Annotated in this window: 92 protein-coding genes (1 of these 92 running past the window's edge); 71 read left to right on the forward strand and 21 right to left on the reverse strand. The window is 50.8% G+C overall.

The window, feature by feature from the left end; genetic code table 11:
- From ACFO4L_RS09710 to ACFO4L_RS09735, 6 genes are all read left to right on the forward strand, one after another.
- A partial coding sequence (locus ACFO4L_RS09710; protein ID WP_377909475.1) for a peptidoglycan-binding protein occupies positions 1 to 3799 on the forward strand: 3799 nt, incomplete at its 5' end.
- Between the two features lie 425 nt (positions 3800 to 4224).
- Positions 4225 to 5841 carry an alpha-keto acid decarboxylase family protein gene (locus ACFO4L_RS09715; RefSeq protein ID WP_377909476.1) on the forward strand — a complete coding sequence of 539 codons (1617 nt, stop codon included), beginning with the start codon at positions 4225 to 4227 and terminating at the stop codon, positions 5839 to 5841.
- 23 nt (positions 5842 to 5864) lie between these two features.
- A complete protein-coding gene (gene rbsK / locus ACFO4L_RS09720) occupies positions 5865 to 6740 on the forward strand; it encodes a ribokinase (protein WP_377909477.1) in 876 nt (291 codons plus the stop codon).
- A 122-nt stretch (positions 6741 to 6862) separates the two neighbouring features.
- Positions 6863 to 8143 (forward strand): hypothetical protein, encoded by a 1281-nt coding sequence (locus ACFO4L_RS09725; protein ID WP_377909478.1) that lies wholly within the window; start codon positions 6863 to 6865, stop codon positions 8141 to 8143.
- Between the two features lie 25 nt (positions 8144 to 8168).
- On the forward strand, positions 8169 to 8594 hold the full coding sequence (locus tag ACFO4L_RS09730) for a VanZ family protein (RefSeq protein ID WP_377909479.1): 426 nt from the start codon (positions 8169 to 8171) through the stop codon (positions 8592 to 8594).
- A 240-nt stretch (positions 8595 to 8834) separates the two neighbouring features.
- Positions 8835 to 9182, forward strand: coding sequence for a hypothetical protein (locus ACFO4L_RS09735; RefSeq protein ID WP_377909480.1), 348 nt, complete (start codon positions 8835 to 8837; stop codon positions 9180 to 9182).
- A gap of 48 nt (positions 9183 to 9230) precedes the next feature.
- On the opposite strand, the gene ACFO4L_RS09740 is transcribed toward ACFO4L_RS09735, so the two are convergent.
- Positions 9231 to 10607: a TcaA NTF2-like domain-containing protein gene (locus ACFO4L_RS09740; RefSeq protein WP_377909481.1), complete on the reverse strand. Its 1377-nt coding sequence runs from the start codon at positions 10605 to 10607 to the stop codon at positions 9231 to 9233.
- A 148-nt stretch (positions 10608 to 10755) separates the two neighbouring features.
- Here ACFO4L_RS09740 and ACFO4L_RS09745 point away from each other — a divergent pair, with 148 nt between their 5' ends.
- Complete coding sequence (locus ACFO4L_RS09745; protein WP_377909482.1) at positions 10756 to 12282, forward strand: IS5 family transposase; 1527 nt, start codon at positions 10756 to 10758, stop codon at positions 12280 to 12282.
- On the opposite strand, the gene ACFO4L_RS09750 is transcribed toward ACFO4L_RS09745, so the two are convergent.
- Positions 12272 to 12451 carry a hypothetical protein gene (locus ACFO4L_RS09750; protein WP_377909483.1) on the reverse strand — a complete coding sequence of 60 codons (180 nt, stop codon included), beginning with the start codon at positions 12449 to 12451 and terminating at the stop codon, positions 12272 to 12274. The genes ACFO4L_RS09745 and ACFO4L_RS09750 overlap by 11 nt on opposite strands.
- A 303-nt stretch (positions 12452 to 12754) precedes the next feature.
- Between ACFO4L_RS09750 and ACFO4L_RS09755 the strand changes: the two genes are divergently transcribed.
- The 10 genes from ACFO4L_RS09755 (at position 12755) to ACFO4L_RS09800 (ending at position 22651) form a co-directional block, all read left to right on the forward strand.
- A complete protein-coding gene (locus ACFO4L_RS09755; RefSeq protein ID WP_377909484.1) occupies positions 12755 to 13864 on the forward strand; it encodes a PrsW family glutamic-type intramembrane protease in 1110 nt (369 codons plus the stop codon).
- Between the two features lie 10 nt (positions 13865 to 13874).
- A complete protein-coding gene (locus ACFO4L_RS09760) occupies positions 13875 to 14036 on the forward strand; it encodes a hypothetical protein (RefSeq protein ID WP_377909485.1) in 162 nt (53 codons plus the stop codon).
- Between the two features lie 297 nt (positions 14037 to 14333).
- A complete protein-coding gene (locus ACFO4L_RS09765; protein ID WP_377909486.1) occupies positions 14334 to 15344 on the forward strand; it encodes a Bug family tripartite tricarboxylate transporter substrate binding protein in 1011 nt (336 codons plus the stop codon).
- A gap of 22 nt (positions 15345 to 15366) precedes the next feature.
- Complete coding sequence (locus tag ACFO4L_RS09770) at positions 15367 to 15819, forward strand: tripartite tricarboxylate transporter TctB family protein (RefSeq protein WP_377909487.1); 453 nt, start codon at positions 15367 to 15369, stop codon at positions 15817 to 15819.
- Positions 15820 to 15831: 12 nt separating this feature from the next.
- A complete protein-coding gene (locus ACFO4L_RS09775; RefSeq protein ID WP_377909488.1) occupies positions 15832 to 17313 on the forward strand; it encodes a tripartite tricarboxylate transporter permease in 1482 nt (493 codons plus the stop codon).
- 27 nt (positions 17314 to 17340) lie between these two features.
- Positions 17341 to 18009: a GntR family transcriptional regulator gene (locus ACFO4L_RS09780; RefSeq protein WP_377909489.1), complete on the forward strand. Its 669-nt coding sequence runs from the start codon at positions 17341 to 17343 to the stop codon at positions 18007 to 18009.
- A 1-nt stretch (position 18010) separates the two neighbouring features.
- A complete protein-coding gene (locus ACFO4L_RS09785) occupies positions 18011 to 19357 on the forward strand; it encodes an MmgE/PrpD family protein (protein ID WP_377909490.1) in 1347 nt (448 codons plus the stop codon).
- A 99-nt stretch (positions 19358 to 19456) separates the two neighbouring features.
- Positions 19457 to 20851 carry an SLC13 family permease gene (locus tag ACFO4L_RS09790; protein ID WP_377909491.1) on the forward strand — a complete coding sequence of 465 codons (1395 nt, stop codon included), beginning with the start codon at positions 19457 to 19459 and terminating at the stop codon, positions 20849 to 20851.
- A 71-nt stretch (positions 20852 to 20922) separates the two neighbouring features.
- The gene (locus tag ACFO4L_RS09795) at positions 20923 to 22005 is read left to right on the forward strand and encodes an isocitrate/isopropylmalate dehydrogenase family protein (RefSeq protein WP_377909492.1); all 1083 of its coding nucleotides are present in this window, start codon (positions 20923 to 20925) and stop codon (positions 22003 to 22005) included.
- The gene (locus tag ACFO4L_RS09800) at positions 21998 to 22651 is read left to right on the forward strand and encodes a GntR family transcriptional regulator (RefSeq protein ID WP_377909493.1); all 654 of its coding nucleotides are present in this window, start codon (positions 21998 to 22000) and stop codon (positions 22649 to 22651) included. Before ACFO4L_RS09795 ends, ACFO4L_RS09800 begins: the two co-directional genes overlap by 8 nt.
- A 61-nt stretch (positions 22652 to 22712) precedes the next feature.
- On the opposite strand, the gene ACFO4L_RS09805 is transcribed toward ACFO4L_RS09800, so the two are convergent.
- Positions 22713 to 23642: an NAD(P)-dependent oxidoreductase gene (locus ACFO4L_RS09805; protein ID WP_377909494.1), complete on the reverse strand. Its 930-nt coding sequence runs from the start codon at positions 23640 to 23642 to the stop codon at positions 22713 to 22715.
- A 113-nt stretch (positions 23643 to 23755) separates the two neighbouring features.
- On the opposite strand from ACFO4L_RS09805, the gene ACFO4L_RS09810 reads away from it, so the two are divergent.
- Positions 23756 to 24790 (forward strand): AbrB family transcriptional regulator, encoded by a 1035-nt coding sequence (locus tag ACFO4L_RS09810; RefSeq protein WP_377909495.1) that lies wholly within the window; start codon positions 23756 to 23758, stop codon positions 24788 to 24790.
- A 37-nt stretch (positions 24791 to 24827) separates the two neighbouring features.
- Here the strand turns inward: ACFO4L_RS09810 and ACFO4L_RS09815 are convergent, their stop codons facing one another.
- On the reverse strand, positions 24828 to 25466 hold the full coding sequence (locus ACFO4L_RS09815) for a response regulator transcription factor (protein WP_377909496.1): 639 nt from the start codon (positions 25464 to 25466) through the stop codon (positions 24828 to 24830).
- Between the two features lie 726 nt (positions 25467 to 26192).
- Between ACFO4L_RS09815 and dcuS the strand changes: the two genes are divergently transcribed.
- From dcuS to ACFO4L_RS09900, 17 genes are all read left to right on the forward strand, one after another.
- Positions 26193 to 27800 carry a DcuS/MalK family sensor histidine kinase gene (gene dcuS / locus ACFO4L_RS09820; protein WP_377909497.1) on the forward strand — a complete coding sequence of 536 codons (1608 nt, stop codon included), beginning with the start codon at positions 26193 to 26195 and terminating at the stop codon, positions 27798 to 27800.
- Entirely contained in the window at positions 27797 to 28474 is a 678-nt protein-coding gene (locus tag ACFO4L_RS09825; protein WP_377909498.1) for a response regulator, read from the forward strand. Before dcuS ends, ACFO4L_RS09825 begins: the two co-directional genes overlap by 4 nt.
- 132 nt (positions 28475 to 28606) lie before the next feature.
- Positions 28607 to 29800, forward strand: a complete 1194-nt coding sequence (locus ACFO4L_RS09830; protein ID WP_377909499.1) for an NAD(P)-dependent malic enzyme — start codon at positions 28607 to 28609, stop codon at positions 29798 to 29800.
- Positions 29787 to 31109 carry a 2-hydroxycarboxylate transporter family protein gene (locus ACFO4L_RS09835; protein WP_377909500.1) on the forward strand — a complete coding sequence of 441 codons (1323 nt, stop codon included), beginning with the start codon at positions 29787 to 29789 and terminating at the stop codon, positions 31107 to 31109. The genes ACFO4L_RS09830 and ACFO4L_RS09835 overlap by 14 nt, the downstream gene beginning before the upstream one ends.
- 1108 nt (positions 31110 to 32217) lie before the next feature.
- The gene (locus ACFO4L_RS09840; protein WP_377909501.1) at positions 32218 to 33720 is read left to right on the forward strand and encodes a helix-turn-helix domain-containing protein; all 1503 of its coding nucleotides are present in this window, start codon (positions 32218 to 32220) and stop codon (positions 33718 to 33720) included.
- A 252-nt stretch (positions 33721 to 33972) separates the two neighbouring features.
- Entirely contained in the window at positions 33973 to 34521 is a 549-nt protein-coding gene (amaP, locus tag ACFO4L_RS09845; RefSeq protein WP_377909502.1) for an alkaline shock response membrane anchor protein AmaP, read from the forward strand.
- Positions 34522 to 34532: 11 nt separating this feature from the next.
- The gene (locus ACFO4L_RS09850) at positions 34533 to 34748 is read left to right on the forward strand and encodes a DUF2273 domain-containing protein (protein WP_377909503.1); all 216 of its coding nucleotides are present in this window, start codon (positions 34533 to 34535) and stop codon (positions 34746 to 34748) included.
- 27 nt (positions 34749 to 34775) lie between these two features.
- Positions 34776 to 35210 carry an Asp23/Gls24 family envelope stress response protein gene (locus ACFO4L_RS09855; protein WP_377909504.1) on the forward strand — a complete coding sequence of 145 codons (435 nt, stop codon included), beginning with the start codon at positions 34776 to 34778 and terminating at the stop codon, positions 35208 to 35210.
- A 14-nt stretch (positions 35211 to 35224) separates the two neighbouring features.
- Positions 35225 to 35383: a hypothetical protein gene (locus ACFO4L_RS09860; RefSeq protein ID WP_377909505.1), complete on the forward strand. Its 159-nt coding sequence runs from the start codon at positions 35225 to 35227 to the stop codon at positions 35381 to 35383.
- Between the two features lie 790 nt (positions 35384 to 36173).
- Positions 36174 to 37382 (forward strand): ROK family transcriptional regulator, encoded by a 1209-nt coding sequence (locus tag ACFO4L_RS09865; RefSeq protein ID WP_377909506.1) that lies wholly within the window; start codon positions 36174 to 36176, stop codon positions 37380 to 37382.
- A 141-nt stretch (positions 37383 to 37523) separates the two neighbouring features.
- Positions 37524 to 38864: an ABC transporter substrate-binding protein gene (locus ACFO4L_RS09870; protein WP_377909507.1), complete on the forward strand. Its 1341-nt coding sequence runs from the start codon at positions 37524 to 37526 to the stop codon at positions 38862 to 38864.
- Positions 38865 to 38985: 121 nt separating this feature from the next.
- Positions 38986 to 39873 (forward strand): carbohydrate ABC transporter permease, encoded by an 888-nt coding sequence (locus ACFO4L_RS09875; protein ID WP_205774663.1) that lies wholly within the window; start codon positions 38986 to 38988, stop codon positions 39871 to 39873.
- On the forward strand, positions 39866 to 40705 hold the full coding sequence (locus ACFO4L_RS09880; RefSeq protein WP_205774667.1) for a carbohydrate ABC transporter permease: 840 nt from the start codon (positions 39866 to 39868) through the stop codon (positions 40703 to 40705). The genes ACFO4L_RS09875 and ACFO4L_RS09880 overlap by 8 nt, the downstream gene beginning before the upstream one ends.
- Before the next feature lie 24 nt (positions 40706 to 40729).
- Positions 40730 to 43765, forward strand: coding sequence for a beta-galactosidase, LacZ type (gene lacZ / locus ACFO4L_RS09885; RefSeq protein WP_377909508.1), 3036 nt, complete (start codon positions 40730 to 40732; stop codon positions 43763 to 43765).
- A 182-nt stretch (positions 43766 to 43947) separates the two neighbouring features.
- A complete protein-coding gene (locus ACFO4L_RS09890; RefSeq protein WP_377909509.1) occupies positions 43948 to 44454 on the forward strand; it encodes a GNAT family N-acetyltransferase in 507 nt (168 codons plus the stop codon).
- A gap of 306 nt (positions 44455 to 44760) precedes the next feature.
- Complete coding sequence (locus tag ACFO4L_RS09895) at positions 44761 to 45252, forward strand: YajQ family cyclic di-GMP-binding protein (RefSeq protein WP_377909510.1); 492 nt, start codon at positions 44761 to 44763, stop codon at positions 45250 to 45252.
- Positions 45253 to 45502: 250 nt separating this feature from the next.
- On the forward strand, positions 45503 to 46540 hold the full coding sequence (locus ACFO4L_RS09900) for a M14 family zinc carboxypeptidase (RefSeq protein ID WP_377909511.1): 1038 nt from the start codon (positions 45503 to 45505) through the stop codon (positions 46538 to 46540).
- Between the two features lie 456 nt (positions 46541 to 46996).
- Here the strand turns inward: ACFO4L_RS09900 and ACFO4L_RS09905 are convergent, their stop codons facing one another.
- The gene (locus tag ACFO4L_RS09905) at positions 46997 to 47239 is read right to left on the reverse strand and encodes a hypothetical protein (protein WP_377909512.1); all 243 of its coding nucleotides are present in this window, start codon (positions 47237 to 47239) and stop codon (positions 46997 to 46999) included.
- 224 nt (positions 47240 to 47463) lie between these two features.
- Here ACFO4L_RS09905 and ACFO4L_RS09910 point away from each other — a divergent pair, with 224 nt between their 5' ends.
- From ACFO4L_RS09910 to ACFO4L_RS09925, 4 genes are all read left to right on the forward strand, one after another.
- Complete coding sequence (locus tag ACFO4L_RS09910) at positions 47464 to 48837, forward strand: DUF2254 domain-containing protein (protein ID WP_377909513.1); 1374 nt, start codon at positions 47464 to 47466, stop codon at positions 48835 to 48837.
- An 81-nt stretch (positions 48838 to 48918) separates the two neighbouring features.
- A complete protein-coding gene (locus ACFO4L_RS09915) occupies positions 48919 to 49248 on the forward strand; it encodes a hypothetical protein (RefSeq protein WP_377909514.1) in 330 nt (109 codons plus the stop codon).
- 236 nt (positions 49249 to 49484) lie between these two features.
- Positions 49485 to 50621, forward strand: a complete 1137-nt coding sequence (locus tag ACFO4L_RS09920) for a S8 family peptidase (protein ID WP_377909515.1) — start codon at positions 49485 to 49487, stop codon at positions 50619 to 50621.
- 143 nt (positions 50622 to 50764) lie between these two features.
- Positions 50765 to 51235, forward strand: a complete 471-nt coding sequence (locus ACFO4L_RS09925) for a hypothetical protein (protein ID WP_377909516.1) — start codon at positions 50765 to 50767, stop codon at positions 51233 to 51235.
- A gap of 213 nt (positions 51236 to 51448) precedes the next feature.
- Here the strand turns inward: ACFO4L_RS09925 and ACFO4L_RS09930 are convergent, their stop codons facing one another.
- Complete coding sequence (locus ACFO4L_RS09930; RefSeq protein WP_377909517.1) at positions 51449 to 52693, reverse strand: YncE family protein; 1245 nt, start codon at positions 52691 to 52693, stop codon at positions 51449 to 51451.
- Positions 52694 to 53138: 445 nt separating this feature from the next.
- Here ACFO4L_RS09930 and ACFO4L_RS09935 point away from each other — a divergent pair, with 445 nt between their 5' ends.
- Both ACFO4L_RS09935 and ACFO4L_RS09940 read left to right on the forward strand, forming a co-directional pair.
- On the forward strand, positions 53139 to 59021 hold the full coding sequence (locus tag ACFO4L_RS09935) for a pullulanase (protein WP_377909518.1): 5883 nt from the start codon (positions 53139 to 53141) through the stop codon (positions 59019 to 59021).
- Between the two features lie 569 nt (positions 59022 to 59590).
- Complete coding sequence (locus tag ACFO4L_RS09940; RefSeq protein WP_377909519.1) at positions 59591 to 60667, forward strand: HD-GYP domain-containing protein; 1077 nt, start codon at positions 59591 to 59593, stop codon at positions 60665 to 60667.
- 394 nt (positions 60668 to 61061) lie between these two features.
- Here ACFO4L_RS09940 and ACFO4L_RS09945 read toward each other — a convergent pair whose 3' ends face one another.
- Entirely contained in the window at positions 61062 to 61550 is a 489-nt protein-coding gene (locus tag ACFO4L_RS09945; protein ID WP_377909520.1) for a sigma-70 family RNA polymerase sigma factor, read from the reverse strand.
- A gap of 409 nt (positions 61551 to 61959) precedes the next feature.
- On the opposite strand from ACFO4L_RS09945, the gene ACFO4L_RS09950 reads away from it, so the two are divergent.
- Together ACFO4L_RS09950 and ACFO4L_RS09955 are read left to right on the forward strand one after the other, a co-directional pair.
- Positions 61960 to 62430 (forward strand): competence protein ComK, encoded by a 471-nt coding sequence (locus ACFO4L_RS09950; protein ID WP_377909521.1) that lies wholly within the window; start codon positions 61960 to 61962, stop codon positions 62428 to 62430.
- A gap of 286 nt (positions 62431 to 62716) precedes the next feature.
- Positions 62717 to 63181, forward strand: a complete 465-nt coding sequence (locus tag ACFO4L_RS09955) for a hypothetical protein (RefSeq protein WP_377909522.1) — start codon at positions 62717 to 62719, stop codon at positions 63179 to 63181.
- An 81-nt stretch (positions 63182 to 63262) separates the two neighbouring features.
- On the opposite strand, the gene ACFO4L_RS09960 is transcribed toward ACFO4L_RS09955, so the two are convergent.
- Positions 63263 to 64162, reverse strand: coding sequence for an LCP family glycopolymer transferase (locus ACFO4L_RS09960; RefSeq protein ID WP_377909523.1), 900 nt, complete (start codon positions 64160 to 64162; stop codon positions 63263 to 63265).
- A 172-nt stretch (positions 64163 to 64334) separates the two neighbouring features.
- Between ACFO4L_RS09960 and ACFO4L_RS09965 the strand changes: the two genes are divergently transcribed.
- The 4 genes from ACFO4L_RS09965 (at position 64335) to ACFO4L_RS09980 (ending at position 67848) form a co-directional block, all read left to right on the forward strand.
- The gene (locus tag ACFO4L_RS09965; protein ID WP_377909524.1) at positions 64335 to 65669 is read left to right on the forward strand and encodes a TcaA second domain-containing protein; all 1335 of its coding nucleotides are present in this window, start codon (positions 64335 to 64337) and stop codon (positions 65667 to 65669) included.
- Positions 65670 to 65733: 64 nt separating this feature from the next.
- Positions 65734 to 66165: a hypothetical protein gene (locus ACFO4L_RS09970; RefSeq protein WP_377909525.1), complete on the forward strand. Its 432-nt coding sequence runs from the start codon at positions 65734 to 65736 to the stop codon at positions 66163 to 66165.
- Positions 66166 to 66176: 11 nt separating this feature from the next.
- Positions 66177 to 67031, forward strand: a complete 855-nt coding sequence (locus tag ACFO4L_RS09975; RefSeq protein ID WP_377909526.1) for a sulfite exporter TauE/SafE family protein — start codon at positions 66177 to 66179, stop codon at positions 67029 to 67031.
- A gap of 247 nt (positions 67032 to 67278) precedes the next feature.
- Positions 67279 to 67848 (forward strand): hypothetical protein, encoded by a 570-nt coding sequence (locus ACFO4L_RS09980; protein WP_377909527.1) that lies wholly within the window; start codon positions 67279 to 67281, stop codon positions 67846 to 67848.
- 197 nt (positions 67849 to 68045) lie between these two features.
- Here ACFO4L_RS09980 and htpG read toward each other — a convergent pair whose 3' ends face one another.
- Complete coding sequence (htpG, locus tag ACFO4L_RS09985; protein ID WP_377909528.1) at positions 68046 to 69929, reverse strand: molecular chaperone HtpG; 1884 nt, start codon at positions 69927 to 69929, stop codon at positions 68046 to 68048.
- Between the two features lie 405 nt (positions 69930 to 70334).
- On the opposite strand from htpG, the gene ACFO4L_RS09990 reads away from it, so the two are divergent.
- Positions 70335 to 71213 (forward strand): ROK family protein, encoded by an 879-nt coding sequence (locus ACFO4L_RS09990; protein ID WP_377909529.1) that lies wholly within the window; start codon positions 70335 to 70337, stop codon positions 71211 to 71213.
- Between the two features lie 150 nt (positions 71214 to 71363).
- On the opposite strand, the gene ACFO4L_RS09995 is transcribed toward ACFO4L_RS09990, so the two are convergent.
- Both ACFO4L_RS09995 and ACFO4L_RS10000 read right to left on the reverse strand, forming a co-directional pair.
- Positions 71364 to 71651: a hypothetical protein gene (locus ACFO4L_RS09995; protein ID WP_377909530.1), complete on the reverse strand. Its 288-nt coding sequence runs from the start codon at positions 71649 to 71651 to the stop codon at positions 71364 to 71366.
- A 112-nt stretch (positions 71652 to 71763) separates the two neighbouring features.
- Positions 71764 to 72780 (reverse strand): glycerate kinase, encoded by a 1017-nt coding sequence (locus ACFO4L_RS10000; protein WP_377909531.1) that lies wholly within the window; start codon positions 72778 to 72780, stop codon positions 71764 to 71766.
- 137 nt (positions 72781 to 72917) lie between these two features.
- Between ACFO4L_RS10000 and ACFO4L_RS10005 the strand changes: the two genes are divergently transcribed.
- A complete protein-coding gene (locus tag ACFO4L_RS10005) occupies positions 72918 to 73970 on the forward strand; it encodes a M42 family metallopeptidase (protein WP_377909532.1) in 1053 nt (350 codons plus the stop codon).
- A gap of 883 nt (positions 73971 to 74853) precedes the next feature.
- On the opposite strand, the gene ACFO4L_RS10010 is transcribed toward ACFO4L_RS10005, so the two are convergent.
- A complete protein-coding gene (locus ACFO4L_RS10010; protein WP_377909533.1) occupies positions 74854 to 76302 on the reverse strand; it encodes an aldehyde dehydrogenase family protein in 1449 nt (482 codons plus the stop codon).
- A gap of 217 nt (positions 76303 to 76519) precedes the next feature.
- Between ACFO4L_RS10010 and putP the strand changes: the two genes are divergently transcribed.
- The 9 genes from putP (at position 76520) to ACFO4L_RS10055 (ending at position 92861) form a co-directional block, all read left to right on the forward strand.
- The gene (putP, locus tag ACFO4L_RS10015) at positions 76520 to 77995 is read left to right on the forward strand and encodes a sodium/proline symporter PutP (RefSeq protein ID WP_377909534.1); all 1476 of its coding nucleotides are present in this window, start codon (positions 76520 to 76522) and stop codon (positions 77993 to 77995) included.
- A gap of 368 nt (positions 77996 to 78363) precedes the next feature.
- Positions 78364 to 81126, forward strand: coding sequence for a phosphoenolpyruvate carboxylase (gene ppc, locus ACFO4L_RS10020; RefSeq protein WP_377909535.1), 2763 nt, complete (start codon positions 78364 to 78366; stop codon positions 81124 to 81126).
- 1015 nt (positions 81127 to 82141) lie between these two features.
- On the forward strand, positions 82142 to 83143 hold the full coding sequence (locus ACFO4L_RS10025) for a BMP family ABC transporter substrate-binding protein (protein WP_377909536.1): 1002 nt from the start codon (positions 82142 to 82144) through the stop codon (positions 83141 to 83143).
- A 16-nt stretch (positions 83144 to 83159) separates the two neighbouring features.
- The gene (locus ACFO4L_RS10030) at positions 83160 to 84998 is read left to right on the forward strand and encodes a sensor histidine kinase (RefSeq protein ID WP_377909537.1); all 1839 of its coding nucleotides are present in this window, start codon (positions 83160 to 83162) and stop codon (positions 84996 to 84998) included.
- Positions 84970 to 85686 carry a 5-oxoprolinase subunit PxpB gene (gene pxpB / locus ACFO4L_RS10035; protein WP_377909538.1) on the forward strand — a complete coding sequence of 239 codons (717 nt, stop codon included), beginning with the start codon at positions 84970 to 84972 and terminating at the stop codon, positions 85684 to 85686. Before ACFO4L_RS10030 ends, pxpB begins: the two co-directional genes overlap by 29 nt.
- A complete protein-coding gene (locus tag ACFO4L_RS10040) occupies positions 85683 to 86444 on the forward strand; it encodes a LamB/YcsF family protein (RefSeq protein WP_377909539.1) in 762 nt (253 codons plus the stop codon). Before pxpB ends, ACFO4L_RS10040 begins: the two co-directional genes overlap by 4 nt.
- Entirely contained in the window at positions 86441 to 87382 is a 942-nt protein-coding gene (locus tag ACFO4L_RS10045; RefSeq protein WP_377909540.1) for a 5-oxoprolinase subunit C family protein, read from the forward strand. The genes ACFO4L_RS10040 and ACFO4L_RS10045 overlap by 4 nt, the downstream gene beginning before the upstream one ends.
- A 400-nt stretch (positions 87383 to 87782) precedes the next feature.
- Positions 87783 to 91451 carry a chitobiase/beta-hexosaminidase C-terminal domain-containing protein gene (locus ACFO4L_RS10050; protein ID WP_377909541.1) on the forward strand — a complete coding sequence of 1223 codons (3669 nt, stop codon included), beginning with the start codon at positions 87783 to 87785 and terminating at the stop codon, positions 91449 to 91451.
- A 213-nt stretch (positions 91452 to 91664) separates the two neighbouring features.
- The gene (locus ACFO4L_RS10055; protein WP_377909542.1) at positions 91665 to 92861 is read left to right on the forward strand and encodes a DUF418 domain-containing protein; all 1197 of its coding nucleotides are present in this window, start codon (positions 91665 to 91667) and stop codon (positions 92859 to 92861) included.
- On the opposite strand, the gene ACFO4L_RS10060 is transcribed toward ACFO4L_RS10055, so the two are convergent.
- Entirely contained in the window at positions 92842 to 93777 is a 936-nt protein-coding gene (locus ACFO4L_RS10060; RefSeq protein WP_377909543.1) for an AEC family transporter, read from the reverse strand. The two genes, ACFO4L_RS10055 and ACFO4L_RS10060, sit on opposite strands and share 20 nt — an antisense overlap.
- A 52-nt stretch (positions 93778 to 93829) precedes the next feature.
- On the opposite strand from ACFO4L_RS10060, the gene ACFO4L_RS10065 reads away from it, so the two are divergent.
- Complete coding sequence (locus tag ACFO4L_RS10065) at positions 93830 to 94567, forward strand: sulfite exporter TauE/SafE family protein (RefSeq protein WP_377909544.1); 738 nt, start codon at positions 93830 to 93832, stop codon at positions 94565 to 94567.
- An 87-nt stretch (positions 94568 to 94654) separates the two neighbouring features.
- Here ACFO4L_RS10065 and ACFO4L_RS10070 read toward each other — a convergent pair whose 3' ends face one another.
- The gene (locus ACFO4L_RS10070) at positions 94655 to 95452 is read right to left on the reverse strand and encodes a carbon-nitrogen family hydrolase (RefSeq protein WP_377909545.1); all 798 of its coding nucleotides are present in this window, start codon (positions 95450 to 95452) and stop codon (positions 94655 to 94657) included.
- 119 nt (positions 95453 to 95571) lie between these two features.
- Here ACFO4L_RS10070 and ACFO4L_RS10075 point away from each other — a divergent pair, with 119 nt between their 5' ends.
- Positions 95572 to 97035: a cryptochrome/photolyase family protein gene (locus ACFO4L_RS10075; protein WP_377909546.1), complete on the forward strand. Its 1464-nt coding sequence runs from the start codon at positions 95572 to 95574 to the stop codon at positions 97033 to 97035.
- On the opposite strand, the gene ACFO4L_RS10080 is transcribed toward ACFO4L_RS10075, so the two are convergent.
- The 3 genes from ACFO4L_RS10080 to ACFO4L_RS10090 all read right to left on the reverse strand — a co-directional run bounded on the left by ACFO4L_RS10080 (position 97032) and on the right by ACFO4L_RS10090 (position 98564).
- Positions 97032 to 97703 (reverse strand): YqjF family protein, encoded by a 672-nt coding sequence (locus ACFO4L_RS10080; protein WP_377909547.1) that lies wholly within the window; start codon positions 97701 to 97703, stop codon positions 97032 to 97034. The two genes, ACFO4L_RS10075 and ACFO4L_RS10080, sit on opposite strands and share 4 nt — an antisense overlap.
- Before the next feature lie 13 nt (positions 97704 to 97716).
- On the reverse strand, positions 97717 to 98127 hold the full coding sequence (locus tag ACFO4L_RS10085; RefSeq protein WP_377909548.1) for a potassium channel family protein: 411 nt from the start codon (positions 98125 to 98127) through the stop codon (positions 97717 to 97719).
- Positions 98128 to 98231: 104 nt separating this feature from the next.
- Positions 98232 to 98564 carry a metal-sulfur cluster assembly factor gene (locus tag ACFO4L_RS10090; protein ID WP_377909549.1) on the reverse strand — a complete coding sequence of 111 codons (333 nt, stop codon included), beginning with the start codon at positions 98562 to 98564 and terminating at the stop codon, positions 98232 to 98234.
- A gap of 119 nt (positions 98565 to 98683) precedes the next feature.
- On the opposite strand from ACFO4L_RS10090, the gene ACFO4L_RS10095 reads away from it, so the two are divergent.
- The gene (locus ACFO4L_RS10095) at positions 98684 to 99160 is read left to right on the forward strand and encodes an MgtC/SapB family protein (protein ID WP_377909550.1); all 477 of its coding nucleotides are present in this window, start codon (positions 98684 to 98686) and stop codon (positions 99158 to 99160) included.
- A 753-nt stretch (positions 99161 to 99913) separates the two neighbouring features.
- Here ACFO4L_RS10095 and ACFO4L_RS10100 read toward each other — a convergent pair.
- On the reverse strand, positions 99914 to 101932 hold the full coding sequence (locus ACFO4L_RS10100) for a putative bifunctional diguanylate cyclase/phosphodiesterase (protein ID WP_377909551.1): 2019 nt from the start codon (positions 101930 to 101932) through the stop codon (positions 99914 to 99916).
- Positions 101933 to 102085: 153 nt separating this feature from the next.
- Positions 102086 to 102670 carry a hypothetical protein gene (locus ACFO4L_RS10105; protein ID WP_377909552.1) on the reverse strand — a complete coding sequence of 195 codons (585 nt, stop codon included), beginning with the start codon at positions 102668 to 102670 and terminating at the stop codon, positions 102086 to 102088.
- Positions 102671 to 103001: 331 nt separating this feature from the next.
- Here ACFO4L_RS10105 and ACFO4L_RS10110 point away from each other — a divergent pair, with 331 nt between their 5' ends.
- Together ACFO4L_RS10110 and ACFO4L_RS10115 are read left to right on the forward strand one after the other, a co-directional pair.
- Positions 103002 to 103568, forward strand: a complete 567-nt coding sequence (locus tag ACFO4L_RS10110) for a ComEA family DNA-binding protein (protein ID WP_377909553.1) — start codon at positions 103002 to 103004, stop codon at positions 103566 to 103568.
- Between the two features lie 20 nt (positions 103569 to 103588).
- A complete protein-coding gene (locus ACFO4L_RS10115; RefSeq protein ID WP_377909554.1) occupies positions 103589 to 104989 on the forward strand; it encodes a CAP-associated domain-containing protein in 1401 nt (466 codons plus the stop codon).
- A 78-nt stretch (positions 104990 to 105067) separates the two neighbouring features.
- On the opposite strand, the gene ACFO4L_RS10120 is transcribed toward ACFO4L_RS10115, so the two are convergent.
- Entirely contained in the window at positions 105068 to 105997 is a 930-nt protein-coding gene (locus ACFO4L_RS10120) for an accessory Sec system S-layer assembly protein (protein WP_377909555.1), read from the reverse strand.
- A 499-nt stretch (positions 105998 to 106496) separates the two neighbouring features.
- On the opposite strand from ACFO4L_RS10120, the gene ACFO4L_RS10125 reads away from it, so the two are divergent.
- A complete protein-coding gene (locus ACFO4L_RS10125; protein ID WP_377909556.1) occupies positions 106497 to 107225 on the forward strand; it encodes a C40 family peptidase in 729 nt (242 codons plus the stop codon).
- A gap of 510 nt (positions 107226 to 107735) precedes the next feature.
- Entirely contained in the window at positions 107736 to 108677 is a 942-nt protein-coding gene (locus tag ACFO4L_RS10130; RefSeq protein ID WP_377909557.1) for a nuclease-related domain-containing protein, read from the forward strand.
- A gap of 381 nt (positions 108678 to 109058) precedes the next feature.
- Here ACFO4L_RS10130 and ACFO4L_RS10135 read toward each other — a convergent pair whose 3' ends face one another.
- A complete protein-coding gene (locus ACFO4L_RS10135) occupies positions 109059 to 109715 on the reverse strand; it encodes a YigZ family protein (protein WP_377909558.1) in 657 nt (218 codons plus the stop codon).
- A gap of 394 nt (positions 109716 to 110109) precedes the next feature.
- On the opposite strand from ACFO4L_RS10135, the gene ACFO4L_RS10140 reads away from it, so the two are divergent.
- The 6 genes from ACFO4L_RS10140 to ACFO4L_RS10165 form a co-directional block, all read left to right on the forward strand.
- Positions 110110 to 111240, forward strand: a complete 1131-nt coding sequence (locus ACFO4L_RS10140; RefSeq protein WP_377909559.1) for a sensor histidine kinase — start codon at positions 110110 to 110112, stop codon at positions 111238 to 111240.
- 27 nt (positions 111241 to 111267) lie between these two features.
- Positions 111268 to 111960: a response regulator transcription factor gene (locus ACFO4L_RS10145; protein ID WP_377909560.1), complete on the forward strand. Its 693-nt coding sequence runs from the start codon at positions 111268 to 111270 to the stop codon at positions 111958 to 111960.
- 96 nt (positions 111961 to 112056) lie between these two features.
- Complete coding sequence (locus ACFO4L_RS10150; RefSeq protein ID WP_377909561.1) at positions 112057 to 112956, forward strand: DegV family protein; 900 nt, start codon at positions 112057 to 112059, stop codon at positions 112954 to 112956.
- Positions 112957 to 113068: 112 nt separating this feature from the next.
- Positions 113069 to 114439, forward strand: coding sequence for an ATP-dependent helicase ComFA (locus ACFO4L_RS10155; protein WP_377909562.1), 1371 nt, complete (start codon positions 113069 to 113071; stop codon positions 114437 to 114439).
- The gene (locus tag ACFO4L_RS10160; protein WP_377909563.1) at positions 114436 to 115113 is read left to right on the forward strand and encodes a ComF family protein; all 678 of its coding nucleotides are present in this window, start codon (positions 114436 to 114438) and stop codon (positions 115111 to 115113) included. The genes ACFO4L_RS10155 and ACFO4L_RS10160 overlap by 4 nt, the downstream gene beginning before the upstream one ends.
- Positions 115114 to 115184: 71 nt before the next feature.
- Positions 115185 to 115343, forward strand: partial view of a TIGR03826 family flagellar region protein gene (locus ACFO4L_RS10165; RefSeq protein WP_377909564.1) — the 5' end (the start) only. 276 nt of this gene lie beyond the right edge of the window; the window shows 159 of its 435 coding nt (coding positions 1–159); the start codon lies at positions 115185 to 115187; the stop codon falls past the right edge of the window.

The following is a 115343-nucleotide window of genomic DNA, read 5'->3' on the forward strand; positions in this document are numbered from 1 at the left end:
AGAAGGAATTTACACGGTTAACTATATTTACATGATTGATCATGCAGGAAATAGCACTATTCAATATGCAAGAGACGTAGACTTTTTGCAAGGTTTAGATTTCGAAATTGTTTATCAAGAAGCTATCGAACCTTCCGTTACTCCACTAGATGATCAATTCATTTTAAATAGTACTTTATGGCAGAACGAGTATATTGATGGTGATCTTTACATTGGACCGGAAGCGGTATTATCGGTAATGGGTAATGTTCATGTTACCGGAGATGTTTACGTTTATGGAGCGTTGCAAAGCTATGGCGGGCTTCGAATTGACGGTACAATGTTTGCTCGCTCAGCACAGTATGGTGGTTCTTCGCCTTATTATAATGGCTCTGTTCATTTTTCGAGTGGAAGTAATTCCATATCCAGACAGGTTTTTAATAATTCGCGATGGAACCACCCGCTCGTTATTGATGAAGAGAATGTCTACCGAAAAGACGGGGATATCATCGTTGAAGGAGCGGCGGTGCCGGTATTTGATTTGTATGTAGGCAATCAGCAGGCTTCCTTTAATCAGGATGGTACGTTTGAACATGTTTATGAAAACAGTGATGCTGAATCGATCTCGATTCATACAATTGATGTGTTTGGATTTACTAACACGACCACGATGTCGGTAAGAGAGTATGGCCTCCCTGCATGGCCTGCTGAATCTGAGCTTGCAGTGAGTAATCTAACGGATTCATCGGTTACGGTCTCCTGGCCGGAAGCCATTGGAGATGAAACGCCGGCTGCGTACCAAGTGTTTGTAAACGGGGAGGAATTCACCCAAACATCGAACGACATACTCGAAGCTGAAATTAGCGGGCTTGAGCCGAATGTTACGTATACGATTGGTGTAAAAGCCGAGGGGACCGAAGGCTTGATGTCTTCAGAGCTGAAAAAGGAAATTACAACAGAAAAATCGGAAGAAATGTTGCAGTATGAAGCAGCAATAGAGGAAGCTGTTGCTGCTATTGATGCCCTGCCATCTCCAGAGGACTTAACGCTGAATGAAGATGAGGTTCTTACAGAAGCAAGAATGGCTGTAACGAAAGCCGAAGAACTTGGCGGATTTCCTGACTCGGAACGTTTGGAAAAGCTGCAGGCGCTGGAGCAAAAGCGAACGGAACTGCTCGAAGAAGCTGTGAAAGAAGCAGAACGGCAAAGTGCTATCGCCTCGGCTGAAGGGGCAATTAGTCAGCTTCCTTCCGTAGAGAATGTCACGCTTGACGATCAGGAAAGAGTTCGAGATGCCCGACGCTTCGTGGAAGCTGCAGTTGAAATTGGTGCAGATGCATCTCAAATTATGAAAATTGAAAAACTGGACGAACTGGAACAACGTTTGGTGGAACTGCAGCAGGAATACGAGGATGCTCAGGCAAAACAAGCAGCCTACGAAATTGCTCAGGAAGCAATCTATTCGTTGCCGTCTCTTGAAAACGTGAGCCTGGAGGATACGTCAGCTGTGGAAGCTGTGAGAAATCAAGTAGAAGATGCATTTAAGCTCGGTGTCACTCGTGAGGATTTCACTGATTATGAGCATCTGACAGCGGTGGAGAACAGGTTAACGGAGCTCGAAAAAGAAGCGTATGTAAATGAACTGACGGCTTCTGTTGAGACCGCTATTGATGGACTTCCAGAACTCCAGGATCTTGCTGTGGAGGATAAAGAAGCTTTGCAGGAAACAAGAGAAAAAGTGAACGAAGCTGTAGCAGAAGGTGTTTCGTTAAATACTATTTCTAATCTGGAGAAACTGACAGCCTTGGAAGAGCTGATGCTGGAATTAATCGCAGCAAAGGAGCTCGCAGAACAACAGGCTAACGTAATAGGCGAACTCGAACAAAAAATTAGCGAGATGCCTGACCTTGCCGATTTGACGCTTGCTGATGAAGAGCGAGTTGAAACGATTCGCGAGATGATTCGGGAGGCACTTGAGCTTGGAGTTGAAGAAGCAGAATTGCCGCTGCAGCAGGAGTGGACGGATCTGCAAAACCGCTTAGCAGAGCTTGAAGCCGAGGCTGCTGAAAAAACAGCGCTCATTGACACAGTGAATCAACAGATTGCTGCGCTGCCAGGGTTGGAGCAGCTGACTCTGGAAAATACTGACGCAGTGAAGACGGCTCGAGAGGCTGTGAACAACGCTTTAGAAGAAGGCGTTGCTATTGAAGAGATTGAACAGGCGGAACAATTGGAACAATTGGAAAATCGTATAGCGGAACTGAAAATGGAACAGGAAGAACGTAAAGCTCGTGAAGAATCGATAGAAGAAGCAAGAGCAAGCCTGGAGCAGCTCCCTTCTATTGAAGCTTTCAGCTTGGAATTTGAAGAGCAGATTCGTGAGACACGAGCCCAGGTGGAGGCTGCTATCGAGCTTGGAGCTGAGTTTAGCGAAAATGAGTTACTTGTATTGGAAGAATTAGAAGCATTGTTGGAGCAACAGCTGGAAGCTGAACGCCCATTGATGGAAGACGGGGACGAAAATGAAGATATTCGGGAACTGAAATTCCACTTAACTGCGCTTGGGTTCGGCAGCTTTCCTGTAGAACCTTCTATGAGATTTGGGCCGGTAACAGCTGGAGTCGTTCAGGAATTTCAGGAGTACTTCGGACTTCGTGCAGATGGAGTCGTCCGTCAGGAAACGGTGGACCTCCTGTACTCGATTCGTGGATCTATTTATAACGATGGCGGTGCAGCAGACGAGATTGTCACATTAAAAGAGATGCTGACGGAGCTTGGATTTGGTACATTCCCACAGAATCCTTCCAATCGTTACGGATCTGTCACGATGGGGGTTGTATCGGAATTTCAACAGGCAAACGATCTGCGCGTCAGCGGTATAGCAGACCCTGTTACACTTGCTGAATTAGAGCGGCAGTATGAGGAAGCTACGAGACCGCTTGATTTACCGTATCGAGATGGCCAGAGCGGTCGGGAGATAGTGGTGTTAAAAGAAAACCTTACGTCATTAGGGTTTGGCAGCTTCCCTCAGTCACCGTCTAATCGCTACGGTCCGGTAACGGCTGGAGTTGTAACGGATTTCCAACAGTATTTTGGGCTGACAGAGACTGGAGAAGCAGACGAGGAAACACTGGCTGTTTTAACAGAGGTACTTTCTTCTGTTTATACGGATGGCGGTGAAGCGGATGAGATTGTTACGTTGAAAGAGATGCTGACAGAATTAGGATTCGGAAGCTTTCCGCAAAATCCATCAAATCGTTATGGTCCGGTTACCATGCGTGTGGTATCGGATTTTCAGGAAGCAAATGGATTACGAGTAAGTGGTATTGCCGACCCGGTAACACTTGCAGAACTAGAGAAACAGTATGAAGAAGCGACTCGGCCGTTAGATCTTCCGTACCGGGATGGTCAAAGCGGCGATGAGATTGTATCGCTGAAAGAAGATTTAACAACGTTAGGATTCGGAAGCTTTCCGCAATCGCCATCGAACCGTTATGGTCCGGTGACAGCGGGAGTCGTATCAGATTTTCAGCAGTATTTCGGTCTTGACGTTACTGGAGAAGCAGATCAGGAAACATTAAATGAAATAATAAGCATCTTAACGTCTGTTTATATAGATGGAGGCGTTGCAGATGAAATAGTCACCTTAAAAGAGATGCTCACGGAAGCAGGGTTTGGAAGCTTCCCGCAAAATCCATCGAACCGGTACGGTCCGGTTACGATGCGAGTGGTATCAGATTTTCAGGAAACAAACGGGCTTCGCGTCAGCGGAATAGCTGATCCAGTAACACTCGCACTTTTGAATGATTTAACTAATTAATCGTATTTTGTAAGCACCTTTCTATCTTATGGATAGGAAGGTGCTTTTTTAAGATCTGTTCTCACTAAGTAGCAAGAGGATCTTCTCGTAACGAGTAAAACACGTCTCGTAAACGGGGGTACCGGTGAGAATAAGGGAGCTGAGTTGCGAATAGTGATGAAGATGAAAGCTTCGGAAGTGTCCGAAGCTTTCATTTTACAGGAAGGAGGTTTCTCGTAAAAGCAGGAAAGCACCTCGTAAAGAGCGAAAGCCTCCTCGTAAAAAGCAAATCGCACCTCGTAACGAGTAAAAACCGCCTCGTAAAGGGGGGTGCCGGTGCGAATAGCAGGGTTGAGCTGCGAATAGAGACATAGAGTCCGTACTAAAAAGGCGTACCGGAAGCTGGAATCGGGAATGGCAGTAAGAGATCTTTCAGGAGGTGCAGCATGACGACGATAGCAAAGCTGGTATTTGATTGTTTGCGTGATGCAGGGGTAACCACCGTGTTTGGTGTCCCTGGAGATTACAACTTCGCGCTGTATGACGAGCTGGAAACGAGAGAGGATATAAGGATGATCACGAACCGCAATGAGCTGAACGCCGGCTATGCGGCTGATGGCTATGCCCGCGTAAAAGGAGCCGGGGCGATATTGACGGCGTTTGGCGTAGGAGATTTAAGCGCAATGAACGCAACGGCCGGGGCCTTCAGTGAGCAGGTGCCAATTATTCACATTGCGGGTTCGCCGGACTCGGCGGCACATGAAGAAGGAAAGCTGGTTCATCATACGCTTATGAACGGAGATCTGGACGTGTTTCGGCGCATGCATGAAAACGTCACCGTGAGAGCGGTGCGTATTACAGAAGCGAATGCAGCGGAGGAAATTCCGCTCGCGGTTCAGCAGGCGGTGGAAAAACGGCTGCCCGTGTATATAGACATACCGCAGGATGTGGCAGAAGCGACAATTGAGCTGCCGGAGCCGCTGGCTGGTACAGAGCAGGAAGCCATCAACAGCGAATGGGCGGCGGATGCGATTTACAAGGCGCTCAGTGAAACCGATCGTGCCGTGCTGCTCGTTGATCTGCTGACGTCGCGCTACTTTCTTGAAGATGCGGTTATTGCCTTCAGCAGGCACTATCAGCTGCCGACAGCCCAATCGATGCAGGCGAAAAGTGCCTTTCCGGAGAGTGATCCGCAGTATATCGGTACGTATGGCGGCCAGTTTGGCGAAGAAGACGTCACGTCATTTATTGAAAAAGCTGAGGTGATTGTCACAGCAGGACTTCTATTGTCTGACTTTAATACGGCGAAATTCACCGCAGCGCTACCTGAGGAAAAACGCATTGATTTATATCACGACCACGTTGTGATATTTGGCGACATCATTGAAGAGGCACCAATAATTCGCGTACTGGAAGAGCTCATGAAAAAAGAAAAGCTCGCCTTCCATCAAAAGCCTCCGCAGCAAAAAGAGAAGCTGACGTTTACCGATGATGACCCGCTCCAAACCGACATCTACTATCAATTGTTAGCAGAAGCAATAAAATCAGGTGACGTCGTGTCGGTGGATACCGGAACACTCTCGTACGGCATGCCGTACGTTCCGCTGAACGGTAACGTCCGCATGATCGCACAAGGCTCTTGGCAAAGCATCGGCTATGCGCTTCCGGCTGCTCTAGGCGCCGCTGCTGCGGGAAGGGACGGGCACACGTGGTGCCTCATTGGCGACGGCGCGGCCCAGCTGACGATCCAGGAGCTGAGCACCTTTACGGCGGAGGATCTCGACGTCACCGTGATTCTGCTGAACAATAAAGGGTACACGGTCGAACGAAAGCTGCATCCGCCCCGGCCGGACGCAAGCTACAACGATATACCGGAGTGGGATTATGAGAAGCTCGTGCAAGGATTTGCGCCTGATTTTACGTATGCGAGCGTAAAAACAGCCGGTGATTTGCAGAAGGTGCTCCAGTCCGGTGAGAAAAAACGGTTCATTGAACTGATCGTGGAAGATTGGACAGATGCTCCTATGCATTTAAATAAATTAAATGAGACGCTACGTTCATAATTTTTTGTTAAGGAGAGGGCATCATGGGTCGCGTTTTAGTGATTGGAAGCATTAATGTCGATATGGTAACGGAAACGGATCGGATACCCGAACAGGGAGAGACGCTGATCGGCGGACGCTTTCGAACCGTTCCTGGCGGGAAAGGAGCGAATCAGGCCGTCGCTGCCGCTAAAGCTGGGGCGGACGTGACAATGATCGGCGCCGTCGGCGATGACAGCATCGGCAGCGACATGCTCGCGAATTTAAGGAAGGCTGGTATCGATACTTCCTGCGCTAAAATCGTACAAGAGGAGGCGACCGGAACGGCGGTGATTCTTCTGACAGAAGGCGATAATCGCATTATTGTGTCACCTGGTGCGAACGCATTACTCACATCTTCTTTCATCGCTTCGGTGGAGTCGGTGATTGCAGACAGTGATGTTGTATTGCTGCAGATCGAAATACCGCTTGAGACGGTAGTAGAAGCGGTTCATTTAGCACATAAACATGACGTGCCTGTTGTGCTCAATCCCGCGCCTGCCGCAGCGCTTCCGGCTGAGGTTTGGGAGAAAGCAACGTGGATCACGCCCAATGAGCGTGAGCAACAGCAGCTGTTCTTACATGGCGAATTCCGTGAAAAGCTTATTACCACGCTAGGGGCAAATGGTGTCGCTTATTGGGCGGACAATGAAGTGAAACAAGTGCCAGGTCATAAAGTTCAGGTGACAGATACAACTGGAGCAGGAGACACGTTCAACGGAGTGTTCGCATCGCTATTAGCAGAAGGAGCGACTTGCGAGCAAGCGGTCGCAATGGCAAATGCAGCTTCAGCGTTATCGGTACAGACCTTTGGCGCGCAGGGGGGAATGCCGGACCGGAAAACAATTGAAACATTTTTAGCTGCCAGAAGACCGGAGTAACTGCCGGTCTTTTTTAGTTGGCGTGAAAAACACAACAAATTACCTCTAATCATTGAAGAAAAGCAGTACTTTTTACCAATCGAGTGATAAACTAGAAGAAAACACCTTCTAGGAGTGGTTATGTGAAAAAAATTCTCCTGCTCTCAACGATTGCACTGCTTGCCGCCTGTCAGGAAACCGATACCGAATCCGCTGATGCAGAAACGAACGTGCAGGAGAACGAGCGTGAGGAAGAAAACGAGTCAGTGGAAGAGGAGCCTGAAGAAGCCGATCCTGCCGAGGAGCTGGACGGCGTTTGGTTCGATGAAGAAGAGGAGCTCTACGTTGTTGTTGATGCCATGGAGCAGACAGCTGTTTTAGCCAATGAATCGGATACAGTGGAAACGACGATCAAGTCATGGGACAGCAGTACGGTCGAGCTGGAAGATGCTGATCCGTTCTTTGAAGAGGAAGAAATCGATTGGGAAAGGAACGAAGAAATCCTCACGCTTCAGCAGGGCAGAACCGTCTATTTACTGGAGAAAGCGAGTCTGAGCAGCTACCTGTCCTTCCTTGACGAAGCGGAAGAGGAAAACGAAGCGGAGGAAGAAATAGATAATGAGCCTGAAAATAACAGCGAGCAGGAAGAAGTAAATGACGAAGAGAGCGAGCTGGAGGTCGAAGAGGACTCGGAGCCGGAGATCAACTGGACGACTTACACGAACGACCGCTTCGGGTTTTCGGTATCGTATCCTGCTGAATGGAATCCGGGAGAGGCACCGACAAATAACGATGGATTGACGCTGTATGAACAGAACGGCAATACCGTTACTGTCTATGCATCCTACGCTGCAGGGAGTTTTGCAGAAGGAGAAACGTCTTCTGTCACAATCCAATCCGGCGAAACCGCCGAACAAGCAGTGCTTCGTGAAGGGGCAAGCGTGACGTATACAGCCGAAGTAGTTGCGCATGATACTATGTATACCGTCTACGCGAATGTGTCAGACTCCTTCTATGCTGAAATCGAGCAGGTGCTGGAAGACATGACCCGTTCGATGGAAGTTTGGGGAGAAGAGACACCAGATACCAATGCATCTGAAGATATGGATATGGACATGGATTTAGATGGGACAGACGAAAATGAAGCCACTGTTATGGAGGCACGATTTGTGGATTACTCAGAATTTGCACCCAAAGATGTATTCAATGATTCTGTATTTCATAATGTGAAGATAGAAGACTACGGTACAGTAGCCACTTTTGAAGGTGACTATCCAGGAGAAATCTTTCCTGGAGAACCAGGCTTTATTGAAGCTACTTTCGAGTTAATTGATGGAAACGTCTATACAACTTTATTTTACAATGGTCATATGGTAACGAATGAAGAAGCTTATCATAATCTCATGCAATTCTTTTTATACTAATATGTTTTACTGTTGAGGAGCCACTATGAAACCAATTATAACTTCTTGGGCCCTCGTCCTTGCCTGGATGGGGCTTATCTTTTATTTTTCGCATCAGCCCGGAGATCGTTCCGGGGAAATGAGCAGCGGCGTGCTTCAGGCACTCACGGCACTACTTCCGTTTGAACCGAACGAAACGTTTCACTTTCTACTTCGTAAAGGTGCCCATTTCACCGTCTATGCGGTGCTCGGTATTTTGCTGCTGCGGGCTTTGAAGCTGCACGTTTCGGGTAAAAAGGCGGTTGCCTGGGCGCTGCTCATCAGCTGCTTATACGCTGTTTCAGATGAATACCATCAGACGTTTATTCCGGGACGATCTGGAGAGGTGGGAGACGTGCTGATTGATACTGCTGGAGCTGGGGTGGGTATTTTTCTCTATAACCTTATTAAAAAAATAACGACCCGTTCTTGAAGATACAGCCGTAATCTTGAGAGGCTGGAAAAAAATAACACTATTTCCATGCCCTCAGATTGCTGAGGGTGTCTTTTTTTATGTGAAAAGCTTAAAAACCTAGATATAATTAGTTAAAAGTCACAAAAAATCGCAATTACTCCCCAATGAATGATGAAAATGTAGTATATTGTGGATAGTCATTACCAATTTAATATGACTATAACAACCTGCTATCTTTATTCAATGGAGGATGCCATGATGCAAAAACGTACCGTACGAGAGCTTATGCAAGCAACTCGTTTACATAAAGCAACGCTTTACCGTTACATTAAAGAAGGGCTCATTACGCCTTACAATTTTCATACAGCTTCAGAAGATAAGGGGTACTTCTTTACGGAAGAAGAGTATCAGCGAGTGGTTACAGAATTTGCGAAGCCGCCGGGATATACTATCAAAGATCTAGCGTTACGGTTAGGCATGAGTCGCTCTGATATCATGAAACATTTGCAAGAAGGGACGCTGGAATCCTCTATATATCATTATCGTGGACAGGAACTTTACATTATTAGCGAAGAATCGCTTAAGTATTTTTTGAAGAAGAAGTGAATCAGCACCAAGCTGCTCCTTAAGGAGCAGCTTGGTGCTGATCTATTACTAATAGTCGATATCTTGACTCGCTGTTTCCGTTGTTTCCACCAGTTTTACGACTTTTAATTCATCTTGATCACGCTTTACTTCATACACAGAGTCAAACGTTTTTACCTTTAGTTCTTCAAAATCATAATCAATGGTGTATTCTTCTTCAGTATAAACTGTAATTGTATCTCCAGAGACATCATAGTTCTTGATCTCAATGCGATCAATGGACTGCATAATATTGCGATCATACAAACTCTCCATGTAAGTGAATGCTTCATCCTGATAGTCACTTCCGTCAGGATGAATGTAATCCTCTAAATCATAAAAATAACCGGTATTTACTGCATAAACGCTTTCGATAGTAAACCAATTCATTAAATCATAAATTTCATCATCCAGAGCCTCTAATTCCCGCTGTTCCTGTTCAGCTTCTAATTCTTTAACCGCTTCTTCTGAGCTGTTTAAAGTAAACGAAACTTCTTCTGTAAAGAAATCTCCGCCTCCATAGTAGTAATCGACCTGATCGAGGATCCAGTTATCGTTTATATATTCAAAAACGTAATACACACGATCTGTTTCCTCTTCGATCACAATGTCTCCATCATAATCCTCATAAGCTGAAACCCAGCTTTCATCGGCTTCAGCGGCGATATACCAACTTCCATGTTGAAAGAGTAAGTTGGATTCAGGGTAAAGCGTTACTTCTTCAAGCATAAGCGAGCCGCTTCCAGCGTTTCGATTATAATGAGCGCTAATTTCTGCTTCGACGCTTTCCAATATCGATTTTGCATCATTGCTTGAAAGGGCAAGATCAATATAGTGGTGGTTGCTGTCGTCGGCAAAAAAGTCCATCGAGCGCAGATCGCCGAAAGGGGAGGATGCTTCTACATATAATTCCTCGCCACCCTCCAGCAAAACAGGTCCGAACTCAACTTCATCTAAGCCGATTTCTGCGGCAGCTTCACCTTGATAGAAGAGCTCTGCTTCTTCGACATTGGTTTGAATATATAAATAGTCCAGGTGAAACGGCAGCATGAAGACGTCATCCTCGTAAAACAATTCGAGCATGTCTGTTCTCTCTACGTCACCGTGCTCGAGTTCCAGGGAAGCTGTGACATCGTAATAGCCGGGTGGATAATCGCCAAGCCAGTATTCATCTGTGCCTTGCGGAATCGCATCGATCTCCTCGTCATTCAGATAAAACACGACATCGTCGTAGTTTGTAGAAACGACCAGCGGGTACTCGTCTACTCGGAATGCATATGTATCATAAATGCCGAGTGTGCTTCCTGTTGTTTCCAGACTTAAGAACCGGAGATCCCATGGCGCTTCGTACCGGTTTGATGCAGTGGCGAAGTTTTCAGCTGAAACGAGACGAAGCTGATCCGACATAAAGGAGCTGAATTCTCTGCTTATATAGGGGCTACTGAATAACGGTTAATTTCTTGTGCCACAAGGATTTTGGACGTTTTTGTCGAAAAGAGATGCAAGGAAAAACCCGTCCGCGTTCAAAAATCCTTGCATCTGGAGGCGATGATCCATGTACAATCACTCGGAAAATCAGCTGTTACTGCCTGGTGACTTCTTTCTTCCTTTCGGAGGTTCCCTGAACCCGTATAACCGATGGGTTCATCTGGCCCAACTGATCCCATGGGGCCAAGCGGAAAGCATGTACAAACAGAAGCTGAAAGATGTCACGCAGGGAGCGCATGCCTATTCGGTCCGGATGGCGCTTGGGGCACTTGTTATCAAAGAACGGCTGGGAACAAGCGACCAGGAAACGGTCCAGCAGATCGCAGAAAACCCCTACCTGCAGTACTTTCTTGGTCTAGCGGAATACCAGGAGACCTGTCCATTTGATGTCTCTTCCCTCACGTATTTCCGACGTCGAATCGATGCGGACATGATCGCACAGGTGAATGAGTGGGTAGTGGAAGCCGCCTCTTCTTCCTCTGACGAGGAAGATCCTCCAGATGATGATCACGGCGGACCATCCGCAAACAGCCAGGAGGGAAGGGATCAAGACGCAGCCCCCTCCGATCGTCCTCAATATCATCAGGGGAAACTGCTCATGGATACGACCTGCACCCCGGCGGACATCGCCTACCCAACGGACCTGAAGCTTTTGAACAATGCCCGGGAGAAACTCGAAGCCATTATCGATACCATGCATGAAGAACGACCTGACGGAAGCGTCAAACCACGTACCTATCGAAACAAAGCGCGGAAACAGTATTTGGCAGTGGCAAAGAAGCGGCGGCCTGGGGCAAAGAAGCGTCGTAGCGCGATCCGCCAGCAGTTGCATCATGTTCGTCGGGACCTCGATCATGTAGCGGCGCTGGCGGAGGAAACGACCCTGATGCCGTTGTCCACCAAGCAGTACCGAGATCTCCTCGTTATCCAGGAGCTGTACCGCCAGCAGCAAACGATGTTTGTTTCCAAGCGGCGCCGTATTGATCATCGGATTGTCAGTATCGCACAGCCCCATGTCCGCCCTATGGTGCGCGGGAAAGCCCATGCAGCCGTGGAGTTCGGAGCAAAGATGTCCGTGGTCGTCACCAACGGATGGACCCACCTGGACCGACTGGAGTGGGATGCCTATCACGACGCGGAAGATCTCCCTCGAGCGGTGGAAGCGTATTACGATCGCCACGGCCATTACCCGGAGGCGGTGCTGGCTGATCAACTGTACCGAACGAGGGAGAACCGACGGTTCTGCCAGGAACGCAAGATCCGACTGAGCGGCCCCAAGCTCGGGCGTCCGTCGAAAGAAACCAAAGAAGCAGCAAACCATCAGGCCTATCAGGATGCGTGTGAGCGAAATGCCGTGGAAGGGAAATTCGGCGAGGGCAAGCGCAGCTACGGACTAGGTCGTATTCAAGCACGTCGTCAAGATACCAGCGAAACCGTCATCTCGCTGCAAATCTTAAACCTGAACCTGGCGAAGGCCCTACGGGACCTTCCTGCTTGGTGTGTCGTTATCCTTCGCAAGCGAATGAAAGACAGTCGATCCATGATGTTCCCCTTTCAACAGTTGTTTTTATTCAAAAAGCCAGTTATTCAGTAACCCCTATATAGGGATCATCGTTTATGTAGCCCAATAGATTTTCGACATACTCCGTTGTTAATGATCCGGAATCAGCGTGCAGATAGCTGGAGGCGGAGCCCGTATTGCCTGTCGCGACGGCTTCTTCAAAGTTAGCGATCATTCGTTCCGGAGACGTCCAGTGATTCATAGCAAGATGACCAGCTCCAATCAAAACTGTGGGAATAAGTAGAAGCGGGAGCCATTTTTTCGGTTTCTGTGGAGCAGGAGTTTCAGAGCTGCATGAGGGACAGGCACCATCCTTTAATTCTGATCCGCACGATGTACAAAAAGCCATAATAAAACCTCCTAATCGATTATTCATGAGACTATCATACCCTATAATGCATGATAGTAGTAGGATAATTATTTATATATTCCTGATTTATATGATAAAAGAATTGTTTATTTATGATATATACGTCATACTAAATGTAAAAAGGAGGATGAGCATATGAGCGTGCAGTATTGTTCATCATGTGGAGCTGCAGGAAGCTCCGAGAACCAGTTTTGTGGAGAGTGCGGGGTGCAGATGCAGCGGGCTTCCGGAGAATCGGCTGTGCAGCCGGCGGTGAAAGGGATTGTCGAACAAACATCGGCCAGAATCAACGGCCTCGTTGGAGAGGAAGGGAAGTTAGATCTAAACTTAAAAGATGTCTTTTCTTCTGTCTTTGAAAAGCATACAAAAGATGAAGCGGAGCTGCTTTTTATATCTGGTACGTCACGAACTACGCCTGCTCCAGCTGATATACAGACGTCCTGGCCAAAGCCATGGCTGTTCTCGAGAGTTTTCTTAGTGCTGGCTGCCGTGTACCTTCTTCTTTATGTAGCGGCGACCTCATTTGAAAGTGCGCTTGTGATTCCTGGCTTGATCGTGATGGGCTCTTTCGCAGTGCCTTTTTCCCTGCTCATCTTTTTCTGGGAAACAAATGCACCGCGCAATATAAGTATTTTCGAAGTCGTTCGAATGTTTTTTATTGGTGGTGTCGCTTCGATCGCCGCGTCCTTATTCTTATTTTCTATTTTTCCTATTGTCGAGCTGAACGTTCAGGGGGCAATTATGGTAGGGGTGATAGAAGAGGTCGGAAAGCTGTTAATTGCAGCTTATTTTATTAAGCAGCTGAAAGTGACATATATTTTAAACGGTCTTTTGATCGGGGCAGCGATCGGCGCAGGCTTCGCTGCGTTTGAATCAGCTGGCTATGCTTTTGCGCAGGGCATGGCGTATGGAGAAAGTGCCATGATCGCGAATATTTTTGACCGTGGCTGGATGGCCATCGGAGCGCATGTCACCTGGGCAGCGATCGCTGCAGGTGCACTCGTTTACGTGAAAAACCAGTCAGAACTGAACTCTTCTCATTTCCTGGATACCCGGTTTCTAAAGCTATTTGCAGTTCCAGTCATTCTTCATGCAGCCTGGAACAGCCCGTTCTTTGTACAGGCAGAATCGATGCTGCTCTATGTGGGCTTAATAGTAGTCGCCTGGATCTTTGTTTTCTCACTCATGAACGCCGGACTAAAACAAATCTCCCGTATGAATGAACACCGGGTTGTCACTGAATAGGAGGAACCGGATGGAAATCATCATGCTCTTCCCGTTCGTCGCCTTTGCCATCTTTATCGGGATGTTCTTAGGAAGCGGACCGGGGAAGCGGAACGGGCTGGCCGGCTGTGCACTCTTCGTCATGGTTGTTCTGACGCTTCTGTTCAGTTTTGTCATGATGCTTGGAAGATAACGAACGGCACCCTGTTAACTGCAGGGTGTTTTTTGGTGTCATTCATAATTACTTTAATACCATTGTGGTATACCAATTAGAAATATTGGTATACCGACTTGAGGTAAGTTGAGTAATTCTGAAAAAGAAAAATAAAATAATTACACGACTTAATGAAGATAAAACTCTTTTATATCAATGGTTTATTGATATTTGACTAGAGATATTAGAAAATTCTGTGTTGACAAAAAATATGACATCGTGCAGAATAGCAATCAAATGGTATACAAAATGTATACAACGAAGGAGGAGTTATAAATGAAATCTGCTGCGAAACTATCTATTCTTGGTGCTCTTTCAACTGCCGTCATTCTTTCAGCCTGTGGAAACGAAAATACCGATGATGCAAATGCTGGTGAAGCAGAGGCCAGTAACTTTCCGGAAGAAGATATTTCGTTTATTGTTCATACGAGTGCTGGGGGGCCAGCGGATCTAATGACAAGAGAATTGGCTGGGGCTATTGAAGAAGTGATTGATTACAACGTTGTAGTTGAAAACCAGCCGGGCGGAAGCGGTGCGACACAAATGAATGCGCTTACAAGTGCAGATCCGGATGGTTATACCCTTGGTACCATGACTCCTTCGCAAATCGGGTTGATAAATGGCACGCTTGATGATCAGTTCGATATTGATGATTTCACATGGATGACACGGTCTCAGATTGATCCCTACGTATTAGTGGTACACGATGATAGTCCGTATGAAACACTTGAGGACTTCGTTTCAGATGCTCAAGACAATCCTGGGCAAATCACTGTCGGTGGCTATGGTGCACAGGGATCAGGTCATAATATTGCTTTCAACATCTTTTCTGAAAGCGCTGACATTGACGGAAACTGGACTCCGTTTGAATCAACTGGAGATGCTGTAACTGCAGTTTTAGGGCAGCATATTGATGTAGCAAACTCTAACCCTGGAGCGGTAGGAGAATATGTGGAAAGTGGTGACCTTAGAATTCTCGGTGTTATGTCAGACGAGCGCCTGGAAGCTTTTCCGGATATCCCTACTTATGAAGAAGAGGGATATGAAGTAGATACAGACTGGCAGCAGTTCCGTGGTATTTATGGCCCGCCAGGTATGCCTGATGATGTAAAAGAAGCTTGGAGCGACATTTTCCTTGAAGCAATGGAAACAGATCGTTATCAGGAGTATATGGAAAATGCCTTTATGGTGGAAGGGGCGCTGTCACAGAGCGATACAGAAGACTACATTATGTCAGTGCATGAACTGACTCAGCATTGGTACAACGAAATAGGCTTTGAAGATTAACTTTATGTAAGGGGGAAAACGTATGCTAACTGCCAGATCTTATCTAGCAGATATGATCATTGCAGCTGTAATGATTGTACTTTCCATTTGGTTTTTTATTCTTTCTTTACAGCTTCCGCTTAATTTTGGAGGAGGTGATTTTGGAGCAGCTGCTTTTCCCCTGCTGGTTACCATCTTAGCTTTCTTCTTATCGGTTATGCTGCTCATTTCAGCTTGGAAGAAACGAGCAGAGGATGTAAATGACAAAATTGAATTTAAGCAGCCACTGAAGCTTATTTCTGTAGCGGGCACGCTTATTCTCTATATTCTGTTAATCCCGATCATCGGATATTACATCTCATCGGCTATCTTTTTTCCGCTTCTTCTGCTGCTGGCAAAAGAGCGGAATTGGATCAAAATTGTTTTCGTCACGGCAGGATTCCTTTTGTTCTCTTGGGGAGCATTCGATTTAGCATTAGGTGTACCACTACCGTAGGGGGATCACAACATGGTTGAGAATCTGTTAATGGGCTTTCAGGAACTACTTACGATCGAAATAATGCTTATCATCATCATGGGAACAATTATCGGTTATTTTGTGGGCTCTCTGCCTGGTTTGACCCCTAGTATCGGTATTGCGCTGCTTATTCCGTTTACGTTTACGATGGATCCGATACCGGGACTGATTCTGCTCATCACGCTTTACGTGGCGGCAGAGTATGGCGGCGGAATAACGGCAATCTTATTGAATGCTCCGGGCACCCCTGCTGCAGCTGCAACAGCATTTGATGGGTATCCGATGACCAAACAGGGAGAAGCTGGTAAAGCGCTCACGATTTCAATTGTAGCTTCGGCGATCGGCGCGCTTATCAGTGCGATCCTATTGATCTTTACAGCAGTACCTGTAGCCGGTTTTGCCTTACAGTTTGGACCTGCAGAATATTTTGCTTTAGCTATTTTCGGACTCAGTCTTGTGAGCAGTTTATCGCAGGGCTCGATGCTAAAGAGCTTAATCGCAATGCTCTTCGGCTTGTTGATCATCACAATCGGGATTGATCCCGTCGATGGAGTCGTACGATTTGCATTTACGAATAATCTGTTGGAAGGCGTTCCGTTTCTTCCTGCTTTAATTGGGTTGTTCGCTTTATCTGAAGTGTTTTATATGCTTGAAGATTCAACGGATAAAAAGAAAGAAATGAAAAAAATAAAAGGTTTTGAAGGTGCATTTCCAGCATTAAATAAAATCAAGAAAACATTAATTAAAGCTCCAATTCTGGGCTATATCATAGGTGTCATCCCAGGAGCAGGAACGACTATTGCATCATTAATCAGCTACAATGAAGCTAAAAGAACGTCCAAAGATAAAGAGAGCTTCGGAAAAGGAAATCCGGAAGGCATCGCCGCTTCAGAAGGGGCAAACAACGCTGCCGTTCCCGGATCGCTTGGACCGCTGCTCGCACTCGGGATACCAGGTTCAGCAAGTGCCGCTATCTTAATCGGTGCTTTAACGATTCAGGGTCTGGAGCCGGGACCGATGCTTTTCACGAGAAGTCCTGAAGTGCCTTATTCCATTTTCGCTTCTCTGCTGCTTACGGCACCATTAATGTTAGCTGTAGGACTGCTTGGAGTGAATATGTGGGTACGTGTCACGCTTATTCCTAAAAATGTACTGGCTATCATCGTCGGCTCCATTTGTATATTAGGTGCCTACGCGTATAGCAATTCCATGTATCCGGTATGGATTATGTTAATATTTGGTGTAATAGGCTATTTGTTTAGAAAAGCCAGCATTCCGACAACGCCAATTGTACTGGCTATGGTATTAGGCTTCTTAATGGAAGTAAACTTCCGACGGGCGATGGTTGTGTCCGGAGGAGATGTATGGTTTATCTTTACACAGCCAATTGCCATTATCTTAATTGTATTAGCTGCACTAAGTTTATTTGTACCGATGATTAAGCAGTTTAAAGAAAGCAGGCGAACCGCTTAATGGCTTCGTAACGAAAGGATGATAGAAATGCCGACAGACCATACTTCAGCAAAAAATGGACCAGTATTTCAACAAATCTGGAACTTAATCATTACTGGCGAAATTAAATCCGGACAGCTGTTAACGGAAAGAACACTGGCTGAATCGCTTGGAGTCAGCCGAACGCCAATAAGAGAGAGTCTCCGTAAACTTGAAAAGTACGGTTTAGTCAGGCATGAACCCCATAAAGGTGTTCGGGTTGTATCTGTAGACAGAGAATCTGTACGCCAGCTTTACGAAGTGCGGGAGCTGCTCGAAGGACTTGCAGCTGCAACGTTAGCCAAAAAAATTCAGGATATTGATATTTCTTCCATGGAAACGCTGCTGTACAAGGCTGAGAAAGCAGCTGAAGAAAATGATATAAAAAGACTGTCGCAAATCAACGCCGGATTTCATTATGAGCTGGCAAAGAAATCTGGAAATATGTATTTAGAAGATATAATGAGCACCCTGCAGTCTCATATCAGTTTAGTGATGTCAAAATCGCTGTCCCTAACTGGGAGACCGCAGGAAAATATCGCTGAACACTGGATGATCCTTCAGGCGATTAAGCAAGGTGATCCTAGTTTGGCAGAATCCATCACAAAATACCACGTCCGCAAGGCAATGGAAAAAGCGTTGAAAAAGATTGATGCCGCGGAACGGGAGGAGACATAATATGATAAGCAACCAGGTAGACACAGCTGTAACAAAAGAGCTTGCTGTAAACATTCTTCGCACAAAGCTATCAGATATTCCGGAAGAGGTAAAGGAGCATGGCAAAAAAAGCATGCTTAACTGGCTGGGAGTAGCAGTCGGGGCCTCGCGGCATGAATCAGTAGAGATCGTACTTGGATTGAATGAAGAACTTTCCTGGAATGAAGACGTAACAATACTCGGCAGGAGTGAGAAAGCAGATTTACTGAACGCTGTACTTATTAATGGCATGTCCTCGCACATTTTTGACTTTGATGACACGCACCTTGATACGATTCATCATCCGAGCGGACCGGTAGCACCTGTTGTCTTTGCGCTTGGTGAAAAGTACGACGTGGATATGGACACCCTCCTTCTAGCGTTTATTCTCGGCTGTGAGGTAGAACTTCGAATCAGCAACGCCGTATACCCGAGTCATTATGACCTGGGGTGGCATATCACGAGCACTGCCGGTGTCTTTGGAGCGGCAACTGCTGCAGCGATCATCCTGGATCTCGATGAAGAAACGCTGCTGAACAGCCTTGGCTTGGCCGGCACGCAAGCGAGTGGGCTGCGTGAAATGTTTGGCACGATGACAAAACCATTTCATCCTGGTAAAGCTGCTCAAAATGGACTGTTAGCAGCATTGTTAGCTAAAAAAGGATTTACCAGCTCCAAGCAGGTTCTCGATGCCAAGCGCGGCTTTGCCAACGTACTGGCTCCTGAACATAATCTGGAGGAAGTCAATATGAAATGGGGCGAGCAGTGGGAACTTCTAAAGAACAGCTTTAAACCTTATGCTTGCGGAATTGTGCTTCATCCATCAATTGACAGCTGTATTGCGCTTGGAAAAGAATATAACGCGGACGACGTTGAGAAGATTGAAATCACCGTCAATCCTTACGTGCTTGAACTGACCGGTAAAAAGACACCGAAAACCGGACTGGAAGGGAAGTTCAGTATTTATCACTCTGGAACAGTAGGCTTTCTTTACGGAAAAGCAGGCGAAGAAGAGTATGGGGATGATGTCGTAAACTCGGAAGCAGTTCTAACATTCAGAGAGAAAATTGTGCCGAATGTTGACGATTCGTTCAGGGAAGATGAAGCAGTTGCAGTCGTGACGCTGAAAGATGGTACACAGAAGGAACATCGGGTCAAGCATGCCACTGGAAGTGTGGATAATCCGATGACACAAGCAGATCTGGAAGAAAAGTTTCGTAATTTAACGATTCCTGTCATTGGAGAAGCTAAGACAGAAAGCTTAATCTCCAATATGATGGAATGGGAGGAACATCGAAGCCTTGCTCCGATCCTTGAGAAAGCTCGATAAATACAAATAGCTTTTTACTGAAAAATATAAGGGAGAGTTGTCCGGTTTTGGCAGGGCAGCTCTTTCTTTTCGATGTTTTCTGGAAATGGATGTGAAAATATGAAGCAATTAGTGTCCATCTGCTTAGCTTTAACGAGTATTGCTATCGTGTATTTCATAGAAACTACCTACATGACGTATAATATGCTGCCGTTAACGACAAGTGCCATCTTTTTATTTGGTCTGTCATTTTGGCTTTTAAATTATATGCCAGCTCCAATAACAGGTATTTTCATCATGATTCTGTTTGCTTTATTCGGGGTCCTATCGTTTGAAGAAGTCGTAGCGGGACTAGGGCATCCGGTCATCTGGCTGGTCATTTCTGTTCTGTTTCTTGGTGCTGCGGTTGAGCATGTATCATTGGATAAACGGCTCGCCTTCTATATATTAAGTAAATTCGGGCGCACAGAATCGAAAACATTATCAACATTTATCGGCATTGGATTTTTGTTTACATTTTTAATTCCTAATGCGATGGCGAGACTTTCGCTGTTGATGCCTATTGCGACAGGGATTATTAAGGAGAAACAACATAGTGATGCTAATTTCAATAAATCGATTATATTAATTGTTACATTAGTTCCGTACATCACGACGGTAACAGTCATAACAGGGGCAAGTGGATCTATCTATGCAGCAGGACTGTTTGAAACGACGCTCGATTATTCGTGGAGCTATCTGTTTTGGCTGATACTGATTGGGCCGATTTCGATCGCTACGCTGGTTTTCATGGGGGTATTGATTCGCTTCCTTTTCCCGGTGTATCATGACACGTCATTCACAAGAGAGTCATTTACCCATAAATTAGAAGCAATCGGTCCTGTTACAGCGGCAGAGAAAAAGCTGCTTGGTATTTACGCATTGCTAATACTGGGGTGGATCACGAATCAATGGCACCCATTATCTATTTCTATGCTTTCGGTTATAGCGCTGGTAGTGCTGTTTTTACCAGGTATGAATATTGTGAAGTGGAGTCAAACGAGCAAAGATATTAATTGGGGCGTCCCCATCTTATTCGCTGCTGGATTAGCCATTGCAGCTGCTCTTGAGGCTGGGGGAGTAATCGATGTATTAGATCAGTTTGTACTTATTCATCTGGAAACAATTACACCGATAGCGCTGGCTGCGATCATCATGGTACTGATTGTCGTCATTCGAATAGGGTTTACAAATTTTAATTCGATGGTAGCATCCACCATGCCAATTATTTTAGTACTTGGCATAGCAAGTGACGCCAATCCCATTTGGCTTGGTATGCTCTATTTGATTGCCAGCAGTACGTCTTTTTTAATTCCAACGCAGTCGATTGGAAGCATCACCACCTATGCGCTAGGCTATTATTCTACACGGGATTATGCAAGGATCGGTGGAGGGATTACGATCTTTATTATAGTTGTTTCGTTAGCAGCCGCTATTTGGTATTGGCCGCTTGCAGGTCTGCCAATCTACGATTAATCTGGTGTATACGAAATACGTAAAATGCTGTATAATTTGGTATACCAAAAATGTATACCGGAGGGGATTTGATGTATCGAATTGGGCTGCTTTATGGAGATGATATTGGAATGGAAATTATGCCACACGTGGATGAGATGCTGCAGCAGCTGCTAAGCAAGCAGATCGCCACAGTGGAGCAACTGCCAATTGGCATGGAAGCATACAATAAATTCGGTACGACGTTTCCCGAAAACACTCTGGAGCGACTAAAAGAGATGCACGGCTGGGTTCTGGGGCCGATCGGACATTCTGGTTACCCGCAAGTTCCAGAAGCGGTTAATCCACATCCAATTATTCGTAAGCATTTCGACCTGCACAGCAATATACGACCAAGCAAAAGTCGTCTTGGAACGAAGCCACTGCACGATAAGGTCGATTTGCTTATTGTACGTGAAAATAACGAGGGATTTCAGCCAGATCGAAATGCGTATATCGGACCGAGCGAATTTATGCCTTCTAAAGATATGAGTATTTCCATGAGAATTATCTCGAGGGAGAATTGTGAGAAAGTAGCCAGAGATGCTTTTGAACATGCGCTTCAGCGTAATCAGAAAGTTACAGCTGTCCACAAAAAATCGGTCTTCAAACACGGTTGCGGCCTTTTCACAGAAGTATGCAGCGAAACGGCGAAAGAGTATCCGACGGTTACATATGAGGAGATCAACGTAGATGCTTGTGCAGCAGCTTTAGCGCAGAATCCTCAACAGTTTGATGTGATTGTTACAACGAATTTATTCGGTGATATATTATCGGATCTCGCAGCAGGAGTCACTGGAGGGCTCGGGCTCGCTTCTGGAATCAGTGCAGGATCTGAATATTGCATGGCCCAGGCTGTTCACGGATCAGCGCCGGATATTGCGGGAAAAGGATTAGCAAACCCATTTGCTCTGGTAGATTCGGCTGCGATGCTATTATTATGGCTGGGAGAGAAATACCATGATCAAAGCATTTTGCGAGCTGGAGAAACACTGCGTGAAGCCTTGATTCAAGCTGTATCTAGCGGACGTGCCACCCCGGATTTGAATGGAACGTTAACCACTTCTCAAATGTGTTCTATAATAAAAGAGAATGTTTCGTTACAACTTACAGGGGAGGAGCATAGAAATGAATAACGGCGCAAATACGGATGTGTTTAACCGTTTGTATCAATTAATAACTACTGGATATTTTCGAGCCGGAGAAAAACTGAGAGAGCGCGAAATTGCAGAGCTGCTGCAAGTCAGCCGTACTCCGGTCAGACAGGCTTTCCATAAACTTGAACGACAAGGATTAATTGTCTCTGAAGAAAAGAGGGGAGTAAGAATTCCAACCTTCTCTGAAAAGCAAATCCACGATTTATATGAGATGAGAGAAATATTAGAGGTGTCAGCTGCTCAAATGCTTGCAGTTAACCGGAATGAGGAGATAATTTCTGCGATGCGAGTGGTTGCAGAAGAGGCAGCAGGTGCAGAAACACCAAAAGAGCAGAGTTTAATTAACAATCGTTTTCATCACTTGCTGATGGAAGGAGCAGATAATGAATATTTACTGCAAGCGTTTATGAACCTGCAGGCTGCTATAAACGTCATGCGTGCTACCTCTTTGTCAGTAGAGGGTAGAATTCACTCGAATGTCGATGAACATAAAGATATCGTAGCAGCTTTAGAAACATTTGATTCTCAAAAGGCTGCAGAAGCAGTGGGACAACATATAAGATCAAGTTTGAAGCAAGTCTTACAAAAGTTGAAGCAGGAAAACTCAAACATTCATTTTTCTTAATTACTTAAACGATGAAAGAAGCCCCTTCTGTCTTTATTTTTGGGCAGAAGGGACTTTCCTTTTATTGTTTTGATAAAGTAGGAAGATTCCCTATAATATTTTCAAGCGAAATATCTGCAAATCGTTGCAGGACTTCCCAAGTAATGTAGCCGATATGCGGCGTAAGAATGACATTTGGACAGTTTTTAAATGGATTTTCCGTAAGTGGCTCTTCTGGATACGTATCAATTCCTGCTCCCAATAAGTGACCGCTTTCCAGAAGCTCGATTAATGCTTGGTTATCAATTAATGCACCGCGAGCTGTATTGATTAGGACGCTGCCTTTTTTCATCTTAAATAGTTTTTCACGGTTAAGAACATTTTTTAATTCCGGGACGAGACGAACGTGAATGGAGACAATGTCAGAAGTAGCAAGCAGCTCATCCAGCTCTAAAACAGGAATTTCTTCATCGCCTTTCTCCCCGGTTGGGCGCCACGTAACAGGCTCCATTTGAAATGCTTGAGCTACCTTTGCAATTTCCCTGGAAATTTCTCCATACCCAATCAAGCCGATGCGTTTATGCTGAAGTTCAAATCCGGGTATCTGTTTCCACTGTTCTTGCATTAAATGATTTCGATGAACGGTAAACTGACGCATACAGCCAATGATCATACCAAAAGTCAACTCAACAACAGATGGAGCTGATGTACCGCCAGTCAGTGTTAGCTTAATGTTGTTTTCTTCGAGCGCACCTTTATCCAGATGGGCGGTTCCTGAGCCAGTTTGAGAAATCATCTGCAAGTTTGGCAGCTGTTCAATCACATGTCTTGGCATTTTTGCTCTTTCACGTACTAAAATAGCGATATCTGCATTTTTTAAAGCTTCCACTGTATCTGAATCAGAACGAGGTTCAGCGTAATCAAACGTATAGCCTTTCTGCTCGAGTTCTCTCACTTTGGGTGAACTTGGGAATACCTTTTCAAAATCGCCCAAAACAGTAATTTTTCCCATATTAAGCACCTCAGATTATTTTGGTATACATATTTGGTATACCAATTATTATAGTGTTTTTTTAAAGTATTGGCAACACTTTTCTGACAATTGTTATTGGAAGGAGGAGTCTGGTGGTTAAAAAGCTCATAGTTCTCATAGCCGGGCTCTTATCCGGCTTTATCTTTCATATGATCGGTGTACCGGCCGGCTGGCTGATCGGTGCGCTTTTATTTGGAGCAGCGTATGGAATGGTTCGGCAGGATGTGGCTTACAGGGGTCCGTTGTTTAAGGGGGCGCTTGCCCTGATCGGTGCAAACATCGGCGTGCTGACAGAGCGTGATGTGTTTCTGCAGGTCGGGTCTTATATCGGACCGCTGCTGTTGACACTGATGCTCACGTTTGCCGGCAGTTTTTTACTCGGCTGGCTGCTTTATAAAAATGCGGAAGGAATGGATGCGAAAACGGCGCTTTTCTGTACGATTCCGGGCGGTGCGTCAGAAGTGATCGTGACGAGCCGGGAAGCGGGAGCAGACGAACGAATCGTGGCTGCTTTTCACTCGTTCCGAATTTTCTTTTTCGTGTTTACGATTCCGCTTATTGTCGGGATCGGCACGCCGGCAGCTGGAATAGCTGGAATCGGGGACGCAGGCATGACCGTCTCACTCGCCGCTGTTATTCTCATCGCGATGGCAGTAGCGGCTCTTCTGAACCGGTTTTTCCCGCTGCCTGCCGGTATTTTACTGTATGCGATCGTCACCGCTTTTCTGCTCAGTGAATTTTTCATTCCAGTGCAAAGCCTGCCGGATTATATCGGTGGTATCGGCCAGGCGCTGATCGGTGTCATGATCGGTGTCACATTTAACCCGCAGGTTATGAGGCGGCTGTACGGCTTCGGGCGTATTTGTATCTACATCATCGTTCTCTTTCTCGCGCTCGGGGTACTGCTCGCATGGCTGTTTCATACCGTGAGCGGCTTGAATATGATGACGAGCCTGCTCAGTATCGTACCAGCAGGGGCTCCGGAAATGTCGGCGACTGCCTTTGCCTTAAATCTTGATCCGACGCTTGTCGCGAGCCTGCAGATTATTCGCGTGCTGACGATTTTACTGATGCTGCCGTTTTTATTGAAGCTGATCGAACGGATGGAAACCCGGATAGCAAATTAAACAATCCCCTGCGGCTGAATGCCGCAGGGGATTGCTATTACGTTCGCTCGGCTTCCAGCCAGTTGTTATGAATGCAAATATACACGAGCTGCGTCCGGTTGCTGACGCTCAGCTTATCGTAAATTCCAGAGAGCATCGTGGCGGTCGTCGATTCAGCTAGATAGACGGTCTTTGCTGTTTCTTTCGTGTTCATGCCTTGAATGATACAGGCGACAATGTCGAGCTCGAGCTCTGTTAACAGCTTCGCCAGCTTATTCCGAACGAGATGAAATTCTTTGATAGGATTGTCACGACGGCGGTATTGATGAAGATGAACGGCCATTTCACGGGCGGCATACGGCTCAATCAGCGCATGGTTATTCGTGATGGCCTGCTCAACATGATGAGGATGCTTGTCAACGTAAGCTGCGGAAACAAGAACTGGGAACAATTCCTGTAAATCCAGGACATCATGGGCAGAAAGCGGCTTCTTCGTAATCAGCACGGGGAGCTCCTGACTCTGGATATCGTGCTGGCAATCCAGTTTAAACTGCGCAATACACTGAATGTCGTCTGCCAAGTAAAAATGAGCGTGCACCGGTGTGTCTGTCAGCGCCCGACTGATCCTGTCTGACCAAGTAAAATCTCCTTCACCTATACAATCGACCGCCGACCTCCGCTGAAACAGCTCATTCATCCCGACATCCCCCTCTACATTTGTCCGTATCTTTGGCTATGTTTGAGAGTATAATCTAAATTATGTAAATATGTAACATCATGTGAGAAAATGGGAAGAAAGAAGGGTGTGTTAGTCACATATTTCAGCAGGTAGTTGAGAAAGTTATAAGTGAAGGATGGCGGCTTTATCGGAGAAAGCTGCTTTACTGGGTGGATGGATCAGAGGTTCTTATCAAATAGAGTAAAGTACGCATAACGATTAGTTGTCTACGCAAAAAACAAGAAACCGTAGGCATAACGGGCAGATAAGTACGCATAAATGACAAGAGCGGTACGAATAAAGGACAGTAGTTACGAATAGCGGCACGACAAGGTATAGATAGAAGGAAGCTTTCGCCGGACGAAAGCCTCTGTAGAATAAGGTACGCAGCAGAGAGCTTCGGCCGGTGCCGAAGCTATGGGTTCAGGTGGATGGATCGGAGCTGCTTATCAAATAGAGTAAAGTACGCATAACGATTAGTAGTCTACGCATAAAACAAGAAACCATACGCATAACGGGCAGAAAGATACGCATAACGGACGCCCCCCCGTTCGAATAAGGCCATTCAGTTACGAATAGCGGCAAATGCCCCTGCTTTTCGCTGCATCTTCTCTCGGTTTGACACCTCTTTTTTCAGATTCATGTTCCCTTTTACTCGTCAGGTAAGCTACACTGATACATATTTATGTCAGGATGTGGTGCTGGTTGAAACGCTTTAAAAAGAAGCAGCTGTCGCTTAGAGCGGTGCTGATTATGCTGATCGTGTTTGTCGTCGGCGTGTCGCTGCTGTTGACAGATTTGCTGATCAATCATGCGGTCGGGGAAAACATTCTCGAGGAGCAGGAGCAGAAGGGTCAGACGCTCGCATCGCTCGTATCTCAGGAAGAGCGGATCATCACCGGCTTGGAAAACGAGGATGTCGAACAAGTTCAGGCGTATGCCGAGCGAGTCCGGGAAACGTCAGATCTATTGTTTGTTGTCGTGATGGATATGAACAGCGTCCGTTTTTCCCATCCGGATGAAGACATGATTGGCGAGACGTTTGTCGGCGGGGATGAGGGACCGGCACTAGAAGGGGAAACGTACAGCTCTCAGGCAGAAGGGACGCTCTCGCCGTCACTGCGCTCGTTTTCTCCAGTTATAAACGAGAACGGTGAACAGATCGGTGCGGTTGCAGTCGGGGATTCGATGGAAACGATCGAAGAGCAGCTGACTGCGAACCACTTCATTATTTTGATGAGCTCGCTCGTGGGGCTCGGTGTCGGCATCACGGGCGCTATTTTGCTTGCTTCCTATGTGCGCCGCATTTTGCATGGACAGGAACCGCGGGACATCGCGCGAACATTTGAAGAGCGGAACCGGATGCTGCAGTCCGTCCGCGAAGGTATCATAGCCGTTGACCAGGATGGAACCGTTACCCTTGTCAATGAGTCCGCGCGGCAGATGTTTCAGGAGGCAGGCCTGAAAGGGGAGCCGATTGGCATGAAGGCCGCAGATTACATGCCGGAAACCGGGCTGCACCGGGTCTTGGAAACAGGAGAGGCGGAGCTGGATCAGGAGCTGCGGCTCGACAGGCTTACACTGCTGTTAAATCGGGTGCCACTCACGATAGGGGAGGAGGTTGTCGGCGCGATCTCCACGTTTCGGGACAAAACAGAAATGGATGCTCTGGCAAAACAATTATCCGGTGTGAAAGTGTACAGCGAAACGCTGCGCGCTCAGTCGCACGAAATGAAAAATAAGCTGCACGTGATTATGGGCATGCTGCAGACGGAGGCGTATGAGGAGCTGAAGGACTATGTCAGGCAGCTGACCGAGCTTGACGCGCCGGCGCTTGATGAGGCACTCAGGAAGTTTGAGGACCCGGTGCTGAGCGGCTTTATGCACGGCGAGCGCAGCTACATGCGGGAAAAACAGGTGGAGCTCGTGATCGATTGCCCGGATAAGATACCGGCGCCTGCAGATGCTGCGATGAATCACCACGTGATCACGATCGCCGGCAATCTGCTCGACAACGCCGCAGAAGCTGTGCAGCATCAGGCGGACGGCAAGGTAGCGATCCGCTTTTCCTACCAAAAAGGTGAGCTGCAGATTGAGGTGTCAGACAACGGCCCGGGCCTGACCGATGAGGCTCAGGAGAGGCTGTTTGAAAAGGGCTATTCGACGAAAGACGGCGACCGCGGCTACGGCATGCATCTCGTCTGGTCAGCAATTCAGGAGCTTGGCGGCAGGGTGGCAGTAAATACGAGACGAGGCAGGGGAACGAGCATTTCGGTCACACTGCCTTATAATGAAACGGAGGTGGCCCGATGATTCGCGTGCTCATCGTAGACGACGATCCGATGGTGGCCAAATGGAACGAAACGTATGTGTCGAAACTGAACGGTTTTCAAGCAGCGGGCGTCGTGCACACATACGCCGACGCAAAGGAAAAGCTTCGGCACGGACAAGTCGATCTCGTGCTGCTCGACATTTATATAGGGGCGGACAACGGACTGCAGCTCTTACAGGAGCTTCGCGCAGAGAGCTTTTGGGAAGGCGACGTGATGCTCATTACGGCGGCTTCTGATGTTGATTCAGTCAAAAAAGCAATGCGCTACGGGGCAGTGGATTACATTATGAAGCCGTTTGATTTTGACCGGTTTCGAGAGGCAATGGAGAAATATAAAAGTCGGACCAAGCTGTTCGCCGAGCACGAGCAGATCGATCAGGACCGGCTGGATCATCAGTGGTTTCCGAAGGTGGAGCCAGTGCAGGAAGACTTGCCGAAGGGGCTGTCTGTATCGACGCTGAAGCGAGTGGAAGAAGGCGTTGCGGCGCTTGATAAAAAGGCCTTTTCTACGGAAGAAGTGGCGGATGTCACAGGCATTTCCAGAGTGACCGTTCGGAAGTATTTAAAATATTTAGCGGAAACAGGGGCGCTTGGAGAGCGTTTAACCTATGGCGCTGTTGGGCGTCCGCAGCATTTGTTTCTGCTGGAAGAATGAAAAAGCTGACTGCGGTCAGCTTTTTTTATTTACAAAATAACTTCTTAATTTACGTAAACTAGGCGCCTCCTATGAGATCGGTTACAGTTAAGCCCATACTAAATTGAAAGCGTTTTCTGAGGAGGAAGCAACATGGCCATTCAACGACATGACAGCAAGGCAGTGGAACTGCACGACAGACTTCGAGGCAAGATCGAAATAACGAACCGGGTGGAGATTACGAGTGAAGAGGATCTCAGCCTCGTGTATACGCCTGGTGTCGCAGAAGTGTGCAAGGAGATCGAACATGACCAGGACCGGCTGAACGATCTGACGGCACGCGGAAGCATGATCGGGGTCGTCACAGATGGAACGGCCGTACTCGGATTAGGTGACATTGGACCGAAAGCTGCCATGCCTGTGATGGAAGGCAAATGCATGCTGTTTAAAGCGTTCAGCGGTCTGAATGCCTTTCCGATCTGTCTGGATGAAAAGGATCCGGAAAAGCTGATTCAAATTGTGAAAGCGATGGCACCGTCGTTTGCTGGGATTAACCTTGAGGATATTTCGGCTCCTCGCTGCTTTGAAATCGAGGCACGACTGAAAGAGGAGCTCGACATTCCCGTTTTTCACGATGACCAGCACGGAACGGCGATCGTCGTACTTGCCGGTCTGTTGAATGCATTGAAGCTGACGGAACGAAAGAAGGAGTCGACAAAGGTGGTCATCAACGGCGCAGGCGCCGCAGGCATTTCCATCGCCCGGCTCTTACTGAGTGCAGGCTTTATGAACATCACGCTCGTCAGTCTGGAGGGCGTTGTAGCCAAGGAAGAAGCATGGCTCAACAGCAGTCAGCAGGAGATCGCCTGCTGGACAAATCATGAAAACGTGCGCGGAACGCTGGATGATGTGATCACCGATGCGGACGTCTTTATTGGGGTGTCGGCACCGAACGCCCTTCGTCCGCTGCAGGTAAAACGCATGGCGCCGCGGGCGATCGTGTTTGCACTGGCAAACCCGGTACCGGAGATATATCCAAATGACGCAAAGCGAGCAGGAGCGGAAATCATCGCGACGGGACGATCTGATTTTCCAAATCAGGTGAACAATCTACTGGCATTCCCGGGTATTTTCAAAGGGGCCGTCCGTTCAGGCGCTTCAGACATCACCGTTGAGATGAAGGTCGCAGCGGCTGAAGCGATCGCCGGACTGATTCCGGAAGAGAAGCTGACCCCGTCCTATATTATTCCAGGTTCACTGGAAACGCATACGGCTGAAGCAGTCGCCAGGGCGGTGGAAGACCGGGCCCTGAACCAAAAAGGAGGCGCTGAAGATGGAAGCAGCTAGAAAGCAGGAGCAGGCTACGATTCATGCCGCACCAGAGCAGGAGCAAAAGCAGAGCAAACGACAGGTATCCGTGTTTCACATCCCGCTGCCTATTTTCGCGATTGTGCTCGTCCTGACGATTGCGGCGATGTTCACCGAAACGCTCCCTGCCGGCATGATCGGAAGCCTCCTCGTCATGATGGTCATCGGAGAAGCACTCGGCTGGATTGGAGACCGGACGCCGATCATTAAAGGATATCTCGGAGGAGGGGCCATCGTTGCAATTTTCGGATCGGCGTACCTCGTTTACAGCGGTATATTGCCGGAGCCGGTGACGACACAGGTCGATGCATTTATGACGACCGGCGGCTTTTTGGACTTTTATATCGCGGCATTAATCACAGGAAGTATTCTCGGCATGAATTCCCAGATGCTCGTCAAAGTCGGAATGCGCTACTTCGCGCCGATCTTCGGGGCTATTTTAGGGGCGGCGGCGCTTGCGGCGCTGATCGGTCAGCTCGTCGGTTTTTCCTTGCAGGACGCGGTGCTGGTCATTACGCTTCCTATTATGGGCGGCGGCATGGGTGCAGGTGCCGTCCCGATGGCGCAGGTGTACTCGGAATTTCTCGGGCAGCCGGCCAGCTACTACATCTCGATTCTCGTCCCGGCGCTTGCTCTTGGTAACGTCTTTGCGATTGTGCTCGCAAGCATGCTGCACAAGCTGGGCGAGCGGGTGCCATCTTTATCTGGAAACGGAAAGCTGATGGACGGATTTGAAGAGCCGAAGCAGGCTACTTCCTTCAACCTGCAAAAGCTCGGCGTCGGTGTAATGGCAGCGCTGTTGTTCTTTACCGTCGGCCACCTACTCGGTGCGGTGCTGCCGATCCATCCATATGCGATTATGATCATTCTCGTCGCAGCGGTGAAAATCATGAACCTGCTGCCAAGCGCGGTCGTTGACGGCGCAAGCCAGTGGTATCAGTTTGTTGCAAAAACGTTCACGCTTGCACTCTTGTTTGGAATAGGTGTTGCGTATACGGATCTTGAGGCCGTACTCGCTGCGTTGACGCTGCAGTATATTCTTATCGTGTTTGGCGTTGTCGCAGGGGCGATGCTCGGTGCCGGAATCATCGGCAGACTCGTCGGGTTCTATCCGATTGAATCAAGTATTACAGCCGGATTATGTATGGCAAACATGGGCGGAACCGGCGACGTCGCCGTACTTTCCGCAGCACGCCGCATGCAGCTCATGCCGTTTGCTCAGATCGCCTCCCGCTTAGGAGGAGCGCTGATCCTGCTCATGGCCGGACTTCTGATCACCATCTTATAGCGACGAGCCGCTCTGCGAATAAGCAGAGCGGCTCTGACTATGTAATGCAGCTGTTGTGCGGATAACGCAGAGGCGGATACGCATAACGAACGAGAGGCTACGCACTAAGTGAATTGCAGTACGCATAACGAGCAGATAAGTACGCACAAATGACGGGAGCGGTACGATTAAGGGGCTATAGTTACGAATAGCAGCACGGCAAGTGTCAGAAGGGAGCTTTTGCACAGCGAAAGCCTCTATCTAAAAAGGACCTAAGCAGAGAGCTTCGGCCGGTGCCGAAGCTATGGGTTCAGGTGGATAAGGGAGTGTCACGTAATGAGGAAGAAGTTCCTCATAAACCGGGATAAGCAGCTCGTAAAAGCCTGAGGACACCTCGTAAATCAGGAAAAGCACCTCGTAAAGAGGGCACCCGTTGCGAAAAAGGAGCGCCAGTTACGAATAGCGGCACGGCAAGCTACAGAAGGACACTTTCGCCGGGCGAAAGCCCTTGAATAAAGAGGCACGTAGCAGAGAGCTTCGGCCGGTGCCGAAGCTATGGGTTCAGGTGGATAAGGGAGTGTCACGTAACGAGGAAGAAGTTCCTCATAAACCGGGATAAGCAGCTCGTAAAAGCCTGAAGACACCTCGTAAACCAGGAAAAGCACCTCGTAAAGAGGATCCCCGTTGCGAATAAGGAGCGCCAGTTACGAATAGCGGAGAAAAAGATCCGCTTGCGTGAAAACATAAAAGAGCTGCGCCAAAAACGTGCGGCGCAGCTCCCTATCGGATGCCGATGATTAGGCGTTTCCGACAGTTAAGCAACTAGCTATGGGACTTGGGCGATGTGGAGCGCTCGCCCGTAAGCACCGGCGCGTCCTCTTTTGAGAGGAAGAGCTTCTGGATGAACTCGGTTTCGTTCATCGGGCTGCCGTCACCGACGAATAATCGTTTCGATGAGGTCCGATGCTCATAGCTATCACTTACGGATGGGTGCATATTGGGTATTTATGACCTCCCTTTTTGTATGCTTATTCCCGGTGTCATCACCTTGGAAACAGCAATTTGCTTTGTATGACTGTATAATACGATAAAAGACGAAGAGAGGCAATAAGGAAAGGTTGTTGCGGCTATGCTTCAAAAAGATTCCCGATATGCGATTATTGTCTACCATTTATTTCAGTCTGCCTATGAGGTCACATACAGCAGTTTAGTCGAGCGAACGAGCACCTCTCGCTCCACGATCATGCGTGATCTGGATTTTATCCAGCAGAATCTCCCGGACGGGTGGGAGCTCATCCGCCGCAGTTCGGAAGGCGTCAGCCTGCAGGTGCCTGATGGCGGAAATCTGGAAATGATTACGGCCTATTTTCAGAAGCAGGAAATGTTTTACCGAATGCTCGGTGAGGTGCTGCTCGGGGATGGTATTACCGTGCAGGCACTCAGCTCCACGCTGCATATTAGTAAATCAGCGACATACCGTTATCTGGACGAACTGCGCGACATGCTGGAGCTGGAGCAGCTGACGCTCACCGGCGGCGAGGTGCGTATTGAAGGAGAAGAACGAAGCATCCGCAACTTCATGATGAGCTACTTTGATACGATTGACGCCGTACTGCCGGCGTTTACCGAGGCTGAGGAAAAGGAACGTTTTTTAAAAGAGCTGTCGCATGCCTGCGCAGAAGAAAATCTGTATCTGCATCAGGGCGCATATGAGCGGCTGCTGCGGGTAGCGGCCGTGAGCCGGCACCGTGTGTCGAAAGGGTATATTGTTGCGATTGACGAAAGCCTCTATCAGTCTTTTTCAGAAACGCCGTACGTTCGCGTATTAAAGCACATCCACCACCATCTGGCACAGCCGGCGAATCATACCGATTATGTGAAAGAAATCATGTTTCTCGCGCTGTACGTGCTGATTGAAGAGCAGCCCAAAGAGCGAAGACGCGAGGCGTCGAACATATTTGAAGATGAGCAGGACTGGCGGGTTGTGTATCAGTTTATTGAAATGCTTGAGCGTGAGCTGCGCACGCATATCATGGATGATAATTTTGTCTATCAGCTGACGCAGCTTTTAAAAAGGAAGGAAGTGCAGAGCCAGCTGCGGATTCAAACGTCCCTCATGCGAAAGGAATCATACTACCGGCATTTTCAGGCGTCCCCGGTGTACGAAGCGATTTTGCGGACGATTCAGCTGAGCGGCCTCGAATCCTTCGTCCGATTTCGTGAGGATGATCTCATTGATTTATTCCTGCTCGTACAGGCGAAGCTCGTCAACAATCTGCGCCACACGAGAGTAAACGTGCTGTTGATGACGCGAAACTTAATTGAAAAAGAACTGCTGTATGAGCTGCTCTCCTTTCAGTTTGGGCGCGCGCTGACGATATATGACATCCTGTACGACTACCAGTCCGTGCTCATGTACGACAACATTGAATTCATTATTTCAACAGAGCCGATCGCGAGCAACCGGACAAGGGGCGTGCCGGTGATCACCGTTTCAGCAGTGCCGTCGCCATTGGAGATGAAGAAAATCGAAGAGAAGGTGTCGGCTGTGCAGGATGAAAAGGCTACCTATCATCTGCAGGCGGAATGTCCCTTTTATAACATGATGAAGCGTTCGTTTTCAGGCAGGTAGCGAATGTCCACCTCTTAGAGGCCGTTTTGTACGGTCTCTTTTTTTCGTGAGCAGCAATCGGTCAGTTTTGGAAACAGAGATTGTCGAACAGGGGAGAAAAAGTAACAATCAGCCTATTTTGAAGGGATAATTAAACCTTTATGGGAAACGGAGCTGTCTCAAAAATGAAATAAACTTCATGGATAATGGGAACTCAATTTTTAATCGGGCGGGTACAGTAGCACTACAGCCGTTGAGAAAAGAGGTGATGAAGTGAATGTCTTACTACGAATGATATTTGCGGTTTACGGGCTTCTTGGCTTAGCGCTTTCGGTCGTGGTCTTACTGGAAGTGACTGGTATGTACGCGCTGCTTCAATTAGTGACAGACGGCGGCATGCCTCAGGAAGTATTCTGGACCATTGTCGGACTGACGGCATTTGTCGGAATCGTCTCGCTGATCCTGTTTCTCACAAGTTTCAGAAAAGGTGAGTCGAGTAAAGATACGTTAGAGGTGCCTACATCCAATGGCTACATTGCGATCAAGAAAGATGCATTTGAATCCGCGCTCGGCCGTTTCCTTGCTGGACGCGACGGGATCCGAATGACGGAGTCAAAGGTAAACATGCATTCCAAGAAAAACATGGTTGATATTGACGTGCACTATGCCCCTGTCAGCGGCAGAGGCATTCAGCAGACTGGCACAGAGCTTCAGGAAGAAATAAAGTCGTATTTGGAGAACTGGTTTGAAGTAACAGTGCGGCGCGTCCGCATTTTCGTAGAAGATCCGGCCAAATCCAAATCGAAAAAACGAGTGGTTTAGGAGGGGAAACGATGAGCGAAGCGACGGAAACTTTTAAGCGTTACCGGGGCCGCATTCTCGGACTCCTCGCAGCCGTTTTGTTTACAATTCTGCTGTTTACCGTAGGATTCTGGTACACGGTTCTGATCTTTACTATTTTGATTCTCGGCTATTTGATCGGCCGTCTGTTCGACCAGGATGTCGACGTAGCCGCCTATTTAGACGCCCTGTTTGGAAGAAGAAACTAATATATTCTATTAAAGGAGAGATGCCACATGGCACAACAAAACATTGAATCTACAGAAAAGCTGAACAACGAGGAAGCACCGGAACGTAAGGATTCCCTGACGTACGACACAGATGTTATTAAAAAGATTACGGCACTTGCGATTCATGATACAAAAGGAATTCTCGGCATGAGCGGTAACGTATTCGAAGGCATCCGCGAGACATTCGGCGCGGACGAGAAAATCACGAAAGGTGTTTCTGCAGACGTCGGCGAACGCGAAGCAGCAATCGATATCGACGTGATCGTGGAATACGGCCAGCGTGTGCCGGAAGTGTACGACAATGCAAAGAAGAATGTGAAAGACAACATCCGCACGATGACAGGCCTGGAAGTGGTCGAATTTAACATGAACGTATCAGACGTGTTGACCCGTAAAGAGTTCGAAGGCAAAAACGAGCGCAGCAGCGGGCGAGTCGAGTAAGGGAGGCGGCGTCTATGTGGGCCGTCACCATCGCGTTAACAGCCCTGTGGCTCATCGCCGGCGCCACCCTGCACGCCCCGGCCGCGTTTCAGGTACTGACCCTGCTGCTTATCTTTGCCGCAATCTTTACCCTGCTCGGCCAGGAGCCCGTGATAAACGAAGAAAAACAGTAAGGACAGAAGCCGCGGCTTCTGTCTTTTTTATACTAGATGGCTGGTTTTGATTATAACGGAATATGGGAAGTCTTTTTAAAAGAAGAGAGCCTACATATTAGACGAGGCTGCGTATAACGGGTGGCTGCATACGCATAACACCTGCATACATACGCATATAACGAGGAAAGCTGCGCATAACGAATGGATCGATACGCATAACGCCGGTATCTGCTCCGAATAGTGACCGCGAGTTACGAATAAGGACTGAGCAGAGAGCTTCGGCCGGAGCCGAAGCTGGGGGGGTTGGGTGAACAGGGAGTTTCCCATAAAGGAAACGGACCTCCACGTAAAAAAAGCGAAAGCTGCTCGTAACGAGCAAAAACCGCCTCGTAAAACCCGATCGGCACCTCGTAAACGGGAACCCCCGTGCGAATAGAAGCCGCGAGTTACGAATAAGGACTGAGCAGAGAGCTTCGGCCGGAGCCGAAGCTGGGGGGTTGGGTGAACAGGGAGTTTCCCATAAAGGAAGCGGACCTCCACGCAAAAAAGCGAAAGCTGCTCGTAACGAGCAAAAACGGCCTCGTAAAACCTGATCGGCACCTCGTAAACGGGAAACCCCGTGCGAATAGAAGCCGCGAGTTACGAATATGGACGCCATCATCAGGAAGCTTTCGGCACACCGAAAGCGCCCCATCACCTCCTTTCTTGTTAGAAAATCACACACAAAATCGATTCGTTCAAAAAACTTTCAGTTGTATTGAAAGCGCTTCTATTCTAAGCTAAAGCATAGAAGGGGAGGCGGAGAGGCATGCAGGGAATGACAGGCAGTTTTCAGCTGATGAAATCATTAAACCGCTCGCTTGTGCTGAATATTATCCGGCAGCACGGGCCGATTTCGCGGACTGATATATCGAAAAAGGCAAACCTGACACATCCGACGGTGAGTAACATTGTTGCCGAGCTCACGGAGGAAGGCATCGTGCGGGAGGGACAGGTAGGCGAGTCGCGCGGCGGACGGAAGCCGATGCTCTTATCGATTTACGATGACCACAGCTACGTGATCGGAGTCGACGTCGGTACGGGCCAGCTGCGCGTCGGACTGACAAATCTTAGGGCCGACGTAAAAGAAATTCGCACGCAGAAGTTTCCGGAGGGAATGCAGGAAAGTGAATTTCTGGAGCTCTTGATCCGGACGATCCGCGAGCTGCTTGATTCATCGAGTGTGGAGCGCTCCAAGGTGCTCGGCATCGGGGTCGGCATGCACGGGATCGTCGATGTGGAGCAGGGCGTCAGCATTTATGCACCGCACTTCGGCTATCGTGACATTCCGCTCGTGGAAATACTTGGCCGCGAATTCAAGCTGCCCGTGAAAATGGAAAACGATGCACGCTGTTCTGCGATTGCAGAGCGATGGTTTGGCAGCGCACAGCATTACAATAACATCGTCTGCATTAATGTCGGGGAAGGCATCGGCGCCGGAGTGATCGTCGATGGAAAGATTTTCCGAGGACGGCACCATATCGCCGGCGAGCTTGGACATATGATCGTCGATTTAAACGGACGCCGCTGTACGTGCGGCAGCTACGGTTGTCTGCATACGGTCGCAAGCGGGATCCATATTCGGGAACGCGTGCTGCACGATTTAACGCTCGGGCGCTCGACAATGATGCTTAAAATGGTGGACCGGAAAGAGGAGATCACCGGGGAAGTGATCCATGAAGCGGCACGCAGCGGAGACGTGTTTGCCCAGGAAGTGCTTGCAGAAGCAGGGCGTTTTCTTGGACTTGCCTGCACGAATCTGATCAACACGATGAACCCGGATAAAATTATTTTTACCGGCGGGGTGATGGCAGCCGGCGAATACGTAATGGGGCCGCTTCGGCATTTGATTCGTCGCCGTGCGCTGACAAAAGAAGCTCAGCAGACCGAGGTTGTCCTGTCTGAACTTGGTACAAACAGTGCCATGCTTGGAGCAGTTACGCTTGTCTTACAGGAGATTTTCGAAGTGGAAGGGTGACTTTTCAAAAATATTTTTAAAACACCCTTCCCATTGTGAGAAAAATATGATACTTTAACGATAGTTATTAAAATTACTTTAAGAAGTCGCTCTTTTTTTCACAGAGTTTGAAAGCGTATACACTTTAAAGGGGGAACCACCATGAAAATCTGGAAGATGACACTGACAGGGGCTTTATCGATCGGACTGCTTGCAGCGTGCGGCGGAGGAAACGACGACGCAGACACAAACGGCGGAGGAAATGAAGGAAATGGCAACAGCGAAGCAGATGCTTCTGAAGTCTCCGGTGAAATCACGGTCTGGGGCTGGAATGTTGCAGCTGCTTCCATGGAGCTTGCGGTTGAGCAGTTCCAGGAAGAGTACCCGGATGTTGACGTAGTGGTAGAAGACATCGGCCGTGAAGACCTGTACGACAGACTCACTGTCGGACTTGCTTCAGGCGGATCCGGACTGCCGGACGTGACGATGATCGAAACAGATCGCCTGGATAACTATTTTGCAGAATTCCCGGATGGATTTGTGAACCTGAGTGAATACGGCTTTGACGAGCATGAAGGAGAATTTCCTGAAGCGAAGGCAGAGGCGATGAAGGACGCGGACGGCAACTTCCTCGCAGCCCCTTGGGATATCGGACCGGCGGGCGTGTTCTACCACGTGCCGCACTTTGAAGAAGCAGGGGTCGACCCAGACAGCATCGAAACGTGGGATGACTACATCGAAGCAGGCGAGCAGATCCAGGAAGCTACCGGCGCTCAGATGGCACCAGTTGATATTTCCAGTGACGACGCGCTGTTCCGCATGATGATGAACCAGCTCGGCACCTACTACTTTGATGAAGATGGTAACATCGACATCGATTCTGACGAGGCACAGCAGGCGCTGTCCAAAATTCAGGAGATGCGTGAAGCTGATCTGATCGCAAACGTCGACGGCTGGGATGGAACGGTAACAGCAACGATCAACCATCAGGTAGCAACGGTTCCATTTGGAGTCTGGTATGCGGGTACGATTATGGACCAGGCACCTGAGCAGGAAGGCGAGTGGGACGTATTTAAGCTCCCGGCATTTGAAGGCGACGATAACCGTGATGCGAACCTCGGCGGCTCTGACCTGTCTATTCTTTCCCATACAGAAAACCCGGATGCTGCTTACGCATTCGTCGAGTACTTCACGACAGATGTCGATGCACAGATGGTAGCGCTTGAAGAGTATGGTCTCTTCCCATCTCTGACGGCAGCCTACGACGAGCCGTTCTTTGAAGAAGAAGATGAATTCTTCAACAACAGCCCGATTTGGTCTACGTTTGCAGAAGTAGCGGAAGGCACGCTGCCTGCTAACTACACGAGCGACTATGCACGGGCACTGCGCTACTCTGCGGATGCACAGGCAGAAGCACTGCTTTCCGGCGGTGAAGTGCAGGACGCGCTTGATGAAGCAGCAGGACGCATTGAAAACGAAACAGGACGCGAGCGCGCGAACTAAAACCAGTCCGCACCCTGTTGATCAGGGGCTGAGCCGGCATCGACCGGCCAGCCCCGCTTTTCTTCTTACTTATAAAAATTAATTTAAAAAGTAGTTTCTGCTTTTGGAAGGAGTTTGCACAATGGCTGCGAATAAACGTAAGCGAAAAATCGTCACACCGAAAACAGCACCCTATTTCTTCATCGCACCAGCCGTGCTGTTTTTTCTCGTATTTACTCTCTGGCCGGTGATCCAGTCGCTGCTGTTGAGCTTTCAAACGTCAACCGGCGGCCAAAGTGAGTTTGCGGGCTTTGACAACTACATCCGACTGTTTAACGATGGGCTTTTCTATACGGCTCTGTTTAACACCTTTACGATCCTGATCATTCAGGTGCCGATCATGCTGTCGATCGCCGTTGTGCTCGCGGTGCTCATGAATTCTGCTTTGTTGAAAATGCGCGGCTTTTTCCGCGTCGCGTTCTTCATGCCTGCGATCACAGCGCTTGTAGCCTATGCGATCGTCTTCATGATCATGCTCGATGAGAATTTCGGGCTCGTCAACTACGCACTCTCGCTTGTCGGCATTGATCCGGTCGCGTGGCTGAACGATCCGTTCTGGGCGAAAGTGTCCTTGATCATTGCGATTACGTGGCGCTGGACCGGCTATAACATGGTTATTTTCCTTGCCGGACTGCAAAACATTTCGAATGATTTGTACGAAGCGGCAAGCATTGACGGTGCCGGAAAAATCCGTCAGTTTTTCTCGATCACACTTCCGCAGCTGAAGCCGATTTTCCTGTTTACAGCGGTGCTTTCCACGATCGGAACGCTGCAGCTGTTTGACGAGCCGTTCATCTTAACTGACGGCGGACCGAACAACTCGACGCTGACGATTTCGCTTTATCTCTATTTAAACGGCTTCCGTTACTTTGACTTTAACTATGCTTCTGCGATTGCGTACGTGCTCGTCATAATCATTGCGCTGTTCTCGTATGTGCAGATGAAAGTGGTAGGTGATGACGATGACTGATAAGAAAAAGACAAGCGTGATCATCCGTAAAATTCTGTTGTATATAACGCTCGGGATCGGTGTGATCTTATCGATCTTCCCGTTCTACTGGATGTTTATCGGAGCGACGAACCCGTCCGGTGCCATTTTCAGCGTACCGCCGAACCTGCTCCCTGGTGATTTTTTAGTTGAAAACTTTACGAACTTAAACGAAAACGTCGGCATTATTCGCGTGCTGATGAACTCACTCATCATCGCGCTCACGTTTACGTTCTTTGCGGTACTGATTGCAGCGGCCGCAGGCTTTGCATTTGCGAAGTATCAGTTTAAAGGACGCAATGCGATCTTCTTTACGTTGCTCCTGGCAATCATGATTCCGTATCACGTGACACTCATTCCACTCTTCCAGATGATGGCGGATCTCGGCTGGCTGAACACGTATCGTGCCGTGCTGCTGCCGAACCTGGCGTATCCATTTGCGATCTTCTTGATGAGGCAAAACATGCGCTCGATACCGAACTCGCTGTTGGAAGCGGCGCGCGTAGACGGAGCAGGCGAATTTAAGATTTTCTTTCAGATCGTGCTGCCGACGATGCGTCCGGCACTCGCTGCCGTAGCGATTTTTCTGTTCATGTTTCAGTGGAACAACTTCCTCTGGCCGCTCGTCGTGCTCGGGGACAGCGATATGTACACGCTGCCGGTTGCACTTTCCAGTCTCGTCGGCATGTCCCGCGTAGACTACGGTCAGATAATGATGGGAACAACGCTGTCGGTGCTTCCGATTATGATTTTCTTCCTGCTGCTCCAGCGCCAGTTCATTTCCGGAATATTGGGCGGCTCGGTTAAAGAATAATGACGAACGAAAGTGGGGGTTTTGATGGAAACAACGAAGAAAGCATTTACGTATACACCTCCGGCGAACGGATACCCGGAATGGAACAATAACCCGGAGACCTTTCAGCTGAACCGGGAGAAGGCACATGCTACAATGATGCCTTATCCAGAGCGGGATCTGGCCGTGGGAGGGGATCGGGAAAAATCTCCTTTCCGGACGAGTCTCGACGGGGAATGGCGCTTTCGCTTCGCCGAACGGCCGGAGGAGCGTGACGTGGATTTTTACAAAACAGACCGCGACATGTCCTCATGGGACACGATTCAAGTGCCGTCGCACTGGCAGCTGCAAGGATGGGACTATCCGCACTATACGAATACGCGCTATCCGTGGGAAGAGCGCGAGGACATTAAGCCGCCGTTTGCTCCGACCGTGTACAACCCGGTCGGGCAGTATGTACGTACGGTCGACGTCGCACTTGTAGAAGGTGAGCGCTACCTGCTTCACTTTGAAGGCGTCGAGTCTGCCTTTTACCTTTGGATCAATGGCGTGCTTGTCGGCTACAGTGAAGATACGTTCACGCCGGCCGAGTTTGACGTGACCGACGTGCTAAAGAACGGGGAAAACCGGATCGCAGTGGAAGTATACCGCTGGTGCGACGCCAGCTGGCTGGAAGATCAGGATTTCTGGCGCATGAGCGGCATTTTTCGCAGCGTTTTTCTTTACAGACGTCCGGATGTCGCAATCCGCGATTTCTTTGTCCGCTCGCGTGTGGACAGTGCTAAAGCAACGCTCACGGTGAACGTTTCTTTAGCGAACGATTCTGGAAAAACTGTGTCAGATGTGCATCTCTCCGGCGAACTGCTGGATGATCACGGGCGAACAGTGGCGGATGCCCACACCGCAACGGGAGAAATAGCGGATCATTCTGACGAGACGCTCACGTTTACAGTGCCGGAGCCGAAGCTTTGGAGTGCGGAGGAACCGAATCTGTATACACTAGTGTTAAAGTCCGAGCTGCACGGACGTGCCGTGTATGTATCGGCTAAGACCGGCATCCGCACGTTCGGCATGGAAGACGGATTGATGAAAATCAACGGGAAGCGGATCGTCTTTAAAGGTGTCAACCGGCATGAGTTTTCTCCGGAAACGGGTCGTGCCGCGATTACGAAAGACGAAATGCGTGAAGACATTTTGAAGATGAAGCAGCACAACATCAATGCGGTGCGGACGTCGCACTATCCGAATCATCCGTACTTGTACGAGCTTTGCGATGAATACGGCTTGTACGTGATTGATGAAGTGAACCTGGAAACACATGGGACGTGGGTGTACGGCCAGGAAGGTCTGCAGGAAACAGTTCCGGGCGATAAGCCGGAATGGACGGCGAATCTGCTGGACCGCTGTGCCTCCATGTTCGAGCGCGATAAAAACCACCCGTCGATCGTCATGTGGTCGCTCGGCAACGAATCGTTCGGCGGTACAAACTTTCTGGAGATGCACCGCTTCTTTAAAGAGCGTGACGAGACGCGGCTCGTGCATTATGAGGGTGTGTTCCACTACCGCGAGACCGATGAGGCATCAGACGTGGAGAGCACGATGTACATTCCGCCGCACAAAGTGGAGGAATATGCGCTGGACGCAGAAAAGAACGGCGACGCTAAGCCGTATATCCTTTGTGAATACGCGCATGTGATGGGCAACTCACTCGGAAACTTCTATCAGTACACCGATTTGTTTCAGAAATACGATATCTTACAGGGCGGATTCATTTGGGACTGGCGCGACCAGGCGCTCTGGAAAGAAGAAAACGGGACGCGCTTTCTCGCTTACGGCGGAGATTTCGGCGAATCGCCTCACGACGGCAATTTCTCCGGAAACGGGTTGATCACCGCCGACGGGAAGCTCACGCCGCAGATAAAAGAAGTGAAGCACTGCTACCAGTACATCGATTTCGACTGGGAGAACGGCACGCTCAGCGTGACAAACAACTACTTATTCCGGGATCTCAGCTTTTTAGAAGGCCGTTTTGAACTTCGCTGTGACGGCGAGCTGACCGCGACCGGTTCTTTCCCGCTTCTGGCGGCTCCTGGCGAGCGGGAAACGATTCCGCTTCCGGTTTCGGAAAAGTCTGCATCTGGAACAGCAGTACTGACGGTGTCGGCAGTCCTTGCAGCCGATGAAGCGTGGGCGGAGGAAGGCTTTGAAGCCGCTTCGGCAGAGTGGACGCTTTCAGAAGCATCCATTCCGGAAAAAGCAGATCCGGTTACTCCATATGCTGATGAGAAGCAAGTCGTGCTGAAAGCCGGCGGCACGGAGGCCGTCGTATCCAAGGCGAGCGGGCTGCTGACGTCGCTGCTTGTAAACGGAATCGAACAGCTGATGGAGCCTTTGAAGCCGACGTTCTGGCGGGCGATGACAGACAACGATCGCGGCTGCAAGCTCCCGGAGCGAACGGCTGTCTGGAAAAATCCGCAGGTACAGCACGTGGAGGTCACTACAGATGAAGGAGCTGCATCTGCCGTACTTGAGCTGGACAACGGCAGCCGCGTCATGCTTCGTTACGAGCTCGGTACAGACGGGGGACTCGATGTTTCCATGACGCTGCAGCCTGGAGCCGGTCTGCCAGAGCTTCCGGCTGTAGGTCTCGAGCTGCAGATGTCCGCAGCCGATTCGTTCAGCTGGTTTGGACTTGGTCCGCATGAAACGTACCGTGACCGGAAGCTGTCCGGACGCACGGGCATTTGGCAGGCGGCGCCTGAAGACCGGCTCGCGCCATACTTAAAGCCGCAGGAGTGCGGAAACATCGCAGATCTCAAGCAGCTGACGGTCGGCAGCCTGGATATTCAAGCGCTGACATCCTCGGAGGGAAGCGTACTCCCTTGGTCGCCAGCTGAACTGGAAGCAGCTACGCACGTGCATAAGCTGCCCGAATCTGACAAAACCGTTATCCGACTGCTTGCAGGGCAGATGGGTGTCGGCGGTGACGACAGCTGGGGGCAGGAAACACACGGCGAATTTAAGCTGTTCGCCGACCGTGACTATCACGCGGCATGGCGCTTACGCACTGTTCAAAACTAGCGCAAATGTCCGCTGGGAAGCTATCCAGCGGACGTTTTTTTGCACTTTTTTAGGGGGATTCAGCTTATAAGGAAAACAAGTAAGTTATCTGACACTTTTCGACAAAATCGTGCTATACTATCTCTATAGTGAACGCTCTTAGACCGAACGCGGCCCATGTGCGTCAAGAGGAGGATGAGCACATGAAGAAGACCTTAAACACCAGTTTTCATGTCAGCAACGAACACGGCCTCCCTTACATGGAGCTGAACCCGCTTTTCCAATTTACCGACCAGCGCACCGGCTGGCTGCATACCGCAGGAAAAAGCCGGCTTTACTTGTTTGATGCACACGTGGAGGATTGGACGGTGATCCGTGACATTGCTCACACGATTTCGCCTCGTGTCGGGTTAGTGATGGACACCCTTGAGAAGATCAAGGACCGTGAATCGATTTACGGCATGGTCGCCGTGATTGATGAAATAGAAGTATATGAGCCCTACCGCGGCAAAGGATACGGCAGAGAGCTGCTAAAAGAGATGGAGGCGACGCTCGACTTCATGTACGTCAACTACATCGCGCTCGTACCGGCGTCACCAGGCTCTGAGTATCAGACCGATTCTGCGACGATCCATTATTTCCTGGAGCAGGGATACCAGCTGTATGCAGGTTCGATCGGGAGCATACCGGTCGTTGGAAAAAGCTTATAAAGGAGTTTCGTCCGGGGAGCAGCTTCCCCGGACTTTTTGTTGGTTTCGGAGAATGATAACTTGCTGGGTGCGAATGAATACTTGAGCCTGTGAAATGATAAGATTTTCGCTATAGTGAACGAAAGTTAATAACGATAATAAGTTTGAGGCGGAGGATGAAAACGTTCGTCGGCAGGATGAAAACTTTTACGCTTAGAATGATAACTTACAGCGTGAGAATAAAAACTTTCGCATCCGCGAGCGGCTTTCTTTTAGGCGCGTTCATGATAGACTGGGTATAACGATGACTGAGAGAGGATGATTCAGATGGCAAAAGAAAATTCGTTTGATATCGTATCAAAAGTGGACATGTCGAAGGTGCAGAACGCCGTCGTCATGACTGAAAAAGAAATTCAAAACCGCTACGATTTTAAGGACAGCAAAAGCTCCGTCAAGCTGGACGATGAAGAGCTTGTCCTCGTATCCGACAACGAGTACAAAATGGACCAGCTCAAGGACGTGCTCGTCAACAAGCTGATCAAGCAGGAAGTCGCCGTACAGAGCTTTGACTATGGAAAGCTCGAATCCGCATCCGGCGGAACCGTCCGCCAGCGGGCAAAGATCATTCAAGGAATCGATCAGGAAAACGCCAAGAAAATCGTGAAGCTTGTAAAAGAAGAGAAGCTGAAAGTGAAAACGCAGATTCAGGATCAGCAGGTGCGCGTCACCGGTAAAAACAAGGATGACCTGCAAAAAACGATGGCTGCTGTGCGTGCAGCCGACCTGAGTGTGCCTGTTCAATTTACGAACTACCGTTAATCGAAACCGCCTGTCCTTTTATCAAAAAGGGACGGGCGTTTTTTTGATACAACTAAATCATTCTGACAAAAAAGTTCAGACTTTTATCCTGAATATTGACATGTTTGATCAGTACGATCTGATGAAGATTCCTGCACAGTACGTAATTGTACGAAAAACGGTTGTACATTTCTTTCGAGTCTCGTAGCGTTAGTGTCAGCGGGGCCTTAACGGCTATGCACTAAAACGAGACGAAGGGGATGAAGCGAACATGAAAAAGACGCTGGTTACATTGCTAGCTGTTCTGATGTTCCTGTCAATGGCGCTGCCAGCCGGAGCTGTAGGCAACGGGCCGAATTACAACGGCAACGAAACGATCAACGATTCCAGACTGACGAGCAATGAAGACTTAATGGCGCAGGTAGAACGCGCAGCGGAACGCTCTGATTTTATGGAGCTGGAGATCATCGGCCAGTCGGTAAAAGGACGTGATTTGCCGCTATTGAAGTTCGGTACAAATCCAGATAACCCGACGATCTTGTTTCTGACACAGCAGCACGGAAATGAAGTGCTGATCACAGAAGGGGCACTGCAGGTCATCCGCAGCTTGTCCAACAACCGTCGCCAAAACGCTGAGCTTGCGGAAAACGTGAACGTCTTTTTCGTACCGCGAATCAATATGGACGGCGCGATCGGCGATGTCGATTTTGACACTTCTGACTACGTTGCGGGTGGACTGGCAACGCGTACGAATGCCAACAACGTCGACTTAAACCGGGACCATAACGACTTGACGCAGCCGGAGAACATCGCGCTGCATGAAAACGTGCTGCAGGCGTATGATATTGATTACTTAGTCGATTTTCATCATCAGGGTGCGCGTTCTGCCATTGATGGAGAGCTCGTATCTGGTTCCATTCTTCACCCGACCAATGAGGGTGTCGACCCAGCTGTCGTGGAAATGTCCAAGCAGCTTGGCGCTGTTATGTATGATTCCGTAGAAGACCGCGGCTGGGGACTGCTCGCGAAATATCCGGGCGGAGATGCCAACACGATCGCTCGTAACGGTTTGGCATTTGAATACGATATCGCAACACTGTTGTTTGAAATGCGCGGCATGATCGACAATGTTAACGAATCAGCGGTGCTCGGTCAAAAGAGCAACGGCTACTTGATCCAGCAGGCAGTTGTTTCCATGGAAGCAGCCATTGAAGCAATCGCTGACCGCTCGATCGAAGAAGCGGACACTTCTTTCTGGGATACGCTCGAAACACAGAGCTTCCTGCCACAGGAAGAAGAAGGTGAATAAGCTATTCAGGAGTGAACCCGGCCGCGTGCCGGGTTCTTTTTTGTGAGTGGATTAAGGTCGTGCGGGACTGTTTCACGTCGTGCGTTTAGGCGGGTTGACGAAAGTGTTCAACTTTTGCTGCAAAAGCATTAACGTTGAGCGACAATTGTTTACGTGCTTAAACTGAAGGCTGATATACCAAAGAAAGCGTGATTTGCGGCGGCAAAACGCTCAGCTATCGTCTGCGAACGTTTACCTTGAACGGGCCCCTTGCCTGACAGGGTCCTGCTTCTTTATGTCTAATCCGGCTGGCGTGCTTTCCATTGTCGTCCTTCACTCATTTTCCGACGGTGGCCCGGTGTTTGCCGATTTGATCGGCCATGTCGGTAATCGTACGTTTTTTTTCTCGATTTGCTTGGCAATATCCTGCTTGCAGGAAAGCGGCACGTACTTTGACATGACGTCACGTCCGCCTGATTACGAGCTGGTGCTTTGCCGGCTGATGCGTCGGGCGACATAGCGTGCCGTGTAAAAGGAAGCCGAGACAGTCACGGTAAACAGCAGAGCGGCGAGCGCCGAAAGTGCGGCCATGACAACGTAAAAAACGGTGTCACGCACCATTGCCGGATCGCTGGTGACGGACAGATAGCCGAAGGTGACGACAGTGAAAAAGAAAAACATGGCGATATGTATGCCGATCGCGAGACGGTACGGTTCCATCAATCTGCTCCTTTCATTGAGTCCTTCCTTCCAGTTTACAGGAGAAGTTGGAAAACGAAAACGGTTTTTAGCCAGTTGAACAACGTTTGTGGCGCAGATTGTCGAATGTTTTTGTAAAATCACGGCAACAGGTTTCAGTTCCGTGGTCAGGCGGGAATGAGCCCGTCAGAATCGATAGAGGTGCCTGGGCGAGCTCTGGCGCCATTGGAAGAGGAGGCTTACCGATGATGCTGCTCCAGCTGCTGCCGGCGTCGCTCAGAAAATACGTTACGATGTCGCGGCGCGAGCGGAAGCATGAAATCCAGTCCACGCTCTGGTATATGCCGCTGCTTTACGTATCCTTATCCGTTTTTCTCGTTGTATTTGCACTGTTTTTAGATATTCAGCTGGACATTGAAAGGCAGCTGCCTCCGATCGTATCCATTACAGCTGAAACAACGCAGATGCTCGTCAGTACGCTTATCGGTGGTATTCTCACACTGAGCGCGTTCACACTGAACTCCCTGCTCGTCGTGCTAACGACGTTCAGCGGGCAGTTTTCACCGCGGATGCTGTTAAATTTCGTGGCCGATCGCCGTACTCAGCACGCACTCGGCGTATTTAACGGAAGCTTCGTATACGTACTGCTCGTGTTTTTATTTATCGGCAGTACTGAGCGGGAAAATTTTGCAGCTGTGCCGATCACGACGATTTTTCTCGCTTTTTTAACGGCCATGACGTTTATTTATTTTATTAACCATGCGACGACGTGGATGCAGGTGCACAACATCACGAATACGATGAAGGAAAATTCACAACGGATCATCAAAGACACGCTGAGCCGGGAGCTTGAGGTGTACCGTGCGGAGACGTCAGGAGACATGAAGCTTGAATATGAAGAAGATACTGTGCGCGTACAGGCGAAAAAGAGCGGCTACGTGCAGCTTGTGGACTACCGCAAAATGCTTGAGCAAGCGCGGCGTGATGACATCATCGTGCAGTTTCACCGACGCATGGGCGAATACGTGCTGGCTGGAAATGAACTGTTCAGCTACTGGGGCCCGGGTGCAGAGAATGTGGAGATGGATGACTACTCGAGGATGGTGCAGATCGGTCATAAGGAGCTCGAGCTGCAGGATCTGCAGATGGGCATGTACAAGCTTTCCGAGATTGCGATCAAATCGATCGGCAACAAGGATCCGAAAACGGCGATGACGACGATGCACCAGATGGCAGAGCTGATGCTGGAAGTGGTGGAGTATATTACCTTTACCCCGTACTTACAGGATGAAAATAGGCAGACGCGGATCGTTCTCATGGCGGAATCGTTTGAGTCGTATTTATACAAAGGCTTCGGCTTTATTCGTCACTACGCCGAAGATGATCACGTGCTATTGACGGAGCTGATTAACTGCATGGCAAAAATCGCAGAGTCCCTTGATGAAACGAAGCAGGAGACGATCTGGGCGTTTGCGTCCGATATTTTCCGGCATCAGTCACCGGACCACATGTACCGGCTCGATCTGACGTTTATGCTCGAATCGCTGCAAGTGCTCAGCCGCATCACCGATAGCGAGGAAGAGTTCAAGCAGATCGAGGAGCGCATGCAGCCGGTATAGACGGAATGATTCCTATCGACGCCAAACCCGTTTCAGCGCCCTTTTTTAGTGGTACACTGACTGTAAAAGGAGGTTTTGTTGATGAGCCATCATACACATGACAACCATACGCACGAGCATTCCCTTTCCTGCGGACACACGAAAATCCGCCACGGTGATCATATTGATTACGTGCACGACGGACACCTGCATCACAAGCACCAGGAGCACTGGGATGAGTGTAAAATCGGCGTGAGCGATGAGAACCCGGATTCATGTGCGCCGGTGCAGTCGGACTGCGAGCATAATGAAGACTGCGGACACGAACTTGTTCCGCACGGGGATCACTATGATTACCTCGTTGACGGACGCCTTCATCACGTGCACGGCGATCACATTGACGACCACGGACCAGTTGATGTCATTAAGTAAACGAACAGGGAACCTGTCGGAGGTAATCCGGCAGGTTCTTTTTTTCAGTGCGGAAGGACTTGCTGAACAGAGTTTCATAAACGGACAGGCTGTCGGGCAGAAAGTCCTTTATTGACAGAAAAATTTCTGAGGCGGGATAATGAACAAGCGTTCAGTATGTTGAAAAGACGACCTGTTCCGATTATTCTGAAAAAACACCGCGGTGGTGCAGACTATTTCGGAAAAGGGGTTTTTTGATGAAGAAGGTACTTTTCATGACAGCAGCGGCAGCACTTTTTGCCGTGCCAATGAGTGCGGGGGCAGTCAGTCCGCAGGGGGAGACAGAAAAGCAGGAGTATCTGGTGGAGTTTTCAGGTCCGGCTGAAGCAGGGCTGATGCAGGCATTTGGCATCAGTGAGACGGACGTGCTGCATACATACGATCTGTTGGATGTCCAGCTCGTGGAATTGTCCGAGGCACAGGTTCCGCTGCTGGAAAACCATCCGCAGATTGAAGCGGTTGACGAAAATGCGGAAGTGACAACACTCAGTCAGACGGTTCCCTATGGCATCGATCAGGTGCAGGCAACGGATGCATACGCCCAGGGAATCAGCGGTGACGGCGTCAGCGTAGCAGTGCTTGATACCGGCATTGATGCGGATCATGAAGACCTGGCAGATAACGTTGTCGGCGGCTATTCGGTTTTCAGCGATGCAGACAACAGCAATCCGTTTTTTGACGGGAACGGTCACGGCACGCATGTGGCGGGCACGGTAGCGGCAGTTGACAACGACCTTGGCGTCATCGGAGCAGCGCCGGATGCGGATCTGTATGCCGTCAAAGTTCTGAGTAACTCTGGCAGCGGCTCCCTTGCCGGCATTGCAGAAGGCATTGAATGGTCGATCGAAAACGATATCGACATCATCAACATGAGCCTCGGCGGATCGTCCGGCTCGTCGGTTTTGGAAAGCTTTACAGATCTCGCTTTTGAAGAAGGCTCGCTCGTCATTGCGGCTGCCGGAAACAGCGGGAACCGCGGCGGTAATAACGACACAGTCGGCTTCCCGGCGAAATACGATTCCGCGATGGCAGTAGCGGCAGTCGATGCAACCAATAACCGGGCGACGTTCTCGAGCGCCGGACCGGCGGTTGAAATTTCCGCTCCGGGAGTGGACGTTCTCAGCACGGTTCCGGGAAATGGTTACGCGTCCTTTAACGGAACGAGCATGGCAGCACCGCACGTAGCTGGTGTAGCGGCGCAGGTATGGCAGGCAAAGCCGGAGCTCTCCAGCGCCGAGCTGCGTGATCTGCTAAATGACACGGCGGTTCCACTCGGTGCTTCCCATCAGTACGGAAGCGGACTCGTCCAGTCGCTTGATGCCATTAACGACTAATACAAACAGCAGGCAGGCAGCAGCGGAAGAACCGCTCCTGCCTGTTTTTTTATGCGGCGGTATGTTTCAGGTTATACTGGCAGAGGGAAAAGAGAATTGTCAGGAAAGCGCGTGAAGGCAGTATAACCAAGAGGAGTGATGAAGTGGCGAAGGCAAGCATCAGGATGAACGTGCGCACCGGAGAAATTGAAATTAAAGGCTCGGAGGAGTTTGTCCGTGAACAGATGGAGCAGCTGGACGACCTCGTGGACCGCGTCAGGAGCGGGCCGTCACAGGCTGCCGCGGCAGAATGGCCGCAGCTACAGCCCGAAGATGATGCGTTCGGGGAATGGCTCTACCAGTTTCACGATGATCTGAAGGACGTCGACAAGGCGCTTGTCGCGGGGAAGTTCATTCAGGAAAAGAGCCAGGAGCGGGTATTTAAGTCGAGCGCCGTGGATGACCTGCTAAAAGACAACGGCATCCGGCTCACCAATCCGTACCGGGCGATCAGCGTCCTGCAAAAGAAAAAGTACATCATCACGATCGGCAAGGACAGCCACTCCAAGCTGTATAAAATATCGCGCGAAGGCGAGCAGCAGCTCGAAAGCCTCGCGCGCACTCCGCCGGGATAAGGCGCCACTCCGTCTGCACGCAGACGGAGCTTTTTTATGCGGGAAAGCAGCTGCCGGCCTATGTTTAGAGCAGATGAAATTAGCTGACGCCGAGCCTCACGTTGCAATTAGGCGGTGTTTATTGCCCGTCCATGACCTTGTGGCTACGCTGCCGAATAGCCTTCACTACATGAAAAAAGCTGCCTCCCATCAGTTGGGAGACAGCCTTCCTCATTAAGAGCGTGCTGTTTTTGGCTTTCCGAAAAGCAGAGCGCCGCCGATGCCGGCTGCAGCGAGGGCGATCCAGATGGAGAACGGTACGCCAGCTGCTGTGTCAGGCAGTTCGTCGCCTTCGAACTGGTAGTTGTCATACGTGGTGCTGCCCGCATCAATCACGCGGATGTCGATTCCGTGCGGATCGGTGCCGTCGATGCCGGTAAAGTCAATCGTATGGGCGATTTCCAGCGTTTCCACGTCAATGACGGAAATGCCAGGAGAGTCGCCAGCCATGTCATGCGTGCCAGTTGCAGGCTCTGGTCCGCGAAGCGTCACGTAGAAGTATTTGTTATCCGGTGACGTAACGGCTAAGTCCGGTGCATCTCCGACAAATTCCTGTTCTGCTACAATTTCTTTTGTTTCGGTATCGATGACGGTCAGGCTGTCCGATACGCGGTGAACGGTGTACAGATACTTCCCGTCTGTTGTGAAGTTTTTGCCGTGGGTATCGAGACCGCCTGCATCAGCTTTATGGATCATTTCGTCTGTTTCCGTATCAAATACGTAAAAGTAGCCGTCATCCACAGAGCCGGAGTTCGCGTACATTTCCGATCCGTCCGGTGAAAGAAGCGTGCCGCAGCCGTGAGGATGAACATCCTCTTTACCAAACTGCTCGATCACTTCAAGCTCCTCGGTATCGACAACGACGAGTCCGCCGCCGCCAATCGTTACGTAGGCTTTGCTGCCGTCTGCGTTAAAGTCGAGGCAGATCGGCCGGTGATCCGGAAATTCATCTTCGTTTTGCAGAGAGTCCACCTGCGTTAAATCCAGGTCCTGAACGACCTCGTATTCCCCGTTTTCATGATCAAGGGAAATTTGCGACAGGCTCTCGCCAGGCGTGTTGGCGACGAGCACGGTTTCCCCGTTTGGATTTGGAACGGCAGCGTGAGCACCTTCATCTGTTTCAATTGTTCCAACGACTTCCCGGCTCTCCCCGTGAATGACGGAGACGGTACCGCTGCCCATGTTAGCTGCATACGCGTATTCGTAGTCATCATCAAAGAGCAGCATGTGTGGATTTTCACCCACATCGCTAAAGTCAATCGTATCAATTTCTTCGTGATCCTCGTTATAAATATGGATCGTGTCGGTACCTTGATCGGCCATCCACACTTCGTACTGGGCATCACTCTCCGCTGCTGCAGGCGTCGCACCTGCAATCAGCAGAAATCCGCCTAAAAGGCCGGCTGTCCATTTCTTCATAAAGAACTCCCCCTTAATAGTAGTTAAAACATATCAACTTAATCGGTTATATAGACTTTATCAGAATTTTTCATATGATTCAAGCAAAGTTCTAAATTACCTTTCCGGTCCCGAGCAGAAAGTAGCAGGGAATCGATTCCTTATTCTGTGCATGCGCGTGCACACCTAGTCAGGTTGACCTGAATTTTTTAAAATAGACTGAGCCGAAGTCATATTTATACCGGATTGTGTTGAATTGTCAAAAAATATACGATACGCTAATAGGCAAAGAAAGCGCTTGCAAATCATTCTGAAAAAGAATATACGGCTGCGCTTTTATTTATGGCGTTAGTGCAAACGTTTTCGCAACTTGCACAACGTTGCACGTCCGGATTCAAAACGTGCAGGAAGGGGCTGAGTAAGACGACAGGTACAGGGTCACTTATTCACGAGGGGAGAGAAGAGCGTGTATAAACGAAGAACGAAACGAATGGCAACGATGATGGCCGGGGTGATGGGACTAAGCGTATTCTCGTCATTTGCACCGGCAGTGACAGCAGAAGAGAGTACAGAGGACACGAACAGCCTTCGCGTCCATTACGACTATGGGGATCTCGACGTAGCGGAACTTGGACTGTGGTTTTTTGGAGAAGGTGTAGAAGAAATGCCTGGCGAATGGCCGGAAGGAAAGTGGTTTTCGGACTACGGGACGACCGACTACGGCGCCTACGTTGACATAGAGTTTGAAGAAGGAACTGAAGAATTGGGCCTTGTTATCAATAACCGCGACGGAAATAATGTGTCAGAAGATGATATTACAATCGACATCCTCGCAGAAGAAATGGACGAGGTGTGGATTTCACACGATGAGCACGTATATTACTACGAGCCGATTGAGTTTGATGATCAGGTAAGGCTCCATTACCAGCCGGAAGGTGATACGGTTGAGCCGATGGGCTTCTGGGGCTGGGGCGGTGTAGCGCATTCCTTTGATCATTGGCTGGATGACGCGCTGCGTTTTTCTGACGATCAGACCGGAGAATACGGCTCTTATATTGATATAGACGTTGAGTCAAGCGCTAATGGATTTGGCTTTCTGTTAGTTGATACGGAGACGGAAGACCAAACGGACGACCTCAACTTCAACGAACGCGATGTGCACAGTCAGATCTTCATGCGTGAAGGCGATGAGACGGTTTACACGAACCCGTACTACGTGGCGCACGAAGAAGAAGAGCGTGAGTATAGGGAAGGCGAGTACGACATTGCCGTTTCCGGGTCGGCTGACGGTGCTTTCCATTATGATGAAAACGCGATCGTGGACATCGACATCGAGAACAACAGCGATGTGGAAATAGACGAGCTATCAATTGACGCAAGCCAGCTTGGCGGAAGCAGCGAGCTGAATGTCTCAACGGAATTAAACCGCGTGACGATCGCAGCGACCCATGACACGGAGCCGGGCACGTACGAGCTGCCGATTCGCGCAGTTGACGAAGAGGGCGGCGTGTACGAGGGCAGTGCAACGGTTGAAGTAGCGGCACGTGAGAAAGCAGAAGGCGAGTTTGACTGGGACGAAGCGATGATTTATTTCATGCTGACAGACCGTTTTTACGACGGCAACCCGGACAACAACGATCCGTACGGACTGGACTACAGCCAGTACGATGACGAGAATCCGCGAGGCACGTACCAGGGCGGCGATTTTGCCGGTGTCACGCAGAACCTGGACTACCTGGATGATCTCGGCGTTAACACAGTCTGGATCACGCCGATCGTGGAAAACATCGCACATGACGTGGAGTGGGATGCAGAAGCTGGAAACTATTTCGGCTACCACGGCTACTGGGCAAGCGACTTTGAAGAGCTAAATCCGCACCTCGGGACGCTCGAAGAATTTCACGAGCTGATCGACGCAGCGGCAGAGCGTGACATGAAAATCATGGTCGACGTTGTGCTGAACCATCCTGGCTACGATGTGCGTCCTGAAGATGCGCTGCCGGAAGGCGAAGCGCCGGACGGCTATCCGGATGAGGAGATTGTCGAACGTTTTGACGGCATGATCCGTGATAACCCAGGCAGCGACGATTTGACGATGGAGCTTGCCGGCCTGCCGGACTTTGAAACGGAAAATCCGGAAGTACGTGAGCAGCTCGTCGACTGGCAGACAGCGTGGCTCGACCGTTCGACGACAGAAAACGGAAACGCGATTTCCTACTACCGGGTCGATACGGTCAAGCACGTCGATGATACGACGTGGCAGCACTTTAAAAATGAACTGACAGAAAAAGATCCGTCCTTTAAGATGATCGGTGAATCGTGGGGCGCAGGTCAAAACAACGACCACGGTTACCTGCGGACGGGAACGATGGATTCCCTGCTCGACTTTGAGTTTAAAAACAGCGCCCGTGACTTTGCACGCGGTGATATGGAATCCGTGAACAATGATTTGATTGAACGAAATGAAGGCATGGACAGTGCTGCGCTTCTCGGACAGTTCCTTGGCAGCCATGATGAGGAAGGTTTCCTCTACAATCACGGCGAAGAGGCGCTTATGATTGGCTCTGCATTGCAGATGACAGCAAAAGGGCAGCCGGTGATCTACTACGGTGAGGAGCTCGGGCAGTCGGGCGACGATAACTGGCCGGAGTATGACAACCGCTATGACTTTGCCTGGGATGACGTGGAAGGCAATCCGTTCCACGAGCATTACACAAAGCTGCTTGATTTCCGAGGCGAGCATTCGGAGCTGTTTGCCCGAGGTACCCGCTCGGAAACCGCAGGATCTGACGATGAAGGCTACCTCGTCTTTGAGCGCGCCTACGAAGGAGAAAATGTTTTCGTCGGACTGAACACCGCAGACGATGCACAGGAAGTGACGCTGAATACGACGGAAGCAGATACAGTCGTCACGGATGCGTATTCCGGTGAAAGCGTCACGGCAGAAGACGGAACGCTCACGATGACGATTCCGGCACCTGCGGACGGCGGAACGGTTCTTTTGACGACAGAAAATGGCACGATCACAGACGGTGAAGGTGCGGACACACCATCTGAAGACAGCGACATTCCGGAGGATCACCTGCGCGTACACTTTGATGCGGGTGACAGAAACATTTCATCTCTCGGCGTCTGGTACTGGGACGGCGCTGCGGTTCCATCTGAAGAGAATGCAAGCTGGCCTGGCGAGCAGCGCTTCAGTGAAGATCGCATGTCCGACTTCGGTCCTTATTACGACATTGAGCTTGAGCCGGGTGCAGACCGTCTCAGCATGCTCGTGAACAACACCGGCGGCGAAAACATCACCGGTGACGTGAACGTCGATCTGATTCACGAAGACATGAATGAAATCTGGATGTACGAAGACGGCAGCTATTCGCTTGCGGAACCGGCTGACATCGGCGACGATGAAGTGCGGATTCATTACTATAGCGAAGACAGCTACGACTATGACAGCATCTGGCACTTTGAAGATACGCTGAGCCCGTCTGACGACTGGCCTACAGGTGCAACGCCGTTTGCCGGCGAAGGCCGCTACGGTCTGTATGCCGATATTGAGCTTGCCGAAAATGCAGAAGAAATCGGCTTCCTGTTTTTAAATCAGGAATCTGGAGATCAGTCGGCAGACATGAGCTACAGCGATCTGGAGCGATCCAACCAGATTTTTGTGAAAGCAGGCACCGATCAGGCATTTAACAACCCGTACTACGTCATGATGGACGGCGTGCAGAGCGCCGAAGTCGTGTCAGATGAGCGGATTGAAGTCCGCTTCAGCGGCACGGGCGGTCTGACGGAAGAGCAGCTTATGGAAGAACTGACAATTACAGACCGCAACGGAGAGGCTGTTTCCTTTGATAGCGTGACAATCGACAGCGATACAGTTGTCTCCCTGCACGGATCGTTTGATCTGGAACAAGCGCCGTTTACGATTACGTTTAACGAACGTACAGCACAGGCGATTATCGGCTGGCAGCTGAAAGATGAGCTTTACAGCTATGACGGTGATCTCGGTGCCGAGCTGCACGAGGATGGCTCCGTTACGCTGAAAGTATGGTCGCCAAGCGCAGATGACGTCTCCGTTCGTCTCTATGACAAAGACGATCAGGACAATGTCATCGGTGATGATGTGGCGATGGAGCGTCAGGACAGAGGCGTCTGGGAAGTGACGCTTGATGAAAGTACAACAGGCGTGTCGGATCATACCGGCTACTACTATCACTACATGATTGAGCGTGACGGGGAAACCGTTGAAGCGCTTGATCCATACGCACCGTCGATGGCAGCCTGGGACAGCGGCGCTGATGATGCCTATATCGGCAAAGCAGCGATTGTCGATCCATCTGCGATCGGACCGGATCTCGATTTCGCCGAGATTGACGGTTTTGAAAAGCGCGAGGATGCGATCATTTACGAGCTGCACGTCCGTGATTTCACGTCTGACCCGTCTATTGAAGACGAGCTGGACAGTGAGTTCGGAACGTTCTCAGCGTTCGCAGAGCGGCTCGACTATCTGGAGGAGCTTGGCGTAACACACGTACAGCTGCTTCCGGTGATGAGTTATTTCTTCTCCAATGAATTTGCGGCAGATGAGCGGATGCTTGATTATGCATCGACCCAGACGAACTACAACTGGGGCTACGACCCGCACAGCTATTTCTCGCTGACGGGCATGTATTCTGAAGATCCGGAAGATGCAGAAAAGCGGATCGAAGAATTTAAGAATCTGATCCATGAAATCCACGAACGCGATATGGGTGTGATCCTCGATGTGGTTTACAACCATACGGCCCGCGAGCACATTTTCGAGGACCTGGAGCCAAACTACTACCACTTCATGGACGCTGACGGCACGTCCCGCATCAGTTTTGGCGGCGGACGTCTCGGCACGACGCATGAGATGTCACGACGAATTCTGGTCGACTCGATCATGTACTGGGTTGAAGAATTTAAAGTGGACGGCTTCCGTTTTGACATGATGGGCGACCACGATGCCGAGAGCATTCAAATCGCCTATGACAAAGCGAAGGAAGTGAATCCGAACGTCGTTATGATCGGCGAAGGCTGGGTGACGTACGTCGGAGATGAAACGGATCCGGACGTGCAGCCGGCTGACCAGCAGTGGATGCAATATACGGAAAGCGTCGGGTCTTTCTCAGATGACTTCCGTAATGAGCTCAAGTCCGGCTTCGGCAGTGAAGGCGAGCCGCGCTTTATTACAGGCGGCGCGCGTGATATTGAGCGGATTTACAACAACGTAACGGCGAATCCGTCCAACTTTACGGCAACGAACCCGGGTGACGTCGTTCCATATATCGCAGCGCACGACAACCTGACGCTGCACGACGTGATTGCCCAGTCGATTCAAAAAGATCCAAAAGACCATCAGGAGGAAATTCATCAGCGCATCCGTTTAGGAAATGCGATGGTGATGACGGCGCAGGGCACAGCCTTCGTGCACGGCGGTCAGGAATTTGGCCGGACGAAGCAGTTCCGTGACGATGACTTCATCGGACCGGTAGCGGAGGAAGATGCACCGTACAAGTCGACATACATGGAGGATGCAGACGGCAATCCGTTTGAATATCCATACTTTATCCATGATTCGTACGATTCCACTGATGCAATCAACAAGTTTGACTGGGAGCTCGCCACGAACGAAGAGGCGTACCCGCTGAACAGTATGACGCGTGAAATGATGACCGGTATGATCGAACTGCGTCGTTCCACGGATGCGTTCCGTCACGGCACGATGGATGCGATCGATGAGCACGTGTCCTTCATCGACGCACCGGAAATCGGTGACGAAGATCTTCTGATCGGCTACCGGGCGGAAGATTCAGAATCTGATGCAGCGTACCACGTTTTCATTAACGCAGACGACAGTGAGCGCACGCTGACGCTCGACATGGATCTGACGGACGGCATCGTGCTTGCGGATGCAGACGAAGCCGGTGTGACAGAAGTCGCGGAGCCGAACGGCTTTAACCTGACGGAAGAGTCGCTGACGATCGATCCGCTGACGGCGGTCATCGTGCAGACAGGCGGCGAAGAGCCGGCTGATGAGCTCGATCCGGAAGAGAGAAAGCTGCAGGAAATGACAGAGCTTTCCGGAAAAACGGACGCGTATATCGATGAGGGCTATATTAGCGGCCCGATGCGCGGACAACTTTCCAATACGGCAAGACAAGCTGTGCACCATCAGGAAGCAGGACGATCTGATCAGGCACGTTCCTTTACGGAGCGCTACGTTGACAGGCTGAACTCCAGCCAGGCAGAGCGTCATGTCGAGGAAGAAGCAAGACAGGAGCTGAAGGAGCAGGCAGAACGCATCCTCAGCGACGAAGACTGATATCTATTCCCCCCACTAAATAGATAGACGAAGGCCCTCCGTATTGATGCGGAGGGCCTTCTCGTGCGTGTGCCCGGCAGTCTGGTGGTGGAAGCTCTTACGTCAACACAGCGCTAAGCTTCCCTGCGGCATGGAAAAGCGTTGAACGCTGTCTCAATCGAACACAACAGTAGGTCGGCGTTACGCCACGCAACAGATCGGAATAACGGTGAGAACGTCTTTCGCATCTTTTATTGTTCCTGATCACGATGCAGCGAGAACATGCAGCCGGAACTGCTGCCTGCCAAAAAGCAAAACGCTCTTATTAGAAAAGAATCTTTTGCCTGACTAGTGTTGACGTAGGGCGATCTGCAATCAATGCTCAAGGTTTTGCAGCCCTTTCACTTTGCGTCAGAGAAAACGGACAAGCTGCGGATACCCGACTATCGTAATTTCTGCGCTGTGAAACATACGTACATGTATGGTGAGTGAGCCATTTTACATAAAAAACTAGATAAAAGTCCTGTTATGAATCATGGAAATGAAGCTGTGAATCTGATTTAATATAATTAGAAGAGGTGATCATACAAATGGAATGGGTCTATATTCATCGTCACGCGTGCAGGGCGCTTGATTGCAAGCTCGCCGAAGACGTTTATTCGAAACATAAAACGCTTCTGCTGAAAGAGGGAACCGTCGTCACAGCAGCTCACATCCAGCTGCTTTTTCAGCATGGCATCAGCCGGATTGCCGTTGGAGGCCAAGCGTCGGTGCTGGAGCAGCTTGAACAGAAGTGGGAAGGGCGGTACAGCCGTTTCGTACAGGCGTACAGACAGCAATTTGAAGAAATCAAGCGGGTATTTGCGGCGGCAGCAGATGGGACTGATATCGATTTGACAGCATGTTCGGATCAATTTGAACAGCTCGCAGAAGAGGCGCTTGCAAGCGGTTCGATGCTGGTTGTGTTGCAGCAGCTTCAGGGGCACAGCGATTATACATACCGCCACAGCATTCACGTCGGCATGCTTTCTGCCCTGATCGCCCGGCTGGCTGATTTTCCGCACGATTTGGTGATGGAGATCGGTAAAGCGGGACTTTACCATGATATCGGCAAGCTGCAAATTGCGAAAGAAATCATTCAAAAGCCGGCTAAGCTCACGCCGGAAGAATTTGAGAAAATGAAGCAGCACCCGCAGCTCGGCGTGGCACTTCTCAAAAAAAACGGAGAGGTGCCGCGCATGATTCACGACGGTGTCCTCGATCATCATGAGCGCGTGGACGGCAGCGGGTATCCGCGGGGGCTTCAAGGAGAAGACCTATCCGCAGCAGGTTTAATCGTAGCCGTAGCCGACGTGTTTGACGCGGTCTCTTCCGACCGCAGCTATCAGAAAAAATCGTCTCCATTCAGAGCGCTGCGAATTGTGACAGAGGATATATTCTCCGGCAAGCTGTCGAGTCGGTTTGGATTGCCGTTTACGGCACAAATGCTGCAACTGTATACGGGGGCAGATGTTTATTTATCAGACGGACGCCTCGGAACGATTATTCAATTGTTTCCTGACGACTTGGAGCATCCGCTTGTACTTGTCGGACAGGACGCCTTCAACCTGCGCGGGAGCGGACTTGCCATCCTGGACGTAGCGGACCGGCGATCGTGGGAAAAGTGAGAAAATAGCAAATCCGGAAAAACGGGCTGACAGCAGCAAAAGAGAGTGCTATACTTTACGAAGTGATGCGGTGTTCAGGAAGAACTTCCCTTCAAGTTCGGAAGAGCGGGCACCGGGGAGGCAGATCCGAAGGGATAGACCAGCACCAATGACCGTTATTAATATCCTCTTTACACGCTGCCGACATACATAAGCATACAGCCAGTACATACAGCCGCTTCCCCGGAGTTCTTCCTGAGCAGCCGCATGAAAAGACCGCCATAGTGGCGGTCTTTTTTCGTCCCATTGCAAGGCAGGCCCAGTATAAACATATCGACTTAAAAGAGAGCAGCTTTGCCCGGTCCCGGGGAAGACGGAAGAGGGAGATCGAGCGGAGACAGGCGCTTCTGGATGTCTACCACTCCAGCTTCTGCTCACGGGCGAGCGACCGTAATTTCTGCAGGGCCTGCTTGCGCCAGCCTTTTACCGTATGGACGGAGACTCCCATGCGTTCGGCAATTTCACTCGGCCCGCTTCCTTCCATGACATAAAGGCGAAGCCAGTCCATTTCGCGTCCGGACAGCGGGAGGGACTGGAGAAAACTGAGCAGGCAGATGAGCCCTGCTGTATCCTCCTGATCCGGAAGCAGGTGATCGTTTTCCAGCATGACCGACCGCTCTCGCCGGCGGTTTTGCCGCGTCAGCTCCTGCTGGATCCGGCCGTACACATAGCTTTTCGCAAGCGGCGCAAACGGTCCATTTTCCGGATTATATTTCTCCCACGCCTCATGCAGCGCAATTCGTCCGATCTGTTCAAACTCCTCCAGCTCCCCATAGAGCCGCCAGCGGCTGATGCATCCTTTAATCATTGGCATAAACTGTTCCAGTACGTCGTCAAACTGCATGCTGCACAACCAGTGGAAGGTGCGCACCTTCAAGTATTCCGCGGTACACCCAGTGTAGGCGGAAATAAAAAGCAATTCTTCCCGGTGAAGAGGGAGTTTGTCTGGTGAAACGTCATGAATCTGGAGGTGTAACATCACGTTAATTAGGTAATTGAAAGAAAAATTAGAAAAAATATGAAAAATGAATTGATATTCATTTTTTGATCGTATATGATAAAAAAGAAGCAAAATTAGTCATAAAGTCTTGGGTTAATTTGCTTTGAGCAAGAAAGAAAAACGGGCTCCTGAGGACGGGAGGCGTGACCGAGGAAAGGAATGAGGCACGAACCAATCGTTTAATTTGCTGTCTCCACTTCATTTTATCATCACACTTTGTATGCAGCTATTAATCAAACAGGGAGAGTAGACGATGAAGACGAACAGATATAGGATTACATGTGATACTCAGATGCTGACACCTGCCGTACACGAGCAGGGAGGCACCATCGTTCAGGAAACAACACGAACGTTCCACGTCTACCAGACGCCTCTGCAGATTATTGAGGAGAACTGCTGGCGCCAGGGGTATGCCACGTATAAAGGCAGGATCGATGCTGCCCGTAACATGCTTAATTATCAAAAGCGGGTGCCCGTCGTTATTAACGGGAGAGATACCGCCTGTTTTCCAACCCATTCCCCCAATCGGCATGAGTGTGCCTGGGTGTTTACGTCTCACATTTCCATGTTTACAGAAGAGCCGCTGCCTGAAAAGCTGGCTACAGCTATCACATGGAACGGAACGCGGATGCCGCTGAATATCTCCTTGCACACCGCCGAAAAACAGTTCAATCGAACCAATAATCTGCTTCGCTTTATGCAGTCGTCACAAGCGGCAAATTAAACAGACAGAAAAACCGTTCCCGTTATGTAAGGGGAACGGTTCTTTTTTGCTGAAAAGAGAGAGTCTTTGGCCGGCCATCCCTTAGTTGCAGAATCAACTGCATCATATGAAACAAGAGTCGTTATTGGCCGTTAACACGGAAAATGGTTTCCTGTACAGTTTAAAAGGAAATAGTTGGATATCTCTTCTAATAAACAAATCTAAGGAAGCTGCCAAAAACACGCACGAGTAAGTAGCAAGGTTGTCACTTGACAGAAAGTATGTTAATTAATTTTGGAGGTGTACCGTGAAAGAGAGACTATACATTACATCGATTATTATTCTCCTACTAGTCACTTCTTTCGTTAGCTATCAGTGGTACGATGCTCATCAAAGCGAAATGGACAGGAAGGAGCTTCATGATGCAAATCGAGTCCATCAGTTTAGTTTTCACATGGAGCTTTTCAGTCTTGCCATTGAAGAGGAAGACTTCGAGATATTTCACAGTGCAATCAACGCATCGCGGCACTATGCACTTTTGTATGACGAAGAATCAAGCGAACTGGTCGGGAGCATTTTAGCGTTGCTGGAAGAGGTACGCGCTTTACTAGACAGTGGAGAAAAGATGGATGACTTACATGTGATCGCTTCTGCATTAGAGGAAATAAAAAAACAGGATGAACAAATCATTTTTGAAAGTGACGGTTCCTCCGTTGAAGGTGCCAGAGAGCTGCTTCGTGAGTACGAAAGCATGCTGCACCACCTTTTATAACGGTTTCGTTGAAATCTATTCGTTATTCGTCGAAATGGAAAAGCCCCGGCAACTTCTGAAAAGAAGCGCCTGGGCTTTTAGTTATAATTCCATGTGCCGTTTTAGTTCAGAGGAGATCCGTTCCTGCTCGGCTTCATCGACGATGAAATACCAGACGCCGTCAATCGTATCTCCGGTCCCTTCAATCGCAAGCTGCTCCTTCGTGTCAAGCGCGGGACGGTAATGCTGAAACAGTGTCGTGACGTCCCCCATGTCCATATTCGTGCGGATATGATCACCGGCAATATCTAAAAAGCCGGGAATTTTGGTGATCGACTGCACTGACGCAGCCTCCTGCAAGAGGCTCTGAATGACTAGCTGCTGCCGGTCGTTGCGGCCTAAATCACCACGGGGGTCCTCGCTCCGCATCCGCGTATAGGCAAGTGCCTGTTCCCCGTCCAAGTGCATTTCCCCTGTCCGGAAAACGTGTTCGTTATACTGAAAGTCAAGCTCGTTTTGCACGGTAACTCCGCCGACGAGGTCAATCATTTCCTGAAAACCGGTCATGTTGACAGAAAGCACGTGATCGATTGGAATATCAAGAAAGTGTTCGACGGAAGCCGCCGTCATTTCTTCACGTCCAAACGCATAGGCGTGATTCAGCTTATCGACGGTTCCGTGCCCGACGATGTCGGTGCGCGTATCACGCGGAATGCTGACCATGTAGTACGAGCCTTTATCCGGATTGAGCGTGACGACGATCATCGTGTCGCTTCGGCCTGCTTCTCCGTCTTCGGCGTCTACGCCGATAAACAAGATGGACAGCGGGTCTCCATCCTGCACTTCCCCGTAGCGGTGGGGAGACTGATAGCGCTCGAGTCCTTCCTGCATCTCGGCAGAAACGGTCCGCTGCAGCGAATAATACAAGTAACCGCCCATTCCAACAACACCAATGACAACGACCAGAAACGGAATGACGAGAAGCAGCATCAGTTTTTTCATCGGACTCCCTCTTTCTCTATAGACTGCGAAATGTTCGTTAAAAAGAACGATTAGTTGCTTTCATTGTATTCGTTATTGCGAACAGAAGCAAGGACTTTTTGACTCAAATTAATGAAAAGCGGGTATAGAATGAGACGAAGGCAGTGCGGCTGCCGGGAAGGCGGTGACGGAGATGGAAGACTGCCCGGTTTGTGGATCGGAACGGAAGGAACGGGTGTGCAGCGGATGTGGATACGGAAAGAAGAAGACAGCGCAGTGGGTAAGTTTCGGGGCGGTGAGTGCAGGGGTGCTGTTATTTATCGGAGTGCCGCAGCTGCTCTCAGCCGGCAATCCTCCGGAGGAAACCATTGCAGAGCTGGAGGAAGCCGTACAGCAGGGGGACGTCGAGCGGGTAGCTGCACTAATGGTTGTGCAGGGCGGGGAAGCGCCGGTCACCGAGGAGGAAGCAGCTCCTGTGACACTATACTTACAGCAGGAAGGCAGTCAGATTTTTGCTGACCTGTATGAACAGGCAGAGGCAGTAGGAGAAGGTGCGCAAATGGCCGAGGATGAGCCGTGGCGGGTCGTACGGGAAGGTAATTTTTTCTCGAGCTATTCGATTGAAGTAGCGCCGGTGCCGTTTTTTACGACCGGCGGCTTTGTCGGGCTTGAGGTAACGATGGAAAACGGAACTGCTATGACGATATCGGAAGATGTACACGCATTATACGGACCGGTTCTGCCCGGCATTTATGAAGCGGCGCTTTCCTTTGAGGGCGAGTATGCGAGTGTCGACAAGTCAACGGAAGTAACGATTGAAGGACCGGAGACAGCGGTAGTGGAGCTGGAGCCGGGTGCGGGGCCGCTCGACCTGGAAGTGCCGGACAGTGCGGTGCTGACGATTCGGCGAGAAGGGCAGGAAGTGGACCACCGGCTTTCGACAGAAGCCGTGTTTCCGTTTGATGAAAGCTTTACGATCGAAGCGGCCCGCCAGTTTCCTGACGGCCGTGCAGCAAGCGGAGACACGGTCGTCGTGGACGAAAATCCGGATGTGAGCACGCTGGAGGCTGACGCAGAACTTGCCTCTCATTTAGCCGCGACGTTTGAAGAGTATGTGTGGGGTGTCGCAGCAGCGGAATCGCGAAACGATGAAAATCAGCTCACAAACGTGAAGGATTCCCTTCGCCGTGCGATCGAAGAAGAGATGCGGATCCGGCGGGCGCAAGGGTTTATGCGCAAGACCGATGAGCTGCTGCTGGAAACCGATCCCAAGCAGGCAGAAGTCTTCGAAACAGAAGGTGTCTGGATCGGCCGGGTTCCGTTTCATTTAGAGCGAAACGATACGTGGTACCGGCACGGTGAAGCGGTCGAGCAAAGCAGCTCAGAGCGGACTGGTATTGTACACTTGGAATTTAATGAGGAAACGAAGCGCTGGCTCGTCGGATGGGTCGCAGATCTTGGGCCGGAGTCCTTTCATTCGGACGATCCGCAGCGGCGTGAAGAAGTGTTTGACTGGAGCGGAAGCTAGCGCGTATGCTAATACCATCTATTGGAAAGACCGCCGGCAGCGGCGGTCGAAAGGGAGCTGACGATTGAGGGGTATTTACTTTTTTATTTGGCTGGCTTTGTTTTTAATCGGTATGTGGACAGAAAGCTCCACACGCCTTATCTATGACCAGCATGTCGCATTTACGCTTACAAGACATGTGTCCTGGGAGTATTTCTGGTCGACTGACTATGTGGAGGCACTGCGCCACAGCGGCGGACTGCTGCTTTCAAAGGTGGCGCACGTCGTCAGTTCATTTCTGCTCGGATTGCTGTTTTTTCGCTGGGTCGGACTGAAGCTGGATGCACTCGTTACGCTGCTGCTGGGTGTAGCGGTCGTGGAAGTGCTGCAGGAGTTTTTTACGCGCGAAGCGTATGCGCTTGATATTATGCTGAATGCTACCGGCGTCCTGACTGCGGCCCTGCTTGTCGCGTTGTGGCAGCTGGAGACCGGGCGTGCAATTGAAGAGACAGGCTAAAGGAGGTGTGAATGGCGATGGAATGGTGCCGGTATATCCGCGAGGACAAGACCGCTTGTACGAACGCAGCTGGAGCTGCAACAGATCATCCCGGTTTTGGCTACTGCGCCGATCACGAATGGACGGAAGCTGCAGAAGCAGACCGACAAACGTATAAAGAGCTGCTGGAGCTTGGCGATATGCCAGGACTGGACACCTTTTTGCAGCGTAAGGACGTGCATCCGGATCTATCTGTCGGCGGTTTCCCGACGCTGCTCGTCTATGCCGTACATGCGGAAAACGCCGAAGCCGTGTATCTGCTGTTAAAGCATGGGGCGGATCGGCGCATCTTCCGCAGCCGGCTTCGCAGCGAAGATATCGTTTCAATGGTAGAGCAGGGGCGCAGTGATGAGCTGCTTGCAGCTGCGGAAACAGGAGGAAAAGAGGACAGCGAATTTTTTCGCGCCTCAGCCTCTCACCGGGAAGACCAGCGTGTACGCAATCAAGTGCTGCGCTATGCACTTCCTGCATCGGTGCTGCTCATTGCCTCGTATCTATTTGGCGTCGTAGAAGAAACCGGCGTGTTTTTCCTGCTCGCAGGCTTTACCTGGATGATCGTAAGGCTCGGAAAAGGAATGGTGCAAAAGCGGAGATTCGACTACCGGCTGCCGGTGTGGACAACGATGGCAGGCATGCTGCTGACGTCGGCCGGCACTGGCTTTACCGGCGGCTGGGACGTTCTTTTTACAGCTGCACTCGTCTTCTTTTTAGGCTACCTGTTTTTGTGGCTCGTGAGCGTCCGCCGCCGATCGCCGGAAAAGCGCCAGCGCGGCTGGATTGTCCTTGTGTCCATCTTTTTGATGATCGTCTCCGCAGGCGGGATTTGAGCGAACGTTGTCAACGAAGTCTTACATCATGGCTTTCTTATGTCGCATAAATATTTTAAAACAAGCTTTTTAATAGTTGCTTATCCGTGGGAGGTACACAATAAAATAATTGAAATATCTTTTTATCATGTGTTTTAAAAAAGCTGCTCGAATCGAAAGCCAAAGTTATACAGCAAATCTAAAGGGATGAAATTAGGAGGAAGTCAGTCGTTGTTTGAGTTCGGATAAGAATCAGCAGTGTAACTTCATGAAAATGGGAACTAGAACCATATGTGCTAAAAAATTGAAGAGGGTGAAGAAGATGAGAGCGTTCGCTATCATTATTGCAGGGTTACTATTCTTATTCACTGGTGCTTGCGGAAACAATGCAGAAGCAGACGTTCAAAGCGAGGTGGACTTTGTTTATGAATACCTGGATATGATGGATGAGTCGCGGTTCGTCTTGGAAGATTTCATGAATGTGCTGTTTATCGATTTGCTAGAGACTTCTTCAGAAGCACATGAGGCGGCTGAAGATGTTTTAAAGCGTAGCGAAAGCCTCTTAGCAAATTGGGAGGCAACTACCCCACCATCGCGCTTTGAAGAGTCTTATAGTTTGCATGAGGAAGCTGTTAAAGGCCAGCATGAAATCATAGCTGACATTACGGAATACTTGAGAGAATCTAAAACATTCGATAATGAACAAATTTTTTTCCGCGTTCAGAACCGTGTTGCTATTCCGTATGATGAAGCTATGGAGTTGTATGATGAAGAAATTTATCAGTTCTTATCCGATAATGAAGGCGAACTAAGGGACATGTTAGAGGAGTTGTCTTAAAACTAAATCTTACCTCTGTCCATCTTTCTAATGATCGTCTCCGCAGGCGGGATTTGAGCGAACTGGAGGATTCGAGAAAACGACTTTCGTCTGGTGCCGAAAGCTTCTTTTGCCACTGCGTTTAAGGCACCTTACGTTTCTTTCTGCGGTCCTGCACCAAAAACCCCGCTGCGCGCAGCGGGGCAGGTTTCACCTGACTATTTCATGATTTTGCAGACGTCGTTCGTAAAGGAAACCGGGTCCTCGACTGGCAGGCCTTCAATAAGTCGGGCCTGGTTGTAAAGCAGGTTCGTGTACAGCTCAAAGGTTGCTTTGTCATCCTGCTCGTATGCCTGTTTCAGCGAAGCGAAAACGTCATGCTGGTGGTTAATCTCCAGTACTTTATCCGCTTCGACGCCTTGGTTCTCCGGCATCTGCGCAAGGATTTTCTCCATTTCAATGGTTACTTCCCCTTCCGCAGTCAGGCAGACTGGATGCGATTTCAGGCGATTGGAGAGACGCACGTCTTTCACGGCGCTGCCGAGCTGCTCCTTCATGGCTGCAAACAGCTCTTTATGCTCGCTCGCTGTCTCTTCGGCTTCTTTCTTTTCTTCATCAGATTCGAGGCCGAGATCGCCGCTTGAAACGGACTTGAATTCCTTGCCGGCGAACTCACGCATCATTTTAATGGCAAACTCATCCACTTCTTCGGTGAAGTAAAGCAGTTCAAAGCCTTTATCTTTCACAAGCTCGGCCTGCGGCAGCTTCTCCAGGCGGGAGACAGAATCTCCGGAAGCGTAGTAGATGTATTTCTGCTCCTCCGGCATGCGTTCCACGTACTCATTCAGGCTGACAAGCTTGTTTTCGTTGGATGATGTAAAGAGAAGCAGATCCTGCAGCTCTTCTTTATCCTGACCAAAGTTGTTGTAGACGCCGAATTTCAGCTGGCGTCCAAACGATTCGAAAAACGTTTCGTACGCTTCACGGTCATTTTTCAGCATGCTCTGCAGTTCTTTTTTGATTTTCGTTTTAATGTTTTTAGCAATCAGCTTCAGCTGGCGGTCGTGCTGGAGCATTTCCCGGGAAATATTCAGGGAAAGATCCTCGGAATCAACCATTCCTTTCACGAAGCTGAAATAGTCCGGAAGCAGATCCGGGCTTTTTTCCATGATCAGGACACCGCTGGAATAGAGCTCAAGTCCTTTCTCAAATTCCTTGGAGTAGTAGTCAAACGGCGTCGTTTCCGGAATATACAGAATGGAGCTGTAGCGGATAGTGCCGTCGACATGAATGTGCACGTGGCGAAGCGGCTTATCGAAGCCGTAGTGCTTTTCGTGATAAAAGTTCTCGTAATCTTCGTCGCTTAATTCGGCCTTATCCTTGCGCCAGATCGGCACCATGCTGTTAATGGTCTGCTCTTCCTGCTTCTCAACCGTTTCCTCGCTCTCCTCGTCCTTCGGCTCATGAACCGTCACGTTCATGACAATCGGATAGCGGATAAAGTCAGAGTACTTTTTCACAATCTGCTTCAGTCGGTATTCCTCGAGAAACTCATCGTATGAGTCGTCTTCGGTGTTTTCTTTCAGCTTAATGGTAATAGTAGTACCCGTTGATTCTTTCGATCCAGGTTCAATCGTATAGCCGTCCGTGCCGTTGGATTCCCAGCGGAAGGCTTCCGTCTGGCCGGCTGCTTTCGTATCAACGGTTACGTGGTCTGCGACCATAAAGGCGGAGTAAAAGCCGACGCCAAACTGGCCGATAATGTCCCGGCCGTCTTCGGTTTCCGTTTGCTTTTTAAACGCAAGCGAGCCGCTTTCCGCAATCGTTCCGAGGTTTCGTTCCAGTTCCTCTTCGTTCATGCCGATGCCGGTATCTTCAATGGTCAGCGTGCGCGCGTCTTTATCGGCGCTCACCCGAATAAAGAAGTCATCTTGATTGAACGCAATCGCGTCGTCTGTCAGCGCGCGGTAGTACATTTTATCAATGGCGTCGCTGGCGTTTGAAATCAGCTCACGCAGGAAAATTTCCCGCTGAGAATAGATGGAGTTGACCATCATCTCCAGCAGCCGTTTCGATTCGGCTTTAAATTCTTTCTTCGTCATGGTGGATCCGCTCCTTCGCTGCAATTTTAGCACTCTAACACAGAGAGTGCTAATCCACCTTCTATTTTACTGATTCCAGCCAGTGTGTCAATTAGCGAAACGTTGGAAAATAATATTCCTATATGAATATTATTGGCGCTTAAGGCTGAAAAGGGGATGTATGCGCCGGGTAATCGGCTTTTTTGAGTGATTATGCAGTCTGCATGAATTTTTACTCTGTTTTATACTGATGACAAGCGAATATGAGGGCTACGCAGCCACCATATCCACTGTCTTACCCCTCGGGTGCTGGAGAAGCCCAGCTCCGCACTCACTCTCTTGCCTTAAGCCTGCCCAGCTTAAGGTATTTTTTTGCGCATAAATCCGGTATGCTGAAAAGAAAAAGCAGCGAGAAGGGGTGGGGGCATGCAGGAGATCGGAATTGATATTGGAGGAACGTCTATCCGCGCAGCATGTGTAGACGAGAAGGGGCACGTTACCGCGTTTGAGCAAATCAAAACGCCGTTCGATCCGGAGGAGGCTGTCCGCTGGATTGCCGGCACAATCACGACTTGGGAAAGCAGCAGTCTCGGTGTCGCTGCTCCGGGACCGCTTCAGGCGAAAGAGGGCATGTTTCTCGATCCGCCCAATCTGCCCGGCTGGCACGGCTTTCCGTTTAAAGCATCGCTCGAGTCCATCAGCGGACGAACCGTATTAATGGAAAACGATGCAAACGCAGCAGCAGCGGCAGAGTGGCTTCACGGTGCCGGAAGGGGTGCAGGCAGCATGGCCTACGTCACGATCAGCACCGGAGTCGGAGCAGGTCTGATCATTGATGGCAGATTGGTCGGCGGCTTCCGGGGCAACGGCGGTGAGGTAGGCAATATGATTATCGCCGATAACGGGCCTCGTCAGCCTGGTATGAATAATGGATCATGGGAGTCGCTTGCCTCAGGCACCGCTCTCGGCAAACAGGCAAAAGCAGCCGGAATTCGCGGCGGGGCACCGGAACTGTTTTCACTTGCTTCCGGCGGAGATCAAACGGCGGAGGCGCTGGTCGCCGAGTGGGTGGATTACACTGCGCGCGGTCTGGCTAACTTATTTCATACGGTGGACCCGGATTGTATTGTGATTGGAGGAGGGGTATCTGGATCTGCTCCTTACTTTATGACCCATCTCAAGGAGGCCGTAGCAGCTAAAGTGTACAAAAGTGCCGCCGATTCCGTTGATCTGCGCACCGCTGCCCTCGGACGCACGACGGGGGTCATCGGCGCAGCTGTTCTGCACCGGCTCATCCGCGTGTAATTGAACGGAAATTGGCAGTCAAAAAGCATCGGGAGCTCCCGATGCTTTTTTGTCGAACAGGAAAGAGGAAAGCGGTCATAACCGGCTTCATTAACAGCGGAGCATAGCAAATGCTTGAAGCACCAGCTCGGTTCGCTTTTTTCCGTCCGGCTAGCGTGTTTCGGTCGGAAGCGATTCCTGCTCAAGAATCTGCCTCAGCTTTGTACCAAGTCCGACGCGCCCGCCGAGTTCTTTCAAATAAGGACTGACGTACATGTGGCTCTCATGTCCGTGCACGATCCGCGGATCTTCCGCATGCACCCATTCAAAAGCCGGTTCATTGTTTTCGTTCAGCAGGACTCCGGAATAGTATGTGTCATCAGGTGTGCTGCGTTCAATATCGAGAATCACGAGCGTGCCTTCGTAGAAGTCGCCCCGGAAAGATCGGAGTCTTGCCAAATCGTTCATTCCTTTCTGTGTCTAAGGTGTTTCTATTGTACCATGAGATTCATGAAATATGAACCTTTTTTCATCCGACTTTGTACTTTATTATAGTAAAAAAATAACATTCCTACGCCAGGAACTGTCGGGCGGCTTCGCTGGCAGCCTGTTCAATCAGCGCCCTGCTGTCACCGGGCTCATCAGAGGAGATGGTGATGTCAGCGCACGGAACGTCTGCCTGCTGCGCCAATTTTTGAATGTACGGTACGACATGGCTCGTATGCTCCGGCATGCCGTCCTGGCTTTCGCCGGTGATGACGAGAGAGGCGTGCTGCAGCTTGTCCGCCAGCTGATGGACTGCTGCAGTATAAACGACTGCTTCATGCAGTTCGGCACCGAGACAGCCGAGCGCAAAGCCGATGCCGCCGCCAGCTCCGCTTCCGGGCCGGTCCGCTGCATCGGGAACTGGAAAAAGAGGCACTGTGCTGCGGACAGCCTGATGCAGAAACTCCATCACGCTGTCGGACTCTCCGGCCTGTCTGCCGGTGCGGTAGACGGCTCCTTCTATTCCAGTAAGCGGATAGAATGAGGTGCAGAGCACGCGTATTGGCGGCAGATTTCGTGTCGGAAACTGGACGGAGGCTGCTCCGGAAATATCCTTTGTCCGCAGATGTCGCATCAGGTCTCCGTTTTCTCCGCGAATTTTAGCGCCGAGCGCTTCCAGCATGCCTAGACCCATATCAACGGAAGAAGTGCCCCCGAGTGCGATGGTGATCGATGCAGCACCGGCAGCATGTGCAATCATTTGACCAAGGCCGGTGCTGGATGTGTCCAAAAGCTGACGTTCATTCGGCTCCAGCAGCTGCAGGCCGAGAATTTCTTCGCTGTCGATGTAGGCGTGGCCGTCTTCATCAACAAAATAACGCGCCGTTCGATCCCGAAAATGCGGATCGGATGCCGTCATGTGCACTTCCTTATACGACTTCCCGTACAGCAGTGCCTGAGACGTTCCGGCGTGGCCGTCTGCCATCGGACAGATCACAGCTTCAGCGTCCGCTGCATTTCGCAGTCCTTTCGCTGCTGCAAGTGCTGCATCGGTTGAGGTCATACCTGCGCCGAACTGATCTGGTGCAATAATCACGTTCATCCTGTCGCCCCCTCTGTCTTCCTGCTTCTTATTATAGCTTATTCCGCCTTCCAGCGGGGCAGCCCTGTTCATGTCAGCAAAAGTTTTGTAAACTCATGGAAGAAGACATTATGCAACAGGAAAGGATGAACCGGTCTATGGCAATGCAGCAGGCAGAAGATGTCCGAACGTTGATCGAGGAGCTCGTCTCTATTCCGAGCCCGTCCGGCAGTACGGCAGAGGTGATCAGCAAAGTAGAGGCGTATTTCCAGGAGCTAGGCATTCACACGGAACGACTGCGCAAAGGCGGCTTGACAGCAGAGCTTCCCGGCAGAGAAAACAGCGAGCAGCGTATGATGACAGCCCACGTGGATACGCTCGGAGCGATGGTAAAGGAAGTGAAAAGCGACGGCAGGCTGAAGCTCGATTTAATCGGCGGCTTTCTTTATAACGCGATCGAAGGAGAGTACTGCGAGATTGAAACGAGCAGCGGCGAACGCTATACTGGAACCATTCTGATGAAGCAGACGTCCGTGCATGTGTATGATAACGCCGGCAAGGCGGAGCGCAGCATCGAGAACATGGAAGTGCGCATCGATGAAAAAACGATGTCCAAGGAAGAAACAGAAGCGCTCGGCATCGGTCCGGGGGACTTCATTTCGTTTGATCCGCGTGTGCAGGTGCTGCCAAACGGGTACCTTAAGTCGCGTCATTTGGATGATAAGGCGAGCGTTGCGATGTTGATGCGTCTTGCAAAAGAAATCATCGAAGAAAAGACAGCGCTCCCGTATACAGTACAGCTGCTTATTTCCAATAACGAAGAAATCGGTTTTGGGGGAAATGCCGGCATTCGCCCGGAAACGGTGGAATACCTTGCGGTCGATATGGGAGCGATGGGAGACGGCCAGGCGACCGATGAGCATACGGTGTCGATCTGTGCGAAAGATTCCGGCGGCCCGTATCACTTCGGGCTTAGGAAACATCTGGTCGAGCTTGCAAAAGCGAACAGCATCGGCTACCAGGTAGATATGTATCCGCACTACGGCTCAGACGCCACGGCGGCCGTCCGTTCCGGTCATGACGTCATTCACGGACTGGTTGGACCGGGAATCGATGCATCCCACGCCTATGAGCGCACGCACATTGAAAGTCTTGAAGCGACCTACCGGCTGCTGCGGGCGTATGTCCAGTCGCCTATGACGGCATATTGATAACGGTAAAAACACGGCCGCAGATGCAGCCGTGTTTTTCAGGCTGTTGAAAACGTCAATCAGCTTAGATGATGATTCGATTGGTTGTCTTTCCCCTCTGCTTACCTAGCCTGCCGTGGGCTGGCCTTCAGCTATTTCCCAGGGTGACCCCTGTATGAAGGGGAGGATGGCGCGGGAGGATGGCGCGGCTTCACTCGGACACAGGCTTCTCACGAGAAGCCTTCAAAAGCCAGTCCGGCTCCGCTCGCGCTTTTCATGCCGTTCAAGTTCGAACGGCGATGAGGCTTCACTCAGACACAAGCTTCTTACAAGAAGCCTTCAAGACCTAATCCAGCTTTGCTCGTGCGTTGATGACGTTCGCAGGTCTGAACGGCACGGCATCTTCAGGCTGCTTGTTGCACCTCCGATGGACACGACGGGGAAACGGATTTGTTTGTTGGAGAACGACATGCCGATCGGCAGAAGCTGCGATTCTTTTGCTCTCCTAATGAACACGTTGACGTACTGGAAGCCCTATTCGACCTCAAAACGTTGCCTATATAAAGGTTCTATCCATATGGAATAAGCTCGGGTTCCTCCTCACCAGGCGATTCAACCAGACTGCCAGCTGCCATATCGGAGGACTTCGACTCCGAGAGGATCAGAACAAGGCGAAGATCCAGCGCTTCTGACGAAAGGAAGAAGTGATTAGCTGAGCCTGTTCCCTCCGGAAAGCGAGTGCCCGCAGATGCAGGTAAATGCAAGGTTATTCACCTGAAACGACTTTGTCGACACTTTGAAAAACACGGCCGCAGATGCAGCCGTGTTTTAATTGATTACGATTGATTTCAGCGGAAAGCTTGCAGCCACAGCGTCTGCAGCTGTCGTCTTTTTTCAGTCAGCGTTAAAAGGGGTATTCCCGTTTTCCGTCTTGAATCGAAAGCCATTTTTCTGTCGTGAATTTATCAAGGGCCCATTCTCCGCCGAAGCGACCGATCCCGGAAGCTTTTTCCCCGCCGAAGGAAGCGTGCGCTTCGTCGTTAACCGTCTGATCATTCACGTGGATCATACCGGTTTCGATCTGCTTGGCAAATTCAGTCGCCCGGTGAATGTCGGTCGAATGAACTGCGCCGCTCAGGCCATAAGGCGTACTATTTGCGAGCTTGACGGCCTCTTCTTCAGTGCTGAAGCGGATTAACGGCGCTACGGGACCAAATATCTCGTTTTTTGCGATTGGCATGTCTTCTGTCACATCTGTTAGGATAATCGGGTGCAGCAGTGTTCCCTTGGCATCACCGCCGAGAATCTGCGTCGCGCCCTGATCGATCGATTCCTGGACGTCCTTCATAATGCGTTCAACCTGGTCTTCTTTAATCAGAGGACCGACGATTGTGTCGCGGTCAGCCGGGTCGCCTGCTTGAAGGTCGGCCGTCCTCTTTTTAAAGGCTTCAGCGAACGTATCGTAAATCGAATCGTGAATCAGGAAGCGGTTGACGCTCATACATATTTGACCCTGGTGCAGAAACTTACCGAATACGGCCGCTTCCACGGCACGGTCGATATCGGCATCCTCCAGCACGATAAAGGCGTTATTTCCGCCGAGCTCGAGCGCTGTCTCTTTGATATGCTTTCCAGCTAAGGAAGCAATGTGGGATCCGACTTCTGTCGACCCGGTAAAGGAGATGACTTTCGGGACCGGATGCTCGACGAATGCATCGCCGATTTCAGAGCCTCTGCCAGCTGTGACGTTCAGCACGCCAGCCGGAGCTCCTGCTTCGTGAAAAATGTCGGCAATGAGGCTGCCTGCCGTGACGATCGTGTCTGTTGCAGGCTTTAATACAACCGTATTGCCGGCTGCAATGGCAGGCGCTACCGAGCGCATCGACAGGTGGAACGGGAAGTTCCAAGGTCCGATGACCCCGATGACGCCTTTCGGAGACTTGTAGACGCGGTTTTCTTTGCCAGGGAAGTCCGACGACATGATCTGACCTTTCATTCTGTATGGAAACGACGCAGATTCCTGCACGATGCGAAGTGCTGCGCCAAATTCAATTTGGGCTTTAACGCCGGAGCTGCCCGCTTCCTTAATTAATAGTCCGACAATCTCATCTTTTCGTTCCTGCATCACCTCTGCTACGCGATGGAGCAGCTGCTGCTTCTCAGACGGAAGTGTGTCTCTCCAGGAGGGAAACGCTTGTTCTGCTGCGCGGTATGCGCGGTCGAGGTCTTCTTCAGAGGAGGACTTCATCGTAAACAACGTTTCCTGATTGAACGGATTGACGTTTTCCAACGATTTATCGCTGGTACCGTCTACCCATTCTCCGTTAATAAACTGCTTGGCATATTTTTGCATGAGCGAAAGCTCCTTTCTAAAAGTAAGTCACAGATAAAGACTTTCCCGCTTTCTTTACGGGTGAAACTAATTGAACGCATGTGCTACGAAAGAAGGAAATCGTCCCTAGTCTTTTGACGTGTTCCGGCTTATAATAGGAGCATAGAGACAAAATGTCAGACAATTAAAAAAGGAGGGCGTTTCTGCAGGAACACCATCTTAAAAGGGGGTATGTAACATGGTAGAAGGTTCATTACCAATTATTATTACGTTTGTTGTTTATCTCGTCGGTATGATTGCATTAGGACTCATTGCTTACAAAATGACGGATAACCTATCTGACTATGTACTTGGCGGCCGTCGTCTCGGCGCCGGTGTAGCGGCACTCTCTGCTGGTGCGTCTGATATGAGCAGCTGGCTTCTGCTCGGGCTGCCTGGTGCGCTTTATGCGGCCGGCCTGGTGGAAGCATGGATTGCCATTGGTCTTGCGATCGGGGCAGTTGTGAACTGGATGCTGGTAGCGGGCAGGCTGCGGGCATACACGGAAATTGCAAACGATTCAATTACGCTGCCGGACTTTTTTGAAAACCGGTTTAAGGATAATTCCCGTTCCCTGCGAATTGTTTCCGCGCTGTTGATTTTGATTTTCTTTACGTTTTATACATCGTCCGGCCTCGTCGGCGGTGCTGTTCTGTTTGAAAGCACGTTTGGTCTCGATCAGACGACGGCGCTATGGGTCGGTGCGATCATTATCATCGCCTATACATTCCTTGGCGGGTTTCTTGCCGTCAGCTGGACAGACTTTGTGCAGGGGATCTTAATGTTCCTCGCCCTGATTGTGATTCCAATTGTCGCCATCATGGACTTTGGCGGGATCGGTCCAACGTTTGATCAGATTCGTTCGATTGATCCAAATAACCTGAGTCTCTTTGGCGGTGTCGGCATTATCGGGATCATTTCCCTGCTTGGCTGGGGCCTCGGTTATTTCGGCCAGCCGCATATTATCGTCCGTTTTATGGCGATTCGTTCCATGAAGGAGCTTCCGAAGGCACAGGGAATCGGGATCACATGGGTCATTCTCTCCATGACAGGTGCTGTGTTCACTGGTCTGGTCGGGATTGCGTACTTTGCCGATGCGCCGCTTGATAATCCGGAGACGGTCTTCCTGGAGTTCACGCAGGTTCTGTTCCATCCGGTTGTGGCAGGGGTACTGCTTGCAGCTGTTCTCGCTGCAATCATGAGCACGATCGATTCCCAGCTGCTCGTTTCCTCTTCTGCGCTGACAGAGGACTTTTACAAAGGCTTTATTCGTCCAAACGCTTCTCAGAAGGAGCTTGTCACCGTTGGGCGAATCGGGGTACTTGCTGTAGCGGTCGTTGCCTTGATTCTTGCACAGAATCCGGACGCGACAGTACTCGAGCTTGTAAGCTACGCCTGGGCCGGACTCGGTGCTGCGTTTGGACCGCTCGTTCTGTTCAGTCTCTTCTGGAAGGATATGACGCGGAACGGGGCGCTTGCCGGTATGATTTCCGGCGGGGTTACCGTGATCGTCTGGGCACTGCTTGAAGGCGGAATCTTCGACTTGTATGAGCTCGTATCCGGGTTTGTCATTTCGTCGATCTTCATCATTATCTTCAGTAAGGTTGGTGCAAAGCCGACCAAGGAAATGCACGACGAATTCGAGCGTGCGCGTTCCATGGATAAAGGAGCTTAATAGAAGGCAATATGAAGAACCGGCTGCGGCCGGTTCTTTACTGTTTATGCTGTTCAACATCGAACGGCATTGAATCTTCAACCTGCCATGACATGCTTCTGACGGGATTTAGCGCTGCAAGCAGATACAAAGGAGGATGAACTAGCTGTGACGCCGGATTTCTACCTATATGTATGCCTTGCATAAAATAGTGAGAAAAAATTGATTATTTTTTATGGTTTCTGTTACTATAAAATCTAACGAGTGTCCTATGGCCTGGGTGGGACAGTTTGCGTCACCTAGGACACAAACTGTCCCATTCCGACTGCCGCATGCTGGCGGTACTGTCATCGGACACTCGATGATGCTGTATTAGGAGGGAATCATCTATGTCGGAAACACAAGATCAGAACCTGCAGCTTCGCAATGACGTGAAAAAGCTGGGAAGTATTCTTGGTGACGTGCTGAAAAAGCACGGCGGGGAGGAGCTGTTTCAGAAGGTTGAGGACATCCGTGAATTAACAAAGGGTCTCCGTGAAAACTATGATCCGGATAAATACGAACTTCTGAAAAAAGAAATTTCTGAGCTGGAATCGCCTATGCGCCAGCAGGTGATCCGCGCCTTTTCGATTTATTTCCACCTCGTCAACATTGCCGAGCAGAACCACCGGATCCGCCGGTCGCAGTTTTACCGGCTGGAGCGTGACAGCGATGTGCAAAAGCATTCTATTCAGGAAGCGATTCTGGCCCTGAAAAACGATGAACACGCAGACGAAACGATTCAAAAAATTATCGATGATCTCTCCATTGAGCTGATCATGACGGCACATCCAACAGAAGCAACGAAACGGACCGTGCTGGAGATCCAAAAGCGGATCTCTACAATTCTGCAGAAGCTTGATCACCCGGCGCTTCCGTATAAAAAGCGCCGCAACCTGGAAGAAAGCCTGATCAATGAAGTGACGGTTCTTTGGCAGACAGATGAGCTGCGTCACCGCAAGCCGACTGTCCTGGATGAAGTGAAAAACGGCCTTTACTATTTTGATCAGACGCTGTTCGACGTGCTGCCTGCCGTTCACCAGGAGCTGGAGGATCAGCTGAGCGATTACTTCCCGGGCAAGTCGTGGAAAGTGCCAAACTTCCTCAACTTCGGTTCATGGATCGGCGGCGACCGCGACGGGAACCCGTTCGTCACACCCGAAGTGACGTGGGAAACGCTGAAGCTGCAGCGTGATCTGGCCGTTAGAAAATATGACGAAGGGCTGACCGAGCTCATGAAGCGGTTCAGTCAGTCGACATCGCGTGTGTCGATTCCGGAAGAATTCATTAAGCACGTGACCGACCAGGAAAAGAAGTATTTGACGACAAAAGATAAATGGCAGATCGAAGGCGAAGTATACCGCCGCATGTTTGCGGTCATGCTGAAGCGTCTTCGTCAGGTCGGCACGAAGTCTAAGTATGCATACGATCATGCTGAGGAACTGCTGCGCGACCTCATGCTGATTGAAGAAAATGCTCGCACGCATCAGCTGGAGAACGTGAAGCTGAAAAAGCTGCGCAAGCTGATTCGCCAGGTTGAGCTGTTCGGCTTCCATCTGGCAACGCTGGACGTGCGGAACCATAGCGGCGAGCATGAGACAGCTGTATCGGAAATGCTGCGGGTTGTCGGTCTTGCAGACGACTATGCTTCGATGGAAGAGGACGACAAGCTGGAGCTGCTTGAAAATGTCCTGAAGGATCCACGTCCGCTTATGCTCTTAAATGAGGACTATTCAGAAGAAACGCAGAACATTTTTGAAGTATTCAAAATGATTCAGCGTGCCCATGAAGAATTTGGACGCCGCTCCATCGAAGTGTACCTCATCAGCATGACGCAGTCGTCCAGCGATCTGCTGGAAGTACTCGTTCTTGCAAAAGAGGCCGGTATTTACCGCGTACACGTAGATGGTACAGTTGAAAGCAACATTAACGTCGCACCGCTTCTCGAAACAGTCGATGATTTGATCGCCGGTCCAAAAATCATGCAGCGCCTGTTTGATATGGATCTGTATCGAAGCCACATTCAACAGCGCGGAGATCATCAGGAAATCATGCTCGGCTATTCCGACGGAAGCAAGGATGGCGGAACGCTTACTGCCAACTGGAAGCTGTATAAAGCTCAGCAGGAAATTCATAACATGGCCCGCGATTACAGCATCGGCCTGAAGTTTTTCCACGGCCGCGGGGGCTCTCTCGGCCGTGGCGGCGGACCGCTGAACCGCAGTATTATTTCCCAGCCTGCTGAAACGCTCGGAGACGGGGTCAAAATCACAGAGCAGGGCGAGGTGCTGTCATCCCGCTATATGCTCGGTGATATTGCGTTCCGTAACCTCGAGCAGGCTGCTTCTGCGCTGATTCAGTCTACGTCGAAGGTGCATCATTCGAAGGAAAAGGTAACCGGACTTAAGCCGGAATATGAACAGGCGATAGAAGAAATTTCGGACGCCTCCTTGAAAAAATACCAGTCGCTCGTATTCGGCGACCCGGACTTCCTGACGTACTTTAAGCAGACGACACCGCTGAACGAGCTCCGTGAGCTGAACATCGGTTCACGTCCAATGAGCCGTAAAAACAGCGAACGGTTTGAAGACCTGCGTGCGATTCCATGGGTATTTGCATGGACGCAGTGCCGTCAGATGATTCCGGCATGGTACGCCTCCGGCACCGGTCTCGCTGGCTTTGCTGATGCAAGCAGTGAAAACCTGGAGCTGCTGCAGGAAATGTACGAAAACTGGCCGTTCTTCCGTTCCACGGTCAACAACCTGCAGATGGCGCTGATGAAAGCCGACCTGATGACAGCGAAAGAATACGTTGACCTCGTGGAAGATAAGGACATCGGTCAGCGGATTTTCGGAGATATTTCCGATGAGTACAACCGGACGAAGGATGTGCTGCTCCGCATCTCCAAGTCGGAAGAACTGCTCGACTTCTCGCCGAATATTCAAGGGTCCGTCCATCTGAGAAATCCGTATGTCGATCCGATGAACTTCCTGCAAGTTGATCTGATTCAAAAGCTTCGTGCAACCGACGAAGAAGAGCATACCGAAGAGATTTTGACAGAAGTGCTGCTTACCATCAGTGGTGTGGCTGCAGGGCTTCTGAATACAGGCTGATACAAGTCAAGTTCGAAACCGTCTCCGACAGGAGGCGGTTTTCAGAGTGTCGATAAAGTCGTATTAGGTGAATAACGTTGCATCTGCCTGTATTTGCGGACACTCGCTTTCCGGAGGGAACGGGCTCAGCTAAGCGCTTCCTCCTGCTGTCGGAAGCGCTGGATCTTCGCCTCGTTCTGATCCTTCCGGAGTCGAGGCCCTCCGATGTCGGCAGCTGGAAATACGGTTTAACTCCGTGGCTATGGTTGACACGAGCTTTTAAGATGCAGATGGAACGTATCGTTACGTGACGTTTCAATATTGAATAGGGAGCCCATTACGTCATGGAATTCACCAGAAAAGCAAAAAAAGCAGTCGCTTCTGCCTCTCGTGACGTTGTGCTCCAAGAAGCACATCCGGTTCCGTGACGTGTCCAGCATGGGCGCAACAAGCAGCCTGAAGATGCCGTGCCTGTCAGCTCTGCGAACGGCACCAACGCACGAGCAAAGCTGGATTAGGTCTTGAAGGCTTCTTGTAAGAAGCTTGTGTCTGAGTGAAGCCTCATTGCCGTTCGAACTTGAACGCCATGAAAAGCGCGAGCGGATCCGGACTGGCTCTTGAAGGCTTCTTGTGAGAAGCCTGAGTCCGAGTGTAGCCGCGCCATCCTCCCGCGTCATACTTCCTGCAGAAAGGGATCTCCTAAGAAAAAGCTGAAGGAAAGTCAACGGCAGGCTAAGTAAGCAGAGGGGAAATGCAACCAAATGAATAAACATATAAGCAAGTTAACTTTATCAACAGCCTGGAAACCGTCTCCGACAGGAGGCGGTTTTTTCGCAGAGATTGGATGCTGCTTTCTTAAAACAATGTTGCTGCGTTCGGGAACTTTTTCCTGATTAGGGCGTAACTAGGGAGGGTATGCAAGAAAAGCGGTCGGTTAAGCGGGAATTTGTGAGATTATCTGGACGTTCCGCTTTTTGTTGCTGTAAACTAATAAGAAATAACTCGAATGATGTCGATTTAAGAAGGGGGTTTTCGTGTGCGTTCTATTTTTCGTCAAAGCATGATCGTACTGGCAGCAGGAGCGGCGGCAGCGATCATCATTGTGCTCTCGATGCAGGTGCTGTCGAGCAGGGTCATGACAGAAGAGTCGAACCAAAGCGAGGCCTCCGGTCCAACCGTATCAATATTAGCGTCAGACGCTGTACGGGACCAAAGCTGGGGAAGCTTTGCCTTTACGAGCCAGGTGCTGATACGCGATGAGTTTGGCATCCGTGCGGAGCTCTATCCGGATCTGACGACGGAAACACTGCGTGAGTACCGGACGGCAAAGGAAGCAGAGGATGGGGCTGACCTGATTATCGGGCACGGCCGCGAATTCGCCTCGACCTTTCAGACGTATGCCGAACAGTACCCGGACGTCGAATTTGTGTCGCTGCACGGAGAATCGAAGCACGACAATCATACCGTTTATACGTTTGATGTGGCCCCGACTGAGGTGCTCGCCATGACGGCGGCAGCCTTAAAATCAGAAAGCGGCAGCGTCGGCGTGCTCAGCAAATCCGGTGACTGGCGCAGCCGGAAGCAGGTAGAGGAACGGCTTGAGGAGCTTGGAACGGAGCTTCATTATGAGGTAGTGCAGGACCGAAATAATACGGAACAGGCGCTGGAAGCACTGGAGCGGCTTCGCGAAGCTGGAGCCGACGTCATTTACAGCCGCGGCAATACGTTTAATCGATACGTGATTCAGCAGGCAGCTGAAGACGACTTTTATGTGATCGGATTTATTGATGATCAGAGCTATCTCGGCCGCGAGCACGTTTTGACGAGCATCGTGAACAATGTCCCGCTCGTCTATGAAAAAATCATGACCGATTACCTCTCTGAAGCAGGACTGCCGGGTGGAATTGTCGAATTATCAGCAGAGGATCACGTCTTTTATCTGGCGCCGTTTGGGCCGATGTTTACAGAGGAAGACATGGCTGAACTGAAAAAACATGATACACGCGTACTCCGTCATCTGTACAACGGAACCCGCTGAAGAAAGGAGGACCTGCATGGACGGAAAGAAGCGAACGTGGAGCCTGCGCGCCAAGATTATGGCCGTGCTGCTTTTGCTGACCGGCCTGTTGGTCAGCCTTTCTTTTTTCTTTATCCAGTCGCTCGGGGAAATTCAGGACGTGAGCGAATCGATTACGGAAGAGCAGGTGCCCGAGCTCGTGTGGCTGTCCCACTGGGAGTCGCAGATACTGATGAAGGAACAATACATACAGATGGGCATTCAGACAGATTTCTGCTGCGGCTTTGTCGAAGGGTATGAGTCGTTTCGGGATGAGGGAGAGGCCTCGATGCGTGAGGCATACGGCCCTCCGCCGGCCCAGCTGGAGCCGGCAAACGTACAGCTGCAGCGGCTTGATTTTCTCGTGCAGAATCAGGTAAGCGGCCTGCTCGATATCGGCAACGAAGAAGAGGCGGCTCTTTTTATGGAAACGACCTATATGGACCAGCTGGAAGCATTCCGCGTCAGGCTCGCTGAAGAACGGACACAGGTAACCGATGACCTGGCAACACAGCAGGGCCGGTTTACGTCGATCATTGAAGAATCGCTCGACCTGCTCGTCCTCACAGCAGCCGCTGTGTTTGTCCTGGCTCTGGTGGCGGCGTACCGCATCAGTTCCGGCCTGACGAGACCGGTCAACCGGCTCCAGCGCGAGTTGCACTACATTGCTGAAGGAAACTACGGAGAGCAGATTGGCGGCGTCAACCAGCCGGAGTTGATTCCGCTTGCGAACTCGGTCAATAAACTTTCCGAGCAGCTGAAGCGCTCATTTGACTTGCTCATTCTCGATAAAATGTACCGCGAGCAAATACTGGACTCCCTGCCGGTCGGGGTCGTGACGTCTGACGAAAAGCGTGGCGAAATTCGTCTGAATAAAGCAGCCCGCGATGTTTTAGGTGCAGGGTTTAATAAAGAGGAGCTGCCGCAGCTCGCAGCAGAACGCAGCGGGATGCAGAGCTTTTGGAAGCTGCTTTCAGCAAAAGGAATTTTTCAAAATGAAAAAGTGTCTGTTTATAAAGAGGAAGAAGAACAGATTTTCCTTTGCTCGCAGGCGGAGCTCGTTAACGAACACCAGGTGACGATCGGGAAATTGTTTTATTTTATCGACATCACCGATACAGAAGCGCTCGAGCAGCAGGTTCAGCACACTGAAAAGCTTGCGCTTGTCGGATCGCTCGCAGCTGGAGCGGCCCATGAGATCCGCAATCCGCTTGCGGTGATTGACGGCTTCTTGAAGCTGATGCAGCAGTCGCTCCCGGAAGAAGAGCGGGAGCGTTTCCGCCTGGAGCTGCTGCTGAAGGAAATTACTCGAATCAATGGCATTATTGAAGATATGCTGCTGTTGGCGAAGCCGCGCGATCCGTCGTATGAGAATTTAATTCTTGAGGATGTAGTCGAAGAAATTATGCCGCTCGTTGAGAAAACGGGTGGAACGAAAGACATTGAGTTTACGCTCGATATGGAGCGTGTGCCGGTTCAGGCTGATCCCGATCAAATCAAGCAGATTTTCCATAACCTGATCCGCAACAGTGCAGAGGCGATGGAAGGACAAGGGAAAATATCGATTTTCGGGCAGCGCCGGAAAAACCTGTACTGCATTGAATTTGTGGACGATGGACCGGGGATTCCCGATAAGACCCAGGTGCAGCTGTTCTCCCCGTTTACGACGACGAAGAAAAACGGGACAGGTCTTGGACTGCCAATCGCAGAACGGATGATGGACAATCATCAGGGATCGATTTATCTGATGGAATCCAAACCGGGAAAAACGTTGTTTTGTCTGGAATTTCCGCTGGAGGAGGGACCTTATGAAGCCGACGATTCACGCTTACGGTGACACAGCTTTACGCGTTTCGTTTCATCCGGATACGGCGGCAGAAGACGTCCGCAAGCTGACGCTGCTGCTGCATCAGCACTGGCCGCAAGGGGTACGAGAGTGGGTGCCCGCGTTTCATGCGGTAACAATATTTTATGATCCGCTGACGTGCAGCCTGAAGGAACTGACAGCGGACGTGGAGCAGCTGTTGCACCGGCAGTCGGAGACGCTGGAGCAGGATCCGGTTTGCTGGGAGCTTCCTGTCTGTTACGGAGGGGCGTGTGGACCTGACTTAACCGGTGCAGCGGCAAGGCTCGGGATAACAGAAGAAGAGCTGATTCACAAACATATAAAGCCGGTCTATGCCGTGCGTATGCTCGGCTTCTTGCCCGGATTTCCTTATCTGGAGGGGATGGATGCAACGATCGCTCTGCCGCGGCACGCAGAGCCGAGACGAAGCGTGCCGGCCGGGTCGGTTGGGATTGCAGGCAGCCAAACCGGTATTTATCCGCTTGCGTCACCTGGAGGCTGGCAGCTGATCGGGCGAACGCCGGTCAGGCTGTATGATAAGCTGCGGGAGCCGTCCGTGCTGCTGGAAGCAGGGGACATGGTGACGTTTAAGCCGGTAAGTGAAGCGGAGTTTTCAACGATTAAGGAAGAGATTGAGGCAGGGACCTACAACTACAGGAAAGGGGCGCGGCGTCCGTGAATATCGATATGAACGGCGACGGAGGAGAAAGCTTCGGCGCCTATGAGCTGGGAAACGATCAGGAGCTGATGGACTCGATTACATCGATTAATATAGCCTGCGGCTTTCATGCCGGGGATCCCAACGTCATGAAACGGACTGTTGAGCAAGCGATCGCTTCCCAGACAGCGATTGGCGCACATCCGGGGTTTCAGGATCTCGCTGGATTTGGACGGAGAATGATGGCGGTGAGCCCCGAAGACATTTATGCATACATCCTGTATCAAACGGGAGCTCTGCAGGCGTTCTGCCGCGCCAACGGAACCGCGATCAGCCACTTAAAGCCGCACGGTGCCTTGTACCATCACGCAGCCGCAGACGAAGCAGCGGCAGAGGCAGTTGCACGTGCAGCGAACGCCATGTCCATCCAGACGATGTTTGCACCTCCCGAAAGTCAACTGGAACAGGCTGCGGATGCATACGGACTAACGGTTGTTCGCGAAGCATTTGCAGATCGCCGCTACGAACCGGATGGCACGCTCATGCCGAGAACGAAGCAGGGAGCAGTATTGGAAAGCGCAGAAGAAGCGGCAGCTCAGGCAGTCAGCATCGCGTTAAACGGAGAGGTGACGGCTTCAGACGGCAGCATCATTCGTCTGGAGGCAGGTACGATCTGCGTGCACGGAGACAGCAGGCATGCCGTTGAGAGCGCCGCTGCTATCAGACAACGGCTTGAGAAAGCAGGCGTTATCGTCGCTGCACCGGAGGCTGTTTTATGAAAACGATCACGATCACGAAACAGGGGCTGTTAACAACGATCCAGGATGAAGGCCGCTTCGGGCAGCTTCGGCACGGTATTCCAACCGGCGGGGCGGTCGACCGCTGGGCTCTCCGCTGGGCCAACCTGCTGGTAGCAAACGATGCAGGGGCAGCAGGGCTGGAAGTCACGATGATGGGACCGGGGCTCACTGCAAATGATGACATTGTCATCGCGGTTACCGGAGCTGATCTGTCACCGGAGCTGGATGGGAGCGCTCTGCCAATGTGGACCTCCGTCCAGATGAAAAAAGGATCGCGGCTTGCGTTTCGGCAGCCAAAACAGGGAGCAAGAGCGTACGTCGCCTTTCACGGCGGTATTTCTGTTCCGCTCGAGTCTGGCAGCCGCTCTACGTTTGTGCGTGCCGGTCTCGGCGGGTTGGACGGCCGTGAGCTGCGGGCTGGAGATGTCCTTCACATCGGTGCAGAATCTCGAAGACCCGGGCGGAGAAGGCTGCCTGTCGAGCTGCAGCCGGATTACAGCAGGCGGGAACTGCGCATCATTGAAGGACCCGATCAGCAGCTGATCGGAGAAGCCGCCCTGCATACGTTTTACGATACGTCCTTTCACGTCAGCAGCGAGCTTGACCGGATGGGAATCAGACTGACCGGCCCCTCTCTGCCAATAGCAGGAGGGAACACCGGCGTATCTGATGCGACGGTGCCGGGTATGATTCAGCTTCCATCAGGGGGAAGTCCGGTTCTGCTGCTTGCTGACAGGCAGACGTCCGGAGGCTATCCGCGTATCGGCGCCGTCATCCAGGAGGATTTGTCTACTGCGGCACAGCTGATTCCGGATGATGAGATTCGCTTTCAGGCGGTGTCCCTCGAGGAGGCTCATGCCCTGTACAAAAAGCGAGAGTCCGTCTGGCGGCTGATGCACCGGCTTCATGCTATGTGACTTTCCTATAAAGTTTCGTGTAATCCCATGTAAACAACCCTTTCTGAGTCAAAAGACGCAGGAAGGGTATTTTTATGAATCCCCCGTTTCGTCAAGATCGGCCGACATAGAGGGAATAGAGAAGGGTGAATTCATCCATATTTATCCTGAAAAACAGGCTTATGTTGGTTAAATGTGAAGCGGAAATGAATATTGTTACAGATGTAAGCGGATTCAAAAAAGCCGGTGTTACGCAGAAACGATTCAAATCGAAGCAGGACAACGATGTGCGAAAGCACGTTCGCAATAGATGCAAGGGACATTAGGCACCGTCAAATAGGTCTGTCATCTGAAGTCCTGCATGGCGGTTATCAGGTCGCCGTGCTACGCTCAACTCATACCTTAGAAGGAGGACATACATATGCATACCATGCAGCACACAGCGAAAAAACTGCTCGTCATCGTACTGGCAGCAGCGCTGATGATTTCCGGCTACCTTCCGGCCGCGTCAGCACAGGGCCCGGATCGGAACGTTCAATCCGTTGAAGTCCTGAATGAAACAAGCTTTTCTGTTCAGTTTGACAAAACCTATCCAGCAGGCATCCCTGCAGAAAGGATGCTCGACATCACGGTTGAGCTTGACAGCGGAGAAATCCTGGAGCCGGAAGTGACGGACCAGGAAGTCACGCACCAAAACCGCTCTGAGCTGACCGTGTTTCATGAAAATGACAGCCTGGAAGGTCTTGCTGGCGAGCTCGTCGTAAACGGTGTAACGGCTCCGTTTACCTACGCGCCGGAGGACGATGATGAAGACGAAGGCATGTCCATTGCAGAGGTGCGCAGCCAGGAAGTGGGCGGAGAAGACGTCTGGACCGTTTCTGGTGAGGTCACTGCCGCTTTTGAAGAAGGCGGGCAGACCAACATGTACATCGAAGACGAAACAGCAGCCATTCTCGTTCGCGGCTCTGAACTCGGCAGCCGCTATGACCGCGGCGACCTCGTTTCGTTTACAGGTACACTGGACGAGTTCCGCGACATGAAGCAGCTGCTTGTGACAGACTCCGAGCTGGTTGAAGCAGATGTGAATGCCGTTGAACCTGTGCTGGTAGATGCTTCCTTTTTTGAACAGGATGCCGACGATGTGCAGGCAAAGCTGATTCAAATCGAGGATGTATCCGTACTTGATAATACCGGTTTTAACGATTTTGACGCGCTTGACAGCGACGGAAACGCCTTCCGCCTGCTCGGGGCGTGGGGTGATCTGCTGGAACAGACGGATTATGATCTGATCACTGGCGTCGTTAATTACCATTTCTTTGAAGATAAGCTGATGCCGCGTGATAATGCGGATATTGTAGAAGATGCCGGAATGGTACAGGCGGTAACTGCTTCTCCAGATTCCGGGGAAGTTGCTTCCGGCACGGAAGTAACGCTCCGCACGGCGACAAACGGCGCAGCTATTTATTATACGTTGGATGGAACAGATCCAACGACAGACAGCATGCTTTATGAAGGGCCGATTGTTGTAGAAGAGGATATGGAGATCCGCGCTGCGGCATTCCGTGAAGACCTGGAACCGAGCGCGGTGCAGAGCTTTACGTACACGCTTCGTGCAGAAGCTGGCGAGGTGGAAATCTACGATATTCAGGGAGCGTCTCACATTTCACCGTATGTGGATCAGTCTGTGCGTGGTGTAGAAGGGATTGTTACGCATACGCAAAACAACGGTTTTTACTTCCAGAGCGCGGAGTCTGATGGCGACGTAAACACATCGGAAGGCGTATTTGTTTTCCGTTCCAATCACGGTACTGCTGTCGGCGATCTCGTCGCCGTTGACGGAACCGTTGTAGAATGGGAAGAAAACGGCTTTGACGGCAATGATGACTTAACGACGACACAGATTACAGGGTCCGCAATCAACGTAATTTCAAGCGGTAACGACGTGCCCGATCCGATCGTGATCGGCGTCGACCGCGAGATTCCGGATGTGCTTACAGCGGATCCGGAAAGCTATGACATTTACGATCCAGCTACTTTTGATGCAGAAGCGAATGCCCTCGATTTTTATGAAAGCCTTGAAGGCATGCTCGTCGAAATTCCTGGACAGGTCACGGTTACCGGTCCGCAGAAATACGATGAGCTGACGGTTATTTCCGAAGAGTGGGGCATTGAAAACCGCACGGATTCCGGCGGCGTCTACATCGAAGAAACAGCGTTTGACGCAGAGCTGAACACGGAAATTATGTTTGTCAACGCACCGCGCGGCACGGTCGCGAAAACAGGTGACTACTTTGAGGAAAGCATCACCGGCGTTATCGGCTACAACTTCGGCAACTTTAAGCTGGAGCCAGTAAATGGTCTGCCGGAGCTGATGGACGGTGGGAACGAGCGCCGTGATGAAACAACGATCGCATTTGACGACGATCAACTGACTGTTGCAACGTACAACGTGGAAAACTATTACCCCGGCGTTCCGCGTGAAAAAACAGAGCGTCTTGCCAACTCCATGGCGAACGAGCTGAACGCACCGGATATTATCACGCTCGTCGAAGTGATGGATAATGATGGCGCGACAGACAGCGGCAATACAGATGCGAGTGAAAGCTACCAGAGACTGATTGATGAAATCCGCAATCAGGGCGGACCGCAGTATGCGTGGACGGACGTCGCGCCGGTTGACGGCATGGACGGCGGTATTCCGGGCGGCAACATCCGCGTCGGTCACATTTACCGCACCGACCGTGTCCAGCTGGCAGATGACAGCGTCGCCGATCCGGAGGAAGCGGTGCAAATTGCCGAAGACGGCAGCTTGAGCCACGGAACCGGCTTTATTGATCCGGATAACGATGCATTCCGCAGCTCCCGCAAGCCGGTCATTTCAGAGTTTATCTTTAAAGGAGAGCCCGTATACGTGATCGGCAACCACTGGAACTCGAAGCGGGGCGACCTTGCCCCATTCGGCATGATCCAGCCGCCGGTACAGGGGAGCCGTGAGCAGCGCCTGGAAATTGCGAACGTCATCGGGGACTTTGTCGCTGAGCTCAACGAAAAAGCGGAAGAACCGAACGTCGTTGTGCTAGGAGACTTTAACGACTTCCCATGGTCCCCGCCGGTTGAGGCACTCGTTGATCAGGGCGGATTGTACAACGCGATTTACGAGCTGCCGCGAAGCGAGCAGTATACGTATAACTACAACGGAAGCTCCCAGTCACTGGATTCGATTCTCGTATCCGACCACCTGCAGGACGGGATGGACGTTGATGCGATGGCGATTAACTCCGAGTTCATGGAAGTGCACGGCCGTGCAAGCGACCATGATCCGATCATGGTGCAGCTGACGATTCCGGACATCGACCCGGACTATGACATGGGTGACGTGACGCCGCCGGAAATCCGCTTCGTGGATGAGGCGCTGAACGAGAACCCGTATGTGGAAATCAATGCCGGCGACTCTTTTGACGTGCCGGAAGTGACAGCTGTCGACAATGTGGACGGCGACATCACCGATCAGGTAGAGGTAACGAACAACGTCGATGCTGACCGCGCCGGCAGCTACACGGTCCGCTATGAAGCAGTGGACAGCTCTGGAAACCGCGGTCTGCTTACGCTGAACGTGCGCGTGCTATCCAATGCTGCAGCACTGGAAACATTGGAGAACGCAGGCTTTGAACAGTGGGAAGGCGGTCTGCCCGTTGCCTGGTTCGGCGGAGCGAGCAACATCGCTCAGTCGCGGGTGAACGAGTCTGATGATGCTTTCTCTGGTGATAAAGCGGCACAGCTCATCAACACAAGCACGACGCATAACCGCTTCACATCCGAGCGCTACGTCATTGAAGAAGGTGCCACGTACACGGTTACCTTCCAGGTAAAAGGAACCGGTGACATCCGCAACGCGATGTTCGCTGAAGGACTGCACGGAAACAACTACAGCAACTATTCTTCCTACACTGCTTTAAACGGCAGCGACTGGCAAGAGGTCACGTGGGAGTATACGGCACCCGGCGATGCAGAAGCCGAGCTGATCTTCTCCGTACGCAGCACCGATGACGAGCACCTCGTCATTGACGACGTCCAAATCGAAAAACAGTAAGCTGATACCACGCTGCGGAGCCGACCCGCAGCGTGGTTTTCTATGAGGAAACAGCAAAACTGGAAAAAGGGCGCCTGGCTTTTCCTTCCAGACGCTGTGGGTGCTTTCGAGCTGAACGCCGAAAGCAGATGCCCTCGTTCTTCCATGCGTTATTTTCCAACGGAGGTGAAAACGTAGTATAGTAGATGTGGACAGGAAAGGGGTGGAAACGTCATGCGTGGAGTGGAACAGCATGAGCGTGTAGAGACGCTCGATATCATCCGCGGGATCGCGTTGATGGGAATTCTTTTAATTAATGTACATATAATGACCTCTCTCGATTTTTTCAAGGAGGCCTACGGCATCCAGGCACAGCCGGAAACGGCGTTTGATAACATACTCGCTGCGCTGATTGAATTTTTCGTGGAAGGATCGTTCATTTCGACGTTCTCGATTTTATTTGGAATCGGATTTTACTTATTTATGACGCGGGCTGAGGCAAAGGGGTGGCCGGAACGGCGTTTGTTCGTCAAGCGTCTGCTTGCACTCGGGATGTTCGGTCTGCTTCATCTGATCGTTTTCTGGGTCGGCGATATTTTACTTTACTACGCAGTCGGCGGTTTTTTCCTGCTATTGTTCTATAAGGTAAAAGAGAAGTTTCTGCTCGTTTGGAGTGTTTTGCTTCTCGGCCTGTTTTTTCTGTTTTACTCAACGCAGCTGCTGATTCCGGAATCGTTTATGAAAGGAATGCAGGCGACCGGCTACAATGTGCTCGAGGAAGCGAAAGCAGCATATCAGCTGCCGTTTTTCAGCGGAGCGTGGTGGCAGTTCCGCTTTCAGGAGGAAGTGCTTCTCGTCCTCGGCCAGATTCCGCTCTTGATTCCGTATGTACTAGGCTTATTTTTATTCGGATTTTACGCGGCGAAAAAGGAATGGTTTCAGCGCGCGGCTGAAAAGAAGCTGGTCTTTAAGCGGATGCTCATCGGCGGTCTGATTGCAGCGGTGCCGTTTCTCGCGCTGCTGATTCCGATGCGCATGTCGGAGACGTTTTTCACCGATCCGGGCGTGATCTATCAATACGACCTGCTGCTGCGGATCGGCTCTCTGCCGCTCGCACTCGTCTATATCAGTGCGATTACGCTGTACGTCACCTCGCGCGGTGCCGGCCCGCTGTTAAAGCGATTTGGCGCAATGGGGCGAATGGCGCTTACGAACTATTTAAGCCACACGGTGCTGATCGTGCTTTTCATTCACATAAGCGGTTTGTTTGATACGCTCACTGTGACAGGCAATGTTATCGTTGTGCTAGTGGTGATCGCGCTGCAGCTCTGGTGGAGCCCGCTTATTTTGAACCGCTGGCAGTACGGGCCGATGGAGGCTCTGTGGCGCAAGCTGACGTATGCGGGCAGCATCAAAAAAGAAAAAGACTGATATAGGTGATGAGCGGAATCGTTGCCAGCGACAGAATCGTAGAAAACGAGATCGTCATCACCGCTGTATCCTCTTGGTCCGTATAGCGGGAGAACAGAATCGCCGCGAGCATAAACGTCGGCATGCTTAACGAAATAATCAGCACGTTGCGCGTAAGCTCTGCCAGCGGAAGCGCCGCAAGCAGCACCAGCATGAGTCCCGGAAAAAGCAGGAGCCGGAAGACGAGCGGAAAGAAGACGGCCGCTTCGATCCGGAAGCCGGTTCGGGAGAGCAGCTGCTGCAGCAAAATACCGATGTAGAGCATCGCCAGCGGGGCCGCAAGCCCGGAAAGCAGTTCAACGAGCTGGCGGACGACAGCAGGCGGTTCAAAGCCGATAAACGCGGAGCTGATCCCAACGATGACCGCCGCCAACGGCAGGTTAACCAGCGACTTCAGCTGGCGCAGCCGAAAGCTGCTTCCGGCCTGCAGCAGGTAGATTGCGACCGTAAAGACGACAAAGTCCAGACCTGCGTCCACGACAGCGGCAAGCAGTCCGCCTACCGGGCCGAAGATGGTGGCACATAGCGGGATGCCGATAAATCCGGTATTGCCGAGCGCAGCCAGTACGGTCAGCTGCCGCGCTTTCGTGCTCGTAAAACCAAGCAGCCTGGTCATGCCGAGAGCAAGCACGACCGCGGCCAGGTGCAGGCCGACCGAAAGGCCGAAAATGATGCCGACCTGCCGGAGCAGGTCATCGGATACATCGGTGTTAAAGACGCCATTTAAAATAACAGACGGAACGGCGACGTTCAGCACGGTGATGACGAGAACCTGCTTCGCCTGCGAACCGACCTCTATTTTTGAGGAGAGCAGCACGCCGATTCCGATAATAATTCCCATTACAGAGATGGCAGTCGCGACGGTAATGACGTCCATAAAGTCCTCCTAAGCGGCTGAAAAATGATCAATAGAAAGCAAGGTTTTATGTATGTGGATCGAACTGTTACTGATTACCATTATTCTACTGGCAGGAAGCTTTGTCCAGGGGGTAAGCGGCTTCGGCTTTGGCTTGATTGCGATGAGCTTTATGCCGCTTATTTTCACGGTCAAGGACAGCACGCTGCTCGTGGTTTCCCTCGCACTCGTCGTATGTATGAGTATTGCCTGGCAGCTGCGCAGACATATCGTCTGGCGCTCGCTGCTCGTCATTTTGTCAGCGGCCTTTGTCGGCCGGTTTGGCGGCTTTCTCGTATTATCTGCATATGGTGAGCTGGATATCATGCGTGATATTCTCGGGCTGTTTCTGCTGCTTGTGACGGCTTATTTATTTTTCGGCAGCAAATACGCGCAGATGCTTCCGCGTGACACGATGTGGATCCCGCTTGTATTCGGCTTTCTAGGAGGGTTCGTCGGCGGGATTTATGCGGTAGGCGGTCCGTTTTTTGTCGTCGTGATGATGCTGCTGTTTGCCGACAGCAAATACCGGTACAGCGCCAACCTGCAGGTCACCTTTTTCGTAACGAACCTGACGACGGTGCTGCTGCATGCGTTTAACGGCGATTTTTCTGCCGAGTTTCCGTTCTACTTCCTGGCCGGCCTGCTGACGGTCCTTATCGGCACAAGGCTTGGCGTGCTCTGCTTTAAAAAGCTCTCGCAGCACAACATGCGGCGCATTGCCGGTATTACAGTAGCGCTCGCTGCGATCAACTTAATTTTTTTCCAATAATGCACAAATGGCACCACCGGACGACTGCCGCCCGGTGGTGTTTTTATCAGCGCCTCTCTGCTGCAGAATGCAGGGCGCTTTTTTCAATTATTGACGGTACAAGTCGGTTCGTCTGTCCTGAAACACCGGTATGTTTTCGCGAATCTCGTGCACGTCCTCGGTATCAAATTCGGCGTAGAGGATCGTCTCCTCTTCACCGGTTTCTGCGAGCACTTCGCCGAGTGGACTGATCACAAGGGAATGACCGCCAAATGCATTATTCGGATCTGCACCCGTCCGATTGCAGGCAACGACGAAAACCTGGTTTTCAATCGCACGGGCAATCAGCAGTGCGCGCCACTGCTCGATGCGCGCTTTCGGCCATTCGGCGACGACGTAAAACACGTCCGGTGTAAACTTCGGGTGCAGCATGTGCGTGCGCATCCACTCCGGAAAGCGGATGTCATAGCAGATAAACCCGGCCGCATAGCCGTGCTCCAGCTTAAACATGCCGCCCTCGTCTCCTTGCGTCAGGTGCTTCTCTTCATTCATAAGACGGAACAGGTGCGCTTTGCTGTATTCTTTGCGGAGACCGCCGTGACGGTTAAACACGAGCAGCGTATTAAACGTTCCTTCCTCCGTTTTTTTCGCAACGGAGCCGGCGATCAGGTTAACGCGGTGATTCCTTGCAAGTTCCTGTAAAAACAGGATCGTATCCGACGCCTCGTTTTCCAGCTTTTCTTTAATAAAATCGAAGTCGTAGCCGGTCGTCCACATTTCTGGAAGGACGATCACATCGGCTTTTTCGGCGACGGCTTCCTCTACAGCCTGCTTTACTTTTTGGCGGTTCGCCTCGGGATCGCCAAATACGACATCCATTTGTACGAGTGCTGTTTTAAGTTTCATGTCTCATCCTCCTCTGTCCTATTTCGTTTTCCCTGGTTTCATTATACATAATCCAGCCGCTTGTTTCTTTCCCGGCACAGCGGGGAATAGAGCACGTAACAGAGACGAGGTGAAGAGACATGGAACTGGTATGGCTGCGCAGCGATTTGCGCGTACATGATCACGCTCCGCTGTCAGCGGCGATGGATACGGATACGCCGGTAATGGCGGGATATTTGTTCAATCGGCGGCGCCAGGAGCTGACCGAAGCCGGTTTTGCACGTGAGGATACAAAACGTCACAAATTTCTGATCGAATGCCTGCTGGAAATGCACCAGCAGCTGTCTCAACTTGGTGTTCCGCTTATGCTTGCGGAAGGAGAAGCCGGGCAGGAGGCTGCGGATTGGATTGACCGGTTCCATGTGACCCGGATTCATGCCTATACGTATCCGGGCACGGAGGAGGAAGAGGATGAACGGGCGGTGGCAGAAGCCGCTGAAAAAGCAGGCATTCCGATTGTCTGGTATGAAGGAGATACGCTGCTTCACAGTGAGGACCTGCCGTTTGCGGTTAAAGACCTCCCTAAAGGGTTTTCCGGCTTTCGAAAGAAGGTCGAAAAGCAGGATATTCTTCCGCGGGAAGAGGTGCCGGCACCAAAAGAGCAGCAGCCGCTGTATTTAGAGGAACACGCAGGATCCGGCGAAAAGCTGATGGAGGAATTCCGCAGCCTTGATGTCCGAACGCTCATAAACGGCGGGGAACAGGAAGGGCTGCGCCGGCTGCAGGCATACTTATTCGAGTCGCGCGATATTCTCGACTACAAAGAGCGGCGTAACGGCATGCTCGTGTTTAACGACAGCTCGAAGCTTTCTGCATGGCTCGCTTCCGGCTCCCTTTCTCCGCGAAGGGTCTATTGGGAGTTGAAGCGGTTTGAGGAAGAAGTGCGCGCCAACGACTCGACTTACTGGCTCTTTTTCGAACTGCTCTGGCGGGACTTTTTCCATCTGCTCATGCGGAAAAAGGGCAGGCATATGTTTCTCGGTGAAGGACTGCAGCAGCTGCCGATTGAATGGAAGCAGGATAAAGAACTGTTTCAGGCTTGGTGCGACGGCATGACGGGCTATCCGCTTGTCGATGCAGCAATGCGTCAGCTGAAAGAGTGCGGTTTTATGTCCAACCGGGCCCGTCAAAATACGGCGAGCTTTCTGACGAAAAACCTCGGCATCGACTGGCGCTGGGGCGCTGCGTGGTTTGAAGCGCACCTTCTCGATCACGATGCAGCGAGCAACTACGGCAACTGGCAGTATATCGCCGGCGTCGGCTCCGATGCGAAGGAATTTCGTGCGTTTCACGTCGTAAACCAAGGGAAACGCTACGATCCGAAGGGGGACTTCGTCCGCTTTTTTCTGCCAGAGCTGAATTATGTCCCGAATAAATTCATTTATGAACCGTTTAAGCTCGATGAACGCGGGCTTAAGGAAGCGGCAGTGGAGCTTGGGCAGACGTATCCGTTTCCAATCGTTGACTTGCATGCGTCGCTTGAGCAGCGGAAGCAGGCGTTTCATGGAGCGAGAAGTAAACAAAAAGAGCGGGTCAGCCGTTAAAGCTGCACCCGCTTTATTCCTGCCGCTGTTACCGCAAGCTTGCGGCTATAAAACGGTTCAAGCATAGGTCCCGGCTGCATATGCCGGGATGAGATCGTATTTTCCAGGATCGCGGCTCGCGCACGTTGAAGCGGCCACGGACGGTGCTGAATGTCGCCCTGCCAAAAAGACTTTCCCTTTTTCGTAAAAAAGTGATAGCGCTCCGTTGCCCACCAGGCAAAGCTGCCGGGCTTCGCTTCAAAAACCGGACTGTCCGGGCGATACTGCACATGAAAGGCCTCCCCCTTTTTCTGCCGGTGCTGAAACGATACAGCATCCCGGTCGCTCACGTGAAAGCTTGCCGGTCGGTAAGGCAGCAGAAAAAAGGTATTGGCGATCCGGTTTGCAAGCGGATGACTGGCATCTAAAAAGAAAAAATAAATGCCGGGACGTCCGTTAACGCGGACGTAGGTTCGTAAGTTTAGTTCCGGAAACGAAAGGCGGGACAGCGCGGGGAGACGGGTGAGGGAAATGCCCGTCATCCAGAACGGGATGATGCCAAGCACGGCCCGGCCGTTGAATGTATCAAGCTCCATTCCCTCCGGCAGCTGCGCCTGCACGGCTTCTGGATCAGCTTCCCAGTGTAAAAACAATACGTGCTCCCACTGCATCGTCAATAAGGGTTTCACGGCGTTTGCTCCTTTACTTATGCTTTTCCTGTATCTTTTCCCCGAGCATCGTCATGAAAAACGCAGACGGCACGAGCAGTCCGAGCGTTGCCTGCAGCAGGGCAAAAAAGCGTGCGGCGCCGATCGGCACGAAATCACCGTAACCGACAGAAAGAATCGTGACACCGCTGAAGTACAGCAGATCCATAAAGGATGGATCCCAGTAATCATCGGTTGGATCGTTCACGCGTAAAATCGGACCTTGCAGATGCAGGATGTAGTAAATGAACGTAAACCCGATGGTGATTGCAGTTAACACGAAAAACATATGAATAAGCAGCCCCATATGGACGCGGCTCTCCTGAAACCGTTTATGACGGAGGTAGCTGACGAGCGTAGCCCCTAATAAAAGCAGCGTCAGGCCGACGAGTATCATCGTAACCATGTAAAAACCTCTCCTTTCCACGGACTCTATACCCTGCACGGCCTTCATTATCACAGCCCACACGAAAAAACTCCGCGGCGCCCCGCGGAGTTCTGTTTTCCTGTTTAGTTGTCGGCTACACCAAGGGCAAGCTTTGCGTAGCGGGACATCATTTTTTTATCCCACGGAGGATTGAACGTGATCTGCACATCGACCTCTCCGATTTCCTGAATTTCCTGAAGCTCCTGCAGCGCTGTTTTTATATCGCTTACGATCGTGCCGGCAAGCGGGCAGCCCATGGAAGTCAGGGTCATCAGAACCGTGACGTTATCGTTGTCATCGAGCTGAATTTCATAAATGAGCCCGAGGTTGACAATATCAATGCCTAGCTCCGGGTCCACCACGTTTTCCAGCTCGGCCATGACTCTTTCTTTCAGTTCTTCTTTTTCTTCGCTCATCCGCGCCACCTCCTGTACTGTCTATGATACTAAATAACCGGGTAAAATGAAAATCGTCTGTTTAAGAAATGACAGTTTCCGGTATACTTACAGTAACACATGGAAGGGGGTGGCTGGTTATGATGGATATCACGTCAATCGGCAGCTACGTTACTCCGTATGCGGTGATGCTGCTGCAAATAATCGGCAGTGCCGTCATTGGCTTTCTGATCGGGTGGGACCGCTATTCCAAAAGCAAACCAGCCGGCATCAAAACATATATGTACGTCTGCGCCTCCTGCTGTCTCATTACGCTGATTTCAATTCACAGCGTCGTGCATTTTTCGGAAATGTCCGACAATATTATGATGGATCCGATGCGTCTCGCCGCTCAAATCGTTTCCGGGCTTGGATTTCTGGGAGCCGGCGTCATTTTAAAGGATGGGTTCAACGTGACCGGACTGACGTCAGCTGCGATGATTTTTTTCGTCGGCGGAGTCGGTATCAGCATCGCAGCCGGGTTTTACGGACTGGCTGTTACGGCAGTCATCGTAACGATATTGCTGGCGCGCGTCGGTAATTTGATTGAGGAAAAATTGGACGGAAAGGTTAGCTGAACGTTTGTAGAAAAAACACAGCTTCGCCTGCGAAGCTGTGTGTTGATAAAGTCATGTTAGGTGAATAAGATTGCATCTGCCTATATCTGCGGACCCTCGCTTTCCGGAGGGAACGGCCTCAGCTAACCGCTTCTTCCTTTCGTCCGCCGGATCTTCGCCTCGTTCTGATCCTCTCGGAGTCGAGTTTCCTCCGATTTAGCAGCTGGCTGTCCGGTTAAAACCCTGGTGATGATTCACACGAGCTTATTCCATCTAGAGGGAACCTTTCGTTAGGCAGCGCTTCGATGTCGAATCGGGATGAACGTCAACGTACCCACCAAAAAAAGCCGCAGCGTCCAGCGATTGGAACGTTTTTCTCCATCAAACAAATCCATTTCCCCTTTGTGTCCAGCGTGCCCGTGGAAGCCGCGCAGCCTGAAGATTCCGTGCCGTTCAGATCTGCGAACGGCATTAACGCACGAGCGGAGCCGGACTGGGTCTCGAAGGCTTCTCGTGAGAAGCCTGTGTCCGAGTGAAGCCTCATCGCCGTTCGAACTTGAACGGCATGAAAAGCGCAAGTGAAGCAGCTCCATCCTACGGCGCCATTCTCCCTTCTGAACAGGGTCCCCTTGAGCAATAGCTGAATGCCAGCCCACGGCAGGCTAGGTAAGCAGAGGGGAAATACAGCCAAACGAATAAACATGTAAGTTGAAAGGCTGTGCCATTTTTACCCGGCTGTTTCCATGTATGACATGGAACAGCCTTTTTTGTCGTTCAGGAGGTAAGATCCAGATCATAACGAACGGTAATTTCTGAAGCGGGAACCGGACGCTGAAAGAGAAAGCCTTGTCCGTCGTGGCAGCCCATGAGCCTCAGCGCAAGCAGCTCTTCCCGGGATTCGATGCCTTCACAGACCACATGCAGGCCGGTGGTTGCAGCAAAATCGATCATTAATTTGACGATCGCCTGATCTTCCGGTGAGCGGGTCAGGCGCGAGATGAAGCTGCGGTCTATTTTCAGCGTATGCACCGGGAGCTGCTGCAGGTACGTAAGCGATGACAGACCAGTGCCAAAATCATCCAGCGCAAGCCGAAAGCCAAACGCGCGCAGCTCCTCCATTTGTGCGACTGCCGTTTCCAGATTGCGCATCATGGCCGTTTCGGTGATCTCCAGTTCAATTCGGCCGGGGTCGATCCCGTATCCGGAAACGATATCTTGAATTCGTTCGTTCGCGCCGACTGCCTGAAAGTGGACCGGAGAGAGGTTCAGCGCCGCTTCCCGGACAGGTACACCCGACTCGTCCCACGTAAGAAGCTGCCTGCAGACACGGTGCAGCATGTATTCAGTTAAAGGCACAATCAGTCCGGCCCGCTCTGCGGCTGGAATAAATTCGCCGGGCGAAATCATTCCAAGCTCCGGATGCGTCCAGCGGGCAAGCGCCTCTGCTTTCTCGGCGCGCATCGTCTGCAAATCGACCTTCACCTGGTAATACGCTTCAAGCGTTCCGCCGCTTATCGCATGGCGAAGCTCCTGAATAATCCGTTCCTCGCGAGCCTGTTCGGCCGCATCTTCATCATAAAACACAATGTCGCGCTTCGTTCGCAGCGCCGTCCGGAGTGCATGATCAAGCTCCTGCAGCAGCTCAGCCAGCGGCTTTTTATCAGCTGCGCAGGCAGCCCCTGCAGAAAAGGTAAGCTCCATGATCTGATTCGATTCCGGGAGCTCGGCCCTTACTGGCTGTGCAAGCTCAGCCATACATTCCCGCAGGTCTAATATCGGGGCCTCAGGAAGAAAAACGGTAAAGCGGTTGTCTTCTGTCTTATACAGCTCAGCCTGGAGCGGAAGTCTCCGCTGCAGAACCTCAGCCGCCTGTTTTGTCAGCCGGTCAGCTGCTGCATACCCGTAGTGAAGCGACCAGTCCTTCATATCATTGATTTCAAGCGCGCAGGCAGCCCCGAAGCGCTGAAGCGAGGCAGCTGAGAGCCCTTCCAGTTGACGGCGGTTAGCCAGTCCGGTCGCAGCATCAGTGAACGTCATCCGGTTAAACCAGCGATTTTCACTGTAAAGAATAAACTGAACCGCGACAAAGATCGTGCCAGCTGTAAACAGCGTCGTCGCACCAAATACGTTCGTTGAGCTGACCGGCTCCTGCTGAATGAGCGAGCTCATACCGGCCGGAAGACAAAAATCCGTGCCTGCCATTCCTGTGTAGTGCATCGATGCGATCGCCAGACCCATCACGGAGGCGACAAGCGCGCGGATAGGAATCGAGCGGATATTTTTGGTCAGGGTAAACAGAAGCAGCGCCGCAAAGGAAACGACAACCGCCACAGTAGAAGCGGTAATAACGAGCGCCGGAGAGTGAGTCACCACACCTGCAAACGTAACAGCATGCATGCCGCTGTAATGCATTGCAACAATCCCGAAGCCCATAAACAGCCCTGCAGCAAGGATCGTCAGCGCCCGGAGCTGCATGCGGTGCAGCACGAAAAAGGCGGTAAACGCGGCAATAATCGCAGGGAGCACCGAAAAAGCAGTGAGCCACCAGTTATAGGTGAGCGGAACGTACAGCTGAAACGCCGACATTGCAATGAAATGCATCGACCAGATCGAAACGCCCATTGTAACGGCGCCGATTCCCATCCATAAAAACTGATTTTTTGACGAATGAAGCATGGTTAACCTCGTATTAATCTCCAGTGCCACATAGGAACCGACGATGGCGACGGTTACCGAGAACAGCACAAGCCTCCAGTCATAAAGCACGTCGAGCACAATAAGCGACTCCTGCACGACCTCACCTGCCTTCTTATACAGTCTGTTTAAGTAAGGTAAGTATAGCATAAGTATCAGGTCGATAGTAGTATGATAACCAGCGAGTAAGTCGTTTATAGTCCTATTTATGCATGAGAAAAACAGGGATTATTAGTCGACGGTGTGCAAATGTTATATATCAACCGCTTCCGATCCGGTGACTGTATACAGCGCAGCAAGGTAAGCCTCGGAATATTCGCGGAGCTGCAGGCTGGAGACAGCGGTGCCCAGCTCTCTCTCATGAAAGCGGCAGAAGGCATCCGTGCCTCCCGGAAACGACTGCAGCACAGACTCGCGGTCAATAAAGCCGTTTTCTTCTCTTACATATGCGGCATAGCTGGAGCGTGCTCCGGCATCGGGGGAAGGATGGTAATCGTGCAGAACCGGCAGAAGGTGATGATACTTGACGGTCTCAAGCAGGCTGCGCCGTGTAGCGAGCGTCCGGCACTGATAATCGCTGCGGACGAGGCCGCGGCCTGACTCTATCAGGGAGTTGTGGTAGCGGGCCGCTAGCTGCTGCAGAAGGCGGAGCGGCCGAATGCCCTCGTGCTGTAACGTCAGATGAAAAGCATCGTCTAACACAGTGTAGCTTAACAGAGAAAACGGGTGCTTTTGCTTCATGAAAGCGGTTATGTGCAAAAGCAGATCGATTTCAGCGGCAGATTCTGCCAGTCTGGGAGAGCGGAGGCGCAGGGCATGGACAGCAGGTGGGGTCACAGGACATCGTTCCTTTACTGAAAATGTCATGAGGATGTGTTCGCTGAGAGGAATTCTGAAGGAATGTGGGAAAATGAGGAAGCACATACTTGTCATCACGACTTATGAAAACCGGGCTCATGCGGGCCAATGGTTTCAGCGTCTTGTTCTATTCGACATAAATGCTTAAAATCCTGCCTGAACCTGCTGTTATACCGGTTTGTTTCCAGGTATAATGTGGAATATGATAAAAAAGACCTGATACAGGGGGATACAGCTGCGGAAGGCTGATATACTGTTTCACACAGCCGTCCGCAGTTTCAGACTGCCTGTACGGAAGGAGACCTGGAACATGCTTAAGAAAATCATCGCTTTTTTAACTGCAGCAGGAGCAGCCTATAAGTTTTTCCCTGCCGTACGACGCAGCCTGCTGAATTGGCTGGAGGATGAGCCGGTAAAGGCGCCGGGTAAAGACGATCGTGACCAGCAATCGCAGGAACCGGCAGAAGAAAACGAACAGCCGGTCGATTCTGAGTCACAAGGCGGGACAGAAGCCGCTGAGGAAGAGCAGGAAAATGAAGCAGCACCGGACAACGGCGCTGAAAAAGACACGGGAGCGCCCGGAGAAAAAGGTCAAAATGATTCAAAAAGTGAAGCGGAAGCTGACGAGAAAGAGGAGAAAGAGGCTTCTAATGAAGACGACACTGAGGACAAAGCGGTCCTTATTCATCCTAACCGAACCTATGAAGAGGAACTGCTTCAAATTCCCGGAGTTGGTTCCGAGCTTGCCGCAAGCTTCATCCGGGAGCGTAAGGAGAACGGAAATTTTGAGAGCATCGACGATCTGATCCGCGTAAAAGGTATCGGAGCGAAAAAGCTGGAAGAGCTCCGCAGCTACTTTACGATGGAGGATGCGTAAGGATAAAGGAGTTTTGCGTGATGCGTCATCGACGAGCAGCAACACCTGGATTTTCTATTTTCTTTTTCTTCGCCGTTATTGTATTTGTGTTCTGGTTTCCTTTTGATGAAGTAAGCGATGTCCGGGAGCAGGAGCCGGAGCTTACGACGACGATGGGGTCTGAGGATGTCACGATTGACGGAGGCCTTATCGTAGACGAGGTGCCGATGGTGCCGTTCCACGATACGATGACGGAGCTGGAGGCCGAGCTTACATGGAATGAGGATGAAAACCTGTACACTGCAGAGCGGCAAGGCGTCATTTTTCAGTTTGCGCCGGACGATGAGGAAGTAAACGTAAACGGCGATTACGTGGAACTGGAGAAACCGGTTTACAGCGCAGATGAAGAACAGTATCTGCCGCTTTCCTTCCTGGAACAGACTCTGGATGTCGATACGGATTTTCAAGAGGGAGAGAACCGCGCGGTTATAAATGACGGACGTAAGGAAGTCACGGTGACGATGAGTCAGGCCGGTACGGATGCGCCGGAACTGGGAGAGGCGCCGTCCGAGCATGAACAGGAGCCGGAAGAAGACCGGGAAGCGATAGAAGTAGACGGTGTTGCTGTCGGTGACAGCGCCGAGGACGTGGAAGCGCTCTTCGGGGAGCCGGAGCGTGTGATGGAGAGTCATTACGGCTTTGACTGGTACAGCTATCACGACAGCTATGATCATTTCCGCCTGATCGGCATGGAAGATGGCGTGGTGACAGCACTTTACAGCAATACAGAATGGACGCTGCCGGATGGATCAACGCCTGCTGACGAAACAGAAGCACGAGAGGCGCTTGGTGAACCAGCCGCCTATATCACAAAAGGAAACACGCGCTATTCGCAGGCTGAAAGCGACGAATTTGATTTGTTTGAAACCGATGAAGGCTATTTAACCGTGTTTTATGACATTCATCAAAACATGGAAGTCGCCGCGATCCAGCTGATTGAAACCGAGACGGAGCAGGCACTGGACGGGTACTACGGTGAGGGATCTGATGCAGCAGCAGAAGAAGCATCTGCGCTCATGTTTGAAGTTGTCAATGCGGACCGCGTCGAACACGGCCTCGAACCGCTTGAGTGGAACGACGAGGTGGCAGCGGTCGCGAAAGCGCATAGCAGCGACATGGCGGAGCGAAACTATTTTGCGCACGAATCCCCGGAAGGTCAGTCTCCGTTTAACCGCATGCGGGAAGCGGGTCTGAATTACTCCAGAGCCGGCGAAAACCTGGCTTCCGGGCAGGCGAGTGCCATCTTTGCCCAGCAAGGCCTCATGAATTCGATGGGGCATCGTGAAAATCTGCTGAGTCCTGATTTTGAACAGCTCGGCGTCGGTGCAGATTACGGCGAAGACGATCGGCCGTTCTTTACGCAGAAATTTTATACGCCGTAGCGAAGAAGCCGTCCAATTCGGGCGGCTTTTTCATGTGCACGCAATAGAAAAACGCCGCAGATAGCTGCGGCGTTCGGCTTATTCTTCTTCGGAGGTACCTTCTTCCTTTTTGCGCTTCGGCGGATAGGCCTTCCACTTCGTCAGATCCGGCTTTTCCTTTAACAGCATGCGCTCCGGGAATACGAAGTTCCACGGGGTCGTCGTATGTGCCTTGACCTGCAGCTTCGGCTTAAGACGGAAGCCGCCGCGAGCCGCGATTTCTCCAGTTGCATCTTCTACTTGAAGCGGAAGTGTTTCGATGTTCACGTTACGGTCGCTGCCGTTGCGGATCAGCATCGTCACGTGAAGTTCCTTCCGATCACGTAAAAACGTGGCGCGAAGGCCGACGAAATTCACCTGGCCGTGCTTTGGCGGCCTCATGTTGTCGACGACCTGCTTCAGCTGGCGCTTGTTCTCGGCAGAAAGCCGCTTGCGCCAAGCAGGCGTGAGTGAGAGCTGATGCTCTGGAATTTCTTTTTTCTTCTTCTTGAAGACGAGCTTCCATCCGCTCTGCGGCACGTCATGTCCGAACATATCCTTGTCCCCGAACGTAAACGTCCACGGCCGGCTGCTCATGGCCGGCAGTTCGCCGAGATCAGTCAGATCAAATTCTTTTCGCCCGAGCAGCGTATCTGCTTCATCGTAGAGCTCGATGACCGTTAATTTAAACGCAGCGCTTTTTTCAAGCGTCTGACGGATAAACACGAGAAATTCGTAGTCGCCGTTATCGTTTTGGTCCCAGCGGATTCCGGCAAGGGAAAGCTGATCTTTTTGCAATTCATTCAAGTCACCGTGCAATTTCTCAAAAGCGGCCCGGTCGGTTTCACTGATGTTCCAGTCCGGGTGCAGGGAAAGCTCTGTTTGTGCAGGCTCCTCATTTTCCTCTGTTCGTTTTTTCGGAGAAGCAGCGGCCTCTGCGCCGAGAAGTTCGAGCTCCTCAATTGGTGTATGATCTGGAAAATATCCCATGATTGTCCCTCCAAGCGTATAATCAATCTTTCTTATGTAAGGCTGTCGCTGTCCAGTATAGCATGAAAGCGATGCCGATGAAGCCGGACGAACGATAATCTTTCAGAAAAATAACTATTTTCCCATGATGCCGCATCAGCTCTGCAGCAGAAGAAAGCACAATGCTATAGTAGAAAAGGGAATTGTGTGTATTTCACAAAGAATTCACTCAATAGAATCAGTCATTTTGGAGCGTAAATCGCTTTGTAACAAACAAATAAACGGTCACACGACAAGATTTGTCCTAAAAAGAGGACTTTAAGAATATTTAAAAGGTAATAATTGGTCCTAATAAGACGAAGTGTTACATAAGCATGTCAGGTTGATTGAAGTTTGTTGTCATTTTCTAAAATAGGTTTATTTCTCTGAAGAAATTTAATATGATTAATCTCGTTAGCAGGAAACCTAAAATAAAAACAAAAAATATAAAAACAAAATAAGAAAGTGGGAGACGAAAAACATGAAAAAACTTATGATGACACTGGCAGTTGCAGGCGCGATTTTTATTGCTCCGGAAGTTACAGAAGCTTCAGTAAAGATGGGTGACCGCGGAAGCAGCGTTGAAACGCTTCAGCAGTCTCTGGCAAGCCAGGGCTATAACAGCTCTTCTAACATTGACGGCGTTTTCGGACCTAAGACACTCGCAGCTGTTCAGGCGTATCAGCTTTCCAACCGTATTTCCAGCCCTCGCGGTAACTTCTTCGGCGTAGCTGGTCCACGTACGCTCAGCTCCCTCGGCGTATCAGGCGGAAGCAGCAACTCGACTGCAGCGAGCTCTTCCAGCTCAAGCAGCAACAGCAGCCAGTCTACTTCTGTAGCAGGCGCAAGCTCTTCAAGCAGCAACAGCGGTGTGATCTCTACGGCGCGCAGCCTCGTTGGCAGCCCGTACGTATGGGGCGGAACAAGCCCGCGCGGATTTGACTGCAGCGGCTTCATTCAGTACAGCTTCGCACAGAACGGCAAGAGCGTGCCACGTACAGTAGCACAAATGTGGAACGCCGGATCACGCGTATCCAGTCCATCTGTCGGCGATCTCGTATTCTTTGAAACGCGCACAGGTCCATCTCACGCAGGAATTTACATTGGAAACAATCAGTTCATCCACTCTGGTTCTTCTACAGGGGTAACTATTTCCAACATGAGCAACCCATACTGGAGCCGCACTTACATCGGTGCGCGCAGCCTCTAATACGTTTTTTCATGCAGCCTCCGTCCGGCATTCCGGGCGGAGGCTTTTTTGCGTTGCTCGCTTAAAATGATCATCCAGCTGAAACCACCTCTGAAAGATCGTTCTTAACAGAGGCAGGCAGGAGCCTGCGGAGGTGGATGATGGGGTAGATACTGGTCGTTATGTATAAATGATAAGGTTGAAGGAGAGAATGAAAAGTTTAGGAGCTAGAATGATAAGTTATTCGTTATAACAGTCTGAGAATGATAACCGTAATAACTTTAGCAGCGGAAATGAAAACTTTCTTACCTTGAATGATAAGTTTCTGGGGGAGGATAAAACTTTCGAGCGTCCGTTTAATAAGTTTCATTTTTATCTCACTACACAACGCTGCTGCATCTGATGCGAATAGCTACATAATAGAGAAAATGGTAAAAAGGACACCGTATTTTCATGTTGAATGGGGAATGTATGTTTGCAATCAAGGGATTCTCTCCTTATAATAGATAAAAATGACAGAAGGAGGCTTTCATGCCAAAATCCTCAATTGTTCGACCGATTCTATTTGATCAGTACGAAGCGCTTCTTCGCAGGCTGCCGCCTGATCATCCAAGCAGGAAAAAGATTGATTCAGATTACCGGCGCTATACGGCCGGTCACTATGGTGAAGAGTCAGTACAGTATTATTTCCCGCTTCTCGCGGAGCATTGCACGGTGCTTCAGCAGCTCAGACTACGAGATACCACCTCCAGCCACATCTTTCAGATCGATCTCCTTATAGCGACTCCATATTTTTTATACATAGGTGAAATCAAGCAAATGTCTGGCAGCTTGTATTTTTATCCGGAACAAGGCCAGCTGATTCAAGATACTAATGGAGAAAAACGAGCATTCGCTTGTCCTCTCAGCCAAAGTGTTCGTCAGGCAGCATTTTTAAAACACAAGCTGGCTGAATTAGGGATAAAGGATATGCCTATGGAAGCGCATGTCATTTCCTCCAATGCGGCTGCCCGCCTCATCGTTCCCGAAAATGTAGCAAACATTTATCACAGCAGCCGGCTTCCTACTATAATAGACGTATTATTTCAGAAATATTCGCGAAAAAAAGTTTCACAAAATGCGTTAACAAACGTGTTGATGCGTTTGAAGCAGGAGAGTATGGAAAAACAGGAGGATCTATTAAAGCGGTACGGTATTGACGAACTGGAGTTATTTTATCCAATTGCATGTAAGACATGTGAGGGAGCGCTTAAGCGGAGCTATGGCACGTGGGTATGCTGTGACTGCGGGGAAGCTCAGCCGGATCGCCATATTGAAGCACTGCAGGATCTGCGGATACTACTTAAAACGCCTGTAACGATGCGTGTTTTCTTAACGTTATTACGGAAGCCATCCTATCAGGTAGGCAGGCGGTTAATGCTTCCGTTTCTCGAACGGAAAGGACAGCTGTATGTGTTTAAGCGTTATGATTAGCAAGGAAGCTTCCGCGTACTGGCGGAAGCTTTTTTACTCTTATGTCATAGCCTGAGTGAGAGCGGTTCGTAAAATGCAGATGAAATCTGTGGAGGTGGATAATGGGGGGAAGGAATGATAACTTGATGTTGGTAGTTGAAAAGTTCAGTGGGGCAAATGATAAGATTTTCGTTTTATAGAACAGATGGTGATAACCGTAATAAGTTTAAGTCGCAGAATGATAAGTTTTCTCCGCAACTTGAAAAGTTTGGTCCGGAGTATAATAACTTTCATTCCCGGAATGAAAACTTTTTTCCCGCACAACAAACCCTAATGCCAAAACCACCCCCATCCACCTAAAACCGCCCCGGCGTCACTTCATCGCCGGGGCCTCTGCTTCGTTCATTCGCGTTCGTCGCCTTGTAACGCGACGTCGATTTCAATGTATTCGCTGCCTTCGCGGGTAATGGCTGCCTGGCCGCTGGAGAGATCGGCGATCCAGCTTTCGAAGGTGTCTTCGCCGCCAGCTTCGACGAAACAGGTCATGCGAACGTTCTCTTCGTAGGCGATGTCCTTCAGAATATAATCGGAGTTACGGACTTCGTTCTCAATTTTGCCGAGCAGGCCGTAGTCGAACTGGAAGCGGATCACCGTGCCAAGACGGCGCTCCACGACGCCGGTCGCATTGATGCCGGCAGAGGCTGCCGAACCGTATGCGCGGATCAGCCCGCCGCCGCCGAGTTTAATGCCGCCGAAGTAGCGGGTAACGACCACACACGTGTCTTTTAAGGCGCGTTTTTTCAGGACTTCCAGCATCGGGACACCGGCGGTGCCGGACGGCTCGCCGTCATCGTTTGCTTTCTGGATTAAATCGTGCTCGCCGATCATGTAGGCGGAGCAGTTATGGTTGGCATCGCGGTGGCGCTGCTTGATTTCGTCAATGAATGCTGCAGCCTCCTCTTCCGTTTCCGTGCGCCGCACGTAGGTAATAAAACGTGACTTTTGAATGACAATTTCCGACTCGCCCTCCGGCTTGACGGTATAGTACTGATTTAGCAACGTCATCGCTCCTTTCAGCGAACATCCTGATTTCTAGCACAAAAGTTGGATTCTAAAAAAATATAGAAAAGTTGTGAATTATCCCGAGATCAGTCCCTTTTTAGGGTAAGATGAGTAATGAGATACTGTCAAGGAAGGCATTCTGATGATGAGAGCTTTACTTGACCATTTTCTGCATATAAGAGAAAATAGGAAAAAGGCTTCATGCCTGTCTGTGGTTTACACAGCTTTATCCCAAGCAAGGGAATGAGGGGACAAGTTTTACGAAATATTCTTTTCGCCTCATGCTGCGGGACCCCCAGAGAAAAATATCCGGCATCGACTAGATATATAGGCTTATGTTTGAAAAGCCCTGCATAAGGATGCCGTCCCCAGGGAGAAAGCGAGGGGTGCAATGAGCTCCTTACAGTCGATAGACGATATTCTGACCGGGATGATGGACACCGTCGGCAAAAGCAAGGAACAGATTTTTGACATCGGTGAGGATTCCCGTCAGGAGTATGAAACACTTTCAGAAGAATTGAAAGTGATAAAGGATAAGGTCATTACAGTTATTGATAAGGTCGAGCGCTCCGAAGTTCATTCCCGCTTCGCCCGCAACCGTCTGGCAGAGGTCAGCCGTCACTTTGACAGCTACTCCGATCAGGAGGTGCGCGAGGCGTATGAGCAGGCGAATAACTTTCAGGTGGAGCTTGCGGTGCTTCACCAGGAGGAAAAGCAGCTGCGCAGCAGACGTGACCATATTGAACGGCGGCTCGTAAAGCTTCAGGAAACGATGGAGCGTGCCGAGCAGCTGATCAATCAGATCAACGTCGTCATCCATTATTTAACCGGAGACCTGCAGCAGGTTTCCGAGATGCTGGAGGACGCGGAGCAGATGCAGAGGTTCGGTCTGCAGATTATTCAGGCGCAGGAAGAAGAGCGCAAGCGGCTCTCCCGTGAAATTCACGATGGACCGGCTCAAATGATGGCGAACGTGGCTATCCGCTCTGAAATTGTCGAGCGCGTGCTTGATAAGCAGGGTATTGAGCAGGCCCGCCAGGAGATCCGCGACATGAAGAGCATGGTGAAAGACTCGCTTGCGGAAGTGCGGCGCATCATTTACGATCTTCGTCCAATGGCGCTCGATGATCTCGGACTGCTGCCGACGCTCGGTAAGTATTTAAAAAACGTCGAAGAACGGTCTGGCATTACCATTGAGCTCCGCAACATGGGGCGCGAGATCCGCTATCCGACGGACATGGAAGTTGCGATTTTCCGGTTCGTACAGGAGGCCGTCAACAACGCGGTCAAGCATGCGGACCCGACGCTCATTCAGGTGAAGCTTGACGTGAAGGACCACCTCGTTACCGCGGTGATCCGGGATAACGGACGCGGCTTTGATCTCGACAAGAAAAAAGAAGGCAGCTTTGGTCTGATCGGCATGAAGGAACGGATTAACATGCTCGACGGCAAAATAAGCATCGATTCGAAAAAAGGCAAAGGGACCCTCATTATTGTGCAGATTCCCGTTGATACAGCGTAATGAATATACCTACAGGAGGAAGATAGCATGGAAAACAAACTGCGAATTGTACTCATTGATGATCATCAGCTGTTCCGCGAAGGTGTAAAGCGGATTCTTTCCATGGAAGACAGCATTGAAGTCGTGGCGGAAGGAAATGACGGGTCAGAAGTCATCGATCTCGTGCGTCAAAACCAGCCGGACGTGGTGCTGATGGACATTAACATGCCGGAAATGAACGGGATGGAAGCGACGAAGCAGCTTGTGGAAACGTTCCCGAACGTTAAAGTTCTTATTCTTTCCATTCACGATGATGAAACGTACGTCACGCACGTGCTGAAAACAGGCGCTTCCGGCTACCTGCTTAAGGAAATGGATACCGAGGCTCTGATCGAAGCCGTTAAAGTCGTTGGCGAGGGCGGGGCGTACATCCATCCAAAAGTAACGTTTAACCTCATTAAAGAATATCGTCGTCTGGCGACAGATGGCGGCGGGGAAACGGAAGTCGGCTTCCGTGAAGTCGAGTACCGTCGTCCGCTGCACCTGCTGACGCGCCGTGAGTGCGAAGTGCTGCAGCTGATGACGGATGGAAAGAGCAACCGCTCAATCGGCGAGGCACTCTATATCAGTGAAAAAACGGTTAAAAACCACGTCAGTAACATTTTGCAGAAGATGGGCATGAATGACCGCACGCAGGCGGTTGTCGATGCGATTAAAAATGGCTGGGTGAAAGTAAATTAAGGAAGCTGCCGTCCCTTACGCAGGGGCGGCTTTTCTGTGGGTCCTTCCGCGTGTTTTCCAGGAAACAATAGACATGCGAAAAGACGGTCTGCTACTATGGAAGATAGACAGCAAACGGACAATTTTGACGAAAAAGGGGACCTGGCGATGGGTAAAACAGCGGTGATTACTGACTCTACATCCTACATACCGGAAGAAACACGCAAGCAGTATAACATTACGATGGTGCCGCTGAACGTGATTTTCGGTGAGGAAACGTTTAAGGAAGAATGGGACATTACATTTGAAGATTTTTATTACAAAATGAAGCATACGGAAAAGCTGCCGACGACGTCGCAGCCGAGCATCGGTCTGTTCGAGGAAACGTATCGCGAGCTTGGAGCGGAATACGATGAAATTGTCGTCGTCACGCTCTCCAGCGGCATCAGCGGCACGTTCCAGACGGCCGTTGCCGCAGCGAACATGTTTGAGGAGCTGCCTGTGCACGTGTTTGATTCCGAAGTGAGCTGCATGATTCAAGGCTTTTATGCGCTCGAAGCAGCCAAGCTTGCGAACGAAGGCAAGGACGGCAAAGCGATTATGGCTCGGCTCGAGGAGCTGAAAGAAAAAACAAGCGCCTATTTTATGGCCGACGACTTGAATCATCTGCACCGCGGCGGACGCCTGAACGGCGCCCAGCTGTTTATCGGCAGTATGCTCAAGGTGAAGCCAGTGCTTCATTTTGAAGACAAAAAAATCGTCCCGTACGAAAAAGTGCGTACGGAGAAAAAAGCGATTGCGAAAATTCGCTCGCTGCTTGACTCGGACTTAACGCAGGAGGAATCGGCGTCGATTGCCGTCATTCACGGCAACTGCCTGGATAAAGCAGAGCCAATCGCAGACGAGCTGCGCGAGCAGTATCCGAACGCGGACGTGTACATCAGCCACTTCGGTCCGGTCATCGGCACCCATTTAGGGCCCGGCGCGATCGGCATCGGCTGGATGCACCTCGACTGAGATTCATGACCGCCGGCAACGGTCTAACAGCCGCCGGCGGAAGCAAATGTATCGAACGACAACCTATGTGATACGAACGGACCTCATTTCAATTGGGAAAGGGGTCTTTTTTATGGAAAAAGAAATCATCACCGCCCTTCGCGGCAGGCAGCTCACGATCGACGAGCTCGTGGCGGCGTTGGCAGGCGGCGAACCATTTTGTGAGAGCTACGACAGCATGAAACAGCTTCTTGATACACTCGAAGCAGAAGGGATTGTTACGAAAGCGGCGGCGATTCAAAAAACATGCCGGCGCTGCGGAGAAACGCCGACAAACTTACCGGGTTCGTGCGGACGCTGCGGCAAAGCGTGCAGCTACTGCCGCGGCTGTTTGATGATGGGCCGAATCACAGCGTGCACGTATCTGTACCGGGCGTCACCGCCAGCAGCCCATCCTGCAGCCTGCACCTGGAGCGGCTCGCTCTCGGACCTGCAGCAGCAGGGAGCGGATACGCTTGTCACGGCTTATCGGAAAAAGAGGAGCCGGCAGCTGTTGTGGGCGGTCTGCGGCGCTGGCAAAACAGAAATGCTGTTTCCGCTTATCGAAGCGGTGCTGGCTGATCAGAAGCCGGTCATGATCGCTACGCCGAGGAGGGACGTCGTGCAGGAGCTGGAACCACGCATTCGGGCTGCGTTTCCGGAAGCGAAAACGGCCGGGTTTTACGGCGGCAAGGAGCCGCACGAACGGCTCGCTTCCTTTGATATAGCCGTTGCCACGACGCATCAGCTGCTCCGCTTTCGCGACGCCTTTCCGGTGCTCATCATCGATGAAGTCGACGCGTTCCCATTTTCAGCGGATGCTGCGCTGCTCCAGGCAGCCGGTCAGGCGGTAGAACAAAACGGCCTCACCGTATATGTGACAGCAACGCCGTCACGCACGCTGCAGCAGGAGGCGAAACGCGGCAAGCTTCCTGCTGTCACCGTCGGGAGGCGCTACCACGGCGCTGATCTGCCGGTCCCGGCCTTTTACTGGGCAGGTCGCTGGCAGAAACGGCTTGAAAAGAGCCGGCTGCCGGAGACCCTCGCCCGCTTTTTACGAAAGCACCGAGAACGGCAGGTGCTGCTGTTTGTACCGGAAACCGCTGATCTGGAGCCAGTCAGAGAAGCGGTCACTAAGCTCCTTCCCGGTATCCGCTGTACGAGCGTGTATTCCGGGGAGCCGCTCCGGGCTGAGCGGGTGAAGGCCTTTCGGAACAAGCAGATCGACGTGCTCGTGACGACAACAATTCTGGAGCGGGGAATTACGATCGAAAACGTGCAGACAGCCGTGCTCGGAATCGAAGCGCCAATTTTCACTGAAACCGCCCTGATTCAAATCGCCGGACGGGCCGGACGCAGCCCGCGCTACCCGAACGGCGACGTCGCGTTTTTTCATTTTGGAAAGACGACTGCTGCGGTGCGAGCCGTTGCTACGATACGGCGCCTGAACAGGGAAAGCCGATGAAGCTCATTGTAACCGGCACGTGCCTGCTCTGCTCCGAGACAATTTATCCGGCCGGCGACTGGTATTCGCTGCTGCAGTCGAAGCTGCCGCCGCTCTGTTCAGCGTGCACCGATAAGCTCGCGCCGATTAACCAGGCGAGGTGCTGTACGATTTGCGGGCATCCCGATTCAAAGCCGCACTGTGCGGCCTGTCAGCCGGAGGACTTTATGCAGCGCTCCTTCTATCCGTACAACGACGACGTCAAGGACGTGCTTGCTCGCTTCAAATACCGCGGTGATGCGGCGCTCGCACAACTATTCCAGCTGCCGATGCAGCGGCTTTTACGCCGGCTTCCGAAAGCGGACGCAGTCGTACCAGTACCGCTGCATCCGGACCGGTTGTTTGAACGTGGCTTTAATCAGGCTGCGCTCGTCGTGAAACGTCCGAAGCTTCTGCTCGCGAGGCGCACGCTGTCGGCGAAGCAAAGTAAATCGACGCCGGCAGAGCGGGAAGCGAATCTGCGCGAAGCGTTTCACGTAACAGGGAATGTGACCGGCATGCGGATTATGCTTGTTGACGATATTTATACGACTGGTGCTACGATGCGCGCCTGTAAAGACGTTCTGATGCGGGCGGGCGCCGTATCCGTATGTGGGATAACAGTAGCACGTTCGTTACGCAAAAGTCCCATGTAAACCGTGCTCTCCCTGCCGATATTAAGCGTAGAAAAGCCGGAGATGATCCGGTTTGCAGAGGAGGAACGCATATGCCGGAGTTAGCCAACTGTCCGGACTGTGGCGGGCTTTTCGTCAAGGCGCTTAGAAGCGTTTGTGAAACGTGCGCCAAAGACGTTGAAGCCCAGTTTGATACGGTGTACAGCTTTATCCGCAAACGCGACAACCGTCGGGCGACGATCGATGAAGTC

Source organism: Bacillus daqingensis (genome assembly GCF_042654445.1).
In the GTDB taxonomy this organism is placed as follows: Bacteria; Bacillota; Bacilli; order Bacillales; family Salisediminibacteriaceae; genus Alkalicoccus; species Alkalicoccus luteus.

What these genes read in the sequence shown, in the direction of transcription:
- ACFO4L_RS09875 (WP_205774663.1), top strand. Translation starts at nt 38,986, where the DNA reads ATGGCTGCGAATAAACGTAAGCGAAAAATCGTCACACCGAAAACAGCA.
- ACFO4L_RS09990 (WP_377909529.1), top strand. Translation starts at nt 70,335, where the DNA reads ATGCAGGAGATCGGAATTGATATTGGAGGAACGTCTATCCGCGCAGCA.
- ACFO4L_RS10005 (WP_377909532.1), top strand. Translation starts at nt 72,918, where the DNA reads ATGGCAATGCAGCAGGCAGAAGATGTCCGAACGTTGATCGAGGAGCTC.
- ACFO4L_RS10140 (WP_377909559.1), top strand. Translation starts at nt 110,110, where the DNA reads ATGAGCTCCTTACAGTCGATAGACGATATTCTGACCGGGATGATGGAC.
- ACFO4L_RS09760 (WP_377909485.1), top strand. Translation starts at nt 13,875, where the DNA reads ATGGAAATCATCATGCTCTTCCCGTTCGTCGCCTTTGCCATCTTTATC.
- ACFO4L_RS09745 (WP_377909482.1), top strand. Translation starts at nt 10,756, where the DNA reads ATGTACAATCACTCGGAAAATCAGCTGTTACTGCCTGGTGACTTCTTT.
- ACFO4L_RS09735 (WP_377909480.1), top strand. Translation starts at nt 8,835, where the DNA reads ATGCAAAAACGTACCGTACGAGAGCTTATGCAAGCAACTCGTTTACAT.
- ACFO4L_RS09840 (WP_377909501.1), top strand. Translation starts at nt 32,218, where the DNA reads ATGCTTCAAAAAGATTCCCGATATGCGATTATTGTCTACCATTTATTT.
- ACFO4L_RS10050 (WP_377909541.1), top strand. Translation starts at nt 87,783, where the DNA reads ATGCATACCATGCAGCACACAGCGAAAAAACTGCTCGTCATCGTACTG.
- ACFO4L_RS09905 (WP_377909512.1), bottom strand. Translation starts at nt 47,239, where the DNA reads ATGGAACCGTACCGTCTCGCGATCGGCATACATATCGCCATGTTTTTC.
- ACFO4L_RS10150 (WP_377909561.1), top strand. Translation starts at nt 112,057, where the DNA reads ATGGAAGATAGACAGCAAACGGACAATTTTGACGAAAAAGGGGACCTG.
- ACFO4L_RS09730 (WP_377909479.1), top strand. Translation starts at nt 8,169, where the DNA reads ATGAAACCAATTATAACTTCTTGGGCCCTCGTCCTTGCCTGGATGGGG.
- ACFO4L_RS09900 (WP_377909511.1), top strand. Translation starts at nt 45,503, where the DNA reads ATGAAAAAGACGCTGGTTACATTGCTAGCTGTTCTGATGTTCCTGTCA.
- ACFO4L_RS09775 (WP_377909488.1), top strand. Translation starts at nt 15,832, where the DNA reads ATGGTTGAGAATCTGTTAATGGGCTTTCAGGAACTACTTACGATCGAA.
- ACFO4L_RS09805 (WP_377909494.1), bottom strand. Translation starts at nt 23,642, where the DNA reads ATGGGAAAAATTACTGTTTTGGGCGATTTTGAAAAGGTATTCCCAAGT.
- ACFO4L_RS10160 (WP_377909563.1), top strand. Translation starts at nt 114,436, where the DNA reads ATGAAGCTCATTGTAACCGGCACGTGCCTGCTCTGCTCCGAGACAATT.
- ACFO4L_RS10065 (WP_377909544.1), top strand. Translation starts at nt 93,830, where the DNA reads ATGTGGATCGAACTGTTACTGATTACCATTATTCTACTGGCAGGAAGC.
- ACFO4L_RS09780 (WP_377909489.1), top strand. Translation starts at nt 17,341, where the DNA reads ATGCCGACAGACCATACTTCAGCAAAAAATGGACCAGTATTTCAACAA.
- ACFO4L_RS10060 (WP_377909543.1), bottom strand. Translation starts at nt 93,777, where the DNA reads ATGGACGTCATTACCGTCGCGACTGCCATCTCTGTAATGGGAATTATT.
- ACFO4L_RS09895 (WP_377909510.1), top strand. Translation starts at nt 44,761, where the DNA reads ATGGCAAAAGAAAATTCGTTTGATATCGTATCAAAAGTGGACATGTCG.
- ACFO4L_RS09850 (WP_377909503.1), top strand. Translation starts at nt 34,533, where the DNA reads ATGAGCGAAGCGACGGAAACTTTTAAGCGTTACCGGGGCCGCATTCTC.
- ACFO4L_RS09815 (WP_377909496.1), bottom strand. Translation starts at nt 25,466, where the DNA reads ATGAATGAGCTGTTTCAGCGGAGGTCGGCGGTCGATTGTATAGGTGAA.
- ACFO4L_RS10125 (WP_377909556.1), top strand. Translation starts at nt 106,497, where the DNA reads ATGAAAAAACTTATGATGACACTGGCAGTTGCAGGCGCGATTTTTATT.
- ACFO4L_RS10055 (WP_377909542.1), top strand. Translation starts at nt 91,665, where the DNA reads ATGCGTGGAGTGGAACAGCATGAGCGTGTAGAGACGCTCGATATCATC.
- ACFO4L_RS10000 (WP_377909531.1), bottom strand. Translation starts at nt 72,780, where the DNA reads ATGAACGTGATTATTGCACCAGATCAGTTCGGCGCAGGTATGACCTCA.
- putP (WP_377909534.1), top strand. Translation starts at nt 76,520, where the DNA reads ATGGTAGAAGGTTCATTACCAATTATTATTACGTTTGTTGTTTATCTC.
- ACFO4L_RS10045 (WP_377909540.1), top strand. Translation starts at nt 86,441, where the DNA reads ATGAAAACGATCACGATCACGAAACAGGGGCTGTTAACAACGATCCAG.
- ACFO4L_RS09835 (WP_377909500.1), top strand. Translation starts at nt 29,787, where the DNA reads ATGGAAGCAGCTAGAAAGCAGGAGCAGGCTACGATTCATGCCGCACCA.
- ACFO4L_RS09770 (WP_377909487.1), top strand. Translation starts at nt 15,367, where the DNA reads ATGCTAACTGCCAGATCTTATCTAGCAGATATGATCATTGCAGCTGTA.
- ACFO4L_RS09945 (WP_377909520.1), bottom strand. Translation starts at nt 61,550, where the DNA reads ATGCAGTTTGACGACGTACTGGAACAGTTTATGCCAATGATTAAAGGA.
- ACFO4L_RS10095 (WP_377909550.1), top strand. Translation starts at nt 98,684, where the DNA reads ATGATGGATATCACGTCAATCGGCAGCTACGTTACTCCGTATGCGGTG.
- ACFO4L_RS09825 (WP_377909498.1), top strand. Translation starts at nt 27,797, where the DNA reads ATGATTCGCGTGCTCATCGTAGACGACGATCCGATGGTGGCCAAATGG.
- ACFO4L_RS09785 (WP_377909490.1), top strand. Translation starts at nt 18,011, where the DNA reads ATGATAAGCAACCAGGTAGACACAGCTGTAACAAAAGAGCTTGCTGTA.
- htpG (WP_377909528.1), bottom strand. Translation starts at nt 69,929, where the DNA reads ATGACGAAGAAAGAATTTAAAGCCGAATCGAAACGGCTGCTGGAGATG.
- ACFO4L_RS09940 (WP_377909519.1), top strand. Translation starts at nt 59,591, where the DNA reads ATGGAATGGGTCTATATTCATCGTCACGCGTGCAGGGCGCTTGATTGC.
- ACFO4L_RS10070 (WP_377909545.1), bottom strand. Translation starts at nt 95,452, where the DNA reads ATGAAACTTAAAACAGCACTCGTACAAATGGATGTCGTATTTGGCGAT.
- ACFO4L_RS10155 (WP_377909562.1), top strand. Translation starts at nt 113,069, where the DNA reads ATGGAAAAAGAAATCATCACCGCCCTTCGCGGCAGGCAGCTCACGATC.
- ACFO4L_RS10145 (WP_377909560.1), top strand. Translation starts at nt 111,268, where the DNA reads ATGGAAAACAAACTGCGAATTGTACTCATTGATGATCATCAGCTGTTC.
- lacZ (WP_377909508.1), top strand. Translation starts at nt 40,730, where the DNA reads ATGGAAACAACGAAGAAAGCATTTACGTATACACCTCCGGCGAACGGA.
- ACFO4L_RS10010 (WP_377909533.1), bottom strand. Translation starts at nt 76,302, where the DNA reads ATGCAAAAATATGCCAAGCAGTTTATTAACGGAGAATGGGTAGACGGT.
- ACFO4L_RS09740 (WP_377909481.1), bottom strand. Translation starts at nt 10,607, where the DNA reads ATGTCGGATCAGCTTCGTCTCGTTTCAGCTGAAAACTTCGCCACTGCA.
- ACFO4L_RS10115 (WP_377909554.1), top strand. Translation starts at nt 103,589, where the DNA reads ATGCGTCATCGACGAGCAGCAACACCTGGATTTTCTATTTTCTTTTTC.
- ACFO4L_RS09755 (WP_377909484.1), top strand. Translation starts at nt 12,755, where the DNA reads ATGAGCGTGCAGTATTGTTCATCATGTGGAGCTGCAGGAAGCTCCGAG.
- ACFO4L_RS10030 (WP_377909537.1), top strand. Translation starts at nt 83,160, where the DNA reads ATGGACGGAAAGAAGCGAACGTGGAGCCTGCGCGCCAAGATTATGGCC.
- ACFO4L_RS10075 (WP_377909546.1), top strand. Translation starts at nt 95,572, where the DNA reads ATGGAACTGGTATGGCTGCGCAGCGATTTGCGCGTACATGATCACGCT.
- ACFO4L_RS09800 (WP_377909493.1), top strand. Translation starts at nt 21,998, where the DNA reads ATGAATAACGGCGCAAATACGGATGTGTTTAACCGTTTGTATCAATTA.
- ACFO4L_RS10130 (WP_377909557.1), top strand. Translation starts at nt 107,736, where the DNA reads ATGCCAAAATCCTCAATTGTTCGACCGATTCTATTTGATCAGTACGAA.
- ppc (WP_377909535.1), top strand. Translation starts at nt 78,364, where the DNA reads ATGTCGGAAACACAAGATCAGAACCTGCAGCTTCGCAATGACGTGAAA.
- ACFO4L_RS09980 (WP_377909527.1), top strand. Translation starts at nt 67,279, where the DNA reads ATGAAAATGGGAACTAGAACCATATGTGCTAAAAAATTGAAGAGGGTG.
- ACFO4L_RS10110 (WP_377909553.1), top strand. Translation starts at nt 103,002, where the DNA reads ATGCTTAAGAAAATCATCGCTTTTTTAACTGCAGCAGGAGCAGCCTAT.
- pxpB (WP_377909538.1), top strand. Translation starts at nt 84,970, where the DNA reads ATGAAGCCGACGATTCACGCTTACGGTGACACAGCTTTACGCGTTTCG.
- ACFO4L_RS09795 (WP_377909492.1), top strand. Translation starts at nt 20,923, where the DNA reads ATGTATCGAATTGGGCTGCTTTATGGAGATGATATTGGAATGGAAATT.
- ACFO4L_RS09920 (WP_377909515.1), top strand. Translation starts at nt 49,485, where the DNA reads ATGAAGAAGGTACTTTTCATGACAGCAGCGGCAGCACTTTTTGCCGTG.
- ACFO4L_RS09880 (WP_205774667.1), top strand. Translation starts at nt 39,866, where the DNA reads ATGACTGATAAGAAAAAGACAAGCGTGATCATCCGTAAAATTCTGTTG.
- ACFO4L_RS09890 (WP_377909509.1), top strand. Translation starts at nt 43,948, where the DNA reads ATGAAGAAGACCTTAAACACCAGTTTTCATGTCAGCAACGAACACGGC.
- ACFO4L_RS09715 (WP_377909476.1), top strand. Translation starts at nt 4,225, where the DNA reads ATGACGACGATAGCAAAGCTGGTATTTGATTGTTTGCGTGATGCAGGG.
- ACFO4L_RS09975 (WP_377909526.1), top strand. Translation starts at nt 66,177, where the DNA reads ATGGCGATGGAATGGTGCCGGTATATCCGCGAGGACAAGACCGCTTGT.
- ACFO4L_RS09870 (WP_377909507.1), top strand. Translation starts at nt 37,524, where the DNA reads ATGAAAATCTGGAAGATGACACTGACAGGGGCTTTATCGATCGGACTG.
- ACFO4L_RS09790 (WP_377909491.1), top strand. Translation starts at nt 19,457, where the DNA reads ATGAAGCAATTAGTGTCCATCTGCTTAGCTTTAACGAGTATTGCTATC.
- ACFO4L_RS09965 (WP_377909524.1), top strand. Translation starts at nt 64,335, where the DNA reads ATGGAAGACTGCCCGGTTTGTGGATCGGAACGGAAGGAACGGGTGTGC.
- ACFO4L_RS09860 (WP_377909505.1), top strand. Translation starts at nt 35,225, where the DNA reads ATGTGGGCCGTCACCATCGCGTTAACAGCCCTGTGGCTCATCGCCGGC.
- ACFO4L_RS10085 (WP_377909548.1), bottom strand. Translation starts at nt 98,127, where the DNA reads ATGGTTACGATGATACTCGTCGGCCTGACGCTGCTTTTATTAGGGGCT.
- ACFO4L_RS09765 (WP_377909486.1), top strand. Translation starts at nt 14,334, where the DNA reads ATGAAATCTGCTGCGAAACTATCTATTCTTGGTGCTCTTTCAACTGCC.
- ACFO4L_RS09930 (WP_377909517.1), bottom strand. Translation starts at nt 52,693, where the DNA reads ATGAAGAAATGGACAGCCGGCCTTTTAGGCGGATTTCTGCTGATTGCA.
- ACFO4L_RS09855 (WP_377909504.1), top strand. Translation starts at nt 34,776, where the DNA reads ATGGCACAACAAAACATTGAATCTACAGAAAAGCTGAACAACGAGGAA.
- rbsK (WP_377909477.1), top strand. Translation starts at nt 5,865, where the DNA reads ATGGGTCGCGTTTTAGTGATTGGAAGCATTAATGTCGATATGGTAACG.
- ACFO4L_RS09865 (WP_377909506.1), top strand. Translation starts at nt 36,174, where the DNA reads ATGCAGGGAATGACAGGCAGTTTTCAGCTGATGAAATCATTAAACCGC.
- ACFO4L_RS09910 (WP_377909513.1), top strand. Translation starts at nt 47,464, where the DNA reads ATGATGCTGCTCCAGCTGCTGCCGGCGTCGCTCAGAAAATACGTTACG.
- ACFO4L_RS09960 (WP_377909523.1), bottom strand. Translation starts at nt 64,162, where the DNA reads ATGAAAAAACTGATGCTGCTTCTCGTCATTCCGTTTCTGGTCGTTGTC.
- ACFO4L_RS09950 (WP_377909521.1), top strand. Translation starts at nt 61,960, where the DNA reads ATGAAGACGAACAGATATAGGATTACATGTGATACTCAGATGCTGACA.
- ACFO4L_RS09750 (WP_377909483.1), bottom strand. Translation starts at nt 12,451, where the DNA reads ATGAATCACTGGACGTCTCCGGAACGAATGATCGCTAACTTTGAAGAA.
- ACFO4L_RS09830 (WP_377909499.1), top strand. Translation starts at nt 28,607, where the DNA reads ATGGCCATTCAACGACATGACAGCAAGGCAGTGGAACTGCACGACAGA.
- ACFO4L_RS09915 (WP_377909514.1), top strand. Translation starts at nt 48,919, where the DNA reads ATGAGCCATCATACACATGACAACCATACGCACGAGCATTCCCTTTCC.
- ACFO4L_RS10120 (WP_377909555.1), bottom strand. Translation starts at nt 105,997, where the DNA reads ATGGGATATTTTCCAGATCATACACCAATTGAGGAGCTCGAACTTCTC.
- ACFO4L_RS10090 (WP_377909549.1), bottom strand. Translation starts at nt 98,564, where the DNA reads ATGAGCGAAGAAAAAGAAGAACTGAAAGAAAGAGTCATGGCCGAGCTG.